Source organism: Nitrincola salilacus, from assembly GCF_046271865.1.
GTDB classification, from domain to species: Bacteria; Pseudomonadota; Gammaproteobacteria; order Pseudomonadales; family Balneatricaceae; genus Nitrincola; species Nitrincola salilacus.
This window is the reverse complement of record NZ_CP176580.1, coordinates 343,291-458,633: the sequence shown is the minus strand read 5'-3', so window position 1 is coordinate 458,633 and position 115,343 is coordinate 343,291. Positions and strand designations below refer to the sequence as shown.

Here is a 115,343-nt window from a genome sequence, read left to right as displayed (position 1 = left end):
ATCACTCAGACCGGTTGAGGCCTTGATGATGATTGACTGCTGCTTGCCGGTTGCCTTGTCCTTGGCGGATACGTTCAGGATACCGTTGGCATCGATATCGAAAGTTACTTCGATCTGAGGGACACCACGTGGCGCCGGTGGAATATCTGCCAGATCAAAACGACCCAGTGATTTGTTCTGTGAAGCCTGCTTGCGCTCACCCTGAACGACATGGATAGTCACGGCACCCTGATTGTCGTCAGCAGTCGAGAACACCTGTGATTTCTTGGTAGGAATCGTGGTGTTCTTATCGATCACTGGTGTCGCAACGCCGCCCATGGTTTCGATACCCAGCGTCAGCGGAGTGACGTCGAGCAGTAGTACGTCTTTCACGTCACCAGACAGAACCGCTGCCTGAATACCTGCACCTATGGCAACCGCTTCATCAGGGTTAACATCCTTGCGCGGCTCTTTGCCGAAGAAATCTGTGACTTTCTTCTGCACCATTGGCATACGTGTCTGACCACCGACCAGGATAACCTCGTCAATCTGGGATGCAGACAGGCCGGCATCTTTCAATGCAATGCGGCAAGGCTCCATAGAGCGATCAACCAGATCCTCTACCAGCGACTCCAGCTTGGCACGCGTAACACGAACATTAAGATGTTTCGGGCCTGACGCATCAGCGGTGATGTAAGGCAGGTTAACATCTGTCTGCTGCGAGCTGGACAGCTCAACTTTGGCCTTCTCGGCCGCTTCTTTCAGACGCTGCAGCGCCAGAGGGTCGTTGTGAAGATCGATACCACTTTCTTTCTTGAACTGGTCTGCCAGGTAGTTGATCAGCGCCAGGTCAAAGTCTTCACCACCGAGGAAGGTATCACCGTTGGTCGCCAGTACTTCAAACTGGTGCTCGCCATCAACATCGGCGATTTCGATAATGGAGACGTCAAACGTACCACCACCCAGGTCATAAACCGCAATGGTCTTGTCGCCCTTGCTCTTGTCCAGACCATAGGCCAGTGCTGCAGCCGTTGGCTCGTTGATGATACGTTTCACCTCAAGACCCGCAATACGACCGGCATCCTTGGTTGCCTGGCGCTGCGAATCGTTGAAGTAGGCAGGTACCGTGATAACTGCTTCGGTCACTGGCTCGCCCAGATAGTCTTCAGCCGTTTTCTTCATTTTCTTCAGAATTTCGGCAGACACCTGCTGCGGCGCCATCTTATTATCTCTCACCTGAACCCAGGCGTCGCCGTTCTCAGCTTTGATAATTTTGTAAGGCACCATCTTGATATCTTTCTGCACTACGTCGTCACCGAAACGGCGACCAATCAGACGCTTGATGGCAAAAATCGTATTATCTGGATTGGTCACCGCCTGACGCTTGGCTGACTGACCGACCAGGATCTCACCATCATTGGTATAGGCAATGATGGAAGGGGTTGTACGATCACCCTCTGAGTTCTCGATAACTCTGGTTTTATCTCCATCAAGGATCGACACACAAGAGTTGGTGGTTCCAAGATCGATACCAATAATTCTACCCATTTTCTACTCCAGTATTTTGCGTCCACGAGCGGGACATGAATTCTGTAAAAATCGTTAACAGTTATATGGGGCCGCCTGAATCAATTTCAAGCGCTGACAATCACCCTTTCGCGACCATAACCATGGCCGGGCGTACCAATCGGCCATGCAGCGTGAAACCTTTCTGCATGACGGCTACAACACTTTTCGGCTCAGCATCAGGGGCATCAACCAACGACATGGCCTGATGCAGCTCAGGGTCAAACGGCTGCCCCTGAGGATCAACCATCTCGACGTTGAACTTGGTCAGAGCAGCGGTGAAGATACTCAGCGTCAGCTCATTACCTTCACGAATGGCCTGAATGCTTGGATCATCACCCTTGCAGGCATCAACCGCCCGCTCAAGGCTGTCAATCACCGGCAACAACTCAGCCACAAATTTATCCAGAGCGTATTTATGAGCCCGCTCGACATCCTGCTCGGCTCGGCGGCGAGTGTTCTGAATCTCAGCCTGTGCGCGCAGTTGCAAATCAGCCAACTGCCCTTTCAGGACTTTAATCTCTTCCATCGCCTGTAACTGATCCAGCCCCTTATCGGAGACCTGATCGGTAGACCCCGTATCTATCACATCATCAGCTGAAGCCATATCGTCGGCATTTGCCTGTGCAGAACCCTGATCACCAGCCTGAGGTGCCTGCTGCTTATCTGCATGCTCCTGAACATCAGCCTGATGTTGGTCTTGCTGCTCATTTGCCATCAGCTCTTCTCCCATTGTTCAATTCTTGTTACACAACTCGTTGCCACCGTATATGGGGATACACTCAGACTATTCAAGGTTAAATAGCGTTTTTTTGCGCTACATTTAACAACAGGGCTTGCAGGCAAAATCAAAATGCCTTATACATTAAACACTGTATAAATAACCATGTAGTGATGCCATGCTGACGCACCTGATCATCCGCAACTTTGCCATCGTAGACGAACTGGATATCGACCTTTCATCCGGCATGACCGTTATCAGCGGCGAGACCGGAGCCGGGAAGTCGATCATGCTGGATGCACTTGCCCTGACACTGGGGGATCGTGCCGACAGCGACACCGTCCGAAGCGGCGCAGAGCGCGCTGAAATCACTGCCATTTTCGATCTGCAACAGATCCCCGAGGCTCGCGAGTGGCTCCAGGCACAGGACCTCGATCAGGATGAGGAGGAGTGCCAGTTGCGCCGCATCGTTACCCGCGAGGGACGCAGCCGCAGCTATATCAACGGCCAACCAGTGCCTTTGGCCCATTTGCGTGAACTGGGTCAGTTTCTGGTCGACATTCATGGCCAGCATGAGCACCAGCGCCTGCTGAAAAAAGAGCATCATCGAACACTGCTCGATCAGTATGCACGCCAGACCGAATTGTCAGATCAGGTACGCAAGGCCTATCATGCCTGGCAGCGCCAGCAGAATGAACTGATCTCAAAGCGCGAACAGAATGCCGAGCAAGACGCTCGACTGCAGTTGCTGAACTATCAGATTGAAGAGCTGGACCAACTGGCCATTCAAGACAATGAACTACAGCAATTGGAGGAGGAGCAGCGCATGCTGGACAATGCCGGCACTCTGCTCAGCACTGGCCACCAACTGCTTGAAATCGCCAGTGAAGGTGAAAATGAAAATTGCATCAGCCTGCTCAGCCACTGCCAACAACTGCTGGCAAGCCTGAACAGCCAGGCACCAGCACTACTGCAAGCTGGCGATATGCTCAACAACGCCCAGATCCAACTGGAAGAGGCAAGCCGAGAAATTCGACACTACCTCGACCTGGTCGAGATCAACCCACAGCGTCAGTTGGAAGTGGAAGAGCGCCTGACACTGATTTACGATGTTGCCCGCAAGCATCGCGTACAGCCTGAACAGCTACTTGAACTGCATCGCTCACTGCAGGGAGAGTTGGATGAGATCCAACGCTCCGATGAAATACTGGAAGAGATGGAGTTGGCCGTAACCGCCGCGCACGAGGATTATCTCACCAAGGCAACAGCCCTCAGCTTGCAGCGCAACAAGGCGGCAGTGACGCTCAACAAAGCAGTGGACCAGCAGTTACACAGTCTGGGCATGATGGCTGCCAGCTTTACGGTTTCCCTTCAGCCACTGGATGCCAGCAAAGGCAGCGCCAACGGCATGGAGGAAGTTGAGTTCCTGATCAGCACCAACAAAGGGCTGCAAGCCCGCCCTCTGGCCAAAGTCGCCTCAGGGGGTGAGCTGTCACGTATCAGCTTGGCGATTCAGGTGATCACTGCCCAGACCAGCGCCACACCGACCCTGATCTTTGATGAGGTGGATGTCGGCATCGGTGGCGCCATTGCCGAAGTAGTCGGAAAAATGCTCAAGGAGTTGGGACAACGCACCCAGGTACTCTGCGTGACTCACCAACCTCAGGTGGCAGCGCAGGGGGATCAGCACCTGTTTGTCAGCAAGCAAGCCAAGGGACAGCTGACACAGACTCGCATCAATCTTCTGGATGAAAACAAGCGCATTCAGGAAGTGGCCCGTATGCTCGGTGGAATAGAACTCACCGAAGCCACCATCCTGCATGCCCAGGAGATGCTGAGCCCAAGCTGATTATTCAGCAGAGGCTCTCGCCTTATTTTTTATCGAAATGGCCGTACAGATAGAGGGTTCTGTCTGTAACCGTGAAGCCATGCTCTACAGCAATAGACTCCAGAAGAGCATTCAGCTCAGGGTTGTTGAACTCAACAACCTTACCCGTTTTCACACAGACCATATGGTCGTGGTCATCTTCGCGCGCAAGCTCGAATACCGAGTGGCCACCTTCAAAGTGGTGCCGACAGACCAGGCCTGCCGCCTCAAACTGAGTCAGGACGCGGTAAACAGTTGCCAAGCCAACATCTTCACCTGTTTCCATCAGGAGCTTGTAAATATCTTCAGCGCTGAAATGCTCGCCCTCTCCTGCCCGCTCCAGCAGCTGGTAGATTTTTACTCTGGGCAAGGTGACTTTCAGCCCTGCTTTACGAAGTTCTTGATTTTCAAGTGTCATAATCTGTCTCTATTCACTATGCGCTAAGGGATATGCAGTGGTAGACTTTATTATCATTATTTATACGGCAAAGTGGAAGTTATTTACCGATGCGAAAGATTTTGATTGCCATCACAGTGAGCTTTCTTGTTTCAGCATGCTCTTTTCCCGGTGTATACAAGATCGACATTCCACAGGGAAACATTGTTACGCAGGAGATGGTGGATCAACTCCGCCCCGGCATGACTCAAAGCCAGGTGCGCTATGTACTGGGCACCCCGCTGGTCACAGACACCTTCAACGATGATCGATGGGACTACATCTACAGCATGAAGCCCGGCGGCGGTACTGTGACTCGCGAGCGTGTCACTATCTATTTCACCGATGGCGAGCTATCCCGCATCAGCGGCGACTACAAACCATCATCTGCCAACAATCAGTAAATGACTGATTAACCTGATGCGCGCCATTCAACGCGCGCGTCAGCTCTGAGCCTTTTCCGCTTTTGCTTTTTCGGCCGCCTTGCGTGCCCTGATCTCTTTAGGGTCAGCCAACAGCGGACGATAAATTTCCACTCGATCACCTGGGTGCAACTGCACCGACTTCGGATCTTTCACTGATTTGCCGAACACCCCCATGGGATTACTGTCCGGATCAATGTCAGGAAAATGCTCTACAATCCGCGACTGAATCACCGCTTCATAAACCGTACAGACCTCATCGACCTGCAAGGATACTATTTTCTGCTCATCTGGCAGCGCGTAAGCCACCTCAACTGTCATCATCTTATTCAAGCCTTTCAGCCATACACCTTATCGGCGCGTTCAACAAATACTTCCACCATACTGGTCGCAACCGAATTGAACAGCTTGTTCATTGCCATACTCGTCAAGCTGCCTTTGAACTCAAATTTGAGTGTAAACTCAACCTTGCAGGCCTCCTCACTCAGCGGCGTCAGCACCCAGGTACCACTGAAGGAGGAAAATGGCCCCTCCACCAGTGCTATCTCCATCCGCTTCGGCCTTTGTAACTGGTTGCGGGTCGTAAAACTGTATTTCAGACCCGCTTTCGCCAGATACAACGTCGCTTCAATCTCGGAATCCGTTTCCCGAATCACTTCGGTACGTACACATCCGGGCAAAAATTCCGGGTAATGTCTGACATCATTGATCAGATCAAACATCTGCTCTGCAGTATGCAACACCAGGGCACTGCGATTTACTTCAGTCATGTAATCATCAACCAGACTATTTACGAATAGAGCGCATTATACAGATTCATGACAAAAATGAGGCCTACTGCGGCCGGTGCGATAAATCTCAGCAACCACAACCAAAGCGCTGCCAGCGTGGCACTGGACAACGCAAGCTCCGACAGCAGCATCTCCTTATCCAGCACCCACCCGGCCAACAGAGCCACAGCAATCCCCCCCATAGGCAGGAAGAGAATAGTGGTGGTATCTATCAAATCAAAAATACTGACACCCAGAAGCCTCAGATCGGACAATTGCCCCAGCGAAAAGAGTGCAGCCACACCCAGCCCCCAGGCAAGCACCCCCAACAACAACACCGCTCTGGCGCGTGACCACTTGAAACGCTCCGTCACCCATGCCGTCGCTGGCTCCAGCAATGAGATCGCAGAGGTCAGTGCAGCCACAGCTGCCAACAGGAAGAACAGAAAACCGAACACCTGCCCTCCAGGTAACTGTACAAAGGCAACGGGCAAAGTGACAAACAGCAATCCGGGACCCGCTCGCAGCTCCATTTGTGCAGCCATCACCACCGTCACAACCACCAGCCCTATCAGCAAGGCAACCAGCGTGTCGAATACCCCGACGGCTATCACAGTGGGAGTAATAGCATCACTTTTACCCATGTAAGCCGAATAAGCCATGATTACGCCCACACCCAGCGCAAGCGTGAAGAATGAGTGGCCCAGAGCAATCAAAACAGAATCCCAGCTGATATCCTGAGGATGAACGTTGAACAGGTATTCGGTAGCAGATACAAACTCACCCGTCGTGAGTGCAAAACCCAGCAGCATGAACAACATCAGAAATAACACTGGCATCAGGAAGCGCATGGCCCGATCCAGCCCGCGCTCAATCCCCTGTCCCAACACCCAGATCACCAGCAGCACAAAGAGGCTGTGCCACAGAAGCAGCATGCCAGAATCAGCCAGTAACGCATTGAAAAAGCTTGAGGTCTGCTCCACACCAAGACCATTGAGCTGACCGGTGATCATCGCAACCAGATAATGTAACACCCAACCGGCCACGACCGAGTAATAAGAGAAGATCAGAAAGCCGCTGAGAATGGCCAGAATGCCAACAAAGCGCCAACGCTTGCTGGCACCGGCTGACACGGCAGCATCCTCTATGGCATTCACGGGATTCTGCCGGGCATGTCGCCCAATCACCACTTCTGCCATCATGATCGGCACTGCAACGAGCAGCATACACAGCAGGTAGATCAGGATAAATGCACCACCGCCGTGCTGCCCTGTCATAACCGGAAACATCCAGATATTGCCAAGCCCGACGGATGAGCCCATCGCAGCCAATATAAATATCCAGCGATTGGACCAGGAACCCTGAATGGAGAGCATTTGCCGCATAGTTATTCCATCTGATAGCCCGGACAATGACCTGAGGTAATATCGATCGCCTGGAACACAAGCCTGACACAAACCGTCTTTACACAAACCGCCTTTACACAAACCATAGTTAATAGCCTATTCAAGGCACTATTATCAAGCACTTTACCCCACAAATGAAATCCAGCTTTCAATGCTGTCTGCGCATGGATATAATCCGCGCCATGTCAAAGAAGAAACCCAAGTCCTCCAGCTCTACCATTTGCCAGAACAAAAAGGCATACCATGAATACAGCATCGAACAGAAGTTCGAGGCTGGTCTGGTGCTGACTGGATGGGAAGTCAAAAGTCTACGCGACGGCCGTGCTCAGCTGGTCGACTCCTATGTTGTGCTCAAGAACAATGAAGCCTGGCTGGTCGGCGCTCACTTTTCGCCACTGCTATCGGCCAGTACCCATGTTGTGGCTGATCCAAGACGTGAGCGCAAGTTGCTGCTGAACCGTCGTGAAATTGAGCGTTTGATCGGTGCCACTCAGGCCAAAGGCTATACCTGTGTAGCACTCGCGCTCTACTGGAAGCTGGGTCGAGTGAAGTGCGAAATCGCGCTGGTAAAAGGCAAGAAGCAGCATGACAAGCGTGCCGCCGAGAAAGAGCGCGACTGGGGACGTGAGAAGCAGCGGGTGCTGGCAGCACACTGATCAGGCGTCACCCTATTTCCTGTTGTCTCAGAAGGGCCAGATAAACCACTCTGGATGCGCCTGCCATAACAGGCGTATCGACATGGCCAGCGACACCACCACCAGTAATGGCCGAATAATCTTCACCCCTTTGCTGATCACCAGTTTCGATCCCAGCCTTGCCCCCAGTATCTGTCCAACAGCCATCGTCAAACCCACCACCCAGAGCACCTGCCCTCCCAGAGCGAAAAACAACAAGGAAGCCAGATTAGACGTCAGATTCAATAGCTTGGTATGTGCGGTTGCTCTCGCTATGCCATAACCGGCCAGCGCAACAAAAGCCACCGCAAAGAAAGATCCAGTGCCTGGCCCGAAAAATCCGTCATAGAAGCCGACACTGGTGCCGATCAGAAACGCAAAGGTGTTTTCCTTCATCCGGCGATGGCTGTCCTCATCGCTCACCCGCGGCGAAAACAGAAAATAACAGGCGAAAGCTGCCAGCAGAAATGGCAGGATCCGACTGAGCTGACTGGCATCGATCTGCTGCACCACCAGCGTACCGAACGCACTGCCAACAAAGGTACAGAGTATCGCCAGACGCATCTCTTTCAGGTTGATCAACCCGCGTCGATAAAAATAAAGCGTGGCTGAAAACGCCCCGAAGCTGCTCTGCAGCTTATTGGTCGCCAGCGCCATAGTTGGCGGCATACCGGTTGCCAGCAGCGCCGGAATGGATATCAAACCGCCACCACCAGCGATGGAGTCCACAAAACCGGCCACCAGACCGACCAGCGCAAGAAGTAGCAGAGTTGAGAGTTCCAGTTCCATGATCAGCCGCAGCGGCTCCATCCAGAAGAATTCGAGGGCGACAGTATAGCAGTTTCGGTGTGACCTTCTCTAAATACATACTCACACTTCCAGGCAGCTTGCTGTAACTTCCCCTTCCAGCTGCCTGACTTCTCAGCTATACTATGGACACTTCATTGGGGGTGACATGGCTTCGACGCTGGTTACAAACCCTTTGGTGCATGCCGAGAACGTGATGATTCTCGTTAATCCCTCGTCACACAGTTATAGTTGCTAACGACGATAACTACGCTCTAGCAGCCTAAGGGCCGCTAGCGCCGCACTCTAAGGTGTCTGTAACTTTGAGGTTCGCGGTGTCATTTGAGACAGAATCGCCCGGATGCTTCGCCTTAAGCTGAACGGTTAAAAATAAAAAGGCTCGCCCTAAACACCCTGACTCTCGGGTCGTGCTGGGTTAATTGAATAGAGAAGTCTAAGCATGTAGATCTAGAGGCAGAGGGCTGGCGGACGCGGGTTCGAAACCCGCCACCTCCACCAAATTGCTTTAAATGATTGATTCAAAATCATTTTCTTATCAAGAGAACATCCCCAACCCGATTGGTGACACTCACAGGTGACACTGGGGGTTCTCAATGAATTCAACCCTACCCTACACATACCGATCTTCTACCGGCAATTTCTTTGCACGCTTTGTCTTGCCTGCTGATCTGCGCAAATCATTGGATATATCCCAGCGTAAGATTCATTTTCTTTGAAGACCAAAATTAGACACACGGCAAAGAAGAACCCCTGATGCATGCTGGAGTGCTGGTATAAAGCTAGCAATCTAGCTACCCACCTTATCCTCTGCAGGCTCCTTGAGCAGGATAAAATGCTCAATTAATCGGATCATAAGCATTTTCTGATCAGGTAAGCTTTCTGCCACCAATAAGGCCAGAGCCACCAGTGTATTGTCGTTAATCAGTTGATCTACCGGCTTGGCCAACAGATGTTGATTCAGGCGCAAATACCACAAAAACAGAAATGAGCCACTGCGCTTATTACCATCGGCCAGCGGATGATTTTTTATGACGAAGTAAAGCAAATGTGCGGCACGACTGGCAATGTTAGGGTAGAACAACTCCTCCCCAAAACCTTGCTCGATGGTCGCCAAAGCTGAAGTCAATCCATCCCCGCGTAACTGGCCAAAAAGCTCGGTCGCTTCGCCCTTATTTATCAAGGTTTGCTTTAGCTCACCTATAGCCGTCAGCGCACCCTCTAATTCCAGTGCCTGCATACCCAACTGTTGCACGCCAATTTCAGCCAACTGTTGTTCATCGTAGCCTTGCAGCAAACTCCAGGAGCGGGCGTAATCGCTGATAACCCGTGCGACGGCTTCGCCTTCGTCAGAGACCAGGCCCTGGTTGGTGAGAGTACGGCTGAGCAGGTTTACCGCTTGTTCAAACTCGATGCCATGTTCGATCAGGCGGCGCTGATTCAGAGTGTAGCCTTGCACTAAATGATCTTTGAGAGTGCGGGTGGCCCATTTGCGGAACTGTACACCACGCTGAGATTTAACGCGGTAGCCAACGGAGATGATCACATCCAAGTTGTAGTAATCAACCTGGTAAGTTTTTCCATCCTCCGCAGTACGTGCAAATTTTGCACATACTGCATCACGCTCCAACTCGCCCTCATTAAAGACATTTCGGATATGCTTGGTAATGACCGAGCGCTCACGCCCGAAGAGCTCGCACATATGCGCTTGGCTTAGCCAAACGGTCTCTTCGTCTAAAACAACTTGCAACTCAGCTTGCCCGTCCGCACTGGTAAAAATCTGGACCTGTTGAATACTCATTGTTCAATTCCCTCCTTGGATATTTGGTTATGCACGATACGCCAAGTACAGGTACAATCATTTTGATCCGTCCATGACTTTTTCATATAAAAATTCTGTGTCAATGCATGGAAAGTAACTGTACCTTATCAGTGGTAGAATGCCACCAAATCCCTGAACGCCTGCAACCGTTCCAGAACACTGCAGGCACTAGGTTCAAGCCTACAATGCTTTCCCCAGACTCAGTAATCGCCAGATGACATCCGATCACACCCACAAAACATCAGCTGTTTCCCTGCCGATATTCGAGCAGTTGATTCATCCTGATCTCAACACAGATTCCAAACGTATTTTTTATCGCCATGCCGCCCGCGCAATCGTGATGCGTGGTGAACAGATCCTGATGCTGTTCACCGAGCGCTACAACGACTACAGTTTTCCTGGCGGTGGTCTGGATGATGGCGAAGACTGGTGCGAGGGACTAAAGCGCGAGCTTGAAGAGGAAACCGGTGCACACAGCATTCGCGTACTAAGTGAGTATGCCCGCGTGGACGAAACCCGCCCCCACTACAAGCCTGACTTTGATCAGATGCATATGATCTCGCACTACTTTGTCTGCGAAATAGCTGATGATCTGCGCGAAGCACGCATGGAAGATTACGAGGTCGCGAATGGGATGCGGCCGGTGTGGATCAATATTCATGATGCTCTGGCCCACAATGAAAGCGTCATGGCCCGTAATGAAAAAAAGATGGGGCTGTCTATCCAGCGCGAAACATTGATTCTCAGGCATCTGGTGAAGCAATTATTGGCTGATTGATATTGATCCTTAAACCGCAGATCCCGTTATACCTGGAACCCACGCTGCATCTGTTTCCAGACCTGAGTGTCAATCAATGTCAGACTCTGATCCTCAGGTTGGAAGATCAACACGCACGCACCCTTGGCCAGTAGCTTACGCACCTGACTGACTTTGGTGTCGGTCGGAACTTCCTGCTCACCATAATCGGTTCCATCCCGCGTGACGTATTCTGCCAGAATATTGGTCAGAGTTTCCGGTTCTATTGATTCCCAGGGGATTTCTATGACTTGATCCATTGGAGCGATCTCTGGTGAAGGTTGGCTGCATACTATAAGCTGAACTGTCATGAGTGTGAAAACTCTTACATGGTAAATCCGCCTCACTCCACTATAGTGTAAACCACAGTATTAAAGCTAAAGCCACAATCGCTCACTCAGGACAGAGGTTAACAGCATGAAAAAAAGATGGCTGACTGCAACACTGCTTGCATCGTTGACGGGATCATCGGCTTTTGCCGACAAGATCAACCATGTCGCGATGGCTCAGTTCGATTACATTCAGGCCCGCCAGGGTTCGCTTGATACGGATACCCGGCAGCTATTGCTGACAACCTACCTTGAAGAGGTGTCACACACGATACACCCACATACTCAGGCATCATTTCTGGAGCGTGCTGCCAGTATCACTCTGGCCTACATTGATCTGGACACGGAGTTGCCGTTTTTCGGTGACACCAGCGGCAGCGCCTCCGGTATTGATATCGAGTATGTCGCTTTGACGCATATGGTTTTAGGGGTTGGGTATAACCGCTCCAGACTCAAGAATCTGAGTCGACAGAATACGCATACGCTGTCTCTGGGACGCTATCTGGATGATACTTCTCGTCTGCTACTGACCTATGCAAACGCCCGCAATAAGCCTGTATGGGGCGAACGCAGCAACACCTATACCTACGGCATAGAGTACAAAAATGTCACAAAGCATCTCAATGCGCGCGCACTGACGCTGGATATGAAGGCGAATCATATTGATGCTTCAGACGGCAACAGCAACCTCCTCTCCCTTCAGGCTGAATACCACTTCAATCCTGCCACCAGCGTGACTGGCGGCTTGCAGCTGGTTACCGGACATGAACGCAGCCAGGAACTGAGCCTGAGCCTGTTGCAGTTTCTGACGCCGGGTTTTGCACTAGGTGCGGGCTTCACACATCACGACCCATCAGGGCAGCGCCACAGCAACAGCCTGGCACTGAGAGCCAGGCTGTTGTTCTGAACCTACTTGTTCTGAACCCACACGCTCTTATCCCATTCAGAGGCTCTTCAGGTACTCCAGCAGGGCCTCTTTTTCCTCGTCACTGAGATCAGCACCAAACACATGGCCCACATTCGTGTTACCGGCTATTGTGGTATCAAAGTGCATGGTCCGTGGGCCTTCCTGAGAGACAAAACCGACATTTACCGGGTCCAGCTCACGGGAGCCGACGTGGAAGCTCTCAGGGCGCTGATCAGGCGGCAGCAGCATATCCCACAGGGTCGGCACCGACCCATTGTGCAGGAAGGGACCGGTTGCCCAGACGCCGTTCAGAGGACGCGCGCGATAGACAGCATGCTCCAGCACCTCAAGGCAGCCTCGATCCGGGCCATTGCGATTCAAGCCATCATCCACCAGCAATTGAAACAGTGCCGATTTATCCTCGCTCCGATCCTCCAGCGCCTTGACGATCTCCTCCTGAGAAGCACCTTGCGCAGCCATGCGTTCAATCAGAGCCTGATCGCTCTCTTCGGTTTGATGACTGCCATGCGGTTTGAGTGAAAACGCATCCTTCATGGAGCTTAATGCGCCTTTGAAGGAGCTCAAAAGCTCTCCTCCAATAGTTTTGGCGATAGGGGCACCCGTATGGTTGAGGTCATGCATCATGGTACCGACGGTTACATGCGCCAGGATCTGATCGGCATGAGTGCGTTCACACAACGGCTGACCTTCAAGAAAGTCGGTTTTACGTCCCTGCAATGGACCCGTCGCGATCTCCCGCCCGCCAAAATCAAGTGTGGCCACCGGGTCGGTCCCGACATCACTCAAGGCAACCTTTGTCACATGTATACTGGCCAGAGCACCACGATTGACAGGGTCGATCACCTGATGACAGGTAACACAGTTGGCTGCATAGACCTCCTTCCCGAGACTGACCTTATCCTCATCCAGCGCGGGCAAAATGCCTTTTTCCGCCATTTCACGCCAACTCGGGGAGGTCAGGGTTTCCATGGTCTTTTCCAGCTCGATCAAGTGATCCATATTGACGGAGGAGGCATAACCGGGAGGAATAGTGGAAGGAATGATAGACACCTCACCGAACACCCCCAGCACCTGGCCGACATTACGCCCCATCGCCCCAGCACCGGCGTTCGGCACTACCGCATTATATTGCACATAATCCAGATAGGGAGCATCCCAGACAAACGGATAGCTTACCGGTGCATCCGATGGTCGTGCATTATCAGGACGATCCAGCATCTGTGCAGTGACCTGATTCAGTATGACATTCAGCGCATCCACCCGTCCCGGACCGGGTTCTAAATGGGTGGCATTACGGATCGCCCAGTCCTGCCGGACTTCAAGCACTCCTCGCAGCCTGGCATGCAACTCTTGTCGCCTTGAGTCAGACGCATCCGGCCCCAGCACAGCTGAGACAAAACGCGCAAATTTTTCTTCGTCATCAAAGGTTTGCTGTAATGCTTTCTCCAGTTCCGTCATGAAAGCCCAGAAATTGAAGTGTGATGCCCCTCCATCAATCAGAACCATACGCCCCTGATGACTGACTTCCGAGACATGACAAGCACCACAGTTCATCCCCAGCTTCGGCTCAATACCATGAATACCGAAATCCCGAGTCAGACCTATCGGCAAGGCATCAGGGTTGCGATCCGTCTTTTTGCCAGACGTGATCATACCAAAGTGACGCAGGTACAAATCATCTCTGAAAAGGTCAGTTGAATCGGGCTGTTCAAGTACCATGAACCAGCTATAGGGCATGATCGGTGAGCCTTGAGGTGCATGGTAAAATCTGTCGCGGGAGGCCTCATCCCAACCCTGATCGAGCATGATCAGACCATCACCATAGTGACTCTCACTATGTTGACTGGCCATTCCGGCTGAAGCAAACAACATTGTGCCCAGGCACAGAGAGGTCCATTGAAAACTGTTTCTGCGTATCATGACTGCAACTCCTTTCTGCCGATCAAATGATCGCTACAGTGTTTTGAGATATTCAATGATTGCCAGCGCACCCGACGGGTCATCTGACCAATCCAACTTATAGGTTGTGCCATCAAGTATTACGTCGGCATCATGTCCCTTATTACTGAGGGCATGAAACTGGCGGATATCGAAAAGATAGCCCTCTCCATCTACATCTACATCGCCATCCCAGACAAACCCAAGATGCTGCTGATCGTAGTCCAACCGGCTTTTAACAAACTGGTCGGGCCGGGTTTGCGGCATCAGCAGGTGATATACAGTCGGTACTGAACCATTATGCAGATAAGGCGCCAATGCCCAGACACCTCGCAGTGAAGTAGCATTGTAGCCACGCTGGTCATCAAGTGGCCGCATGATCACATGGTCCATATCCTTCAGCGACACCCCTTTGAACTCTGCACAGGGCTTGACCTCCTGACCGTACATCACAATGCTGGTATCAGGTGAACAGATGCCTTTGTACTCTTCTCTGGCACCCTCCATCAGCCAGGTGTTGATCACTTCACTGCGGGCAGGGCTTGTGCCTAATTCGTTGTAAACTCTGCCATTATTGGGTTGATGACACTCGGCGCAATGCCGTGCGAACAGTGTTTGGCCCTGGCCTGCCAAGGTTTCATCCACATCAAAGGGATAGGGTGTGGCCGGTAGCTGATCCAGCAGATCAGCACTGAATGCCGCCACTCTGAGATCAGTGTTCTGCAAACCCATGGTCATGGACGCTGCCAGATTACGAAAGATTGGAATCGGAATGTTTCCGTTATACTGACCACCACCGTTGATCAGTTGCTGCTGTGTGGAATCCCACTCCGCCGTGCGCGTACTCTGCTCCCAGACGGCCATGAAGTCCGTCAGCCCCGGTGAGTCGGGAAGGAATTTGTGCGACACGAGCCGACCCGTAGCAGTTGCCTCCAGTAATTCATAACCATGTGATGAGCTCACCCCAGTCGCATCGGCCATGCCTGGGAAGCCACCCAGCATCTGCGCCTGAAAGCCATCATAGGTTTTATCCAGATAGTCACTGAATGCCGCAACAAAGCCTTCAGTGTAGTTAACGAAGTCCGCCACATATTGATCCGCATTCTGACGGAACAGCGCTATCTGTGCGGCTTCATACTCCGCATCAAAATGGCGCTCATAGTCGTTGCCGTTATAGCTGGGGTTGTACCTATAGTCACGATAGAAGAAGGTTTCAGATTCAGATTCTGCCCTGTCCAGCGCACTGAGAAAAGCCTCGGTGACCCGCTGCTGCCGTGCACTCGGGTCCGTTTCATCACCATAGATCGCAGCCAGGGTCTGATGCAGCAGGACAAAGTAGTGGTTGATGTTGAACTCGGCATTGATGCCGCCATCAATGTATTGAAGGGAGTTGTCTGCCACTCTCACACGCCCGATATGACACGCCGCACAGGTAAAGGAGGTGTAGTCGATAGAACCTTTCGGGTCCTGGCGACTCAGGCCACTGAAACCAACACCACTGGGCAGAAAGCGCTGTTCGGCACGAGTATCATGGAACAGCCCGACTACCGAGAGAAACTCATCCCCCTCACCCCAGAGTTCAGGCGCAATCACAGGTAACAGGCGAAGCATGATCAGAGGGGTACCGTCACTTTCGCTGAAGGGAAAACGTGTAAACCAGTCGAAAGCTTCCTGTTTCTGAGCTATGTATGTCTGTTTGGCCTCATGCCGTCGGGTTCGCTCGACAGCCCAGTCATCAGGCACCGGTTGAACCTGAGCACTCCCTGCGGGTGCGTCCAGCGGCACACCGGTAGTATCACGCCCAGCGATTGAAAACTCGTAAACGTTGTAAGCAACAACCACTGCGACCAATGCCACCAGCGTCGCTATAATCTTAAATCCTTTTTTCATGGGCACTCTCCGGGTAGTACGTGACTACTGAATCAGTTGATACCATTCATATCGTGTCGCAAGTCACTGATCGCTTCGTACACGACTTTGCGCATGCGACTGATGGTACCCAACGGTTTGTGCTCGGGCAGCGCGTGCCAGGGATTATAGGTTTCATTTTCACAGGCCAGATTTTTTTCGGCGGTATCGAACTCCTGCTGGTGCAGGGTTATGCGTGCTACAGGATAAAAAGGGGCTTCTGACTCTGACCACTCGGTAATGACATCTTCAACTGCCAACTCAGAACCCGTTCTGGGCTGAATCATGAAATCCATACAGACAGGGCCGGCTGACAAGGTGTTAACCATCGCTTCACGAAGATAATTCTTACCCGGATTGTCGGGAATGACTGTACTGCCAGGCTGGCAGGGCCGAGCCGAGTATTTCACTGCCTGACGCCCGTCACCAAGCCCCAACTGATAGGGCACCACAGACCAGTAACGCGTTTCAACCGGGTTGGCTATTTTCTGCGACAGCATGCGATAAGCGTTATAGGAGCCCTTGAAACCAAGGATAAACGGGATACGCGTCATCTTCAGCAGACTGCCTTCATCCACAATTTCGAAGAATTGGGTATAACCCGAAGCTGAATTGATGAAGAAAAACGGGCTGCTGATCATGATGAAGTCCTGAACATCCTCATGACCGGGCCTGGAGAAAAGCTTCTCACCTGGCACTCCAAACAACTTGACCGCCATCCCTCGCGTATCACCGGTGCTATCATCGCCTGTTGCGTTGGGTGAGCCATTGGAGAAGCGAATCAAGGCGTCATACTGGGCACCAAGCTGGAAAACCCCATGTGCCAGATTGGCGGGGATTGACTGGTTGACCTCAAAGCTGGCAGCAACACAACCATGCGCCTTGGGATGAGCATCCCGCCGGGCTCCGCCACGCACATATTGGCTGCGTATCTGATCCTCTAATGTTTTGATCAGACCTTTTGCAGACGCTATCTCATCCGGCTGTATCATCTCCCCCAGAAAGGGATCTGCTACAGGGTAATTGGCAGCAAAATCATCGGTCGATTGACCTGCCGCTTGATGACTGATCATCAGTACTGATGACACCAGCACGCTCAGGCAAGCCTGCATTTTACGCTTCCGTGTTAGCATATGAGTTCCCTGGCAGCGCCCGACTGGAACGCGTGCCTTATCAGATTATTGATTCTTATTATTAAACACCTGATTTCCACTATCCCTGAATCAAGCTAAGTCCATAGCTCTGGATAATGCAAACACCGATACCACTTTCTGCGGTGCTTTTCATCACTACATGACGCCTCCGCGCTTACTGTCAAAACGCTGCACACCATCCCAGTCAACACCAGGAGACTGTGACAAAAACTGCTGGCAGCGTTGCTGATACAACGTATAGACTTTACCGGGCCAGCGTTCAGACAGGCGAAGAAAAAGCGCTTCCGCCTCGGTAAACGATTGCCGACGATAGAGCTCCAGTGCCTGCCGGTGCATGACCAGCAGCTCCTCATCATGGGTCCCAGAGAGCGGTTCATAAAGCGTTACAGGCTGTTGTCGTCCCTTGACCTGCACCCGGTCTATCTCGCGGCAGATGACATCCGGTGCTGACTCACGCGTGGAATCGCTGATCAGTATTGGAACGCCATAGTAGCGAGTCAGTGATTCGAGACGCGATGCAAGATTGACGTTATCACCAATCACGCTGTAATTCAGTCGGCTGCTGGAGCCCATATTGCCTGCCACTACCAGGCCACTGTTGATCCCGATACCGACCTGTAACATCTCTTCATCACTTTGCATCGTCTGTACCATGGCAAGTGCTGCCCTGACAGCTCGACTGGCGGCATCCGGCTGTTCAATCGGTGCACCGAAAAGTGCCATGATCGCATCACCTATGTACTTATCCACAACTCCTGATTCAGCCTCTATGATATCTGTCAGGCGTGTCAGGGTCAGATTCAATTGCTCCAGTACTTCACGAGGTGCTCGCCCTTCAGAAAAGCTGGTGAAGCCATGACAATCCACAAACAGTACAGAAACCTCACGATCCTCACCTCCGAGCGTGACATCACGACTCAGCAGCTCTTCAGCAATTTCGGGGGATACCACCTTACCCAGCAGATCCCGCACTTTATCGCGCTCTGCCAGTCCCTTTGCCATCTGGTTGAATGCAGAAGTCAGTTGCCCAAGCTCATCCACACGGTCCGGTTCAATATGCTGCTGATAGTCGCCAGCTGCAATCCGTTCGGTACTGAGCGCCAGTTTTCTCAGGGGGCCAGCCACGCCTTGCGCCAGCATGGCTGTACCAACCGCCGTCGCCAACACGCCAGCGACGAACAGCAATCCCAGCAGATTCTGCAAATGCCGATAGGGGGCCAGCATCTCATCCATATCACGCTGCATCAGGGCAAAGAGAGGAATTTCATTCTCAGCATTCAGCATCAGGGCAAGGCTGAGGTACTGATACTCTCGTAATGGAATCCGCTGCGGTTCTGTTGTGGATAGCGCTTGTCGTTCCAGACTTTCCTGCAGGGCCAGTTGCTTATCCTGTGTCAGGGTGCTGGCATGGATCGTTGGTGGTTGCTGGTCCATACGCACCAGAGAGATATCAGCCCGAACGAAGGACTGGAGCTGTGCAACGAAATGATCATCCAGTTCAAACCCGATCAGAATCCAGGCCTCATGCAAGGGAGACAGCAAAGGCAGGATAATCACCTGCAATACCCGCCCCTCAACAAACAGAATACCCGACGCCTCCCCCTCATCACTGTCATAGGCGTTGTCTATCAGCTCAGGATGGTCAAAGCGTTCACCACTGCTGGCGGTCAACAAAGTGTCCGCCACAACAAGATCGTCCAGATCCACCAATGCCATCCAGTCAGCGCCGATTCTATTACGATGGTTATCAAGCATAGAGAGAATGGTCGGAGCATCACGCGTTGACCAGGCACTCTTGAATGCAAAATCGCCCGCCAGCAGACGCCCTGATTGCAGCAATCGCGCATCCCGGTCGATCAGTTGCTGCGCCAGGGCGCCACCGGCTATCGCCAGAGATTCGGCAACACGGGCATAGGCATCCCGCTCATTGAGCTCTCGCGTCACCACAAAACCAATCAGCTGTATGACCGTGAAGAGCCCCAGAAAAAACAGCAGCAGTTGGCTCTGAAATCGCCGAAAGCGAAGTCTGATCATGTGTTAATCATCAAGGGTAGCGTGTACTGCGCCTGAGCTGACGGCGACCACCACTGGTCGATTGATCAGCCAGTGACAGGGTGATGTTGTTGAGCTGATCGGCACTGACCTGTTCTTCAATACCGGCATTATCCGCCCCCAGGCTTGGGTGCCACACTCGTACAAGATAGTGCGATGCTTCAGGCACTGTAAGAGTCGCGACTCCAGTCTGATCCGTCAGAGCATGCCAGGGACTGTCAGTGACATAAAGATACCCCAGCATCCAGTCATGGATATTACACGCGAGGATCACGATGCCGGGCTGTTCAAAAAGCACCGGATCTGATGGCGTCCCTTTGTATAATGGCAACTCAAAACGTTTGGCATCAGAAAACGAGTAGACGTGATGACGAATGTCATCGAAGTTCGGGAAACTCACCTCGGTTCCGGCCTGAACCAACTGCACGTGAGGGACAAACTGCCGGTCGACCTGATCAACCTGTGCGGTCATTCCTGTAGAGGCTGCGGCCAGGGCGTGTCCTTCAGGCTCAATGATCACCACGACGTTATCCATTGCTTCCTGCTGATCATTGACGATCTGAACACGGGCTTCGGCAGCCAGAGCGCCTTCGGTCAACATCAATGCAGCAACAAGAAACAGACTGCTCAATTTGTAAGGTTTAAAACGCTCTGATTTAGAACACATAATGAAACCCCAGATGCAGATTGCTACTTCGATAGGTACGATATGGATAGGAATCAGGCAGATCCGTGCGCGCATTAAGGTGTTGATAGCCCACACTCAGCATCGTCTGCTCAGACACACTGTACATCAGCCCCAACTGGGAATCATAGACTTTTGCACCGGCACGGTAGGTTCCCATACCGAACACCGGGTCCATCAGCCACGCATAACCCATCGGCTGACTCTGGGTTGAGCTGGATACGATATCGCCATCCCTATAGCTCAGGCTGACCAGGCCACTGAGCTGATCAGTAAACCAGTAAGTCAGCTCACCACCGAACTGCCAGCCGGACAGGTCGTAAACCTTGCGCCCCTGCAACGCCTCGCTCATGGCCGAGTGCCGATCACCCTTGCCTTTCTGCCCATCGGCGGCCAACCAGACTCGCCCATCCAGATTAGCGGTCAGTGCTTTGCCCAGCGTCAGACCCAGCCACCAGCCATGACTGTCGCGCTGGCTGTCGTTGACATCGCGGAAGTTATACAAGGCAGTCACTTGCCACCAGGGAACATCAGGGCCGAGCCCCATGCGCTGGTTGTAATGCGCGCCCAAGACCAACTCTCGTTGATTGAGCCCAGTATAGTGATCATATGCACGCGCACTGAGATCACCAGTGAAATAAAGCAGGCCCGGTGTCTGAATGGCGGGCTGCCAGGTAACTCCGGCATCCAGTTGGACACTGGTGTCATTACGACGATCCTCTGTGTAACCGGCCTTGTTGAGGTTCTGGTGTCGGGTAAGTGTCGTATCAGCTGAGAAGTCGAGCGCACTGACCGGGCTGACCAGAGAGACTGACAGAGTCAGAGCGGAAAGAAGACAGCGGGTGGAAGCATCCGAATAGGACATGCGATGACCCCTTGTATTCGTTAAATGTAATACTGAGTGTGGGCTTAAGTTTGGTTCAGGATATCGTGACAGGCAAGCCCTGAAACTCTAAAACCCTACTATAATTACGCAAATAGAACATAACGGAATTTAATTTATAACTAAACAGAATAAATATTCAGTATATATTTGCTGTTTTAACTTGACCTATACGAGAATTCAAACAGAATGAGGTGTATGTAGCTCAGGATAATCATATGAAGAATAGTCCCCTGTTGCGCCGATTGACCACCCTTACCGCGATATTACTGGCGTCGTGTATTCAGCCCGTACTGGCTCAAAGTGACGATCCTCTATTCACCATCACCGGCTATCAGATCACAGGATCCACGCTGATCGATCCACAAATACTGGAGTCTCTGGCAAACAGTCATACTGGTCATGATCGCAGCTTCACCGATATAGAGAACGCGCGCGCAGCTGTTCAGGCAGCTTTTGCGGAGAGAGGATATGGCGCAGTACAGGTGGTCATTCCCGAACAAGAGATCACCGGTGCCGATGTCGCGCTGAGAGTCGTTGAGGCCCGACTCGCCAGCGTGGATATCCGTGGCCCGGTGTTTCATGATGAAGCCAATATCCGTAACAGCCTGCCACAACTGATCGAGGGCGCAAGTCCCAATACAGTTGCTCTTTCACGCAGCCTGGCACTCGCGAATGAAAACCCCAGCAAGCGCACAGCAGTCTCGCTGGCAACCGGCGATCGAACCGGCGAGATCATTGCACGTGTTGCCGTTGAAGATCAGAAAACCAGTCGCTTCACGCTCGGCGTAGATAATACCGGTGGCTCAGCCCATGACAGCACGCGCATATCCGCGACCTATCGGAATAACAATCTGCTCAACCGCGATCATCAACTGGCCGCGCAATATATCACGTCACCCGAAAACCCGTCCGATGTCAGAGTGCTGGGGCTGGCCTACAGAATCCCTCTGTACGCGCTTGGCGATAGTATTCAGTTCACAGCGATTCACTCCACCGCCAACTCAGGCACAGTCTCCGGCATAGACCTGACCGGGCGAGGATCAATACTGAGTGGCCGCTATATCCATAATCTGAGACCGCAGGGTGCTTATAACCATCATCTGGGTTTCGGCTTGGATATGCGCCGCTACAACAGCGGTCTGACATTGCAAAACAGTGGCGCCAGCTTGAATACCCGCCTTAATGTCCATCCCATTTCTCTGGCATATAGCGGTGCCTGGCGTACCCAAGCCCATCAGGCAGGTGGGCATATGACACTTGTGCATAATATCGCAGGTGGTTCGCATGGCAGGTCTGCCGATTTCAATGCCAACCGTGCCGGTGCAGAACCCGATTACACCTTGATACGCTATGGGGCTTGGTATAACCGTGTATTCTCCAATAACTGGTCTGCCAGTGTGACATTCAATGGACAGTATACTGATGACCTGTTGGTGCCTGTCGAATATTTTGGCATCGGTGGCCTCGACTCCGTACGTGGTTTCCATGAGCGTGAAAGCGCTGGTGATATAGGCAACCGCATCAGTTTCGAGATCAAAACACCAGATCTGGCACCCCGCCTTGGCTTGGAGCAGTCCAGCATGCGCCTTGCCTGGTTTGTGGATACTGCCCATATGGAGCGCAAGCAGGTTTTTTCCGGTGAGCAGAAACATGTGTCGCTTGCCAGCACCGGGCTGGGACTCCACTACTCATTTGCCTCCAGTGGCCACATGCGACTGGATCTGGCGAATGTGCTCAAGGGAGACGGCATCCGCAGTGATAACAGCCAACGACTTCACTTCAGTCTTAACTGGAGCTTCTGATGAAGACCTCAGCCCAGTCTTTCGCCATCACCCCACTTTGGGCAATCCTGCTTATGTTCGGGCTGCTCATCGTAATGACCAGCCCTACTGTTGCAGCTGAACCAGTCGCTCAGATAACTAACGCCACCGGAACGGTCCACATTCGTCACCCGAATGGAAATCTGCGCCTTGCGTCTGTCGGTAGTGAGCTTGAACAGGGTGAAATACTCAGCGCCGAAAAAGATAGCTCAGTGCGCATACGCTTTACCGATGGCACAGAGCTGGTCCTGAAACCAGGTTCGCGTATCCGTATTGATGAGTACCACTTCCAGGCCGAGGCTCCCGAGAACGACAATCTGGCCTTCAGCCTGGTGCGCGGTGGTTTACGCGCAGTTACTGGCAGCATAGGCTCCAGGGGGAATCAGGATGCATTTCGCGCCCGCAGTGCAGTTGGCAGTATCGGTATCCGAGGCACTCAGTTCGGTATGGTGTTCTGTGAACCGGAAGAGTGTGACGACATGCTATCGAACCTTCCTCCGGTGCTCAGCGAACAAATGATCAAAGGAGGGCTATTCTTTGAGGTCACGCTGGGCAGCATCGCTTTCATCAACGATGCGGGTGAGTTCATCCTGATTGCGCCTGAATGGGGTTATGCCGAGAGTATGGATAAGCCGCCCATCATTGTTCGTGACGACGATGATGATGAGGGCTTCCCGCTGAGGTTGTTCTTGCCACTGATAGCCAGTGATGAATCGGTCGGCGGCTTTTCTGCAGGTCTGGGGGTCGATATGTTTGCCCAATGTCTGGTCCAGTAACACAAAATCGGAATATTAAAATGAACCGACACTATTTCCGCCTCATTTTCAGCCGCTGCCTGAACATGCTTGTGCCGGTCGCTGAACTTCTGACCAGCCGGGCACATAGGCAGACATCAGCCAAGCCCGTCAGCCAGGCCCAGACCTCAGACGAAATTTCACAAGGCTCTACTCTTTTGACACACAGCGCCCCGCTCTGCCTGCTTGCACTTGGCATACTGATCAGCGCCAGCGCCAGCGCCAACCCACTAAATCCCAATGTGGTTCACGGAAACGCCAGCTTTCAGCAGCAGGGCGACCTGCTCAACATCACCAACACAGCTGGAGCCATCATCGAGTGGCAGCAGTTCTCCATTGCCCCACATGAAACCACCCGCTTTATCCAGCCTGATGCCGACAGCAACGTGCTCAATCGCATCACCGGTCAGTCACCCTCTGAGATCCTTGGCCAACTGCAATCCAATGGGCACGTCTGGCTGATCAACCCTAACGGGGTACTGTTCGGGGCCGATTCGCAGGTGGATGTCGCGGGACTGCTCGCTTCCACTCTGGATATCAGCAACCATGATTTTATCAATGGAATCGGCCATTTCGAGGGAGCAGAAGGGGTTGGCAATATCCGGCATGATGGGCTGATTCAGACCCCAACCGGCGGACAGGTGATCCTGATCGCGCCCAAAGTCGAGAATCATGGTGTGATCATCAGCCCTGAAGGACAAATCCTGCTCGCCGCCGGACATAAAGTGGAGCTGGCGGATCTAAGTAATCCTGCTCTGCGGGTGGAGATCACGGCAGAGGGTGAAGCCCTTAATATCGGCCAGTTAATCGCCGAAAGTGGTCAGATCGGCATCCATGCCGGACTCGTGCGCCAGTCTGGTGAAGTGAATGCCAGCAGTGCCGTGATGGAGGGTGGGCGGATCTTTCTCCGAGGTCAGCAGGAAACCCATGTCAGTGGCGATGCCATCATAACGGCTACCGGCACACAAGGTGGACAGGTCGATATTCTAGGCAACCATGTTGCCGTCTATGATCAGGCGACGGTGAATGTTTCCGGTACGACTGATGCCGGTCAGATACGTGTGGGTGGCGATTATCTTGGTAAGAATCCCGAAGTGATGAATGCCGAGGTCACGTTTATCGGTGAACAGGCACAACTGCTCGCCAATGCTGGCGAAACGGGTGATGGCGGCCGGATCATTGTCTGGTCGGATGATACCACGCGTGTACACGGAACTATCCAGGCACGTGGTGGTGAACTCGGTGGTGACGGTGGTTTTATAGAAACCTCCGGCAAGGAGCACCTGAGTGTTACCCGCCCTGCCGATGCCAGCGCAGCAGCGGGCAAGGCCGGTCTCTGGTTGCTCGACCCCAACAATCTTGAGATCAGCAATACCACAGGCACCAATGTCACAGCCGGACCGGACTTCACGACGACTGATGATTTTGCCTCACTCTCAACCTTTGACATCGAGGCAGCACTCAATAACGGTACTAATGTCACCATAACCACCGGTACCGGCGGCAGCAATACGCAGGCTGGCAATATCTCAATTAGTGACAGTATTACCAAAACTGCTGGTGGCGATGCTTCCCTGACACTGACCGCGCATAACAATATCGATGCCTTCGCAGACATCACCTCCACTGCGGGGGCCCTGGATATCAATCTGATCGCAGGTGGCATGATTGACTTTGATGATGCCATATTCACGTCCAATGGTGGCAACATCAGCCTGACTGCGCAAGGCACTGATATTTTACTGCAGGGAACCTCTGAGATGGTTTCTGCTGGCGGTGCCATTGAACTGACAGCCAACCGAGATATCCTGGCAAACCTTCTGTCATCCGCAGGCGGTAATATTGATCTTAATGCCAAGCGAAATATTACTCTGGAAGATACTGTATCGGCCGGTACCGGTAATCTGATTATCCACACTGAAGGTGAAAATAACCTCGGCGATATCAATATCACGGGGGATATTTCCGGCGCCACCATCCTTGTCCACAACGAGTCCAATAATGACAATGATTTCGGCGAAGTCAATATAAACGGCAGCCTCACGGCCAGTACTGCTGTCGCACTTATATCCGAACATACAATTATTGCGACTGATGTCAGCAGCCCCCTGCTGGCTGCCAAGGCCGCCGGGCGTATTGAGATCACACGTGTTGCCGGCGATATGACAGTCGGTGTTGTTGACCTGCCTGGCGGAGGTTCGCTAGCGGGCATCGAAGCAGGGGGCACTGCTCTGCTTCGAGCCAATACCGGCGATATCATCCTGACTGGCGTCATACCCCTGTCAGCCACAGGCAGCTTCACCCTGATGCCGTCTGCTACCGGCAGGGTATTAATACAAGATGGTGCCGTGGTGACGGTAACCATCATAGACGATGCTGGTGCTGATGCACTTACAATCGGTGACCCCACTTCGCAACAGCAGCTACAGGTGGACGGGTCGCTGATCATGGCCGATGGTGTTCTGCGCACAGAGGGACTGGTACTGGTCAACGGTGCGATTACGATAGAGCAGAATGGCTATTTTGAGCCACAAAGAGGTATTGAGTTACGAGATGGCAGCGTACTGACCCTTCGGAATACGCTGCCAGCGGGCAGTTTTGAACTCGATATGAATTCACCTCAAACACTGACTCTGCTGACCGGTAGCCGTCTGGTTCTGGAGGCAGATGCCGCCATGCGATATGACGGTATCAACTGGCAAGGTGGCAATATTGAGGGGGCCGGCACTGCAACACTGCGGACAGCAGGTGCTGGTTTTGACTTTACCGGCACAGGTGACCGTGTACTGGATGCGCCGAACATCGTTTTCAATACAGGCCCGGTTTCCCTTCAGGGTACTCTGACGCTGCGCGATGGTGAACTGAATACCGGCAGCGCGACCGACTCTCTGACCATTGAAAATGGTGCCACATTAACACTTGATGGCGGCACTTTTGATTTCGGTCCACTGACCATTGACCAAGGTGGCACAGTCACTCTGCTCTCAGGCCGCTTCTTTCAGATCGCCCCGGCGCCAACCGGCCCGACCATCAATGGCATATTCAACATGACCCCTGATGGCAACCTGGTTCTCAGTTTTTTCCAGACAGCCACCATCGGTGCCACCGGTGAATTTAATATTGACGGTAGTGATGCTGTTGCCAACCTAGATACAGGTAACCACGTTGATATTGATGCTGGTGGCATCATGACTATCAGCAACACTGTCCTGGATCTGGGTGGCGCGGATCTGGATATTTCGGGCACTGTCCGGCTACTGCAAGGTGTTGAACTGATCGATACCGAAGGGGGCTCCAATATTTCCATTAACGCAGTCGGGGTGTTCGAAACCAGCGCAGGTGGATCCGGCAATACCGTCAGAGTGATCTCAGCGGATATCCCCGTTAACAATATTGATGGCACCGTCCGCGCCGGAGATGGCACGCTTCAGATCAATAATGGCAGTGGTTCTGGCAGCTTTTCGGCAGAGAATGGGAGCACCTTGCAATTTGCAACACCCTACACACTCACAAATGATTCCGCCTTCCTGGCCACCACTGGCAGTACGATTCTCGTGGATGGCCAGCTGAACCTGGATACAGTGTTATTGACAATGGATGGTGACGGCAATCTGGTGCTGAATGCCAATATCAACAGTACAGATCTGATCAACCCCGCCACGCTCAGGCTCCAGGGTAACGGTACACTTCTGGGTAGCAACACGATCATCGCCGATGTTGAACACAACAGTGGCAAGATTAATCCGGGAGCATCGCCCGGTACATTGACCATCAATGGCAACTACACCATGGGTACTGGCGGAATTCTGGAAATAGAGGTATATGGAATCAACCCCGGGCAATATGATGAGTTGGTCGTCAATGGCACGGCTGATGTCACACAAGGAACGCTGCTGATCACCAACGATACCAGCTTTACACCCTCCGGCACCTTTACACTGACACCCGTGACGGCCACAACACTGGTTGGTCCCTTCAGCAATGCACCCGCCAACAATACTCTGGCGGGATATCAGGTCACTTACCCCGGTAACAGTATGCTACTCAGTTTTACGACACCACCTGTTACCCCACCGACAGCCCCACCCGTCACACCCACTGAGCCTCCGGTAACGCCACCACAGCCGATTCCGGAAGAGCCTGTACCTACACCCGAAGAGCCTGCAGCACCTCAGGAGCCGATCGTGACGCCTGAGCAGCAGGCCAGATTGATTGAAGTGATTCTGAATACACTGGTTCGCAACAACATCCCTCTGCAGCAAATATCGGGGATAGAAATAGAGGTTCGCCTTCCACAGACTCCAGAAGGGCTGGAGCCATGGAACAGCCAGTTTGAAGAGACAGACCGCCCGAATGTTTGCCGTCTGATGTGTTATTGAGGACGATCATGACCTTCTGAGCTATTTGTTTTGAACTACTTGTTCTGAACTATTTGTTTTGAATTACTTGGTTTTGAAGCCGAAGGAACCATCCCAGCCAGATTCAGGAGGGTAGCTCTGATAGTAAGAGATCCGTTCACGATAGAGCAGTATCAGCGCCGGGTACTCTCCATCGGTTTCCAGTGCATCAAGAAGTGCCAGTGCATCCTGCCAGCGCTGCTCAAGATAGTTTTTCAGAAAGGCATCCAGCTTTGGTTGGCGTGCCTGAAGCGCTACATCAACCGCCAGTGCTGCCAGGTCAGGTGATCTCGGCAGCACTGCGTCTGGCCGAACACCTATCGGCTCATAAATCCGTACCGCCTCCTGCTTGCCTTTTACCTTAACCTTATCCAGCTCCCGGTAAAGTATCAGATCAGCGGTCTGCTGCACCGTCATCTCACTGACCAGAATACCGGTTCCATACTGTTTGGTCAGCGACTCCAGCCTTGCACCCAGATTGACCGCATCACCCAGCACTGTATAGGCACGGCGGAACTCTGACCCCATATTACCCACCGTCATCACGCCCGTGTTCAGACCGATACCGATATGCAGGGGCGGCCAACCTCTGGCTTCAAACTCGGGACGCAGTGCTGCAGCCTTGTGCTGCATCAATAATGCCGCCAACACTGCATCGCGAGCATGCATTTGCGTTTCCAATGGCGCTCCCCAGAAAGCCATCAGGGCATCGCCGATATATTTGTCGATCGTGCCATCAAGATCGTGAACGATCTCGGTCATCAGCGACAGATAGGTATTCATCAGACGAGCCAATTCGGGAGCCGGCATATTTTCGGAGATGGTAGTGAAGCTGCGCACATCAGAGAAAAGCACTGTCAGCTCGCGGTTCTCGCCCTCCATCGAAGCCACCTGAGGGTTATCAGCCAGCGCTTCCACCACTTTGGGCGGCACATACTGACCGAACAGACCGGATATCTGCCTGCGCGTGCGTGATTCGACAAAAAGCCCATAGAGGATATGCAACGAAAAAACGCCGATCACACCCACCATCAGAACGGCGTCAGGAACCACCAGATAAAGCGATTGCCAGGCCCAGAGGCTAAGACCTGCCAGCGTTCCCAGAACAATCAGCGTCAGCAACACAGACAAAGCCGGCCCTAATAAGGGCAACAGCAGCGCCAGCACTCCTGCAAACAACAGCAAGCCGACGACCTCAAGCCCCTGCACAAAAGCCGGTTGCTGCTTGATATCATCGCGCAGTATCCCCTCGATCAGGCTGGCATGGATCTCCACCCCCGGAAAGGCATTACCCATGGGCGTTGATCGAAGATCCATCAGGCCCGGCGCGGTGGTGCCAACCAGTACGATTCGGTCCCGCAGAGAGCCCTCTGGCAGCTTCTGTTGCACGATATCGGTGGCAGAGATATAAGGGAAGCTGCCCTGAGGACCCCGGTATGGGATCAGAGCGCTGACCGTCGCATCCACCGGGATATAGCGATCGGCCACGCGCAACCACTCAATAGCATGATATTGCTCCGTACTGTCCTCCCCCAGAATTACCTGTGGCAGATGCCCACCCAGATAATGACGCGCAGCCACCAGCGACAGGCTCTCATATAGATCACCTTCAAACTGAATCAGCATCGGTACCCGGCGCGACAGCCCATCGACATCAAACAGAGGAGTAAAATGCCCTGCACCCATGGCATTACGTTGTAGTTCTGGGATATTGGCACCGAAGCCATCGGCCTGCACAAAGGGGATATTCAGCCCCTCCAGCTCCTCGCTCAAAAAGGTGGGGCCAGGCAGTTGCCCACTGCGGATTGCACCCTGTTCAGTATTGAAATAATAGCCCAGCAGAACCGGTCGCCCCTGCATCGCCTCTGCAAACAGGGCATCACGATCCAACTCCGGCCTGAGCATCTCCAGTGCTGAGATAAACTCTGGCTGCTGACTCAACTCACGCTCTGCCAGCGCCTCTAACACTGGCAGGCCACTGCTTTCATCTTTTTCGGCAAAGACCACGTCGAACACCACCAACGCAGCCTGCTGCCGTTCAAACAGCTCATCCAACATCTGCGCGAGAATATGTCGTGGCCAAGGCCAGCGCGCCACCTGTTGCAGACTGCTTTCATCGATATCGACAATCGCTACAACTGGTTCCAGATCCGGTGTAGCGGTCAGTTTCAGGCGCTGATCATAGCTCCAGGTTTCGAGCCGGGTCAGGGCTTCGATATGATAAAAAGCCAGCACATGTCCCAGCAACAGCGCTATCCAGAGCAAGCCCAGACTGCTGCGCCGAAGGTATCGCCCCAGTATTCTGCGCTTCATCCGCATCAGCCTTTTGCTTTGGCAAGAATGGCTTCGATATCCACTTCATCTATCTGTTCCGGGCTGAGAAACTCCTGCCCGTACTTCAACCACACCTGCTTGCGCACAAAGACCTCGAATATCTCAGGGTCAATATGGCCATTGGCCGAAAAGTTGGCCAAGATATTCAGTGACAGATTCAGTCCCATCGGTTTTTTGTAGGGACGATCGCTGGCAGTCAATGCCTCGAAAATATCGGCAATCCCCATCACACGCGCCTGCACACTCATCTGATCACGGGTCAGCCCCCGCGGATAACCCTTGCCATCCATGCGTTCATGGTGCCCCCCGGCATACTCGGGCACACTCAGCAGGTGGTTGGGCCAGGGCAGCGCTTCGAGCATCTTGATGGTCGCCACGATATGATTATTGATTATCTCGCGCTCTGCTCCGGTCAGCGTACCAGCACGGATCGACAGATTCTCCACTTCGTTTTCCGACAGGAAGGGTTGGCTCTCGCCATCCAGCACCCAGGGATAGCGGCTGGCAATCTCCAGAATCAGTGCCTGATCCTCATCGCCCATCTTTTCTGATCCGATATTGGCCCGGCGCAGAAACGCCTGATCCTCATCCAACTGTTGCAACCTCTGACTCATCTGAGCCTGCGCCTCTGCTTCCGATACTCCAGCCGCAATCGCTTCCAGGCAAGCAATCTTCAGATCACGCCTGATCACCTCGAAACGGGTATCGATCAGATGAATGCGATCAAAAATAGTCTCAAGCTTGGTCGCTTTATCGACCACATGCACCGGAGTCGTGATCTTGCCGCAGTCATGCAACAAACCAGCGATCCTCAGTTCATAGCGGTCCTTATCCGTCATTTCGAACCCGGCCAACGGGCCCTCGCTGGTTTCGTGAATCGCTTCGGCGATCAACATGGTCAGGGCTGGCACACGTTGACAATGGCCACCGGTATAGGGTGATTTCTCGTCGATCGCGATGTTGATCATGTTGATAAAGGCTTCGAACAGCTCGGCAAGCTGCTGTATCAACTGACGATTACGTAAAGCGATGGCAGCCTGCGATGCCAGTGAATTGGCCAGCATCTCGGCCGAAGTGCTGAAGGCACAGACCTCACCGGTGTGAGGATCGATGGAGTTGAGCAGTTGCAGGACACCGATGATCTCATCTTCATGATTCTTCATGGGCACCGTGAGAAACGACTTCGATCGATAACCGGTACGCTGATCAAAGGCACGAGTCCCGGAGAAGTCAAAACCCTCTACATCATAAGCATCAACAATATTAATACTTTCGCCGGTCAATGCAGCATGCGCCACCACCATGGAGTGATTCGGGCTGCCATCTTCGTGATAAAGCGGCAGCTCGGGAAAGGTGATCGGATTGCCACTGGTGCCACCAAATGCCAGGCCGATGGAGTCTGTACGGACAATCGCAAAACGTACTGAACGGTGGTCATCCGAGATCAGATACAGGCTGCCGCCATCAGCATGCGTGATGGTCTTGGCAGCCAGAAGAATGCGTTCAAGTAGCTTGTCGATATCCTGCTCGGATGAGAGCGCAATGCCGATCTGGTTCAGGTACTCCAGCTGTTCCGAAAGCTCCATCGTACGTGTCATACCCACCTCATCACCTTAAGTCATGCCGCCCGTCGACGTGATATGAGTATAGAAAAGATGCGCTGTCGACGCCATGCATCTCTTATTTTAACGAATTGACTATTCAAACATCTGCTGATGAGGCTCACCAATGCGTCTGGCACGCGTAGCCATGGACGTATGAGTGATAACTCGCTTGATATTGGGCCAGCGATCAAACGCCTGTCGCAATTCGCCGATACGGTCCATTGACTCAACCTCAACATACAGCATCAGGTCCACATCACCGCTGATCGAATGGGCCAGACGGACTTCTGGAATCGCCTCAATCAACGACTGTATCTCGTCACAGCACAAGGGGCTGAAAGTGAGCTCGAAATAGGCACTGATGCGATTGCCTGCCACTGCCGGTTTCAATACCGCCTGATAGCCGGCAATGGTGCCATTTTCCTCCAGTCGGCGGATGCGCTCCTTCACGGCACTGCGCGACAGAAACACCTGACGACTGATATCACTGACCGACACCCGCGCATTTTTCTGCAGCAGGTTCAGAATCAGACGATCGTAACGATCCAGCATGATGACTCTTTTCTCATTTTGGCTGTGAAACCACCAGAATGGCGGCCAATCCCCTCATTTTGCAGGCGCTTTTCCTGCTGCAGGGACCTAAGATTGGCAAAAATTCTAGCGGATTTACAGCCATGAGTAACCTGAAAAAAAACCTGGGCATCCCTGCCGGTATTGCCATGACCGTCACGACCTTTATCGGCCCCGGTATTCTGATGCTGCCAGCCATGTCGGTAGATCGTGCCGGTGACCTGGCACTCACCACCTGGTGGCTGACGCTGCTGTTAGTACTACCGATCGCGCTGGTATTCGCCATGCTCGGCGCCAGATACCCTTCAGCCGGTGGCGCTGCACACTACGTCAAGGCAGCACTGAATGCACCACTGGGTAAAGCGGTTGGCTGGCTGTTTCTGTCGGTGCTGCTGGTCGGGCCCACTGTGGCTTTGAAAGTGGGCGCCAGCTATCTGGCACTGGCACTGGGCCTGCCACCCGAGTCTATTCTATGGCTGACATTACTGACCCTGGTGGCTGTACTGATGCTTGGCAATGCCGGTATCGAAGCGTCGGCCGGTATTCAGATCGCCATCGTACTGGCACTGATCATCGCCGTATCCTGGCTCAGCCTGCGTGGCGCACCTTCTTCCGAAGGGTTTCGTATCCCCGCTACCCAACAGGACTGGCTGCTGAGCCTGAGCACCGTCGGAATCGTGTTCTGGTGTTTCATGGGGATTGAAGTCATGGCGCACATGGGGGCTGAATTCCGGCGGCCTCAACGTGATTTTCCGATAGCCCTGTTGATTGGTCTGGCCATTGTCGTCGCCTGTTATCTCGCCACTGTGATGCTGATCAGACAGTATCAGGTCTATGGTGATGAACTGACCAACAGTCAGTCATTCGGTCTGCTGGTTGTGGAAATTCTCGGTTCTGGTTGGAGTCGTGCCTTTGCCATCGGCGCTTTCGCCATCGTTTTTGCCAATGCGCTGATCTATCTGCTTGGCTTTGCACGCATGATACTGTCACTGTCTCAATCAGGTGCACTGCCTGTCTGGTGTGGCCACACGAACCTTAAAGGCGCACCGGCCAACGCCTTGTGGATATGCATTGTGATCTGTTGCACCTCCATCGCGCTGATGGAGGTGCTGGCACTGCCGGTTGATCATATGATCGAGATGACCAATGGCGTCTTTATCACGGTTTATGGTCTGGCTTGTTTCGCAGCCTGGCGACTGACACGCGGAATAGGGCGCTGGCTGTCTGCCATCGCTTGCGCCAGTTGCCTCCTTATCATGCTGAAGATAGGAGTCGCCATGCTCTATCCGGCATTGATGCTGGCAGCAGCCTGCCTGATCGAAACCCTGCGCTATCGCCGCTCTCTTTCGATGCCAGTCTGATTATATTCGGTGTTTTCTGCGTATGCCTCTCTGATCGCCATGATTTGCGGGAGGCTTTTCAGAAACAAGGGGATCAGGTCTGGGTCAAAATGTTTCCCAGCGTTATCTTCCAGATACGCAATGGCACGCTCAACTGACCAGGGCTCCTTGTAAGGACGTCGCGTTGTCAGGGCATCAAACACGTCCGCAATAGCGACAATTCGCGCAGCCAGGGGGATCGAGGTGCTTTTTAATCGCTGTGGATAACCGCTGCCATCCCATTTTTCATGATGATGCAGGGCGACAGTTCGGGCCAGTGTCAAAAGCTCTGAATCCGGATTCTCACCGATAATTCCGGCTCCTATCTCAGCATGTCCCATCATGATGTCCCACTCATCAGGCGACAGTTTACCCGGCTTCTGCAGGACAGCATCCGGGATACCTATCTTTCCGATATCATGCATCGGCGCCGCATGCATCAATAGCTCTGCTTCAGCCTCGCTCATGCCTGCGGCCAATGCCAGAACACGGGTATAGAGGCTCATGCGAATGACATGTAATCCAGTTTCGTTATCCTTGAACTCAGCCGCTCTGCCCAGGCGCTGAATAATCAACAGCTGCGTTGCATACAACTGCTCAGTGCGCTGTCGAACCTTGGCCTCCAGTTCACGGTTACGGTCATACAGCGCCAGATGAGTCTGCACTCTTGCCAGCACGATCGGTGGGCTGATCGGCTTGGTGATATAATCCGCCGCCCCCAGTTCAAAGCCTTTTATTTCGTCGGAGATCTGTATCTTGGCGGTAACGAAAATCACCGGGATATGGCGAGTAAGGGGGTCAGCCTTGAGCCGTCTGCACACCTCATACCCATCCATGTCCGGCATCATGATATCCAGCAGTATCAGATCGGGTAGTGAACCGGATTGAACAATTTGCAGCGCTTTCTCACCTCTTGTTGCTGCCTTGACCTGATACTCCGCCTTGAGGATGCCAACCAGCACATCAATGTTTTCCGGAGTATCATCCACAACCAGAATAGTCTGACGCTTCAGGCTTTCCATAAATCGCTGTCCTCGCTCCATCACTGATTTCTCCAGCTACTTCATTCGCTCCTATCGTCCCCCACACCGGGAGATCGCTCCAGCAGCCTGCCCATAAGTTTAGTCAAAGCTTGCAAAGCTGCCTCAAAATCATACTGAGAAACCGACTTTTCTATCTGATCCAGATGCTTGTCGGTGCCATAAACTTGCCGGATCTGCAGGAGTGTCGCCTGCGCTTGGGTATCATCGTCATGCAACTGCTGATCAAGTGTCTGCAACAGCTGTTTAACTGCCTCCTGATCCTGAGTTCCTGTTTCAAAAAGGCCGTTGTTTGCATCATCAGAATCTGTCACGAGAGCAGGTGGGCTCAACTTCAAGGGACCGAGCACAGTGATCAGTGCAGCCAGATTGCTCTCGAGTTCTGGCAGAATCAGATCGCAACGCTCATGATCACTCTGTGCAATAGCCTGCTCCAGCTCACCTGCCAACCGTTGCAATTCCACAGCTCCAATATTTCCGGCCAAGCCCTTGAATGTATGTGCCAACCGCTCCGCAAGCGCTTTATCCCCGACGGCCAACGCACAAGTAATTTTATCCACGATATCAAACTGTTTGTCACGAAACTGCAGCAGCATTTTTAACAAAAGCTGCGCATTGCCGCCCATGCGCTCCAATGCATCCAGAAGATCGAGTCCCTCCAGTCCTTCAAGCCCCTCGAAGCCTGCCAAACCATCATCAGTACCCGGTGTCTCTTGTGAAATATCAATCTGTAACCAATTTCTTATTACGGCAAACAGCTGATTCAGATCAATCGGCTTGGCAATATGGTCATTCATACCTGCAGCCAGGCAGCGCTCGCGATCACCAGCCATGGCATTCGCGGTCATGGCTATGATCGGAAGGGTGTCATAGCGCGGATCAGCTCTCAGTCGCCTCGTGGCTTCAAAACCATCCATCACCGGCATCTGCAGATCCATCAACACCAGTGCAAACGATTGCTGCTCAATCAATTCCAGGGCCCGGGCGCCATCTCCCGCTATCACCACCTGAAATCCAGCCGTTTCCAGCAGCTCTCGCGCCAGTTGCTGATTCATCTCATTATCTTCCACCACCAGCAGTGGCAAGCCGCGATGCCTGATACCCTCTGACATTACCTTGATACTACCGCTTTGTTCCTGCCCCCCCTTCACGACATCAAGACTGAAGGAACTGATGATCGCATCAAATAGAGTCGAGGGATTGACCGGTTTAGTCAGATAGCCATCAAGCTCCAGATTCTGAGCTTCGGTCATCAACTCCTCTCGACCATAGCCTGTCACCATGACGAATCTAGGCGCATTTTCATGCAGTTGATCCCGTATCTGGAGCACGGCTTCAACACCGTCAAGACCCGGCATTTTCCAATCCATCAACACCAGATCAAAAGGAGAACCTGCCAGAAATGCAGCCGTGACAATCGTGATAGCCTGCTCGCCAGACACACAGCCCTGTGCAAGAAAACCAAATTGTTCAAGATAGCGCAGCAGAATTTCGCGACAATGCACGTTGTCATCCACGACCAGCACATTAATACGCTGCAATGATCGCGGCACTGTCATTTCCGGCTCCTGATGGATTTTCGCCAGCTCAAACTGGGCCGTAAATGTGAAACAGCTGCCCCGACCCGGTTCGCTGTCAACCCGTATCTCTCCTCCCATCAGGTTGACCAGACTCGACACAATACTCAGCCCCAGTCCAGTACCACCAAAGCGACGAGTCGTCGAACTGTCTGCCTGAGAAAATGCCTGAAACAGTTTTTTCTGCTCATCCTGCGAGATACCGATACCGGTATCTTCCACCTCAAACTCCAGCAATACATTTGATTGAGTGACTCGGACAGGCTTTATGCGCAATATCACCTCGCCCTTTTCGGTGAACTTGATCGCATTATTAACCAGATTGATCAGAATTTGTGACAGACGCAGCGGATCACCGCGCAAACCTGTGGGCAGATCGGGCGCCATATCGATCAGCAGCTCCAGGCCCTTTTCATTCGCTTTGAAAGCGACAATCGAGGCGAGTCTATCCATCACCTCATGCAGATCAAGATGAGTCGATTCCAGTGAGAGTTTGCCCGCTTCAATCTTGGAGAAATCGAGAATGTCGTTGATGATACCGAGCAGCGACTGAGATGATGTATTGATTTTATTGATATAATCCTGCTGTTGTGGATCAAGATCGGTCTGCAACGCAAGATGCCCATAACCAATAATAGCGTTCATCGGCGTACGTATTTCATGACTCATATTGGCCAGAAAACTGGACTTGGCTGCTGTCGCCTCCTCCGCGACCTGGCGTGCCTGATTCAGCTCGCTGGTGCGCGCGGCAACCAGTTGTTCCAGCTCGTGGGTGGATGTATAAAGCATCCGTCGCATCCGCTCTTGCGCATCCACCAACTGCCTGAACTCTTTGATCTGCGTCGAAATTTCAACGCTTTCTGTCAGCTCCAAAGCACCGATACGATCACTGGCCAGCGCTAGTTGCTGCAGTGGCGCAGCAAACCGCGCAGCCATGTGCCGAATCACAAATAGTGTGACCAACAGAACGAATGCCAGTATCACCAACAGCACCTGACGATGGTACTGGGCACCCGGAATAAAAGCGGATTCAGGCGCAAAAACACCGACCCAGAGTCGCTGATCGCCCGTATCAAAGGCACTGAAATGCCTGAACCAGAACTCTCCTTCGCTGCGATAACGATGAGTCAGACCTGACGTTTTGCCCTCAGCCTTCCAACCGCTTACACCATCCTTCAAAGGTCCGCTCAATATCTCTTCAGCAGGCTGCAAAACTGCATCTCGAATACCATTACCACTCAGAATTTTTTCCTCGGCCGGAACACCCAACAGTAGCCCGTCGTCGGTCAGCACCAGAGTCTTGCCCTGAGTAGCGAAATTGATCCCTGAAGTGAATCGAGACAGGTCCGCCAGCATCACATCAAACGCCAGAACCAACGTTTTACCTTGCTGATTTTGCCAGCGCATTGAAGCACTGATTCCCGGATCACCTGTGGTCAAAAATCGATACGGGGCTGTCCAATGCACCTGCCCCTCAGGAGTAGACATGGCACCGGTAAACCAGGGTCTCTGCAGAGGAGAGTAATCGCGGGTTTCCATACGGGTAAAGGGAGTTTGATGCAGTGTCTGCCAGTCCTGCCAGCGCACCTGAGCAGGCCACTCCTCGGGGTCGGTAAGACGATTGGTCCAACTGCCATCCGGTCGTTTCAACAGCAGCCACTCGGTTCCCTCCTCGGTGGCAAACAGCACAGAAGTCACTTCCTCAGAGTGCGACAGAACCGGCATTAACAGTGTATTCAATGTCGGCCAGTCTGCCGGCTCCAGGTATTCGTTATCTATCCATTCCCGACCAGAGTGAACAAGCCGTTCGACTGTCCCGAACACCTGCTCCAGTTCCAGTTCAACACGGTCTGCCACCTGCTCGACCTGCGCCTGAGAGATATCCTTCGTTGCAGGGTCTATAACAAGAAAGTAGATGCCAGCATACAGGCTGCCGATCGCCAGGAGTAAAAGCGATAGCACGTGACTGACCAGTTTATGGCGTATCGAGACTCTGCGCGATTGGCGCTTGTCTGACTGCTCGACTGACATCCCTGCATCCCTGTTTCAAGCACACAATAAAATTCTCGGTTGAAGCACCGACTCCATCTCTATCTGTTATAACTCAACAATGAAAGCTTTACAGCTATTGCTAATATAAATTATCGAAATATCACCAACAGCACTTAATAGTATCTGGCAAAAATGAAAAAAAAAGCCAACTTGCTCTTTTGGTTTAGAGTAAATCGGCTTTTATTTCAAGCTGCACCCTCTGGAAAAAGACGCATTGGCAGAACAGAAAGACCTTGTAATCAGCTACTTATATGATCAATTCAGACCGCCCATCTCTTCGATCAGTTTTTTGTAACTCTCGATCTGGCCAGCCAACTGCTCTTTGACTGCCTCGCCTTCAATATAGACAACGGGCATCAGAATCCGCTCTTCAGTGATTTGCAGAAAGCGTGGATCCCTGGTTGCAGCTTCCAGCGCTTCAGCCAGACGAGTGATGTGACTCGAAGGCGTATTATTCGGCACCATCACCACGCGGATTTCGCCTGGATCTATCTCATAGCCCAATTCACGCAAAGTTGGCGCATCCGGGAAGGCGACCAGACGCTCATCCGCCAGACTGACCAGCACAGGCATCTCGCCTGTTTCAGCATAACCGGAGTGAGTACCGCCACTGTAGCCGAAATCAACGTCCCCAGACAAAATCAGCGGCGCCATTCCGGCACCTCCTGCTGTTGGTACGATACGGAAGCTGACACCTTCCTGCTTGGCAATGTAATCAATCAACAGACGATCAAGCGTGGTCTGAGTGGCATAACTCAGGCCGGGATTGGCCTTGGCATACTCAATCAGTTCAGCCCAGCTCGAAAAAGGACGTCCTTCACCCGTGACGATGGCAGATTGCCCCAGGGTTATCCCGGCGACATAGTTGAAGCTGTCCAGTTCATAAGAAGTTGGCGCAGCAAGTGGGCCGAAAGTGATGGTGGAAGAAGTGCCGAAAACAAAGGTATAGCCTTCATCACGGCTGTTGGCCAGCTGTGCCAGAGCGACACCGCCACCGGCGCCCGGACGGTTGATGACATTGACCTGCTGTCCAAGGTGCTCACCCAGAACATTAGCCAACACACGGCCCTGAATATCCGTACTGCCACCCGGATTGAAACCGATCACCATATTCAGTGGTTTAGTTGGAAAGTCAGCCGCCTGGACAGCAACGCTACCCAAAGCAATAGCACCTGATAATAATGCCGTTTTGAAGATATTTTTAATTTTCATTCTGTTTCCCCAGTAGGTTTTTTATAGATCTGCCCTGTTTGCCAGGCAGTCAGTTTTCGCGGACCACGTTTTTGCGAACCAAGTCTTCGCGAACCAAGTGTTCGCGAGTCAGGCCCGCTTTTTACGCTGCCTCATCGCACTCCAGACAAAATGGAGCAACAACAACACAGTAGCTACGATAAATACGACCGCAATCGGCCGCTCCAGCAATATGGCAGCATCGCCACCCGACAGGATAATCGACTGGCGCATATTCAGCTCCAGCATGGGTGTTACGATGAAAGCCACCAGAAAGGTCACGAAAGAGTAGTCAAACTTCTTCAGAAAATAGCCCAGAATGGCAAAACCAAACACCACCAGCAGTCCGAAAGTGCCATAGCCCTGAACCTGAATCCCGGCCAGACAGAGAAAGATCACGATCGGTATGACCAGATGCTGTGGAATGTTCGTGATCTGGGCAAAAACGCGCAGACCATACCAGCCGATCGCCAGCATCAGCACACTCGCCACCAGCATGCCTGAGAAGATGGAGAAGAGCATCTCGGGCTGCTCGCGCAGCATCAGAGGGCCAACGGTAATGCCATGAATCATGAAGGCACCCACCAGCAGCGCCGCAGAGACACTGCCTGGAATCCCCAGACCGAACAGTGGAATATAGCTTGCTGGAATCACCGCATTATCTGCCGATTCGGCCGCAGCGATACCACGAGGATCGCCCTTGCCATAAGTGCTCGGGTCCTTCGCCGCTCGTTTGGCTGCCCCATATGACATAAAGGAGCCGACCGACGGACCAAGCCCGGGCAAAGCACCGACAAAAGCACCAATCGCCGTGCCACGCAGAATCGTAGGCACAGTCGTTTTGAACTCTTTCCAGCTCAGGTCATCCTTCTCAGAATCACCCAGATTGATGGCGGTCTGGTTACGGTTACGACGATACTCATCCAATTGCACAAACATCTCGGACAGCGCCAGCGTACCGATCACCAGAGGAAGAATCGGCACCCCTTCCATCAGCTCATAAAAGCCAAATGTCAGGCGCATCGCCCCGGTTTCAGGATCGAGCCCAACGGTACCCAGCACAATTCCCAGACCACCGGCTGCCATTCCCTTGAGAAAAGATCCTCCCGCCATACCGGCAATGAAGATCAGTGCAAACACCAGAATCGCAGCCAACTCATAAGGCCCGAACTTCAGTGCCACCGCAGCAAACGGTATTGCCACACCAATCAGCAACAATGTTGCAAGCAGATCCCCGATAACGGATGCCAACAAGCCGATTTTCAAAGCCGTACGTGGTCGGCCATCACGAGCCATGGGGTAGCCATCAAGGCAAGTGGCCGCTGAAGACGCCTCACCCGGTGTATTGAGCAATATGGCTGACACGGCACTGCCAGCAGCCGTTCCCTTGGACAAGCCGATCAGAAAAGAGATTGCCGCATAGGGTGACATATAAAAGGTCAGTGGAATCGCAATCGCGATGGCAACGGATCGATTCAATCCGGGAATAACCCCGACAATATAACCCATCAGGACACCGCCAAAGATGACGAAGATGGATTCCCAACTCAGTGCGATCGCAAAAGCGTCGCTGATAGCAGTAAAATCAGGCACTTAGACGACTCCAATTCTCATCAGATAAACGGTCAGGATGTACAGTCCCAATGTGGGCAGACCCGTACAGATCAGATAGATGGTCCAGCGTCTTTCACCAAGAATAAACAGCAGGAACCCGATCAGAAAAGGCGCAATCCAGGTCAATGGAAAGAAGATCGCCAGACAGATGAAGATCAGAACATAGAGAAACGGCCAGACATGATGCCAAAGCTCAGCAAGGCTGACGCCCACAATAACAGGCTCTTTCGCCTTTTTCATATGGATAAGAGAGGTGACAACAAGTAGACCCGCGAACAGCAGGATAACCCAGGCGCCGATTGAGGCGACCAGCTGGGGTGGCAAACCAAAAGAGAAACCGCCCCCACCATATTGCGGTATCACCCAGGTCAGCAACAACACTGAGAATACGGTGGCTGCCAGACCAGACCAGAAATTAATTCTCATCATAACTAATACAATCCATTGATTATTATTATAAAATTCCAGTTTTTTTATTCTGAAAAAAAGCTACTCCTTATAACCAGTTATAGAATAATCACACACTCATCCAGGACAACCGATACTATCGATCAGGATAGATTGTTCATCATCCATTGTTCCAGATCTCTCGCGGCCAGCGGCCGACTGAAGTAATACCCCTGACAGATATCGCAACCCAGCTCACGCAACAGCCCCAGCTGTTCAGCCGTTTCAACACCTTCGGCAACGACATCCAACCCAAGATTATCAGCCATGTTTATGATTGTATAGACAATGGCATGATCCTTGGTCTTTTTTGTCAGGCTGCTGACAAAGCTCTGATCGATCTTAAGACGATCGATCGGAAAGTTTTTCAGATGTGCCAGAGAGGAGTAACCGGTACCAAAATCATCAATCGACAGATGAATACCTGATGATTTGAGTGCATTCATGCTTTCCAGCGAATGATCAGCATAATCCATGATAATGCTCTCGGTCAGCTCCAGTTCCAGATACTTGCCATCCAGGGCTGCATTGGCAAGTGCCTGTTGTACTTCAGCATCCAGACCTCCCCGCTGGAACTGCTTACCAGACAGATTGACCGACATGAACTGAAGCGGATATCCGGCATTGATCCAGACACTCATCTGCAGGCAAGCGGCCTGAATCACCCAGCGCCCGAGTGGCAGAATCAGACCGGTTTCCTCGGCAACTGGAATGAACTGACTTGGTGGCAGCATTTCACCACTCTCAAGCTCCCAGCGCAGCAAGGCTTCAACACCCACCACCTGGCCGGTTTCTGTCGACACCATCGGTTGGTAATGCAGTACAAACTCTTCATTGTCCAGCGCCCTGCGCAGAGCGTTTTCCAGCTCCAGGCGTTGGCGAGCCCGTTGAGTCAGCTCCTCAGTGAAAAAGCAGTGCAGATCTCGTCCACGGCTTTTCGCCACATTCATCGCCGTATCGGCAAACTGCACCAGCTCAAGCGCATTACTGGCATCTTCGGGATACAGACTGATACCGATACTCGCCCCCACCACAACCTCATGTCCGGTGGATAAGCTCACTGGCTGTTTCAGAAGATCCAGTATCGACTGAGCCACTGTTGCAGCCTGGTCAGGATGGTTAATACCCTCCATGACCAGCATGAACTCATCGCCACCCAGACGTGCCAATGTGTCTTCTTTACGCAGTTGATATTTGATACGCATCGCTATCGCTTTGAGAAACTCATCGCCGGCGGGATGTCCGAAACTGTCATTGATCGTTTTGAATCGATCCAGATCCATGTAAAGTGCGGCGACATGATGACCGCTGCGTCGTGCCTGTTCCACCGCGTGATCCAACCGTGACAAGAGCAATAACCGGTTAGGCAACTGCGTCAGGGGATCATAGTGTGTCAGATGCTCCAGTTGGGCTTCCGAGCGTTTCTGATGGCTGAGATCGCTGAATACGCCGATGTAGTTAGTTGCCCTCCCTTGCTCCCCATAAACGGTGTTAAGACGCAAATACTGTGGATAAAGCTCGCCGTTTTTACGCCGATTCCAGATCTCCCCCTGCCAGGCTCCGCTTTCCAGCAGTGAAGCCCACATCGACTGATAAAAATCGCAGGTATGACGCCCGGATTTAAGCAGGACAGGCGTTGAACCCACCACCTCCTCTTCGCTGTAGCCGGTGATCTCAGTGAAGGCCGCATTAACAGCCTGAATCTGTGACTGCAGATCGGTGATCAATACACCGTCACTGGTGTTCTCAAACACCGCGGCGGCCTCTCTGAGTCGAGCTTCGGTACGTTTTTGCTGTGTCACATCATTCAGTGTGCCGACAATATCGCACAGCTCACCCTGATCATCCTGCAGTAACCGCATCTCATGACGCAGCCACATTGAGGTGCCATCAGCATGGGGTAACCGATGTTCAATGGTACAACTCCCCTGCCTGAGCAAAGTGCTGAACGCTTGGTTGTGCTCTACTCCCTGAGGAAAAAAGGTCTGTTGCCACCACTCAGGTTGCAGTGCGTGACTGACACTATACCCAGTGATTTCAGTCAGATTCTCACTGATCCATACCGCCCTGATACAGCCATCCTGAATGCGCAGGTTATAGAGTACCGTCGGACTGGCGGAAAGCAGGTGCGAGAATCGCTGATTCACCTCAAGCAGTCGCTTTCGCTCGCGCAGCAGCTCAGCGCTGCGGAACACCTTCTGCATCAGCGCCGCCAGCTCATACAGATAGCCGTCATGTTTTGCCAGATAGTCATCGACACCGAGCTTGATCGCCTGCGAGGCGATCTCCTCAGTACCCTGACCGGTTATCAGCACGATCGGAAGCTCCAGTTTTCGTTCATCGCGGATGATCCGTGCCAGCTCAAGGCCATCCATGCCGGGCAGCCGGAAATCCAGTAGCAGAAGGTCAAAGCTATTCGGCTCATCCGCCGATACGGGCAGCAGCGACAGTACTGAGGTCGCATCTCTGACGGCTGTCAATCTGATCTGGGGAGCATGCTGCTTAAGATGGCGTCGGGCAAGGTCAATATCAAAGGCGTTATGTTCGGCATAGAGTACACGCAACAGAGTATGCGAGCGCAGCGCATTGGTGCGATAGCGAATCGAGGCCTGTAGCATGATCTGCGCCAGTCTCTTCAGATAGCTGTCACGTTTGACGATATAATCATCGGCACCGGCCTTGAGCGCACCGATGGTGGCGTTATGATCGCCCTGACCTGTCAGGATTACAACTGCCATCGGCAGACGATTTTCTCTGACGTAAGTGAGCGCTTCGATACCTGAACCATCAGGCAGGGATAGATCGGTGAGCAGCAGGTCAAACACAACTGAGCTATTCACCGAGCAACTCAATAGCTCCAGGCCTTCGGCAAGAGAGGCAGCCAGAGTCAGACTGATCTCCGGATGGGAGGTCGCCAACATCCGTCTGGCAAGATCTGCATCCGCGGCATTGTCCTCTATGTACAGTACACGCATCCGAGGCTTCCTTTATGACACTCTTTTATGGCGCTCTTTTTATGGCCTTATCCTTATGACGCTATCCATACAACACTACCTTTGCGGCTGGTTGAGCACACACCAGTAGAGCTCGATCTGTTCAGCCACCTCGATGAATTTGGCAAAATCGACCGGCTTGGTGATATAGGAGTTGGCGCCCAGTTTATAGGCTGTCTGAATATCCCGATCCTCTCCCGAGGAGGTCAGTACCACGACGGGCACTCCGCACAGCTTCGGATGTGATTTGATCTCACGCAACACATCCAGACCATCCACTTTCGGCAGTTTCAGATCCAGCAGAATCACCACTGGCAGAGGTTCACCCGCCTCCCAGCGTTTGATGAAGGCCAAGGCCTCCTCTCCGTCCCGTGCCACTTCTATTGGGTTGGCAAAACGCTTGCGTTTGAAGGCCCTCAGAGTCAGGTCCAGATCGACCGGATTATCTTCGACCAGCAATATCGGTTGTGTTGTGACATCCAGACTCATGTTCTGAACTCCAGATAAAAAATAGCACCCTTGCCGACAGCGCCCTCTGCCCAGACCCTGCCGCCCATGCGCTGCATCGCTTTACTGACCAGCGCCAATCCTACACCGGTGCCAGCATAATCTTCAGGTCGATGCAGCCTCTGAAAAATCTGAAAGATACGATCATGATACTTCATATCAAAACCAACACCATTATCTTTAACCGATATCAGAGTACGCTCCTTTTCCTGATGAGCTGCCACCACTATTTCGGGCTGCTCACGTCCAGCGGTGAATTTCAGAGCGTTACTCAACAGATTTCGCAGCACCAGCCCCAATCCATCCTTATCGACCAACAGTTGAATCGGTGGCACATCGACATCCACAATGACTTCAGGATAGTTTTCAGCTACCAGTTGGAGATCCACTACTTCAGAAACCAGTTCATTCAGATTGACCAGTCGCTCTTCCAATGAGCGCCGCTCCATTCTCGAATAGGCGAGAAGATCCTCTATCAGTTGATGCATCTGTTTCACACCGCCGCGGATGTTCTCGATAAAATACTTACCCTCTTCATCCAGCAGTTCGGCGTAAGACTCCTGCAGCAACTGACTGTAGCCATCGATCCCCCTCAGAGGCGCTTTCAGGTCATGTGAAACACTGTAGGAGAAAGCCTCAAGCTCCTTATTCGCCATTGCCAGCTTTTCAGTTCTCTCTTCGACCCTCTGTTCCAGATCAGACACCAGCAGCGCCACCTGATTTTCGGCTTCTTTGAGCTCGGTAAAATCGTGCAACACACCATGAATACGTGTCACCTCCCCCAGCTCATTACGAGTCAGCCAGGTACGATCATCCACCCAGATCCACTCACCATCCTGACGAGCAATACGGTACTCCTGTCGGTAGTCATCAGGCCCTGAGTTCAGGTGCCCCTCCGCCTCCTGCTTGATACGATCAAGATCATCCGGATGAATGATATCGATAAAGTTGATCTTCCCGTTCAAAAAATCCTGGGTCGAATAACCCCATACAACCACGCTGTCACTGACAAAGCTCACCGGCCAGTCTGGCAGGTTTTTCCACTCAAACGCCACCACTGGCGATCGCCCTATCAGCTCTGCCAGCAGCTCAATCTGGTCACGTCTGGAACCCATCTCTACCGCCATCTGATCGACTGCACGACCAATCGCGGCAAGTTCGTCATATCCATAAAGGCCAGTTCTGACATCCAGATTACCTGACCCGATCGCCTTGAGTGCGTTGATCAATCTCCTGCTGCGCCTGAACCATACCAGATACAACACCACTGCCAGCAGCATGGCGAACAGCAGAGAGAATAGCGCAACCTGCAGTGAACCCTGACGCGCCAGAGCCGCTCTTTCTGCAAGGGGCTGTGACAGATCACTACTCAGAATCAGATGGTAGCCGGGATGGATCGGTGTGTAAGACAGCAGTAAGCGCTGATCTTCCACAGCGGTTATGGTCACACTGAGTGGTCGTTGCCGGATAAAGTGTTCCACCTGCTCAGCCACCCCGGCAGGCGCTCTTTCCAGCACCTCAGCCAGCGGCTGCTCGAGCTGAGTTCTGATCAACGAGCCGGCCACCAGCTCATTCTGATCGATCAGCCAGGCAGATGAGATATGTCGACGCATCCCCAGACCGGCCACCCGACGCTGAACCATCTGCCTGTCATCCAGCATGAGGTAGGTCTCCAGAGTGCTCTGTTCAATGCCCAGGCGCTCCTTCAGGCTGACCACTTCCTCCTCCATCACCGAGCGTTCCGCCGCCTTCAACGCCAGAAGATGGTGGACAGAGGCACCAGACAGAGCAATAAATGCCAACAGTAACGGAGTCAGTACACGCCCCGGCAGATACAGCAACTTAACCGGTTTCATGGCTGCCCCTCTCGTCTGAGCTGGGCCTGCCTGGCGTACTGAGCGTTAAGCAACAATGACCAATCCGGCATTTCGGCCAGCATCTGCTGCTCAATCAGGATATTGACCAGCAAGCGCGATCCCTGAGCAAGACCGGGCTCTGCACCTTGCAATAAAGACACCGAGTCTCTGATGTTATGAAAATAGATACCGTTAAAGGCGGTCAGATACTCCTGCTGTGTCAGCTCAGAGCCCCTGACGAGCAGTTCAACCGCTTCATCTGTATGTTTGTTCAGATACTCAAGGCCGCGCTCCCACCCTACCAGCAGATCAACCAGCGACTGCCTCCTGCGAGGCGACAGGTCATTGCGTACCACAAGCACATCCACCAGCTCGCCCGGCATCCAGCCGCTACTGAACAGCTCATTGTAACCATCAGCCAGCAGTCGGCTACGCATCGGTTCATAAGTGATCACGGCATCAACCTGTCCGCTCCTGAGCACCTGTTCATGCAGGGGAGCCTCCATATACTGCAGGTGCAGATCACTCAGACTGTATCCACCAACCATCAGCATTCGCCGCATCAGGAGCATCCCCACAGCACCATCTTCCAGTGCCAACCGTTTGCCCCGAAGATCCTGCAGCGTACGAATCGAACTTCCGGCAACAATCGCATCCGCACCATCCGACAGGCTCAGAACACCGACAATCTGCAACGCCACGCCCTCCTCAACCAGACGCAACGCTTCATCAAGGGTCAGCGCGGCTGCTTCCAGCTCACCATTACGCAGATTACGTTTGGTTTCTGCGATGGAGCTGAGCTCGACAACCCTGACGGTCGGCGCTTTGAGAATATCCAGATCACGAGCAAGAATGAACGGGTCATTTCCGAGCCATGCGCTGATACCCAGCCGCAGAGGCGGTTCTGGTACCTCACTACAGCCAGGCAGCAGCAGGGTTAACAGCATGGACATCAGAATCAAACGCACTGATCACCTTCCGTCGAAAATTTACCTCATCTGATACTAGCACCAATGCCTGTTTTAAACCTACCTTCACAAATCCCGGAGAATCCGGGGAATATGACTGGTCAGACCAGATGAGGCAAATGTCATGGCATGGGGCAGGTTATCGTTATACACTTGGCCGCTAATACTGGGCTCTCAGTATCAGACTGTTACTGCAGACTGAGGCTGTGCGCTGAATTCTTATACAATAACAACGTAAAGAGGAATCCAAAGTGCGCGCATTAGCACTTCTAGTTCGTCTGATATGCGGGATCAACCAGCTACTGGGAGTGATCTTCTCCTGGTTCTCGCTCGGTATCGTCCTGGTCTGTTTTACCGTTGTGGTCCTGCGCTACTTCTTCTCCACCGGCTTTGTCTGGATGCAGGATCTCTACGTCTGGCTCAACGGCATGATGTTCATGGGGATTGCCGGTTTCACGCTGCTGAAAAACGGCCATGTCCGGGTCGATATTTTCTATCGTGAAGCCCGCCTCAAAACCAAGGCGATGGTAGACATGTTCGGCACCCTCGTGTTCATCGGCCCCTTCGTCTATGTGCTCTTTTACTACGGCTTGCCCTATGTGCAGCGCTCCTGGAGCTTCATGGAGGCCTCTGCCAACTTCGGCGGCATGCCGGGGCTGTATATCCTGAAGAGTTTCCTGCTGGTGTTCGCTGTGGTGATCGCTCTGCAGGCACTGGCCATGTTCCTGCGCGGCGTACTGGTATTGTTGGATCGCGAAGATCTGCTGCCGGAATCCCTGCGCTATCATGAAGGGAGTATCTGAATATGGACCCGGTACTGCTTGGGGAGATCCTCTCCCTATTGATGTTCTTCTCCATTATCGGTGTGCTTATGCTGGGCTTTCCGGTCGCTTTCTCGCTGGCTGGTACGTCTTTGTTTTTCGGCACTCTGGGCTACTTTCTCGGGGTGTTTGACCCCTCCAACCTGTCCAGTCTGGCCCCGCGTTACATGGGTATCATGCTCAATGAGGTGCTGGTGGCGGTGCCGCTGTTCATCTTCATGGGGATGATGCTGGAACGCTCCGGGATTGCCGAACAGCTGCTGATCACCATGGGGCGCCTGTTTGGCTCACTGCGTGGTGGTCTGGGGTTATCGGTTATCGTGGTGGGTGCACTATTGGCGGCCTCCACCGGTATTATCGGTGCCACTGTGGTAACCATGGGGCTGTTGTCGCTGCCGGCGATGATGCGCGCAGGCTACGACACCAAGCTGGCCACCGGGGTGATCTGTGCCTCGGGTACGCTGGGGCAGATCATTCCGCCCTCGACCGTATTGATCTTCATGGGCGATATGCTGTCCGGTGTGAATGCTCAGGTACAGATGGCCAAGGGTAACTTCGCGCCGACACCGGTATCGGTCGGGGATCTGTTTGCCGGGGCGTTCATTCCCGGTCTGATCCTGATCGGCGTGTACATGAGCTGGATGATCTATAAAGCGATCCGTGAACCCGAGAGCTGCCCGGCACTGATAGTGACCGCCGAGGAGAAAGCACGCCTGTTCCGCGATGTACTGGTGACACTGCTGCCGCCACTGCTGCTGATCATTGCGGTACTGGGTTCGATTCTGACCGGTATTGCAACACCGACTGAGTCCGCGTCTGTCGGGGCTGTGGGCGCGATGCTGCTGTCGGCAGTCCGACGCAAGCTGACCTATCAGAACCTGCGTCAGGTGATGACGGCAACCGCCAACACTACCACGATGATCTTCATCATCTTGCTGGGTGCATCAGTCTTCTCGCTGGTGTTCCGCATGATGGGCGGGGAGGAACTGGTCAGCGACTTCCTCAACAGTCTGCCGGGTGGCAAGCTGGGGGCGATCATCTTCGTCATGCTGCTGATGTTTGTTCTGGGCTTTATTCTGGATACCTTCGAGATCATCTTTATCGTGATCCCGATCACGGCACCGGTGCTGCTGATGATGGATGTACACCCAGTGTGGCTGGGCGTGATGGTGGCGGTGAACCTGCAGACCAGCTTCCTGACACCACCGTTTGGCTTTGCGCTCTTCTACCTGCGTGGTGTGGCACCGAACACGGTCAGAACCTCGGATATCTACCGTGGTGTGCTGCCGTTTGTGGGGCTGCAGCTGTTCGTGATTGCGCTGCTGGTGGCTTTCCCTGGGCTGGTAACCTGGTTGCCTAATCTGATTTACGGCTCTTAGCCTGAAACCAAACCCGGGCGCCCAGTGACTGGAGCAGCCCGGGGCTCTTGATCTGATTTGTGGCATGGAGCGTTGAGTGGGCTTTACGCGCTAGCGTCAAAGCTCACCAGTCTCGGCCCTTTAAAAATCAATCCCAAAATGTACTGTTCGCGAAGGACAGGGGCCTACCATACTCAAAAACAGCCAAGTGTCACAAAAAATGACTTCTGGTTGCTCAAAGTAACAGTTTTCACATCCCCAACCTCCTTGTGGACAGCGGACGGGACACCACTTACGTGGTTGTCGGTCTGTGCGGTGATGTCGAATAAGGAGAAAATTCGTGGCTGATCTTCAGATAGGAAAGGTGTACAATCTGTTTATCGAAATTGCCCCACAAGGCACGTAAATCAAGAGGATTACCTTATGAACATAGCTAAAGAAGTGGAGGGGTATATCAAGCATCTCACTTATGGCAGCGTGTTCACACACAAACAACTCGTTAATCGCTTGAACGGGCATGGAAGCCGGATATCGCAAAGCCTAGCAATTCTCAAAGAAAACAACGTGGTGATGCCTATTGATCGCGGGCTTTGGATGCGGCCGAAGAAAACTCGATTTGGCATTGTCTACGCCTCACCCGAGAAAATTGTTGCTGCTCTAGAAGCGGACCGCAATATTCTTGCTGTCCCCGCCGGCGCGGCGGCGCTGAACGAAATAGGTGCCTCGACTCAACTAGGTATGGTTTCAGCCTACGTCACGACCAAGCGCATAGAGCCGATTACTGTTGGCAAGACCGTCATTCATTTTAGGCACAGCCGAAGTTTCGAAAACGCTGCCGCAAAGCTTAAAGGGCTATCAAAACCTGAGAAGCATCAGGCGGCAAAGATATGGGTTGCTCTCGAATATGCAGGCCAGAAACTGGCAACAGAAGAGATCGCATCTTTTCGGAAGGCTTTTGAACGCCTTTCACTTAAGGCCCAAGAAAAATTGTTGGCCGCAACAGAAATCAAAATAAGCTGGGCTAAATCCCTGCTGGAGGAAGCTTATGAGTGAGCCATTCCTGTTCACCTTGTCCTCAACCGATCAGGATGACTTGTTCGAAGCGGCAGCGACTAGAACCGGATTGCCGGCCTATGTCATTGAAAAGGATTACTACGTCACCTTAGTTCTGAAGCTGTTGTTTGAGAAACTGAAACCCTTGCATACGCAGCACACGCCAACTCCCTTTATGTTCAAAGGTGGCACAACACTCAGCAAGGTTTTTGGGTGCATCAATCGCATGTCAGAAGACATAGACCTGTCGTTAGACATGAATTTTCTTGGCCATCCTGAGCCATCAGGCAAAGAGAGTAATTCGGCGATTAAGCGCAGAGTCGATGACCTCGAACAGGCAACCATTCGCACCGTGAGCACAGTCATGGTGCCCTTCCTACAATCAGAACTGCAGAAACTCAACGACGGCTTTACCATCAACACCACGGGAAATGGCATGGATATCGAGGTGTTTTATCCAAGTCGTTACCGTGGCGGTGGTTACGTTACCCAAAGGGTCTTAATTGAGTGCGGTGGAAAGGCAGGCCTTGAACCATCCGACTCCCATACGGTATGCCCTATAGCTTTAGAGGAAATTGATCCCCACTTAGATGCGTGCAGTGTCGATGTATTGGGTGCCGATCGCACATTCTTTGAAAAAATAACCGCACTGCATGAAATCAACCATCGAGGACCAACCAAGTTAGGCGATCGACAGGCGCGGCATATTTATGATGTGGTGGCCATTCATCAAAAGTTTCCCGACTTCGTCAATAAAATTGATTTGCTAAGAAAAGTCGTAGAGCACAAAGCCAAGTATTTCAGGCGTTCTGCGTCGAAATGGGAGGAAGCGCGACCAGGAAGCCTTTTCATTATGCCGTCAGCCGGTGAGAACGGGGTTAGAGAACTGCTGGCTAAGGACTGGGAGAAAATGCATGACATGTTTCCTTCAGGCTTACCTATGACGTTTGAGGCAATGTTAGCGCAACTTGCAGCGATAGACCGGATCATCAATCATGAAGCAACTGATAAAAACCAGCGGTAGGCACAGCCCTGCTTAAACCGTTGGCACAGGCTCGACCCTGTGCTCCAGACTACAACAACAGATAGAACAGATTGGCTCCATGCCTTGAAGTAAACAGGAGTTTATTTCCGAGATGCTGGAAGCTTTGACTACTAAAGAAAGCCAAGTGCCACAAAAAATGGCTTCTGGTTGCTCAGAATGACAGTTTTCAAGCAGCAGCTTGTTACCGCATCGCTCTTTACCAATGAATAATCGGTCAAACTTTAATCAAACTGATCGGTTTTCACATACCCTACCGCCTCGCGGACAGCGGACGGGACACCAATACCAGCAGACTGGTGGCTGCCACCGAGCTGGATGAGGAGGAGCGGGTGTGTTGCTCGTCGGTCATCTCACCGGACAGCAGATGGAAAATGCCACCAATAGTTTTCAGCATCACCCGCAGCTACCAAGATAGACATCCAGCCTAATGCTGTATACTTCATCTGACAGAGGACGCACGGCTGTCTGTACGCCGGATTAATCTCTTAAACGCTCAGGTGACTTAATAGCAGGCAGCAGGATAAGTTTGTGGATGTGATTTATAGGGGCAAGCATTAATATGAGACTGGATAGCTATCCGACAATTCAGCCCAAAACAGCGTTAGGGCGTGCACTTGTGGCTTTTTTCGATGTATTGGAGCCAGTATTTTCTTGCGGTGACAAGGGCGTTTTTCGAGTGATTGTCTTCGGTGGTTGTGCTGTCCATATACACACGCAAACACGAGGTAGTGCGGATATAGACGCAGAGATTGCATCTCATGGTTATGCCAAAAAATCAGAAGTTATTGCACTGCTTGATGAGGATGCGTACATTTTTGCTGACGAAGAGGGGGTGTCGCAGGTGCTGGAACTGGACTCCAGCTTCAATACAACGCTAGGCCCTTTACACGAAGATTACGAAGACCGCATCATCCGGTTGGTAACACAGAGCAGCATCCCAAACGTCGAGGTGTATATCGCGAGTGCGATTGATGTTGCCATATCGAAGCTTGGTCGTTTTGGTGATCGAGACCAGCAGGATATACAATCGTTACTTCAACTCCCGTATGTTGATATAAATGAGTTTGAACGCTTGGCCCGAGAAGCTATCAGTTATTATGTTGGAAACCAAAGGCAAGTGTCAGGGAACATTAGAGTGGTACTAAACGATTATCGCAACAGAGGGGGGCGGGCATGACACCTTCCGTCACACGAAAGCGACTATATCGCGTGGGTTCACGTCCGCTTGAAAGCAGTGTGGATGATGTAAAGCAGCTTGCCGAAGCGCTTTGGTATCACGGCTATCGCCCTTCACAAATGGAGTTAGAGTGCCTGTGTACTCTAATGCCCCGCGAACAATTCCAGCGCACGCTCTGCGTTGTTGAGTTGCTTAGCCAGTACCCCGTGTGCCCCCGTGATACAGCTCGACATCTCCAAGAACTCACTAGCCGCTTCCATCGACAACTGCTGGATAATAGCGATACGCCTATCCAAGGACGTTACTCTCCAGGTAAACGATGGGGCTTAAGTGATGCGACGGCCCCGTTGCGTAAAGCACTGCTACCTCTTCAGACCCGGACCTATGCAGATGCGACTGGGCATCGTCACGGATTGAGCATCTGAACTGCAAGCATATAGCTGAATTCGGAGAACCACCCCGGACCCGACACTGGCGCTATGTGTCACTTTGGCATGGGGCATTGCGTGGGTTTTACGCGCCGCCGACATAGCAAGCCAGTCTCTGCTCTTTAAAAAGCAGCCCACGAAATGTACTGTCCGCTAAGGATAGGGGCTTGTCGTACTCAAAAGCAGCCAAGTGCCACAAAAAGTGGCTTCTGATTGCTCAAAATCACAGTTTTCAAGCAGCACCCTGTTAACACATCGCTCTTTTCTAACGGAAAATCGGTCACTCTTTGATCAACTTGATCGTTTTTCACAAGCCCAACCGCCTTGCGGACAACGGACGGGACAACAGCGAGCGGGACAACGGGACAACGGGACAACAGCTACGACGGGTTAGCGACGTCCCACAAGATTCTCTTCGCGTATTCTCGAGCAACCTCCTCGTCATCGACGAATAAGACCTCATGCTGCGCCAGAAGATCTCTCCATGAAATGCTTTTATCAGAAAACGCTTCTTTCAGCTCTTTTCTAAACCCATCTCTGAACCCCACGTTTTCATCCAAATCTTTTTTAAGCTCACCGATAGCATCTTCCTCGTCATAGCCAACTGATGCGCTATAGATTCCAGATAAGACAGATACAATTAAAGAATAGTCGGGCATCTTACTTCACCGGGTAGATAGTTATTGTTCGCCAAACATTAGCAGTAGCGTCGTACTGGTAAACAGCAGTCACTTTTGAAAGGTCGCCGTGAAATTGGAGAGGACCCTGAACGCCTGGAACATGAGAAACACGGTCATAACCTCGGCCAATCACTGTTCCAGTGTCGACACCTTCCACCGTTACGCGTGTTGTACCCGGCTTGCTCAATGCAATCGCACGATCCAGATAATTTTGCCGAACCAACATATCAGACTGAGCAAGGAGAGCGTCGGAATTAAACGCTGTAGATGAGGGTGGCACTACGACTTGGTCGTTTCGGACTACCGACGATCCGTCAGGAGCCACACCAGTCGCTGCTCGAACCAAGAGCTGTTGATCAGTGACACCTCCGCCATGTCGAGCGAGCGCATGACCATCAGTGGCAATGCGCACAAGCTCAACTTGAACCTTGTTTGGAACAACTGCCCCACCACTCCCCCGAGAATTCAGCATCTGTCTATTCAGCCCGACGGGCAAGGCAGCCATCATCATCGCCACCTCTGGCGACATCCCCAGTGCTTCCCAGGAACGGGCGATTGTCGCTTGTGCCATCGAGCCTTCAGCGCCGATGTTTTCATCCATCAGAATCTGCAGGTAGGGGCGCGCTTCGTTCGATATATCAAACAGCTCGCCGCCTCTGTCGTCATGGAGTGCGTTCAATGCATCCCGATGCAACTGGTTATGCACCTGACAGGCATCCACTGAGGCCCCGCAGTCTGCTATCGCTGCCGCGAGGTTCTGATCACTCTGATCCTGATAGTGCGTTACCACCGCACCCATGCATTCTGCATCACCCTCACAGGCTTCCAGCTCTAGCTTGGCCGCCAGCAGCTCAGGATGACTCAGATAGTTATTCGTCACCTCGTTATACGCCGTCGCCCCTCCTTCCATGCCACCCAGCAGACCGCCTATCCCAGTGGTCAGTAGCGTGGTCAGTATCTCCGCCGTAGCGCCATCGATGCCGTTCTCTATCAGGCTGTCATGGATGATCGGCGCAGCGATGGTGCCACCAGCGGCTCCGGCTGCTCCGGCAGTGCCGCCTGTCAGCGCACCAACGATGGTATGGGCGATAATGCGCGAGGTGCCGTTGGGGCCCCACTGGGCATTGATGGCGTCCGCTTCGTCGCGCAGTTCCTGAGCCCGTTCAGGGTCCAGGCCCGAGAGTAACGAGGCTTCTACCAGTAGTTCCTGGGCTTCTTTCAGTTGCTGATCGGCATAATCACCGATCTGCTTGGTCGCGGCGGTACCAAACTCCGCCGTCACCATAATCGATGTGTCCAGCTCGTTCTGCACCTGGTTCAGATCAAAGATCTGATCGATGCCGGTTTCCTCATCACCGGTGCGTAGATCTGCATTGCCTGCCAGCCCGCTGATGCCAGACTCGGTGATACTGCCATCCGATCCGCTGGCACTGCCAATGCCGGCAGACTGGTGGCTGCCGCCGCTGCCGTGCATCACCTGTGCGCTGGACTGCTGCGGTTGGGTGGAGCCTTCTGCAGCAGAAGCGTCAGTGCCCGGCGCTTGCTCTGAGGTGGGTGCCGTTGTGGATGGCGCACTGATCCCTCCACTGATACTGAACCCACTGCCCTTGTAGTCGGCATGGTTCTGGATATCCGACATCTCCAGCCGGGCCAGCCCCTCTTCGGTGTTCTGATTGAAACGGTTGAGGTCGGCTTCCACTGCGGCATCGGTGCTGGTGATCGCACCGCCGATCAGGCGGGTGGTGCCTTCAACCTCGATATCAAAACCACCATCGCCGGCACGGATCGCGCTCTGCTCACCCACGCTGGCATAGTCGGAGTTGATCTTCTGGCTGGAGGCACTGCCCTGAGCTGAGAAGCCATAACCGATGGTGGCACTGCCGCCAGCATGTCTGTTCTGCGAGCTATAACTGCTCAGGTCCTGCAGGCTCTCGATATGCAGATCACCACCAACCCGGCCAACCACGTGTTCGCCTTCGATCACGGCGCCGCGCAATAGGGTATCGCCACCGGAGTTGAAGTGTACGTCATTGCCCGCCTGGATCTGGGTGTTGTTGTGGACCAGGTCCGAGCCATCGGCTTTACCTCGGCCCGCAGAACCTTCCACATACAGACCAATGGCCATGCCATCGGAGCCGAAGCTGATGGCCGCACCCACCGCCGCGCTGGATGAGGAGGAGCGGGTGTGTTGCTCGTCGGTCATCTCACCGGACAGCAGATGGATATCGTTGTCGGCAGTGAGGTGGACATCCTCACTCGCGGAAAGACGACTGCCGCGCACGAGGATGTTGCTCTCGTCACCACCCCCTTCGGCGGTCAGGTTAATGTTGCCACCGGCCAGCAGTTCGCTGCCGCTGCGGGTGACGCTCTCGCCCTGGGTGGTCAGACAGGCTAAGCCCGGCGACTTGACGAACCGACACAGCGGGCTAAGGTAGCCCGCCGTTTATCATGAAATTGGAATTGTTAAAGAGCTTGTGACGTTGATATCACTGAATTGGCATGATGCCGTTATCGTTATCTTTCCTACCCTGCTATGGCTGGTCATTTTTTGGTGCAAACAGCCTCTGGGGGATAACACAAAACGTCCCATCAAAGCAGCTTCTGGCCGAAAACAAAAACCCATCCGGACACGCCGAAAACCCGCCTGGGTTGCCGATGAACTGATCCGCCTGAAGGCTCATCTGCCCAAGGCCGGTTGCCGAACTCTGGCGCTGACATTCAATCGGCTCTTTGCCGACCGGGGCGAGTCTGTTGGCAAAACCTTCGTGGCGCAGACCATCCAGAAGCACCAGTATGAGATCCGCGTGTTGCAACGCAAGATCAGGAACCGCCCCGCCTATGATGTGCCGAAAGGGAAGTACTGGGGCATCGATCTGACGCAGGTGGCTGATACTCACCAACATCAACACACCATCCTCGGTATTTGCGAACATCTTTCCCGATTAGCAGTTAGCCTGAAGCGCCTGCCCGACAAGGCGTCCATCACATTGCTTCGCTGTCTGCTGGAGGCGATCGAGCAGTGTGGCAAACCGCAGATCATCCGCACCGATAATGAAGCGGTCTTCACCAGCCGCCTGTTCCGGTTCGGCCTGTGGATGCTTAGCATCCGTCACCAGACCACCGAGAAGCATTGCCCCTGGCAGAATGGTCGGATCGAACGTTTCTTTGGCACCTTCAAAACCCATATCAAGCAGATCCTGATTGAAGATGCCGTGCAACTGGATGAGCAACTGACCACCTTTTGCTGGTGGTACAACCGGGTTCGTCCGCACCAGAATCTGGAGGGACGAACCCCTGCCGAAGTCTGGTTGGGTGTTGAACCGCCCAAGACTCGACACTGGCGCTATGTGTCATTGTGGCAGGGGGCATTGCGTGGGTTTTACGCGCCCCCGTCATAGCTAACCAGTCACAGCTCTTTAATAAAGCAGCTCCCAAATGTACTGTCCGCTAAGGATAGGGGCTTGCCGTACTCAAAAGCAGCCCAGAGCCATAAAAAGTGGCTTCTGGTTGCTAAAAATGACAGTTTTTGAGCAGCAGCTTGTTACCGCATGACTCTTTGCCAATGTAAAACCGGTCAAACTTTAATCAATCTGATCGATTTTCACATACCCTACCGCCTCGCGGACAGCGGACGGGACAACGGGACAGCGCCCCATGCGCAGTCAGGGACTCTTGATCGGATGCCTAGCGGGATCACGATCAGTCATCAATATCAAATCATCAAACGACAATTTTCCGTCTCTTACCATATCAAACTCATCTTTAGTCAACTCATATCGATCCACGCCGCCGCCATGCCGGGCCGCAAGAAATTCAAAAAAATACCTGTCAGCAAGCTTCTCCGCTTTCCACCCTGCACCGCGAACCAGTGTGTCTGAAACATCTAAATGCTGTTTCTTCGGGTAATAGGTTTTGCCCATCTCAAGCTTTGATCGATTAGTCATTTACAGCAATCCTAGAATTCTATTGGCGTGAACGGAACATCGGAGAAATCCATTACTGCTTCTGGAACGCCACCAGAAGTATACCCTCCCGGCAGCCACTGCTTATTTGCTCCTCCTTCATTGCCAGAAGGCATTCTCAGATTATTCATATCTTGCGGTTTTATCTCCAGAGCGACAGTATTTCCGTTTGCTAGCGACCCGCTATCCAACCCAAGCCTTTGCTCCACAATTCCTAAGTCGCCTTTTGCATACAGGGCTAGCTTGTCAAACTCCGATTTTGATATAACAAAGCCACCGATTGGAGGTCCAGCAGTATCATATTTAATAACATCGTCTATCGAAGCAAATCTGACAGCACCATTTTCAAACGTTGATAAATGAGCCTTAACTTGAGATTCAGTCAAGTAAGCCGATGGATCTGGACGACTTCCATGAGGAATATTAATTACTTCATCATAAATCCTCTCAGGACTCCATCCATCTTTAAAACTCAAACCAATGTCAGAAATATAGTTTTCAAAGTCGGCTCTACTCGTCACTGAAGTGTTAGGAAGCAGAGGTCCAAACTCTGAGTCTACAGCTCCCGGTTGTGTTCCAGGATTTGCAGTATTGTTGCCACTTGCTGCCCCCCCATCCGGCACTCTCCCAGGACGGCTGATAATATTACCCGCTACCCGCGTTATACTAGCAGTTAATCCTATCGCACCAAAGATCAGTGACTGATTCTCCAGTCCTACGCGCATCCGGATCACATCCGCATCAACCAGACGACCCGCTTGCTCTAGGACGTCTGCCTGCGCCAACTGTTGTTGTATACCCTCACGAATGTGCTCAGGTGGGTTGGACAAAAACGACACAACCTCTTTTCCTATCTCGCTCAGGATCGCCGCAGACTCTTCATCACCTTGCAACGCCTGACCGGTCAATTTACCCAATATGATCGGTCCGCTGACTGTATCAACCACCATCTCTGTCAGCGCTTCCGCACCGATATACTCCATGCGCTGCTGTTGATTCACACCAGACAGAAAGCCCGCGTGCTGGTAGGCGGCATAAATATCGTCGACAACATCCCCTTTCAACCCACCGGCTTCACTATCTAATAAATAGCTATTGTGGGCCGCGAACAGCAGTGATTGCTCATATACACAAGCGTCACTTGACAGGCCGCCATTGCATGCCGAATCCAGTGCCAGGTCACTCTCTATATTTTTGATATTGATGGCCAGCAACTCAGCCTGCAAAGCCTGGCGTTGCGCATCAGACAAGTTCCCATCTGGATCTTCTAATGCGGCTTCAATCTGGTTTCTGCGCACCGCTTCTGCGTGCATCAAATAGTTATTCGCCGCCGCATTACTCCCCGTCATACCTGCAATCGAAACACCTTCTGCTCCCTGGCCGGTAAAGGCACCCGCTATCGAGGCCATCATATTCGAAAACTCGATGGTTCGATTGTGATTTTTGGTACCATCCGGGTTATAAAACTCGGCACTGAACTCACCGACCACACCACCCACGGCGCCGGGTGCGCAACCATCACTGCTGCCAGCGCTGGCACTGCCTGCCATGCAGCCCAGAATGGCGTGGCTGAAGGACTGCGCAAAATCATTCAGGGCAGCCGGTGTGCCATCCAGTCCCGCTGTGGACATACCACCTATTAAGTTCGCGCCCTGCCCTGCTGAGGCATTGATGATCGAGGCGATAACCGCATCTTTGATGCTGTCTTCCAGGTTCGCACCTGTCATCGCGCTGTCGATGACCGCGTTGGTGATGTGGGTGATCAGCTCACTGCCGGCATGCGCAATAAAACCATCGCTTGGCGTGATGGACGACAGTGACTTGCCATCGATGGTGATGCTTTGCCCAAGGCCCTGCAGTACACCCGCTGTGATCATGCTTTGCAGTATCTGTTGCAGGTTCTCACTGCTGCCCAGGGCATCCAGTGTTGCACCCAGATCACCACCACTGTTGATGAAGGTGACCGCTGACGTGCTGGCAATAGTGGTAGTGGCGGCTTGCAGGGCGCTGTTCACTATTGAGCTGGTTAATGTAGTGGTAGTACCAGCAGTAGTGCCAGCAGTAGCTCCAGCGGTCGTGCCCGCTGTCGTACCTGCTGTTGTCCCTCCGGCACCGGCACCCCCCGCGGCTCCTGAAAATGCGCCCGCCGTCAGGAAGGTCACCACAATCACAACAACCGCAGCCCCCAGTTCGGTCAGGCCCTGCTGTTTGTAGTCCCAGTTATCGTGGGCTTCCTGAACGGCTTTCCAGTCGATTTTACTGCTCAGTTCCGGATCATTGATCAGCGCGCCAACCCACTCCATACCCGGCTCTTGCATCAGGACTTCGGCACTGTCCTTGACCGACATCCCCACGTTGATGCGATCGCCGACATTCACCTCCAGCTCTGCGTAGTTCAGTTGGTTGTAATGGACTGTCTCGTCCTTATGGCCGCTGCCTTCCACTCGCTGCCACGCCAGATCGCTGATTTCGCTGTGCGAAGAGGCGTAGTCCGTGCTGGTCAGGGTAAGCAGGGTGAGGTCGTTGGCGGTGTCAAGTGTCAGCTTGCCGCCGTCTGTCTGAACATCCACTCCTGCCAGGGTGATATCTCCACTGGTGCTGGTGATATTGACGTTCTGGCCTTCCAGTACCGTGGCGACAGCGTCTGTCTGTTGTTCGGTTTCTTCCAGATCACTTTCATGCCCCAGGCCCTCGCCCGGCTTGAACACGCCAAACAGGTCTTTGACGTTCCAGCCGATCTTCTTGCCCTGTTCATCCAGAGTCTCGGACTCGTGGTTTAATCCCCCCGTCAGCTCAACCACGCCACCTTGCAGGTTCACCTCCCCGGTGTTGCCGGCACTGAGGGTCGATGCCTGGATCGACACCAGGCCCGGCGCCGTGACATCAACGCCCTTGGCGCCTTCGATAACACTGGATTGCAAGGTGTACTGTTCGGAGACCGCCAGGCGCTCATGCTCGCCACCACCGATGCCAAAACCGAAGGTCAGGGAGTCACTGCTACCACTGATTTCAGTCACATCTGTATCGGTCGCTGCCTGGATAAGCACATGCTTGCCATTGATAATGGCTTTGCCCTGTTCAGACTGGAGATGGATGTTGTCCGCCAACTTGACGCACAAACACAGCGGACTAAGGTAGCCCGCCGTTTATCATGATATTGTTAAAGAGCTTGTGACGTTGACATCACTGAATTGGGGTTACATCCTTATCGCCGTACTGTCCGCCCTACTAGGGCTGACCATACTATGGTGCACACAGCCTGCAAAGGCTAAAACAAAATGCCCCATCAAGGCAAACACTGGCCGGAAACAACACCCCATCCGGACACGCCGCAAACCCTCCTGGGTCACCGATGAACTGATCCGCCTGAAGGCTCATATGCCCAAGGCCGGTTGCCGGACTCTGGCTCTGACCTTCAATCGTCTCTTTGCCGACCGGGGTGAATCCGTTGGCAAAACCTTCGTGGCACAGACCATCCAGAAGCACCAGTATGAGATCCGCGTGTTGCAGCGCAAGATCAAAAACCGCCCCGCCTATGATGTGCCGAAAGGCAAATACTGGGGTATCGACCTGACTCAGGTGGCTGACACGCACCAACATCAACACACCCTCCTCGGTATTTGCGAACACCATTCCCGATTGGCAGTCACCCTGAAACGTCTACCCAACAAGGCGTCCATCACATTGCTTCGCTGTCTGCTGGAGGCGATCGAGCAGTGTGGCAAACCGCAGATCATCCGCACCGATAATGAAGCGGTCTTCACCAGCCGCCTGTTCCGGTTCGGCCTGTGGATGCTTAGCATCCGTCACCAGACCACCGAGAAGCATTGCCCCTGGCAGAATGGTCGGATCGAACGTTTCTTTGGTACCTTCAAGACTCACATCCGGCGGATCCTGATTGAAGATGCTTTGCAACTGGATGAACAACTGACCACCTTTTGCTGGTGGTACAACCGGGTTCGTCCACACCAGAATCTGGGTGGGCGAACACCTGCCGAAGTCTGGTTGGGTGTGGAACCGCCCCGAACCCAACACTGGCGCTATGTATCACTGTGGCAGGGGGCGTTGCGTGGGTTTTACGCGCCCCCGTCATAGCTCGCCAGTCTCTGCTCTTTAAAAAACAGCTCCCAAAATCTACTGTCCGCTAAGGATAGGGGCTTGCCGTACTCAAAAGCAGCCAAGTGCCACAAAAAGTGGCTTCTGGTTGCTCAACATGACAGTTTTCAAGCAGCACCCTGTTAACACATCGCTCTTTTCTAACGGAAAATCGGTCAATATTCGATCAACTTGATCGATTTTCACATGCCCAACCGCCTTGCGGACAGCGGACGGGACAAATTCGATCGGTTTTCACATGCCCAACCGCCTTGCGGACAGTGGACGGGACACCGTACTCAAAAGCAGCCAAGTGCCACAAAAAGTGGCTTCTGGTTGCTCAAAATGACAGCTTTCAAGCAATGGTTTGTTAACGCATCGCTCTTTACTAACGGAAAATCGGTCAAACTTTAATCAATCTTATCGATTTTCACATACCCTACCGCCTTGCGGACAGCGGACGGGACAACGGGACAACGGGACAACGGGACAACGGGACAAAACTAACGAGTAATCAGAATATATTCGGCTCATCATTAATCAAGAACAAGCCGTCCCTGAACAAAGATTTCAACTTGGCACGACGCTCAGAGAACGTTGGAAAGTCGTTGATCACATCGCTGATATCGTCCGTCACTTGAACCATATATCCTCCCCCGACCCTCTGAATAGGAAAGCCCGCCGCAGAGATTACAGCCTCATCAACTTCTTCGACAAAATTACCACCAAAGAAAGATGCCCAGCCTAAGTTTGTAAACCCAGAGACCAAACTATTTAAATCGCCCGCCCTAAACTCACAGTGAAAAATTCCTGTGGAAAAACGAGACCAAGCATTTCTGGTGATTTCCTCCTCAAATGAATATTTTCTGACATCGCGCTTGCGTTGAGCAGACTGATCCAAATTGATGCCGGGGTGTAGAATGGCCGCATAAGGCGACAACACTGAACACCATGTTGTGAATATTCCACTCCAATCGATCTCGTTTCTGAACTGAGATTCAAAGAATAACCCACCCGAAAGCTGGATGTTTTTCATATTTGTGCTAGGAAACGTTACCGAGCCTTGAGATTTGGCAACCACTGCACGCTTCCAATTAAAGTCTTCGAGAATGTCTCTCTGCACCCCATTCACACGCATTGCCGCTTTTTTCGCCCAATGAGCTTTACAATCACTTAGCGCTTCAACATCAAAGCCGTGCTTTTTCGTCACCTCACCAAAAGTAGCCACACGCTGTGGCTTCAACTTTTCAACCGAAAAAACAGGGCGCAAGATTTGCTCACCGACCTCCCAAGACTGGATATCGTTCAGAGTCTGAATATTTACGATCAAAGAGTTCTTCATTTAAATCACCAGGGCGTCAGGCTATTGGTGGCGGGATCGTAAATATACACGTCACCGCCAGTACTACGGACATCATTTAGCAATGGTCCAGAAACTCGCTGTGTCCGTGTGCTCACAACCAGATTCATCGGCTGCCCAGTCTCGCGGGCAATTTGCGCCTGCGCGCGCAGTTGTGGCGAAAGTGACAAATTTTGCACATTCTTAGCTTCAAGTAAACCGCCAACATTTCGTCCCCAGAGATCAGGGATGGTCGTTACCTCCGTGCCATTAGACAAAGTAACCGTTTTCGGAATGGTGTTCTTGACACCACCAACCGGAGCAAGCGTATCTATGACCTGTTGCTCAAACTCAGCCCCATTCTGCCGATTAATTGTAACCTGTGATGTCCTATTTGGAACAACTGCCCCACCACTCCCCCGATTATTCAGCACCTGCCTGTTCAGCCCGACGGGCAAGGCAGCCATCATCATCGCCACCTCTGGCGACATCCCCAGTGCTTCCCAGGTGCGGGCGATCGTCGCTTGTGCCATTGAGCCTTCAGCGCCGATGTTTTCATCCATCAGAATCTGCAGGTAGGGACGTGCTTCATCCGCTATATCAAACAGCTCGCCGCCTCTGTCGTCATGGAGTGCGTTCAATGCATCCCGATGCAACTCGTTATGCACCTGACAGGCATCCACTGAGGCCCCGCAGTCTGCTATCGCTGCCGCGAGGTTCTGATCACTCTGATCCTGATAGTGCGTTACCACCGCACCCATGCATTCTGCATCACCCTCACAGGCTTCCAGCTCTAGCTTGGCTGCCAACAGCTCAGGATGACTCAGGTAGTTATTCGTCACCTCGTTATACGCCGTCGCCCCTCCTTCCATGCCACCCAGCAGACCACCTATCCCAGTGGTCAACAGCGTGGTCAGTATCTCCGCCGTAGCGCCATCGATGCCGTTCTCTATCAGGCTGTCATGGATGATCGGCGCAGCGATGGTGCCACCAGCGGCTCCGGCTGCTCCGGCAGTGCCGCCTGTCAGCGCACCAACGATGGTATGGGCGATAATGCGCGAGGTGCCGTTGGGCCCCCACTGGGCATTGATGGCGTCCGCTTCGTCGCGCAGTTCCTGAGCCCGTTCAGGGTCCAGGCCCGAGAGTAACGAGGCCTCTACCAGTAGTTCCTGGGCTTCTTTCAGTTGCTGATCGGCATAATCACCGATCTGCTTGGTCGCGGCGGTACCAAACTCCGCCGTCACCATAATCGATGTGTCCAGCTCGTTCTGCACCTGGTTCAGATCGAAGATCTGATCAATACCGGTTTCCTCATCACCGGTGCGTAGATCGGCGTTGCCTGCCAGGCCGCTGATGCCGGACTCGGTGATACTGCCATCCGAGCCAGTCACACGGCCAATACCCGCAGACTGATTGCTGCCACCGCTGCCATGCATCACCTGTGCGCTGGACTGCTGCGGTTTGGAGCCTTCTGCAGCAGGCTCGTCAGTGCCCGGCGCTTGCTCTGAGGTGGGTGCCGTTGTGGATGGCGCACTGATCCCTCCACTGATACTGAACCCACTGCCCTTGTAGTCGGCATGGTTCTGGATATCCGACATCTCCAGCCGGGCCAGCCCCTCTTCGGTGTTCTGATTGAAACGGTTGAGGTCGGCCTCCACTGCGGCATCGGTGCTGGTGATCGCACCGCCGATCAGGCGTGTGGTGCCCTCAACCTCGATATCAAAACCACCATCGCCGGCACGGATCGCGCTCTGCTCACCCACGCTGGCATAGTCGGAGTTGATCTTCTGGCTGGAGGCACTGCCCTGAGCTGAGAAGCCATAACCGATGGTGGCACTGCCGCCAGCATGTCTGTTCTGCGAGCTATAACTGCTCAGGTCCTGCAGGCTCTCGATATGCAGATCACCACCAACCCGGCCAACCACGTGTTCGCCTTCGATCACGGCGCCGCGCAATAGGGTATCGCCACCGGAGTTGAAGTGTACGTCATTGCCCGCCTGGATCTGGGTGTTGTTGTGGACCAGGTCCGAGCCATCGGCTTTACCTCGGCCCGCAGAACCTTCCACATACAGACCAATGGCCATGCCATCGGAGCCGAAGCTGATGGCCGCACCCACCGCCGCGCTGGATGAGGAGGAGCGGGTGTGTTGCTCGTCGGTCATCTCACCGGACAGCAGATGGATATCGTTGTCGGCAGTGAGGTGGACATCCTCACTCGCGGAAAGACGACTGCCGCGCACGAGGATGTTGCTCTCGTCACCACCCCCTTCGGCGGTCAGGTTGATGTTGCCCCCGGCCAGCAGTTCACTGCCGCTACGGGTGACGCTCTCGCCCTGGGTGGTGCTGTCGGACTGCGAGCTGCCGAGTGAGATGGTGACGCTGACATTGGTGCTGGTCATATCACCACTGCCGATCGCATCGGCGAGTGCACTGGCGTCCTGTGCCAAGCTGCCATCGGCCAGGCTCTCCAGCGTACCCAGCATATCACCACCCTGCTGATACAGGTTCAGCCCTGCAGCGGCAGCAGCCAGCCCTTGTATGCGGCTGTCGTCCGAACTGCCTGCCGCTTCCACCAACTGCCCCACCTTGTTCGCAGTGCTGACCACACCCATCAACTGGCTCACAAACGGTATATTCACCGCCACCGTCACGCCACTCTGGCGGAACTTGTGCTCCAGCGTGTTCTCGTGTTCCTGCAGGCCATCTTCAATCGTGATGTCGCGGGCAGTGATGTTGATATCCCCTTCTGCGGCCACCAGTTGGCTGCCACCGGCGACCCGGGCGCTGCCACCGGCCTGGATATCAACATCCCCTTCCAGGCTGCCCACCTGACTTCCAACCACTTCGCCCTCAAGACTTCCTCCGGAGGGTAGCACCCCTTCACTGAACTGGGTCTGGGTCGTGGTCTCGCGCCTGCTCCCGATGGTGAAGCCGAAGCCACCCGAGGAAAAAATACCGGAGCGACGCTTATCGGTTTGTTGATATTGATACAGGGTGCTCTCGCCACCGGTGATCTCGACATCGCCACCGGCCCGCATCAGCACCGTATCGACACCCGCCACATGACTGCCGGTGATACCGATATCACCGCTGGTGATCAGCGTGACCTGCTCGCCCGACAGGTTGCTGCCAGCGTAGGTGTTAGCCTCCAGCACTGAGGTGTCGGTGACACGTTTACTCGAAAGCAGGTCGGAGGAGCGGTTCTCGGTCTGGCTGTACTCGTAGCCATACACCTGACGACCGCCGATCTCGATGCCATCTTCGGCATAGAGCAGCAGACGACCGGCATTCTCGGCGTCATCAGAGGTATCAGAGGTGTCAGAGGTATCGCTTTCAATTGAGGCGTCAGCCGAATCGGGCGGAGTATAACCGGCCATCAGATCAGCAGACTCGATCACCAGACGGGAATCGCCCTGTGCAGTGATATCGGTCCGTGCTACATCATCCAGTTCCAGCTCATAATCCCGACGGTAGGAGGGCCTGCGCTCAGACTCGGTCTCGAAGGTCTGATTGCTGCCGCTGAGCAGTTTTACATCACCATCGGACTGAATGGTCACATTATCTGCACTGAATATCTGTGCCGCACGCAGAGTTGCACTCTCCTGCCCTTCCAGCATCACCGGTCCACCAGCGACGATGGAGACGCCTTGGTCAGTGACTGTGCGCTTATCTTCGCTGTCGGTATAGGCAAAGCTGTCGGATGAGGATAGTTTCTGCTGCTCAACCGTCTGGGTGTCCAGATTCAAATGCCCACCGGCTCGGCCACTGACCTGACCGGTGGCATTCAACTCAATACCGCTTAGCGTCAGATCGCTGCCGGCATCCATGATCAGATGATGTCCCTGGATCTCGCCATGCAGGGTTTCAGTCACCTCACGGGAGGATTCCGAATGGCCGAGGGTACGGGTGGAGACCAGCCCCTGTGACATCTCTGGATCCACATCGACCTCATAGCGGGTCGATGTGGAGGTCTCATTGCGCGTCACGATACCGCGAATATCGATGCCAACATTAAAGACTGGAGGGGTCGTATCAACGGGAGCATGCTGGCCGGGTATGACATTCGTGGCTGTATGAACAGCCCGCCAACTTGACGCACAAACACAGCGGGCTAAGGTAGCCCGCCGTTTATCATGAAATTGTTAAAGAGCTTGTGACGTTGATATCACTGAATTGGCATTATACTGTTATCGTTATCTTTTTCACCCTGCTATGGCTGCTCATACTGTGGTGCAAACAGCCCAAAGAGGCTAAAACAAAACACCCCATCAAAGCAGCTTCGGACCGAAAGCAACACCCCATCCGGACACGCCGTAAACCCGCCTGGGTTACCGATGAACTGATCCGTTTAAAGGTTCATATGCCTAAAGCCGGTTGTCGCACCCTGGCGCTGACCTTCAATCGCCTCTTTGCCCATCGGGGCGAATCCGTTGGCAAAACCTTCGTGGCGCAGACCATTCAGCAGCACCAGTATGAGATCCGTGTGCTGCAGCGCAAGATCAAAAACCGCCCCGCCTATGAGGTACCCAAAGGCAAGTACTGGGGTATCGACCTGACTCAGGTGGCTGATACTCACCGACATCAACACACCCTCCTCGGTATTTGCGAACACCATTCCCGATTGGCAGTTACCCTGAAGCGTCTGCCCAACAAGGCATCCATCACGTTACTCCGCTGTCTGCTGGAGGTGATTGAGCAGTTTGGTAAACCGCAGATCATCCGCACCGATAATGAAGCGGTCTTCACCAGCCGCCTGTTCCGGTTCGGCCTGTGGATGCTTAGCATCCGTCACCAGACCACCGAGAAGCATTGCCCCTGGCAGAATGGTCGGATCGAACGTTTCTTTGGCACCTTCAAAACCCATATCAAGCAGATCCTGATTGAAGATGCCGTGCAACTGGATGAGCAACTGACCACCTTTTGCTGGTGGTACAACCGGGTTCGTCCGCACCAGAATCTGGAGGGACGAACCCCTGCCGAAGTCTGGTTGGGTGTTGAACCGCCCAAGACTCGACACTGGCGCTATGTGTCATTGTGGCAGGGGGCATTGCGTGGGTTTTACGCGCCCCCAACATAGCAAGCCAGTCTCTGCTCTTTAAAAAGCAGCCCACGAAATGTACTGTCCGCTAAGGATAGGGGCTTGCCGTACTCAAAAGCAGCCCAGAGCCATAAAAAGTGGCTTCTGGTTGCTAAAAATGACAGTTTTTGAGCAGCAGCTTGTTACCGCATGACTCTTTGCCAATGTAAAACCGGTCAAACTTTAATCAATCTGATCGATTTTCACATACCCTACCGCCTCGCGGACAGCGGACGGGACATTATCTATCCGATCCTGCAGGGCATTTATGCTGTTTCTCAGGCCCTCAGTATCACCTGTTTGGATCGCTTGCGCCAGTTGTGTCGAGGCGGCTAATGCATCACCAATCTCCATACCCGTCAGCGGCAACCTGGACAGAAACAGGTCTTCCTGCTCTGGATCGGCTAACAAACCAGCCAACTGCTCCGGTGCAAATCCGCTGCCGCCTGCCTGAATAACTGCCCATGCGGCCCATTCACGCGCCGAATCACTGACGCCGTCTGAGAATATCAGCAGATTCAACAAATCCGCTTCACCCAGATAGCGCATATTGGTATGGAAGCTGTCGTAATAACCATCCTGCGCGAACATCAACTGATCAGTGCCATCAATCTGAGAGCCAGCCCCCAGACTATCCAGAAACTCCCCGGCCGCTTCATTCTCAGTGATGCTACCGGAAAAACGACTATCCACCCGGCGCAGGTTTTCCAGTTTCAGCTCATCAACCGTCTGTGCAATCTCTGCGTTGGTGCAGCTACCCTGCTCACAATAGCCTTGTTGCTGCGCATAGACTGCGGCGTTTTCTCTCATCCGCTGCATTTCCAATGTATGCAACATCCGGTTATTCGCCGCCGCATTACCACCCGTCATACCCGCAATCGAAACACCTTCTGTTCCCTGGCCGGTAAAGGCACCGGCTATCGAGGCCATCATCCTCGAGAACTCGATGGTTCGGTTGGTGTTCTTCGTACCATCCGGGTTATAAAACGCGGCGCTTAACTCACCGACCACGCCACCCACAGCGCCGGGTGCGCAACCATCACTGCTGCCCGCGCTGGCACTGCCTGCCATGCAGCCCAGAATGGCGTGGCTGAAGGACTGCGCAAAATCATTCAGTGCAGCCGGTGTACCATCCAGCCCCGCTGTGGACATATCACCTATCCAGTCCGCGCCCTGCCCTGCTGATGCATTGATGATCGAGGCGATAACCGCATCTTTGATGCTGTCTTCCAGGCTCGCACCTGTCATTGCGCTGTCGATGACAGCGCTGGTGATGTTGGTGATCAGTTCATTGCCGACATGCGCAATAAAACCATCGCTTGGCTTGATGGAGCCCAGTGGTTTGCCATCAATGGTGATGCTTTGCCCAAGGCCCTGCATAACCCCCGCTGTGATCATGCTTTGCAGGATCTGTTGCAGGTTCTCGCTGCTGCCCAGGGCATCCAGTGTTTCCCCCAGATCGCCGCCACTGTTGATGAAGGTGACCGCTGACGTGCTGGCAATACTGGTGATGCCTGCCTCTATAGCGCTGCTCATCACTGTACTGGTGAATGTCGCTGTAGAACCACCTGCGCCAGTCAGAGAGCTGGCTGCGCTGCTGGCGGCTCCCGCTGTCAGAAACGCCACTACAATCACAACAACAGCAGCCCCCACTTCGGTCAGGCCCTGCTGTTTGTAGTCCCAGCTATCATGGGCTTCCTGAACGGTTTTCCAGTCGATTTTACCGCTCAGTTCCGGATCATTGATCAGCGCGCCAACCCACTCCATCCCCGGCTCTTGCATCAGGACTTCGGCACTGTCCTTGACCGACATCCCCACGTTGATGCGATCGCCGACACTCACTTCCAGCTCTGCGTAGTTCAGTCGGTTGTAATGTACCGCCTCGTCCTTGTGGCCACTGCCTTCCACTCGCTGCCACGCCAGATCGCTGACTTCGCTGTGCGAAGAGGCGTAGTCCGTAGTGGTCAGGGTGTGCAGGTTGAGGTCGTTGGCTGTTTTGAGGGTCAGTTTGCCGCCTTCTGTCTGAACATCCACACCCGCCAGGGTGATATCTCCACTGGTGCTGGTGATATTGACGTTCTTGCCTTCCAGTACCGTCGCGACAGCGTCTGTCTGCTGCTCGACCTCCTCCAGCTCACTCTCGTGCCCCAATCCGTGGCCCGGCTTGAACACGCCAAACAGGTCCTGAATGTTCCAGCCAAGCTTCTTACCATGCTCTTCCAGGGTGTCGGACTCATGGTTTAACCCACCCCTCAGATCAACCTTCGCGCCTTTTAGGTTCACGTCTCCGGTATTGCCTGCACTGACTGTCGATGCATAAATCGACACAATGCCCGGTGTGGTGATATCGACGCCCTTGGCACCTTCAATCTGACTGGATTGCAAGGTGTACCGTTCAGAGACCGCCACGCTCTCATGCTCACCACCACCGATGCCAAAACCGAAGGTCAGGGAGTCGCTGCTACCGCTGATGTCAGTCACATCCGTATCGGTCGCTGCCTGGATAAGCACATGCTTGCCATTGATAATGGCTTTGCCCTGTTCAGACTGGATCTGGCTGCCGGTGATGCTGACAATCCCCTGTTCGGGATCTTCGTCACCATTCACATTGGCTTGCAGAGTGATGTTGCCCAGCAACTTGACGCACAAACACAGCGGGCTAAGGTAACCCGCCGTCTATCATGAAATTGAAATTGTTAAAGAGCCTGTGACATTGATATCACTGAATTGGAATTACTTATTTGTCGCCGTACTGTCCGTCCTGCTATGGCTCAGCATGCGGTGGTGCAAACAGCCTGCAAAGGCTAAAACAAAATGCCCCATCAAAGCAAACACTGGCCGGAAGCAACACCCCATCCGGACACACCGCAAACCCTCCTGGGTCACCGATGAACTGATCAGCCTGAAAGCTCATATGCCCAAGGCCGGTTGCCGGACTCTGGCGCTGACCTTCAATCGTCTCTTTGCCGACCGGGGTGAATCCGTTGGCAAAACCTTCGTGGCACAGACCATCCAGAAGCACCAGTATGAGATCCGCGTGTTGCAGCGCAAGATCAAAAACCGCCCCGCCTATGACGTGCCCAAAGGCAAATACTGGGGTATCGACCTGACGCAGGTGGCTGATACTCACCAACATCAACACACTATCCTCGGTATTTGCGAACATCATTCCCGATTAGCGGTTAGCCTGAAGCGCCTGCCCGACAAGGCGTCCATCACATTGCTTCGCTGTCTGCTGGAGGCGATCGAGCAGTGTGGCAAACCGCAGATCATCCGCACCGATAATGAAGCGGTCTTCACCAGCCGCCTGTTCCGGTTCGGCCTGTGGATGCTTAGCATCCGTCACCAGACCACCGAGAAGCATTGCCCCTGGCAGAATGGACGGATCGAACGCTTTTTTGGCACCTTCAAGACCCATATCAGGCAGATTCTGATTGACGATGCCGTGCAATTGGATGAGCAACTGGTCACCTTTTGCTGGTGGTACAACCGGGTACGTCCACACCAGAATCTGGGTGGACGAACACCTGCCGAAGTCTGGTTTGGTGTGGAACCACCCAAGACCAGAAACTGGCGCTATGTGTCACTGTGGCAGGGGGCGTTGCGTGGGTTTTACGCGCCTCCGTCATAGCTCGCCAGTCTCGGCTCTTTAAAAAACAGCCTCCAAAATCTACTGTCCGCTAAGGATAGGGGCTTGCCGTACTCAAAAGCAGCCAAGTGCCACAAAAAATGGCTTCTGGTTGCTCAAAATAACAGTTTTTGAGCAGCAGCTTGTTACCGCATGACTCTTTACCAATGGAAAACCGATCAAACTTTAATCAATCTGATCGATTTTCACATACCCTACCGCCTTGCGGACAGCAGACGGGACAAGCAGTTTGTTAACGCATCGCTCTTTACTAACAGAAAATCGGTCACTCTTTGATCAACTTGATCGTTTTTCACAAGCCCAACCGCCTCGCGGACAGCGGACGGGACAACACCGTCAGAGTTATGGAGGGGTGTTTGGTGTTGACAACTGACGGCTAAAAAATAAAGTGCGTAACCTTTAAAGAATTACGCGCCTTAATTATGTTTTGACCCCATTAATTCATGCCCCTACTGTGCTCTAACAATGATCGTTTGCCAATTCCAAGGCAACAGCTAACTGAATCATAGACTGTTTGCTCAATCCTTTTTTATATTCGACAACGCTCATGCATTCAAAAATAGGTTCGATGCTTTCATCCAACCTATCTAATTCAATCAAATTGACTGAAGCTCCATTTACAAGAACTCTAAAAATGTCTTCTGATTGGTCAGGAGTATGGCGAATAATATACGCTGTTTTAATATCAGAGTTATTAGCTTTTAATACCTCTAAAAGCCTACGAAAATTAGCATCTTTGAATAACTTATTTTGAGAAGAAATTAAACGTTCTCTATATTCTATTTCTGTTTTAGTACCAGTCAGTTTCATTTAATCACCCCTGGCGTAGCGCTCACCAAATTACCGAAGCTATCTGTGAGAATCGTAAACGTTGATGTAGGCTGGAAATTATTAAACTTATCCGTTCCGATTGGTTTATCTAACGTAACCTCACGAACAAAACGAGGACCATCTGCGCTATCGAGAACTCTAACTACTGGAGAATTTACAACTGTAGGGCTTTGTAAAATAGTACGTAATTCATTTTGAGAAACTGTAAATTGAGAGGCATTTTTTGAAGGATTAAAATGTCTATCTACAACATGCTCAAAGCCAATTCCTTCTTTAGTGCTTCCATTTTGTAAATTAATTCGAGTCTCAACTCGCCCAGGCACACCTGTTGGTATATCTAGATTACCCTCTGGGCCATTTACACCCCCATCCGGCACCACCCTCCCCGGTCGGCTTATGATACTACCCGCTATCCGGGGTATGCTAGCAGTTAATCCTATCGCACCAAAGATCAGCGACTGATTATCCAGTGCAACACGGATACGGATCACATCCGCTTCATCCGGGTTGCCTGCTTGCTCCAGCGCATCCGCCCGAGCCAGCTCCTCACGATTACTCTCGCTGACGTGTACAACAGGATTGGACACAAACGACTGTATCTCTTTCCCTATTTTTCTCAGGATTTCCTTAGACTCTTCATCCCCCTGGAACGCCTGACCAGCCACCGTACCCAATATAGCCGGTCCGTTGATCGCATCGACCAGCATCTCACTCAGCGCTTCTGCACCGATATGCTCCATGCGCTGTCGCTGCTCATCACCTAGCAGCACCGTAGCATGCAGATAATGCCTCACATTATCTCGACCAATACCTTCTTTCAGCCGTCCGGTTGTCTGATCGATATAGCTGTTGAATGCGGCTTCCAGCATCGCGCGCTCATAGCTGCAGCTTGCTGGGCTACCCCCTTGACCACATGCTGTCTCCAGCGCCAGATCACGCTCACGATCCTTAAGATTGATCGTCAGCAACTCCGCCTCCAAAGCCTGGCGCTCTGCATCAGACAAGTTCCGATCTGGATCTTCTAATGCCTCGTTAATCTGACTCCAGCGCACCGCTTCTGAGTGCATCAGATAGTTATTCGCCGCCGCATTACCACCCGTCATACCCGCAATCGAAACACCTTCTGTTCCCTGGCCGGTAAAGGCACCGGCTATCGAGGCCATCATCCTCGAGAACTCGATGGTTCGATTGTGATTTTTGGTACCATCCGGGTTATAAAACTCGGCACTGAACTCACCGACCACACCACCCACGGCGCCGGGTGCGCAGCCATCACCACTGCCTGCGCTGGCACTGCCCGCCATGCAGCCCAGAATGGCGTGGCTGAAGGCCTGCGCAAAATCATTCAGGGCAACTGTGCCATTTTCGTCGGGGATGGACATATCACCGATCCAGTTCGCGCCCTGGCTGGCTGATGCATTGATGATCGAGGCGATAACCGCATCTTTGATGCTGTCTTCCAGGCTGCTACCTGTCAGCGCACTGTCGATCATGGCGCTGGTGATGTTGGTGATCAGTTCACTGCCGGCATGCGCAATAAAACCATCTGCAGGCGTGATGGATGCCAGGGGTTTGCCGTCGATGGTGATGGTCTGGCCCAGACCCTGTAATGCGCCCGCCGTGATCATGCTTTGCAGGATCTGTTGCAGGTTGTCACTGCTGCCCAGGGCATCCAGTGTTTCCCCCAGATCGCCGCCACTGTTGATGAAGGTGACCGCTGACGTGCTGGCAATACTGGTGATGCCTGCCTCTATAGCGCTGCTCATCACTGTACTGGTGAATGTCGCTGTAGAACCACCTGCGCCAGTCAGAGAGCTGGCTGCGCTGCTGGCGGCTCCCGCTGTCAGAAACGCCACTACAATCACAACAACAGCAGCCCCCACTTCGGTCAGGCCCTGCTGTTTGTAGTCCCAGCTATCATGGGCTTCCTGAACGGTTTTCCAGTCGATTTTACCGCTCAGTTCCGGATCATTGATCAGCGCGCCAACCCACTCCATCCCCGGCTCTTGCATCAGGACTTCGGCACTGTCCTTGACCGACATCCCCACGTTGATGCGATCGCCGACATTCACCTCCAGCTCTGCGTAGTTCAGTTGGTTGTAATGTACCGCCTCGTCCTTATGGCCGCTGCCTTCCACTCGCTGCCACGCCAGATCGCTGACTTCGCTGTGCGAAGAGGCGTAGTCCGTAGTGGTCAGGGTGTGCAGGTTGAGGTCGTTGGCTGTTTTGAGGGTCAGTTTGCCGCCTTCTGTCTGAACATCCACACCCGCCAGGGTGATATCTCCACTGGTGCTGGTGATATTGACGTTCTTGCCTTCCAGTACCGTGGCGACCGTGTCTGTCTGCTGTTCGGTTTCTTCCAGATCACTCTCATGCCCCAGGCCCTCGCCCGGCTTGAACACGCCAAACAGGTCTTTGACGTTCCAGCCGATCTTCTTACCCTGTTCATCCAGGGTGTCTGATGCGTGGTTTAATCCGCCCGTCAGCTCAACCACGCTACCTTGCAGGTTCACTTCCCCGGTATTGCTCGCACTGAGGGTCGATGCCTGGATCGACACCAGGCCCGGCGCCGTCACATCAACGCCCTGTGCCCCTTCGATCACACTGGATTGCAGGGTGTGGCTTTCTGACACTGCCAGACTGTCATGCTTGCCGCCGCCGATACCAAAACCGAAGGTCAGGGAGTCGCTGCTACCGCTGATTTCAGTCACATCCGTATCGGTTGCTGCCTGGATAAGCACATGCTTGCCATTGATAATGGCTTTGCCCTGTTCAGACTGGATCTGGCTGCCGGTGATGCTGACAATCCCCTGTTCGGGATCTTCGTTACCCGCCACATTGGCCTGCAGATGGATGTTGCCTGAGCCAGAGGTGATAGAGCTGCCAACATTTGTGGTCTGGGTACGGGCGATGGATTGCTCAGAGCCGCTGCGGCTGTATCCGCCCCAGGTCAGGCCGGATTGCTTCTGATCAATGCTGTAGGTTTTGTTATGCGTGTTTTCACCCGTATCGATGATGATATCGCGACCCGCCTGCAGCAGGACACTCTCCTGAGCATTGATACTGCTGCCGGTGAGGCTGACATCTTCACCGGAGATGATATTGACCTTGTTGCCAGACAGTTCGCTGCCGACAAAGGTATGGCTTTCTTCACTGTGGGTTTCCAGCGTGCTGCGTTTGGAGAAAAAGCCCGATGAGCGGCTGGCCGTTTCGGTCATCTCATAGCTGGATGACTGGCGACCGCCAACCTCAACGCCCGCTTCGCCATAAAGAAGTACGGTGCCTTTGGGCTCCTCTTCGGTACCCTTATTGACGCTGCCATCCGGCATAACGCCCGCCTGCACAATCGCAGACTCCAGCACCAGTTTAGCCCCACCTGCGGCACGCTCGCTTTCGTTCTCAAACGCCTGTGTCGCCGACGTCATACCGGCAATGAGGCTGACATTTCCGGCCGCCGATATGCGGGTCTGTACCAGATCAACATCCCGTTCCTGATGAATCCGCGAAGCTGTGCGCGAGTGTTCAGTGTCGGACAGTTGGCTTTCCTGGGTGCCGCTGAGTAGCTGAACATCACCATCGGACTGTATGCTGACATGCCCAAGGCTGGAAACCTGAGTGCCACGCAGTTCGACGCTTTCATCACCCTGCAGCAGAACATTATCCCCCGCATTGATCACAACACCGGTGTCCACAGAGGTCTGTTCCTGACGCGTCCGGGTTTGAGCGAAGCGTTCAGATGAGCTGTTTGAGCGACTGTTCGTGGTTTGTGTATCCAGCTTCAGATGCCCATCGGCCACCAGCTCCACATTATCCTGAGCGTTAATTGCTGTCCCGCTCAGGGTCATGTCAGAGCCCGCTTTCATCAATACCTTCTTCCCCGTTATTTCACTGGTGTATAAGGTTTCAGAGGTACTGCTGCTCTGTTCTGTGTAGTCGGACAAACGCCCCTGAATCTGATGTGGCTCCATGGAGACGTCATAGCTGGCAGACTGGCTCTCGCTATTTTGTGTAACGATGCCTCGAATATTGATCTGTTTACTGGCAGTGAGCTCAACATCCGCGGGCTTGGCTTCACTACCCGCTGTGATTTTTACACCGTCCAGATTAAGGTTGCCATCTCCAGTCAGGCCTGCCGCCATCACGATCTTGCCGCCCTGAACCACCCCACCAGTCACACTTTCAGAGTATGTACTCTGACTACTGGTAGTCGTTGTCGGCGCATCCACACAAAGCCCGGATTTGTCATTGCAGACTCTTGTTGAGCTCAGCGTTTCCACTTCACTTTGAGTGCTTTGCGTATTGACCACAGCACCCAGCGTGATGTCGTTAGCCGCTTTCAGCGTGATGCTTTTGTCATCTGCAGTGCGTATCTCTGCACCTGTCAGATCGATGCTGCCACTGCCGCCACTGCCGGCCTCCATCAGAACATCACCACCAGCCAGGAAACGAGCACCGGTATAGGTGCGGTTTTCGCTGCTTGATGAGTTGCTCTGGCTCTCCGTGCTGGTCTCATCCCAGGCTGATTCACCATGTCCAACCCGGGTGACTTCGGTCGTGTGTGTCTGATCGTTCTGTTCAGTCCGCTCGGTGTTCAGTGATGCATCAGCAATAATGCTGCCACCGGCCAACAGCGTCATATCAGTTTTTGACTGGAAAAGTGCACCCTGTGCCAGGAGATCGCCTTCAACACTGATCCATATCTCTTTATCTGAAGAAATCAACTCTCCAAAACGAGTATCCAGACTCCCGCCGCTGAGCTTGAGAATACCAGCCGATATCGTGTTACCAATATTCTCGATCCCTTCCTGGGCGTGAATGACCAGTTGATCAAACCCTGTCAGATCTGCCAGGTTGGTGAAGGTCCCGCTCAGGTTGAGCTGCAGGTTGTCTGCATTCAATGCACCGGGCGTAGCCCCTGCGGTAATTTTATCCCAGTCTGGCAGTTCCAGCCCCCAGGTTGAGCCACCGGGCGCGGGGTTGAGCTGATTGCTGGCAATAGATGGGCCGCTGATCACAAGAGGATCATCGGACACACTACCTGGCGCGGCTGGTTGCCCGTTAAAGGCTGGAAAGCTCGTACCGATGGGAGCATGCTGGCCAGGTACAACACCTGTGGCTGTATGCGCACCACCGGCGACAGGCTGACCATCTGGCCCCACGGTCTGATTCTGAACAAGCGTTAACACTCCCCGCATCGGGCTGGTATCGATCGGGTTCGTCGAGGCACCTGTTTGACCGCCATGCTGGTCTGGTGTGACGCTTCCTCCGCCATGCTCCGCTCCCGAAACGGGTTCGCCATCAGGCACCAGATTCTGTGACTGAGCCGACGTCAAAGCCGCTTGAACGGCACTGAAATCGGGTTCATCCCCAGACACCATACTCTGGCCGCTGATAATCAGGCTCGGCGCAATGATAGTGCCTGTTTCGGGAGATAACAGCTCTATATTGATCGTGCCGGCACTGCCAACAAGGCTAAGACTTTGGGCACTGATCTCTTCGGTATTTCCCTCTGCATCGCTCAGGGTCACGGTCTGAGCAACATTCTCCAGATTCGCTCCTCCTATCAGACCCATCGCGGCATACATATTCGACGCTCTGTTGGTCAGGCTGCCGCTGTATCTTCCGCCGATGATAAAGGATGCACGTGTGGCAACGTCTGTATAGCTGGAAACGGCGGCATCAACGATTGAGGGTGCCTGTAGCAGTTGGTAAAAATGGAGGCTTGGTAGTGATCCCGTTTTTGTCACGGACTCGCCTGCCAGGTTCCTCAACGTACCTGTGGCATGACCGGCCATCTGGACAGTGCCGTAGTTTGTCAGCGTACCCGTCCAGCTTGTGGATCCCGCGGGGTTATACCAACTCTGACCGGCCTGAACATTAACACCGGCCACATTCAGTTGCAGAGTACCCAAGGCTGACAGAGGGTTAAGCGCTGGATTATAGTGCTGGCTAAAGGCGTTCAGTGTTGCACTGCCCGCTGAGAACACCTGAGTATTATTCCCGGTATTGAGATACTGGCCCGTCGTGATGGTCAGATCGTTACCGGAGTTGATCTGGCCATCCAGGTTGCTCAGGCTGCCGGATTGAATCGACAGCGTCCCTGCAGCGTTGATACGACCGGTATTGATAGTGGTGCCAGCATGACCGGCATTGTTATATGCCAGATGGTCATTGGGGCTGCGCTGATTGGTAAACGCATGCTGCCCCATGACGATATTCATATTGCCGCTGCTTTGAATCACCCCTTGATTGAGAACAGGGCCGGAGGAGATATTCAGGTCGCCGCCGGATGAGATCATGCCGATGGTCTGTAGATAGCGGTAATCCTCATCAGGATTGATCGCGACATTCGGATCATTGCAACTGAGCGGATTGATACAGTGCTGCACTTCGTTCACGGTATTATTGATGCCCCCGCCAGAAGCGATGACCATCGACTGAGTACCATGGATAGTGCCGGAGTTGGTAAGCGCACCAGTGCTCCAGAGATTCAGTTCATTGGCGTTGATCCTGCCCTGATTCCAGAGAAATGATGTGTTGAATGACATCTGATCAGCAGCCATCAGGCCAGAAGGCGTGTTGTAAAGACTACCGCCACTTTGAGTCAGCGTTGTCGCCCGCATCTGACCGGCGTTACTCAGCACACCCGTCACTGTTACATCATTGCCTGACAGTTGCCCGGTATTATTCAGTCCTGCCAGAAACGTCACACTATTGCCGGTCAGGTTGCCGCTGTTCTGAGCAAAATCCGTGCGGATGTCGATCTGATCCGCAAACAGACTCCCCTGATTATTGAGTGGGCCTGTGATATCTATCGCTGTTGCCGCTGCATTGCCTGTGTTGGTAAAGCCGCCCTGACTGACAGTCAGCGTCTCTCCAGCCAGTAACTGACCACTGTTGCTGGTACCACTGGTGCTGCTCAGCGTGATGGTATCACTGGTAATGACCTGGCTGTTCTCGCCCAGTGAGATCGACTGGGTTGCATCCAATACAATCGCTTCGTTCGCCAGCAAGCCACCGGCAGTCGCGGAGTTGGAGCTGATCTCTTTGGCCTGTATCGAGATTTCACCGCCACTGACTACCAGACCCTCATTACGAAAATCGCCTGATGTGTTCAACCGCAATGACTGTTCGAGCTGCATCTCTCCTTGATTGAGTATTTCGCCCTGCTCTACCGCCAGAGACAGCTCACCCAACAGGGTGCTGTCACCGGCCAGGACGATATCCTGCATCGCTGTCAGGTTGGTATGTTCATTGACGCGCAGATCACCATCCAGATGCAGGCTGCCCGCATGGCTGACAAGCTGGGCTGATTCGATCACCTGAACATCGCCCTGCACATCGATATCCTGTGCGGCATTCAGTGTCAGCGTCCCGTCTGTCAGCAGTGCACCGCCTTGCATGATCGCGCCATCACTATCCGCGCTGTAATCACCCAGCACCAAAGTATCGCCAGCAATCGTCATATCGGCGCCAGACTGCAGATTGGCGTCGCCATTCACCGTCAGAGAGTCGAGTTGCAGGGCACCTGCTGCACTCAGCGATACATCACCGCCATGTGCCAAGCCGGCCATCAGATGACCCGCTGTCAGTTGATCACCTGCGCTCAAGGCCACGGCACGATTACTTTGCAGATCACCTGTGCTTATCTGCCCCTGCAGGGCAGCCAGACTCACGGCGCCATCGGCCTGCAGTGTGCCGGTATGAATCGAACCAGTGGCACTGTCCAGCTGCAACTGTCCCCAGCTTGAAAGATCGTTTGTCTGGATATCCTGAGCCGCCGATAGCGTCAGTTCGCCATCGATCTGAGCCGCCTCTGTCAGGCTGATGCCGCCCTGCTCAGACAGCAGGTTCAGATCGCCACCGGCACCTGTCTGATTCAGGGCGATACTCTGGGCCGCCTGAATGCGCAGATCGTCATTCGCCACCAGCACGCCGCTGCTGTCCACACCACCGTCAGCTACATTGATCTGAATGCTGCCACCGGATACGATCTCACCAGCATTGGTGAGAGAGCCTGCACTCAGAACAGTCAGTTGCTGAGCACTGAGCGCTCCGTCATTCCAGATTGATGACGAGTCAAGTGTCATCTGATCAGCAGCAATCACCCCTGTCGTGTTGTTAACGAGTTCGCCACCGCTGTGATGCAGTGCATCGCCTCCCAACTCGCCCTGATTATCCAGTGCGCCTGAAACCGTGATCTGTTCGCCTGAGACCTGGCCGCTATTGATCAATCCTGACAGGAAGTTCAATAGCCCGCCCGTCAGCGTGCCACTGTTTTGAGTATGTCCCTCAATACTGATCTGATCCGCATGCAGACTCCCCTGATTGCCCAGCGCATCAGCCATCGCTATCTCGGCCGCCACCACTGTGCCACTATTACGGAGCTCGCCCTGACTGACGTTCAGCGCTTCACCTGCCACCACCTGCCCCAGGTTGTCCACACCACCTGCATTGCTCAATGTGATGGCGTCACTGGTACTCAACAGGCTGTTCTCACCCAGGAGCAAACCATCGGTTGCACTCAGGGTGATCGCTTCGTTCGCCAGCAAGCCACCGGCAGTCGCGGAGTTGGAGCTGATCTCTTTGGCCTGTATCGAGATTTCACCGCCACTGACTACCAGACCCTCATTACGAAAATCGCCTGGTGTGTTCAACCGCAATGACTGTTCGAGCTGCATCTCTCCTTGATTGAGTATTTCGCCCTGCTCTACCGCCAGAGACAGCTCACCCAACAGGGTGCTGTCACCGGCCAGGACGATATCCTGCATCGCTGTCAGGTTGGTATGTTCATTGACGCGCAGATCACCATCCAGATGCAGGCTGCCCGCATGGCTGACAAGCTGGGCTGATTCGATCACCTGAACATCGCCCTGCACATCAATATCCTGTACGGCATTCAGTGTCAGCGTCCCGTCTGTCAGCAGTGCACCGCCTTGCATGATCGCGCCATCACTATCCGCGCTGTAATCACCGAGAACCTGCGTGTCACCGGCAATCGTCATATCGGCGCCAGACTGCAGATTGGCGTCGCCATTCACCGTCAGAGAGTCGAGTTGCAGGGCACCTGCCGCACTCAGCGATACATCACCGCCATGTGCCAAGCCGGCCATCAGATGGCCCGCTGTCATCTGATCACCTGAGGTCAAGGTAACGGAGCGGTTACTCTGCAGATCACCCGTGCTTATCTGTCCCTGCAGCGCAGCCAGGCTCACTGCGCCATCTGCCTGCAGCGTGCCGGTATGAATCGAACCAGTGGCACTGTCCAGCTGCAACTGTCCCCAGCTTGACAGATCGTTTGTCTGGATATCCTGAGCCGCCGATAGCGTCAGTTCGCCATCGATCTGAGCCGCCTCTGTCAGGCTGATGCCGCCCTGCTCAGACAGCAGGTTCAGATCGCCACCGGCACCTGTCTGATTCAGGGCGATACTCTGGGCCGCCTGAATGCGCAGATCGTCATTTGCCACCAGCACGCCGCTGCTGTTCACGCCACCGTCAGCTACATTGATCTGAATGCTGCCACCCGCTACGACACTTTCCGGCAGGGTCAGGTGATCGGTAACAACATCAACATCGCCACCGATCTCGACATTGTCATTCAGGGTCAGCTCTGCGCTCTGCGTTGTGAGCGCCCCACCTGTGATGGTGCCGTCGGCCGTGATGCCATTTCCAGCTTCCAGCTGAATCTGCCCGCCGGCTACAATGTCTTTGTCCAACTGGATGTTGTCGCCTGCCTTCAGGTCCAGATGTTGTCCCGTGACGACTTCACCCGCCAGATGAAGGTCAGTGCCGGCATACAGGCGCGTATTACCAGAGACATTCAGATCCCCTTCGGCCAGCAGTGGGCCGCTCACATCCAGCGACAGGTCACCGCTGATATTGAGTGTTTCGCCAGCGTTACCCAGGCTGAGTTTATCGGCGTTCACCTCTGTCTGTTGTGCATTGAACGAGGCCAGCAGCGTCACCTCACCAGCATCAATCTGCGCCTGCTGGCCGACTTCGGTTGTTCCGCTGATAATCAACTGGTTGTTGGTTTGAATCTCCAACCCCTGGCCAATAGAAGTATGCCCCGCCAGAGTAACCTCACCACCCTTGATCCTGGTATCTCCGACAATATTCAGCGATGCTTCGGGGGTCATATGAACAGCACCCTGGCTGCTCAGGGTTGCAGACCCGCCACTATGAGTGTTGGCAGACAGGGTCAGCCCGGTGTTGCCGGACAGGTTCATGTTACCGCCCGATGTCAGCTCACCTCGCAGCACCAAATTGCCGTCAGAGGAGGTAGCATTGAGTTTTCCACCTGCGCTGGCACTCTGGCTGACCACCAGATTGCCTTCGGCATCCAGAACCATATCCCCGGCTGAAGCCAGCTGAGTGAAGCTGGCGTTTCCGGCTGAGCTGACTGTCAGATTGGCCTGATCGGCCACAATGGGCGCCCCCATATTGACGCCCATGCCCCGATCGGTCGACAGGATCTGGATCTGCCCACTGGTCATGGCACCGAACTCGCTGGCATCGATCGCCAGCCCACTACTACTACTGGGCGCCGGTAGTGAAAAGTCGGGCGACATACTCACACTACCCTGACTGACAGTTGCTGTACCCGTACCGGCCACCAGGCTGATGGTCGAAATCTGGGGGTTCAGGTAGTGGGCGCGAATAGGCGCATTCACAACCAACCGTTGCCCTATCAGTTGTATCTGGCCAACAGTCCCCTCAATACCATTGCCTTCAATACGAATATCGCTGCCACTGACTGCGAAAGCAAAGCCGGTGTCGGTCTCAGTCGGTTTACCAGTGCTCAGCGTGAAGCCGGTCGCGTTGGACACGCCACACCCATGACAGGTGATCCCGTTGGGGTTGGCAATAATCACCGCCGCTGGCGCACCAAAGACCTCTATGGTCCCATCCAGTTGACTTCGGCTGGCCGCACCACTGCCACGCACTTCGTTAAGGATGGTGATGGCTGTGCGACCATCATTCAGATTGGGGTTGGCATCCACCTGCCCACCCAGCAGGGTGCCGCCAGAAAAGGTGCTGTTGTTGAGCACAACGCCATTGGGACCGACATTGAACTGCTGATATTGATTGAGTGAAGTACCCGCCGCATTCGGCGAGGTGATATTGACCACCGGTACACCGGTGCTGGTGGCACTGATAGAGGGCTGAAAAGAGAGTGGTGCAGTGGGGTCGACTATCGGAGCCGCAGCAGCATAACCCGGCATCACAACCTGAGTCAGACTGAAGGTGAGCAAAACCAGCCAACTGGTCGAGCGAATCCATAAAGGTTGACGAAGAGGCTCTGACTGTTGCTTTCCGTTCAAAACGAGGTTTCTATCCATGACTCACTTCCTCAATCAATCTTAAAACATCAAGACCAGGCTGGCATTCAAACGGTAGCTGTCCGCATCCAGATGTGAAGGTTTGTGCAGTGGTGCCCCTGCAACCAATTCAAGATAACCGCCACTCCAACTGCTGCGCAGGCCAATTCCCGCTCCGGCAATCCGCTGATGCTGGCGATCGGCAAGTGTGTAAACCTGCCCCATATCTACAAAGCCGAAGGGTTCCAGCCAGACCCGCCCATTCAACAGAGTCGGTGCCTGGGTCCAGGCCAGTTCGTTGCGTAATACCAGTCCCCGATCACCGCCAATAGCGGAGTCAGCAAAACCTCTGACACTATGCACACCACCGGCAAAGATCTGTTCCGATGAGAACAGCGGATCAGGGCTCCATTGTGCCGACAGGTTATGCCGTGACTGCCAGGTATCCAGCAGAGGCAAACGTAGTGTGGCCGCCAGATCCAACTTGTTGAACTGTGCTCTGGCTGCATCACGCGGCAGATCAGACTCATCCCGATCAGCGCCCAGCCAATCCAGCCCACGGCTGTAGCCCAGATCAACGCTCCACTGTGCCGGTTTGCCGTTGAACTCAAAGCGGGTCAATCGATTGACACCGCCTCGCACCACCGTGAAGGTTTGTGGGGTCAGGCGAACATTGTTGATTTCACGCTGTGACTGACGGCTTGTCAGCGACAGGTCGAAGGCGGCTTTGGTATTGCGATCACGATAGAACAGCCGGTTCCAGGCGAGAGCATTGCTGCGCGAGGTCCCGTAGACCAGCGCAACGTCACCAATCAGGCTCTGATATTCAGACCAGCTGGACACCAGACTGAAGGTGTTATAGCCGTAGGGCACTGAGAAGGAACCGATCAGTGCATTGGTTTCGGTGCTGCCGGTAAAGCCCAGTGACAGGTTATCCATCAGCCCCAGCAGATTGGCGGTATTGACCGTGCCACGCAGACGGCCAGTGCCGGTGCTGGGACTGCCCTGATTGTCGATTGATAGCTGATAGAAGGCGACACGCTCAGCCGGCGGGTTGGTGATCAGGACGATGGAGCCGCCCGGTTGTTCACCCGGCTGAATCTGTATGCTGGCCTGATGCGTGGCCACGCGATTGATCTGGTCCACTCCCTGCTCGATATCGCGCAGTTGCAGAATGTCGCCTGGGCGCAGTGGCAGGGCCATACGAACGCCGATGGGAGCATCGGCCAGCGCCTGTCCATTGTAGATCACCCCCTCAACACGCCCTGCCACCATCACGATTGTCAGAACGCCCGAAGCCAGACTCTGATTACTGACATAGGCGCGCGAAGTGATGTATCCAGCCTCGGCCATAGAGAGGTTAAGATGATTCAGCAGCACTCCGATCCGCTGCTGCCCCAACTGGCGGTTTTCGAACGGCGCGACCAGGCGCCTGAACACTGACTCTGACAGTGGGGAATCTCCCTCCTGCAGGATCTTCTGGATCAGAAAGGTATGCCCCGGTTCATCAATGGTATCTGGATCGACATCACGTGCCTGCTCAGGTACTGCGATATCCAGTTCGGGCGTCTGCCGCTCCAGTAACCGCTCACGCTCACGCTCCATCTGCTCGCGCATCAGTGTATCTGAAGGATCCTGAGGTGGCTGTTCCTGAGCAACTGCAGGCACAACAATTGTCATCAATAACGCGCAGGACAATAAGCGCAGGCTATTCAATATGCGATTTACCATCTCAGCAGCCCCAGATGGTTTTCGATACGGACAGGGTCTCGCTCAGGCAATTGCAGAACGGTGATTTCACCCTCGATACCCTCAGGCGCTATAAACTGCCCGCGATCCAACTCGGCAGCACCAAGCAATATCCACTTACCCTGCTGTGCGGTGAAACTGCCGCCCTGATCCACCGAATACAGCTTCGCCCAGGTATCCCCAAACAGGGCTTTAAGCCCACTGGCTCGTGTCAGGCCAAAGTGAACCGGCTGGCCGACAGCGCGAATGACCGGCGCATCCAGTGTGCCGCCTTTCATGCCCAGTACGGTGCCACCATGGTTTTCTATCAGCTCACCACCCTTGAGAATGACCTGTTCACTGGCACTGATACTGCCACCTTGCAACTGCTCGCTGGAAAAAACCTTGCGCTTACAGATGAAGAGCACACAGGAGCGGGTATATTGCAGCTCACCGGTCAACCATGCGCGATTAACCACCTTGCCAGTGGCAAGCAGATCGACATCTCCATCATTAGCAAAGATGAAGCCACCCTCATTAAGCACATCACCGGCATTGACCTTCACATCGCCCTGAGCGACCCAGTAAGCCATATGATCTGGATCAGCCAATTCACCTCGTGCAATGGAATAGCCGTTTTCACGCGTTAACCCACCCCAGCTCTCGCTGGAATAGCTGACCTCTTCAAGATTGTCTGCGGGTAGAAATACCGATTCGTTGATCGCTGCCCCATCTGTGTTCATGATCAGCTCGCCATTGGCGATGAACCTGCTATTACGATTGAGAATCCCTTCAGTGGCATTCAGCACGATATCACCATCCTGGCTGAACAGGATGGCACCGTGCTCGGCCCCAACTGTGGTGATATTGTCAATTTTGCCTTTTGTCGTGATGGACAGTGCCGCAGTTTCATCTGGATCCACCGGTTGCGCGCCACCGATATAGCTGTCCTGATTGATCACGCCTTCATCGGCTTTGATATCAACAAAGCTCGCGGTTGATTCAATACGGCTCTGCTGACCATCGCCGGCATACTGCTCGAGGGAAGCACTCTCCAGCAATACTGTGCCCTGCCCTTTGATCGTGCCGCCTTGCTGCTCCAGCAATCCACTGCTGTTGAGCGTAAAGCCACCCATGGTGGCCAGTAACTCACCGGCGTTCCTGACCCCGGCACCTTTGTCCGTCACCAGCACATTGACTGTTCCCGATGTGATCCCCCCGGCCGCATTGACGCTGAACAACACATCAGTAGTGGCGGACTCTCCCTTCTCAGGATGTGCCCAAGGGGTCAGGTTATCGGTGGGTGATGCAACAGTATCGAAGAAGGTGGTCGATTCACCGGCCACAATACGTGTGCGGGCGGTGGAAGAGGTAAAGCGATTGGTCACCGGACCATTGATATTCACTTCACGAGCGATCAGCTCCAGATTGATCAGCTCAGCAGCCAGACCCTTAGCACCTATATCGATCCCACCCTGAGCCGTATCCACCCAAACATAGCGCTGTGGCGTATCACCACCGATCATCCGGTCTTCAAATCTGACCGCCCCGGTTGTCAGCGCTACACTGCCGAAGTTGATGAACTCACCACCGTTGATCAACAGACCATTCTGATTGGCCATGATCAGGTTGGCACGCGGCCCCTCCAGCGTCAGCGTGCCCTCAAAGCGGGACGGCGCGGCCGAAAACACCTCATTGACGATTGTGCGCGCCCCGGAATCCGTATTGTTCAGAGTCACGCCTGCGGAACCAACATCAAAGCGCGAGAAGCTATTGTAGGACACACCGGACTGGGAGTTCGCAAGATCAACCTGCAAATGCCCATCTGCGCCAGAAGTGACCTGAGTGGCAGTGCTCCCTGTCGGTATCACATCAGATGCATTAGCGGCGAAGGGCAGCAAGCTGAATAGAGGGGTCGCGACGCAGAACGTCAATCGCTTGAAACGCAATATATTGCAAAGGATCACAGGATCTCCCTATCCGGCGCTAAGAGGGTAAATGGATGAAAATTAATCAGCGGCGCGAATCTACAACAGGAGCTTCCTTAGATCAATAGGAAATAATCTGATATTTTTTTAATCAAAAAATGCTAATAAAACAGGATCATGGATATAAGAAAGTTAGATCAGCAAGTTATGCGATAATTTAAACACATGTATGATAATGGTTTTTTTGAATATATCTGATCCGATCCCTCCTTTCTCTTCGCATCAGCCGAATCGCTCAGGCAGTGAAACAAAAAACCCGCCAGCAACCGGCGGGTTTTTTGTAGTCGGGCAGTGGCTGTAAAAGCCACCCGAGCTGGATCAGGTCATATGGAAGAACTTCTGACGCGCTGCCAGGAACGCCTGATCAACCGTTTCTGTACGGGTACGCAGGACATTCAGTGATTGCAGGTAATGCTCTGTGGTCTTCTTGGTCAGGGCATCACCACCTTCACGCAGTTCGGTGAAGATCTCTTTTGCTGCTACGGCACCGGCTTCCAGGATCTCGTCCGGGAACTGATGTACACGCACACCATGCTGTTCAACCAGTGTTTTCAGTGCAATCGGGTCGTTGGCATAGAAGTCGGACGCTACCTGATCGTACTCTGCCTGGCAGGCAAACTCGACGATCTGCTGCAGATCATTTGGCAGCTCGGCAAACTTGGACTTGTTCACTACCAGCTCAGTCGCCAGGCCTGGCTCGATAAAGCTCGGGAAGTAGTAGTCCTTGCAGATCTGATGGAAGCCCAGCGCCAGGTCGTTATACGGGCCCACGAACTCAGCCGCATCCAGAGCACCGGACTGCAGTGCCTGATAGATCTCGCCACCGGCCATGTTGACCACGGTTGCACCCAGTTTCTGCCACACCTGACCACCCAGGCCCGGTGTACGGAAGTTCAAACCACGGACATCAGCCAGGCCAGTCAGCTCCTTACGGAACCAGCCACCGGCCTGTGTACCGGTATCACCGGACAGGAAGCCCTTCACGCCGAACTGATCGTAGACTTCGTCCCAGATCTCCTGGCCACCCATGTAGCGAATCCAGGCTGCCAGCTCACGTGAGGTCATGCCGTAAGGTACACCCGTGAAGAAGGAGGTGGCGCGGCTTTTGTTCTGCCAGTAGTAGGCAGCACCGTGACTCATCTCGGCAGAACCTTCGATAACGGCATCAAACACACCCAGTGCCGGTACCAGCTCACCTGCAGAGTAAACCTGTACGGTCAAACGGCCATCTGACATGGCGGTGATACGATCCGCCAGACGCTGTGCACCGACACCCAAGCCCGGGAAGTTACGTGGCCAGGTGGTGGCCATACGCCAGGTGATGCGGCGCTGAGCAATGGCAGGGGCTGCCAGAGTGGTTGCGGCAACACCGGCACCTGCCAGAGCTGCATTTTTCAGAAACTTACGACGCTGCATGGATTATCTCCCTTTGCGTTTATTGTTATAGGCACCCTCTTACCCGCAGGCAGACGGTTACGCCCTGAAGTTATGGCCTGAAATCCTGTAAATATCAAGACTTACATCACTATTCTTTAATATGAAAACGGTCGTTTAGTACAGTCTTGAGCCGTTTTGATATTTGACCAAAGCACACCCGAGGTTCACTTATTGGTAGAAAACTGTATAATACCGCGCTCGTTGTAACCCGATGGTTAATTTCTGCGCAGGCGCAACCTTTCATGCGAATCACTCCACCCTAGCATTCCCCTCTTCTGCCTGCACAGGCCAGATCGACGTGTCAGATGATAAGAACAAAGACTGATACCCGTGAGTACTGAACCAGTCTATCGGCAATTCACGACCCTGTATCGCTGAACGCGACCGAAGCCGAACATAAGACTGTCATTTTTCCGAACTACCCTCATGCCGTGCATCGACAATGACGTCGAGCCCGGCCCGACACACTGATAAATTGTGGGACTGACTATGCTTTTTTCATCAACACGACAAGACTGGTTTGGCAATATACGCGGCGATCTGCTGGCGGGTATTGTTGTAGCGCTGGCTCTCATACCTGAGGCGATCGCCTTCTCGATCATCGCAGGTGTCGACCCGAAAGTAGGGTTGTACGCCTCATTCTGCATGGCTGTGGTCATTGCATTTGTCGGCGGCCGTCCCGGCATGATCTCTGCCGCGACCGGCGCGATGGCGCTACTGATGGTGACCCTGGTCAGAGACCATGGCCTGGAGTATCTGCTGGCTGCCACTTTGCTGACGGGTGTTCTGCAAATTCTTGCTGGCTACCTCAAGCTCGGCAGCCTGATGCGCTTTGTCTCGCGCTCAGTAGTCACCGGCTTTGTCAATGCGCTGGCCATACTGATCTTCATGGCGCAGTTGCCTGAGCTCACCAATGTAACCTGGCATGTCTATGCGATGACCGCAGGTGGGCTGGCCATTATCTATCTATTCCCCTACATCACCAAGGCTATTCCGTCACCACTGGTCTGCATACTGGTTTTAACCGGACTCGCTTTATGGCTGGACCTGGATATCCGTACTGTCAGCGATATGGGCGACATGCCGGACACACTGCCGATCTTCTTATGGCCTGATGTACCCCTGAACTTTGAAACCCTGTGGATCATTCTTCCCTACTCAGTAGCCTTGACTATTGTAGGCCTGCTGGAGTCATTGATGACTGCCACCATTGTCGATGATCTGACCGATACCAAAAGTGACAAAAACCGTGAGTGTAAAGGCCAGGGCGTAGCCAACATCAGTGTTGGCCTGCTGGGAGGCATGGCAAGCTGCGCGATGATCGGCCAGTCAATCATCAATATCAAATCCGGTGGTCGCGGGCGTCTGTCTAGCCTGGCAGCGGGTGTCTTTCTGCTGCTGATGGTGGTCTTCCTGAGTGACTGGCTGGGCCTGATCCCGATGGCCGCACTGGTTGCCGTGATGATCATGGTATCGATCGGAACCTTTAGTTGGGATTCGGTTCATAACCTGAAGAAACACCCGCTGTCGACCAATATCGTCATGCTGGCTACCGTTGTGGTTGTTGTGGCCACTCACAATCTGGCATACGGTGTATTTGTCGGCGTACTTCTGGCATCACTCTTCTTCGCCAACAAGGTGGGCAAGTTCCTGCATATCACTTCTGAACTGGATCAGCCCAGCAAGACACGAACCTATAATGTAATCGGCCAGGTATTTTTCAGCTCCTCTGACCAGTTCACTGCTTCATTTGATTTCAAGGAGGATATCGATCGTATCGTCATTGATCTGAACCGCGCTCACTTCTGGGATATCACTGCGGTGGGAGCACTCGACAAAGCCGTGATCAAGTTCCGCCGCGAAGGGATCGAGGTAGATATCATCGGGCTGAATGAGGCCAGCGCAACAATTGTTGACCGCTTCGGTGTACATGATAAACCGGAAGAGATCGGCAAGATTATGGGAGGCCACTGAGGCCTGATCCGGATCAACCTCTTCGATCTTTATTAGCCCGCTGGTTTGACTGGACCGAATGGGCTGTTAAGATCGAAGGGTGGATTATGGATAGCTAATAGGACTCTGAAGCGTGAAACCTGACACACTTGGTGGCTATCGGCAACGCCTGCTGAATAAACAGACGGAGCTGCTGGAAAGTGAACAGCAAACCCAGGATGATACCCGTCCGGTGGAGCTTGATCAGAGCAGTGTCGGGCGTTTGTCACGCATGGATGCGATGCAGCGCCAGGAGATGGCTCAGGAATCCGCAAGACGTCGCAAGAAACGATTGATCGATATAGAGCGTGCCCTGCTGCGATTGGAGCAGGGGGAGTATGGTTACTGCAATGCGTGTGATGAATTGATCAATCCACGCCGACTGGAAACCGACCTGACCATTACACTCTGTATCGATTGCGCTGAAACAGCAGGTCGCACGCCATGACGCGCCCCGTGATCCGGGCCTGATTGCCCGAAGGCGTGCCGACAACAAGGAGAAGACTGTTCATGAAACAAGTTATTGCATCAATCGACAGCTACAACCATATGGCTGAGACCGTCGTGGACTATGCCGCCTGGGCCAGTCAACAACTGGATGCACCACTGGTGCTGCTGCATGTACTGGAAAAAGGCGACCTGCCCGTGAACAGCAACCTGACCGGTAATATTGGTCTGGGTAGCCGCGAAGCGCTGCTTGAAGAGCTGACGGAGCTGGATGAAAAACGTGCCAAGTTGATGCGAGAGCAGGGGCGTATGGCTCTGGAAGATGCGCTGAAGCGTGCGACCGATCGGGGCATTACAGACGCCGCTACTCTACAGCGCCATGATGATCTGGTGGAAACACTGCATGAGCTGGAATCTGACCTGCGCCTGCTGGTGATGGGACGCGAAGGCAGTAAAGAGAGCAGTGCACCGAATCATATCGGCACTCATCTGGAAAGCGTGATCCGTACCCTGCACCGCCCCATTCTGATCGCCAGTGGTGATTTCAAGAAGCCGGAACGCTTCATGATCGCCTATGATGCCAGCCCAACTGCGAAAAAACTGATCGACATGTTGGCTGGCAGCCCACTGCTGAAAGATATTCCCTGCCACCTGTTGATGATCGATGCGGATACCGACACTTCCCGCGAACAGCTTAAGGAAGCTCGCATCAAACTGGAAGCGAAGGGTTTCACTGTCACGGAAGAGGTCGCAGCTGGTGAGGTGGAGCCGGTGATCAACGAGCGCGTGACAAGCCTTGGTATCGATCTGCTGGTGATGGGAGCCTATGGCCACTCACGTATTCGACAGTTCCTGGTCGGCAGTACCACTACCAAGCTGTTGAAAAGCGCACAGGTACCGCTTCTGTTGCTGCGCTGAAAAGAGCCTGTTGAAATACTGAACAGGCAGCGCGATTGCGCTGCCTGAATCATGACATACATACCAGGCCTTCAGCCAGGCGTCATATGCGCCTCAAGCGCTGCCCTCAATTCAGGTGAGAGCACTACGGTCTTTGCCGTGGAAAAGTCATAATGAACCATGGTTGCTGAGCCTTTCGCACCCATGACACCCTTCTGCCACGCCTCCTGATACACCGTAAACGAGCTGTTACCGATACGGCTTATGGATGTCCGGATCTCCACATCCTCACCAAAAAACAGCTCACCGTTATAATCCACCTCGATTCGGGCCAGAATCAGCTGCCATTTTTTCGGATCAAGATCCGGGGTGAAAATTCTGAAAACGTCATTGCGCGCCAGCTCAAACCAGACAGGCAAACGGGTATTGTTGATATGGCCAAGCGCATCCGTATCCAGAAAGGCTGGCGTCAGAATCATGCTAAACATGGGTTATGTCCTGAAAGTAAGTTCGACCACAGTTTAACAGCCGAATTCCATAAGGGTAATTACTTATTCAGGATTTTTACGGCATTTTACAGTCTGGCAGATGTACCTGCCCGATTCCCATCAACTGCTCAAGCGCAGGACGCTGATACAGATACCCCTGCATCAGATAGACACCATGATCAACCAGAAAGCAGTGCTCCTCCTCGCGTTCAATCCCTTCTGCGATCACGCCGATATCCAGCTCATAAGCAACAGAGATAATCCCCTTGACGATCACCTGACGTGCGCGGTTCTGATCGATGAAACTGATCAACTGCCGATCCAGTTTAATGTAGTCAGGCTGAAAATCAGCCAGCAGATTGAGGCCCGCATAGCCCTGACCAAAATCATCGATAGCCGTCAGAAAACCTTCCGCCTTGTAGCACTCGAACACTTCCAGCAGCAAATCATGGCTGGTGATACGCTCATGCTCTGCCACTTCAAACATGATGCGATCACTGGGTACAGAAAACTTACGGGCTGCATCCAACGTACGCGCAATGCAGGTTTCTGGCTTATAGATAGCATTAGGCAAAAAGTTGATACTGACCCGCGTATCCAGCCCTAACCGGGCTGCTGTAGTGATTGCCGTGACACGACACAACTGATCAAAGCTGTGAACATTATTCTCTGATATTCTACCTAACACCTCACCGGCAGACTCACCGTGTTCACCGCGTACCAGGGCTTCCTGCGCAAAAATCGACTGATTCCGGACATCAATAATCGGCTGGTAAGCCATTCTGATTTTAAAACCCAGCGCTTTACTGCAAGAGCACTGTTCAATCTCATTCATAGCGTCCCTCCTGTCTCTCTTTATGAGATCTGCACTTAAAGATATACGCAAACTGCCAACAAGTGTACTTGAATCAGAGATTCCGAATATAGAAGGGGGCTTGATACGGACACAGTCGCTCGCGCATCTGTTCAGGGATCGACCATGGAATACGGTTAAGGCAGTGTTAACCTGCCGAAGCTCATGCTAGTATCAGATGCGAAATATCACGCGTGATATTTAAGGTATTGCACTGTTTCAACGCAGTGATAAAGAAACAACCTGTCCATGTATGACCGAGGCATAATAACGATGAAAAAACTGTTAATGATTGCTGCAACTGCCCTGATACTGCCAATGACTGCATCCGCTGAACGTAGTGGTGAAGAAGTCTACAATGCTCACTGTACCGTCTGCCATGCTGCCGGTGTTGCCGGCGCCCCCAAGCTGGGTGACAAGGACGCCTGGGCTCCACGTATAGAGAAAGGACTTGACGCATTGTTGGCTACATCAATCAGCGGTGTTGGCGCCATGCCACCAAAAGGCACCTGCATGAACTGTTCAGATGCTGAGTTGAAAGCCACTGTTGAGTACATGGTGGAAGCGGCCAAGTAATAAATACTTCGCGCTGAGCCCGACCATGCCATGGCCGGGCTTGTCCGCCTTTTTCACCCATGGTTCAACCCACACAGTTTGCAACTGAAGAGATCGAAGAGATTTTTACAGTAGTTAACCTACCCGTAGGATCAGAATATTTCGTCTGGTGTCAGTAACAAACCTTCCAGATCGCCAGAGGGTTGTGTCTGTATACGCTCGAGCTGCTCTTCATCATCCCCCTTCTGAATCACAATTTCGACACGTCTGTTCATTGCACGGTTGGCCGCTGTGTTATTTGGCACCAGAGCTCGTGTATCAGCATAACCAGTCACCAGAAAGCGGCTTTGATCCATACGCGGATCCGCAAACAACTCATGCGCCACCGACAAAGCGCGTGCCGATGACAGATCCCAGTTGGATTGAAAGCGGGTACCGGTATAAGGGATGTCATCCGAATGTCCTTCCACAGCAACACTGCCACCGACAAACAGCAATACGTCACGTATCTTGGCAATCACCGGAATATAGTCTGAGCGTAGATCTGCCGAACCGGATTCGAAAGAACCCTGCTCCTTCACGCGAATAATGATCTTGGTACCTTCCACCTCGACCTCAACTGCACCATCGCCTATTTCGGTTGCCAATGCCTGAGCGAACTGTACCGCCTGCTGTTGCGCTTCCTGCTCCAACTGGCGCATCGCTTCTGCGGTCATGCCCTCCAGTTGATCACGCACTTCGGCTTCACCCACACGTGAGCGTACATCCAGCGTATGCAGATCTGCCTGAGTGGTCATCTGGCGAACAATATTGAGAGGTGTCGGCTCCGGCCGACCGGGACTGAACTCCTGCGCGATGATTGACGTCCCCTTGGGGATATCTTCGACCTTGATATCCGCCTGCACGCCAAACGCCTCACGCATCGAGCCCGCCAACTGTTTGAAGCGCAACACATCCATTTCAGAAAACGCCAGCAACAGTACGAAGAAGCACATCAGCAGCGCCATCAGATCCGCAAAAGTCGCCAGCCATGCCGGCGACTTCTTACAGGGTGGACATTCGCAATCTTCTTCAGCAGCACTCATAAGCGCTACACCTCACCCGCAGTGGCAAAACGTTTTTTCTCTGGCAGATAGTTGCGCAGCATCTGATCGATCACTCTCGGATTCTGGCCTGCCTGTATTGCCAACAGACCATCAATGACCAGAGAGTTATTCAGCGCCTCTTCGTCACGGCGCACATTAAGCTTGTCGGCAATCGGCAGCGCAATACAGTTAGCAACCATGGCACCATAAAGTGTTGTCAGCAGCGCAACGGCCATCGCCGGGCCGATCGCTTTGGGGTCGTTCATGTTTGCCAGCATCTGTACCAGACCAACCAGCGTACCGATCATCCCCATCGCCGGGGCAACATCGCCAATCTGAGCAAAAACCTTGGCACCAAAGTCGTGCCGCTGAAAGGTCAGCTTCGCTTCTTTATTGAGTAGTTGACGCACCACGTCCGGATCGTGCCCATCCACCAGCAACTGGATACCGCGCTGCATGAAGGCACTGGATACCTCTTTATCTTCCAGAGACAACAACCCGCCCTTGCGCGCGGCATCCGCCATCTCGACAGTTTCGGCAATGATGATCTCGGGGCTGACTGATTTATACATAAAGGCTTTGGCTGCCACCTTACCCGAGGCCAGAAATTGCCCCATCGTAAACTTGGCCATGACAGCCAACACTGCACCACCCACCACGATCAAAAAGGATGGCGGATTGACGAAGATCCCCAGATCACCACCCAGCACCATCGCCATGATGATAATGCCCAATGAACCCACAATGCCGACCAGCGTTGCTATATCCACATCTGTCCCCTCAACACCAATCCAAGCTCATAAACACTCGTTTGGGTAGGATCATACCAGATTTATGCACATCTTCATCCGTTGAATCCACCTTCAGGACTAAACTTTGGATTGACCCTGCTACAGCAGTTGGGTACCGTTTCATCCCTTACTTGAGAAGGTCTTATATCATGGTGCGCAAACAGAAAACTGCCGATTTTGAACAATCCCTGGCACAGCTTGAAGCGCTGGTCGAAAAAATGGAGCAGGGAGATCTGCCACTGGATGCAGCACTGCAAGCATTTGAAGAGGGCGTGAAGCTGACCCGAGAATGCCAAGGCATACTGGATCAAGCTGAACAGAAGGTGCAGATGCTGGTCGAAAGCCAGGGTGAACTGAAAACGGTCCCCTTTTCCACCGCTGATTCAGAAGGTGAATAAGTCGTGCTGATCGCTGATCGTCTGAAACAGATTCGACTGCGCACAGAGCAGCAACTGGATAGCCTGATACCAGAAGCGGACAGCATAGAGCCGTCACTTCAACAAGCGATGCGCTATGGGCTATTCAACGGCGGCAAGCGTATTCGTCCGGCACTGGTGTATCTCGCCTGTGAGCTCAGCGGAGGTACACCCGAGCAGGCAGATAAAGCTGCTGCAGCAATCGAGTGCATCCATAGCTATTCGCTGATTCACGATGATCTGCCGGCAATGGATAATGATGATCTGCGCCGTGGCAAGCCAACCTGCCATATCGCCTTTGATGAAGCCACCGCTATTCTCGCAGGCGATGCTCTGCTGACCTTCGCTTTTGAGCTGCTGAGCCAGGCCGATCCGCACATTCAGCCGACACAACAGCTGCAGATGATACGCTGCCTGAGCAAAGCCAGTGGTGAGCGTGGCATGGTACTCGGGCAGGCATTTGATCTGGCGCATGTCGGCCAGGCGCTTACCCTGGAGCAGTTGCAGGCGATGCACAGCCATAAAACCGGTGCATTGATTGTCGCTGCGCTTGAGTTGGGAGCCCTGGCTGCAGGCAGCACAGATCCGCACAAACTGGAGCATCTGCGTCAGTTCGGCCAGAAGATGGGCCTGGCGTTCCAGATCAAGGATGATCTTCTGGATATCGAAGGTGATACCGAGACTCTGGGCAAACCCCAGGGCTCAGATCAGTTGCAGAACAAACCGACCTACCCGGCACTACTGGGGCTGGAGGGTGCCCGTGAGCGCCTTAAGCAACTGCACCACGAATCCATCGCACTGCTTGAGCCCTATGGCGAACCAGCTCAGGCGCTGATCGACCTTGCTGACTATATCGTCAACCGGAATCACTGATGCTGCATACACTGCCCACCGAGCGCCCGATAACCCCTTTGCTGGACACGATCGGCGCGCCACAAGAACTGCGTCGCCTGAACCGCGAGCAACTGCCACTTCTGGCTGAAGAGCTACGCGCCTGGCTACTGTACAGCGTAGGACAGACCGGCGGGCACTTCGGCGCGGGGCTTGGCGTAGTCGAGCTGACGCTGGCGCTGCACTTTCTACTCAACACCCCGGACGATCATCTGATCTGGGATGTGGGCCATCAGTGTTATCCACACAAAATTCTGACCGGTCGACGAGAAGCGCTGCTGACCATGCGCCAACAGCACGGACTGGCTCCTTTCCCGAAACGCGACGAAAGTCCGTTCGACAATTTTGGTACTGGCCACTCCAGTACGTCGATCAGTGCGGCTCTGGGCATGGCTCTGGCTGACCGCCTGCAACAACTGCCACATCGCAGTGTTGCCGTCATAGGCGATGGCGCGATGACGGCAGGCATGGCGTTTGAAGCCCTCAACCATGCCGCCCATACCGGTGCCAATCTGTTGGTGATCCTGAATGACAACGATATGTCGATCTCGCGCAATGAGGGAGGCCTTGCTACCTATCTGGCCAACAACCTGAAGAATAAGCTGGATGGCGAAACCACCGCCGCACTCTTTGAGGCACTGGCCTTTGAGTACAGCGGTCCGGTCGATGGCCATGATTTTGATCAGTTACTGCCGGTGCTCAGTGACCTGCTGAGCCGCTCCGGTCCGCAATTTCTGCATGTGATCACCTGCAAGGGCAAAGGCTATGCGCCAGCTGAAGCCGACCCGGTCGGTTTTCATGCCATTACCAAAATTGAACCACTTGCTGAACCGCCATCTCATCCGCCACCTGCCAAACGCAGTAAATTCTGCAATATTTTCGGACGTTGGCTATGTGATACCGCCTCGCAAGATGAGCAACTTGTGGGCATCACACCCGCCATGTGTGAAGGCTCGGATATGATCGCCTTTTCCAGCCAGTTCCCCGAGCGCTACTTTGATGTTGCGATTGCCGAGCAGCATGCTGCCACTCTGGCCGCGGGCTTTGCCTGTGCCGGTATGAAGCCGGTACTGGCGATCTATTCCACCTTTCTGCAGCGCGCGTATGATCAGTTAATTCATGATATCGCGATTCAGAAGCTTGACCTCCTGCTGGCCATTGATCGTGCCGGGCTGGTCGGCGAAGATGGTGCCACCCATGCTGGCTGCTATGATATTGCCTTCATGCGCTGCCTGCCGGAGATGGTGATCATGACCCCTTCGGATGAAGATGAGCTGTATCGGATGCTCAACACCGGCTATCACTACCAGGGACCGGCAGCAGTTCGCTACCCTCGCGGCGCCGGCAAGCCCGGTAAAGGGCTCGTGATCCCCGTGACTGAAACCTGTGAGATAGGTAAGGCACGACTCCTGCGCCAGGGTGCAAAGGTCGCACTGCTCAACTTTGGCCCACTGCTACCAGCCGCAGAAACAGTCGCAGAGCAGTTCAATCTGACACTGGTGGATATGCGCTTCGTGAAACCTCTGGATGGGGCCCTGATTGATGAACTGGCCCGCACCCACTCAACACTGATCAGCATTGAAGATCATGCCATCATAGGTGGCGCAGGCTCTGCAGTTGGCGAGTACTTACACCAGAAGCGTTTGGCTGTGGAACTGATCTGCCTCGGCATTCCGGATCAGTGGATAGAGCATGCCAGCCGCGAACAGCAACTGGAGCAGTGCGGACTGGATGCCGAGGGGATTTCCGAGTGTGTCAGTGAGGTGCTGAGCAGATAGCACCTCACTACTATTCTCACTACTATTACAGCCCGTCACTCGTCGCGAAAGTGCTCTTCGGTCATCATGTGGCCGAGCTTGCCCATCTTGGTCTGCAGATAGCCTTCATTATGACGGTTCTTGCCAACCTGCAGAGGAACACGTTCCGCAACACTGACTCCAGCGCTCTCCAGCGCCACCACCTTGCGCGGGTTGTTGGTCATCAGTTTTACCGATGTTACCCCCAGATGCTGCATCATCGGCAGGCAGATACTGTAATCACGCATATCGGCAGCAAATCCCAACTGCTCATTCGCTTCAACCGTATCAGCGCCATGATCCTGCAGATCATAAGCCCTGATCTTGTTCAGCAGACCAATGCCTCGCCCCTCCTGACGCAGATAGAACAGCACGCCCCGCCCCTCCTCCGAGATACGGCGCAGCGCTTCCTGTAACTGAAAACCACAATCACAGCGCAGGCTGAACAGCGCATCACCGGTCAGACACTCCGAGTGCATACGCGCCAGCACAGGTTCGGGGGTGGTGATATCGCCACACACCAATGCCACATGCTCTTTTCCGGTTGCCGTATCCTCAAACCCGACCATGGTAAAAACCCCCCAGGGGGTCGGCAGTTTAGAGTCGGCAACAAACTTGACGGTCACCTTAAGCTTTCCTCAACAATAGACAAACAGCTACCTTGCAAGGCTCTGCTTAACTTCAGGCAAAGAGAAACAGACCAATCTGAATCAGGATTGCGGCGAATATACCCGCAATCACATCATCCAGCATGATCCCCATACCACCCGAGACGCGTTTATCCACCCAACCGATCGGCCAGGGCTTCCAGATATCAAACAGGCGGAACAATGCAAAACCGATCAGTATCCACAGCCAGTGGGCCGGAACTGCGATCATCGTGATCCAGAAACCGACAAACTCATCCCAGACGATACCGCCATGATCATGCACGCCGATATCATCCGATGTCCGCTGACAAAGCCAGACACCGACAGCAAAAGCCGCCAGCAGGATCAGCAGGTAGGTCACCAGAGGCAACTGAGCCAGCAACAACCAGAGCGGTATTGCTGCCAGAGTACCCACCGTACCCGGAGCCTTGGGGGACGCGCCAGAACCAAAGCCGAACGCAATGAAATGAATCGGGTTACGCCAGACCGACGCGGGTGTCTTGCTCATCAGATTTCCTTAAAGTGGTCATAACCTGCCAGCGAGTGCTCAACAATCTGCCCCCGGTTCAGCAGACGCAACGAAAGGCTGTCGGTAATTTCACCGATACAGGTGATCTGCACACCCACCTCAGCCGCCAGCTCAACACAATGATCCCAACGACTTGGCGGAAGGGTGAAACAGAGCTCGTAGTCATCCCCACCCGCCAGCGCCGAATCGATACGCTGTTCGGCATCAGTACACCAGTGACACAGCGCCTCAGACAGAGGCAGACGCTCCAGATGGATATCAGCCCCCACCTGACTGGAGTTCAGAATATGCTGCAGATCGGCACAGAGCCCATCCGAGATATCGATCGCTGCATGCAGATGCGGCGCCAGAGCAAGAGCCAGCTCCACACGCGGTTCCGGGCGATAAAAACGCTGCTGCAACCAACTGACAGCCAGATCCACTTTGGCCTTGGTCTGCAATGACTGCAATCCGGCATGGCTATCGCCCAGCGTACCCGATACAGCGATCAGATCCCCTTCACGTGCTGCACTGCGATAAAGTGCCTTGTCAGGTTCAACAAAACCATGCACCTGCACACTCAATACCAGTGGTCCACGCGTGGTATCACCCCCTACCAGCACGATATCCAGCTCAAGCGCATGCTGCGCCAGTGCACAGGCAAAAGCTTCCAGCCACTGCGGGTCTGCTTGAGGCAGCGTCAGCGCCAGCGTGAACCAGGCGGGCCTGGCCCCCATTGCAGCCAGATCACTGACGGCAGAACCCAGCAGGCGGGTTGCAATATGCTCAGCTGCCATACCGACAGGAAAATGGATACCCTCAACCAGAGTGTCGATCGAGACAGCCAGTTGCTGACCTTCAGGCGGCATGAGCAGCGCACAGTCATCACCGATACCCAACACGACGTTGTCCTGTCGCGAGGCAGTGGTGGCAAAGTAGTGTCGAATCAGCTCAAACTCGCCCATGAATCACCTCAGCGTCTGGCCATTACTTCAGCAGCCCTGACCTTCTGTGCCAGTTTATCCAGCACACCATTGATGTAACGGTGGCTTTCAGTGGCACCGAAGATCTTCGCCAGCTCAACGCTTTCGTTGATGGCGACTCGATATGGCACATCAATACGATGCATCAACTCATAGGTGCCGATACGCAACACAGCCAGCTCCACCGGATCGAGATCATCCAGCGCCCGGTCGATATAAAGCGAAAACGCAGAATCCAGCTCATTCCTGTTCGCGCTTATGCCACGCAGCAGCTCACTGAACAGCGCGATATCGGTGTCTGCCATATCATTATTGACACGGAACTGCGCCTCGATCTCATTAACCGGGGAGCCCTCAACCTGCCACTGATACAGCGCCTGCAGCGTGAAGCTTCTGGCATTTCTGCGACGTTCGGTACGCGAGGTCTTCACTTTTTTCTGTGGTGCGTCGGATTCACTCATCATCAAACCTCAAGCTGACGCAGCAGACTGACCATCTCAAGCGCAGACATGGCGGCTTCGGCCCCCTTGTTACCGGCCTTGGTGCCGGAACGCTCAATCGCCTGCTCGATATTATTCACAGTCAGAATACCATTGGCGACCGGCACATCAAACGCCATCATCACCTGAAAAATACCGCTGGAACTTTCACCGGATACATATTCAAAATGCGGTGTGCCACCTCGAATCACTGCACCAAGGGCAATGATCGCATCTTCCTGCTTCTGTTGCGCAACACGCTGTACGGCCAGAGGGATTTCAAAGGCACCCGGCACACGCACGACACGGATATTCTCTTCACTGACACCATGACGACGCAGCGTGTCCACCGCACCCTGCAGCAGGCTCTCCACCACGAACTCATTGAAGCGTCCGACCACTATCGCGTATTTTCCGTTGGCGCTGATAAAGTCGCCTGCAATCTCTTTTACTGACATCATCGATTTCCGTCTTAATCCTGATAAGGAATGTATTCGTCTATCTCCAGATCAAACCCGGAGATGGCATTGAATTTCATCGGTGAACTGAGCAGACGCATCTTACCGACACCCAGATCACGCAGTATCTGCGAGCCGGTCCCGACGGTCAGGTAAGCACCGGATGCACTGACATTGACCTTTGATGGCGTCTTGCGACCATCCATTATCTGATCAATCGCATCACCCAGATCGATACGGCGCCCGCTGTCGAGCAGTACCACGACCCCTTTGCCCTCTTCCGCGACACGTCTCAGTGCACGGCGCATGGTCCATTTGATCTCGTCATCGGCGCTGGGGCTCGCACCCACTACATCGCGCAGCACTTCTGAACGGATATGAACACGCACCATGGTCGGCTCTTCAGCCTTGATATCGCCCTGATACAGCGCCAGATGGGTACAGTTCTGAATCCGATCAGCATAGGTGACAAAGTGGAACTGACCAAACTCGGTCGACATCTCGCCTTCGCGCACCCGCTCAATGGTATGCTCGTTGGTTGTCCGATAGTGAATAAGATCCGCAATCGTACCGATCTTGAGCCCATGCTTTGCTGCGAACTTTTCCAGATCCGGACGTCTGGCCATGCTGCCGTCATCGTTCATCACCTCGACGATCGCTGCCGCAGGCGTCAGACCGGCCAGATGCGCCAGATCACAACCTGCTTCGGTATGCCCGGCACGACTCAGCACGCCACCAGGCTGCGCCATCAACGGGAAGATATGCCCGGGCTGCACGATATCTTCAGGTTTGGCATCCGCTTTCACCGCCACCTGAACAGTATGCGCGCGATCTGCCGCAGAGATACCGGTCGTGACACCACTGGCCGCTTCAATCGACAGCGTGAAGTTGGTGGAAAACTGAGCGCCGTTGCTCTGAACCATCAGCGGCAGCTTGAGCTGCTCGCAGCGTTCACGCGTCAGCGTCAGGCAGATCAGACCGCGAGCATGAGTCGCCATGAAGTTGATATCTTCAGGGCGCACCTTCTCAGCGGCGATGACCAGATCGCCTTCATTTTCACGATCCTCGTCATCCATCAGGATGACCATCTTCCCCTGGCGTATATCTTCAATCAGCTCTTCGGGGCTATTCAGCTCCATTGTTTCTCTCCAGCCGCCAGACAGCGGTGTAAACTTGAATTTTTCAGCCAGCCCGAGAGGGCAACATCACCTCTGGCTGACATCATTGGATATATTTTAGCAGGATACGCTGCATTCAGCCCTTATCAGCCAAGCGATAAGTCAAACGCAGATCCTGCTCAAGCACCTTCATATCAATCAGTTCCAGACGCAGCTGTTGCGACATCCGGGACAAGGGCATCATCAGCAGTGGGCGCGCATCGCTTCCGAGCAATGTCGGTGCCATATAGACCACCAGCTCATCCACCAGACCTGCCTCGACAAAAGCACCGGCCAGCGTTGCCCCGCACTCGACGAGTATTTCATTACAGTTGCGCTCGGCCACCAGTCTGCGAAGCAGTGCCGGAAGATCGATTCCGCCATTGTCAGCCGCTGGCAACTGCCAGATATCAGCGCCCGATTCCTCAAGCGCCTTTCGCAAAGCGTCATCTTCACTCAGAGTTGCGAGCAGCACCGGGCCCGGCTCAGACAAAATGCGAGCCTGAGATGGCAGACGCAACCGGGAATCCAGCACCACCCGCAGGGGCTGGCGTATATTGCCATCAGCAAACAGCTCAGCGCGCCGCACCGTCATGGCCGGATCATCCAGCAGCACCGAATCGATGCCGGTCAGAATGGCCGAACTACGCGCGCGCAGTGCCTGCACATCATTGCGTGCCGCCGGCCCCGTAATCCATTGCGACTCCCCGCTTTGCATCGCAGTTCGCCCATCCAGACTCATTGCCAGCTTGACTCTTACAAAAGGCAAGCCCGTTTCCATCCGCTTGATAAATCCCGGATTCAGCTCACGCGCCTGGGCCTCCAGCAGCCCGCAAGCAACTTCAATACCGGCTGCCTGCAATCGAGCCAAGCCGTTTCCTGCAACATCCGGATTAGGGTCGACCATCGCTGCCACAACACGCTTTACACCCGCCTTGATCAACGCATCCGCACAGGGCGGAGTTCTGCCGAAATGGCTGCAGGGCTCCAGAGTGACGTAGGCCGTGGCATCTGACGCCTGATCAGCAGCATCGCGCAGCGCCAGCACTTCAGCATGCGGTTCACCGGCTCGCTGATGATAACCTTCGCCGACAATCTGACCATCGCGCACCAGTACACAACCGACACGCGGGTTGGGATCTGTGCTGTACAATCCTTGCCAGGCCAGTGCTATAGCGCGCGCCATAAAGCTCTGATCCTGTTCGGAATAGTCAGTAGAGAGGTCGATAGGTTGGCCAATAGAGAGGCCAGCAGCATCATCTGGATCAGGTGGGGTACTCATCAGTCACCCGCCGGGTCTTTGATGTCGGTATCACCGTTTCCCTCTTTAAGAGAGAGGCGGTCGATCTCCTTGCGGAACTCATTGATATCCTGAAAGCTGCGATAGACAGACGCAAAGCGGACATAGGCGACCTGGTCGAGCTTGCGCAGCTCCTGCATCACCGCTTCACCCACCTCGCGAGAGGGCAATTCACGCTCACCGGAGGCACGCAGGCGGTGCTTGATACGCGTCAGACAGGCTTCAAACTCTTCTACGCTGACCGGACGTTTTTCCAGCGCTCGCTGGATACCGGCACGCAGTTTATCCTCATCAAAAGGCTGGCGTGTACCATCGGTCTTGACCACCTTGGGCATCAGCAGTTCGGCTGCTTCAAAGGTAGTGAAGCGTTCGTGGCAACTGATGCACTCACGACGACGCCGGATCTGCTGCCCCTCGGCAACCAGCCTGGAGTCAACGACCTTGGTTTCATGAGCGCCACAGAAAGGACAGTGCATGCCATTGCCTCAACATAAAGAGCGAAAATCTTTCCGGGCGACTGGAGGAACTCCAGCCGCCACGGATACTGGGACTACTTATAAACAGGAAAACGTGCACAGATCTCCAGCACCTGACCCTTGACGCGCTCGATGGTCTGTTCGTTCTCGATATCATCCAGTACATCACAGATCCACTCGGTCAGGCTGGCCACTTCCGCTTCTTTAAAGCCGCGACGGGTGACTGCTGGGGTACCGATACGCAAACCGGATGTCACAAAGGGTGAGCGCGGATCGTTTGGTACCGCGTTCTTGTTCACGGTGATGTTGGCGCGACCCAGAGCCGCATCCGCATCTTTACCGGTTACATTTTTGTCGATCAGATCCAGCAGGAACAGGTGATCTTTTGTGCCTCCGGAAACGATCTTGTAACCACGTGACAGGAACACTTCGACCATCGCCTGAGCATTCTTCACCACCTGCGCCTGATACGCTTTCCACTCTGGCTCCATCGCTTCCTTGAAGCAAACCGCCTTGGCCGCGATGATATGCATCAGTGGGCCACCCTGAGATTCAGGGAATACCGCAAAGTTGAGCTTTTTCTGCAGCTCTTCGTCGGCACGGGCAGACAGAATCAAGCCGCCACGCGGGCCGCCCAGAGTCTTGTGCGTGGTGGTGGTAACAACATCTGCAACAGCCATCGGTGACGGATAAACACCTGCCGCGACCAGACCCGCCACATGCGCCATATCAACAAACAGGTAAGCACCGACTTTATCAGCAATCTCACGGAAGCGTGCCCAGTCAACGATCTGAGAGTAGGCAGAGAAGCCAGCGATGATCATGCGCGGTTTGTGCTCCAGCGCCAGACGTTCCACTTCGGCGTAATCGATTTCGCCGGTTTCTGGATTCAGGCCATACTGTACTGCATTGTAGATACGACCGGAAAAGGAGACAGAAGCACCATGCGTCAGGTGGCCGCCATGGGCCAGACTCATACCCAGAATGGTGTCGCCTGGCTTGCACAAGGCCATGAACACGGCCGCGTTGGCCTGTGATCCGGAGTGTGGCTGCACGTTGGCATAGGTGGCACCGAACAGCTCCTTGGCGCGTTCAATTGCCAGATCTTCCACTACATCGACATATTCGCAGCCACCATAGTAACGCTTGCCGGGATAACCTTCTGCATACTTGTTGGTCAGTGCTGAACCCTGAGCTTCCATGACTCGGGGGCTGGTGTAGTTTTCGGATGCGATCAGTTCGATATGCTCTTCCTGACGCGCCGTTTCCGATTGCATCGCAGCCCACAGCTCCTGATCGAAGCCCGCAATTGTCATCTCTTTGTTAAACATGGCTGTCCTCTACATTGGTCGATGTGGCACAGATACTCTGTCAGTCGCCTGCAGCTGTCCCTTAAAAAGGGCGCTATTATAAACCGAAATTGCACACGAAAGCACTTGAATAGGACTCAGCACAAGCTGTTTACAGTTCATGCAGCTTCTCCGGAATACACTGCCAAAATGGCAATCATCAATCCAGACAGGTAAAATTGCGCCAACGTTTTTCGATTAACTTTTTCTGCAAATCTATTTCTGCAATTTTTCTGCAAACCAACAAGCAGGCAGTATCCATGGCTCAATATGTTTACAGTATGAACCGCGTCGGCAAGATCGTGCCGCCGAAGCGTGAAATTCTCAAGGATATCTCTCTATCCTTCTTCCCCGGCGCCAAGATAGGCGTACTGGGCCTTAACGGCTCCGGTAAGTCATCCCTGCTGCGCATCATGGCAGGTGTGGATAAAGACTACATCGGCGAAGCCCGCCCGATGCCAAACATCAAGGTCGGCTACCTGCCGCAGGAGCCGGAGCTGGATGACAGCAAGACCGTGCGCGAAGTGGTCGAAGAGTCCGTGGCCGATGTCAAGGGCGCACTGGAAGAGCTGGACGCCGTCTATGCCGCCTATGCCGACCCGGATGCCGACTTTGATGCGCTGGCCAAACGTCAGGGCGAACTGGAAAACCTGCTGCAGGCCAAAGGGGGTCATAACCTGGATAACGCGCTGGAGCGTGCCGCCGATGCGCTGCGCCTGCCGCCATGGGATGCACCAGTGAAAAACCTGTCCGGTGGTGAACGCCGCCGTGTCGCCCTGTGCCGACTGCTGTTGGATAACCCCGACATGCTGCTGCTGGATGAGCCCACCAACCATCTGGACGCCGAATCGATCGCCTGGATCGAGCGCTTCCTGCAGGAGTACCCAGGTACTGTCGTGGCGATCACCCATGACCGTTACTTCCTCGACAATGCCGCCGGCTGGATTCTGGAGCTGGATCGCGGACGCGGCATCCCCTACGAAGGCAACTACTCCTCCTGGCTGGAACAGAAGGATGCCCGCCTGGAGCAGGAAGCCAAACAGGAGGCGTCTCATCGCAAGGCCGTACAGGCCGAGCTGGAGTGGGTGCGCCAGGGTGCCAAGGGACGTCAGGCGAAATCCAAGTCACGCATCAAGCAATTTGAAGAGATGAACTCACGCGAGTTCCAGCAGCGCAACGAAACTCAGGAGATCTACATTCCACCTGGACCACGTCTGGGTGACAAAGTAATCGAACTGCACAATGTCACCAAGTCTTATGGCGACAAGCTGCTGTTTGAAGACCTCAGCCTGACCATCCCACCAGGCGCCATCGTCGGCATCATAGGTCCTAACGGCGCGGGTAAATCGACCCTGTTCCGTATGATCACCGGTGAAGAGCAGCCAGATAGCGGCGAGATCGTGATCGGCAGCACCGTCAAGCTTGCGTATGTCAATCAGAGCCGCGAGCTGGATGGCAGCAAAACCGTATTCGAGGAGATCTCGGACGGTCAGGATATGATTACAGTCGGCAGCTACACCTCGCCATCACGCGCGTATTGTGGCCGCTTCAACTTCAAGGGATCGGACCAGCAGAAGTTCGTCAAGGATCTGTCGGGTGGTGAGCGCAACCGTCTGCATATGGCCAAGCTGCTGAAAGAGGGCGGCAACGTGCTGCTGCTCGATGAGCCGACAAACGACCTGGATATCGAAACCCTGCGTGCGTTGGAGGAAGCGATCCTTGCCTTCCCGGGCTCAGCCGTGGTGATCTCGCATGACCGCTGGTTCCTTGACCGTGTCTGTACGCATATGATCGCCTACGAAGGTGACTCGAAAGTCGCCTATTTCGAAGGCAATTACACCGAGTATGCCGAAGACTATCGCAAGCGTTATGGCAAGGATCACCAGCCCGAGCGGATCAAGTATCGCCGCATGAGCTAACCCGCCACCACAAATCGATCGCGGCCGCTGTCCTTGGCTTCATACAGAGCTGCGTCAGCGCGCCCGATCAGATTTGAGTGATCTTCACCTGCCTGCCACTGCGCAACGCCAATACTGGTGGTAAACCCGACCTTATCACCACTGGGAATTCTTACCTGAGTGGCATGGCAGGCGGCAATGATCTGCTCCGCCACACTGGCAGCCTCTTCACGATCCATACCCGGTAACAGCATCAGAAACTCCTCACCGCCAAAACGGGCAGGCAGATCAACCTTGCGCCGCGCCACTTTGATCAGTATCCGCGCAAACTCCTTGAGCACGATATCTCCGGCAGCATGTCCATAGTTGTCGTTGAAGCCCTTGAACTTATCCAGATCGAACAGCAGCACCGAAAGCTTGCCACTGTTTTCCGGCAGCCGCCCTATCTCCGTATCCAATTGTTCCAGAACCAAACGCCGGTTGGCCAGACTGGTCAGCGCATCACGCGTTGCCTGACGATAAAGCCCCAACAGCATGTTGAGCTGATTCACCGCGGCCCAGCCCGCCACGACTGCCAGCACCAGCAGCAGCCACAGACTATCCACTGCCTGCACCTGACCAAACTGCCCGCGCAGCAACTGAGTGATTATTTCAACTGCTGCCACCAGCAACGTGAAGCTCAGCACATTAAGCAGCGTCAGCGGAAATACCGCCAGCATGGTGACGATCATATAGGGGAAGAACTGATACCCGGCCACGGTATACTCATGTCCATGCAGGATCAGGATCGCCGCACTCACCGAGTGAAACAACAGCAACAACAGAATGATCATGGTGATCCGCAACAGCGCCAGATGTTCGCTATAGGGGCGTTGAGTCCAGCACACCAGCGCAACAAATGCGACACTGCTGAGCAGCCGCGCAACGGCTACCTGCGACTGCACATCAACCGGCAGCAGCATATGATCAACCAGGATCCATACGCTCTGAAGCAGGGCCAGGATAAGCGCAATCACACGCGTGCGGCGATAGATATAGTGACCGCGGGTTTCCCTGAAATAGCGCGTATGCTGACGCGCGGTCAGCAACTCCATATAGGACAGCATCGTTGAATACCCTCAGTAAAGTCTTCGATCAGAGATCATGGCTCTGACTGGTTTTATCATCAGACTATTTATCATCAGACTAATAGACTAGCTGAGTATTCACCATGATCAGGCTCAATGTTCTCCACAATAGCGCCAAGCTGTACTAATATGTGATGGATAAACAGTCATTTTCAGGCCATGGCTTCTTTGATATAAGCACCTTTGACAAGAAAAGGAACAATCCGTGATCAGAGACCCTTCAGACCGTCGGCGCTTTACTCGCATTCACTTTGATGCCGAGTGTGAAGTGCATTTCAAAGGCGGAGCGCTGGTGATGCAGCTGGTGGATATCTCTCTGCGCGGCGTGCTGATGAAATCGGACAAGGTTCTGGACATTCAACTCGACGACCCGGCAGTGCTGAGCATCTATCTTGCCAATGATGTTTTGATCCGTATGCCATCACGCCTGTGCCATCTGCAACCCCCCTATTATGGATTCGACGCAGAGGAGATGGATCTGGAGAGCATCTCGCATCTGCGCCGTCTGGTGGAACTGAATCTGGGAGATGAAATGCTGCTGGAGCGAGAGCTCGAACAGATGTTCCCGCAGGAAGATGAACCTCACGAAGACCAGCCCTAGAGCTGATCCAGCGCCTCTGACAAGGTTTGCACCCCGATAATCTGGATATCACCGAGCCGTTCCTTGGGTACATTGGCTTTCGGTACAATCGCGCGCTTGAAGCCATGTTTGGCCGCCTCACGAATTCTCTCCTGCCCATTCTGCACCGGCCTGATCTCGCCCGATAGCCCCACTTCACCGAATACGATCAGATCATGCGGCAGCACCTGGTCACGAAAGCTTGACACCACCGCCAGCAGCAGCGCCAGATCGGCACTGGTTTCCAGCACCTTGACACCCCCGACAACATTGACGAACACATCCTGATCACCCGTCATCAACCCACCATGACGATGCAGCACAGCCAACAGCATCGCCAGACGGTTATGATCCAGACCTACCGCCACACGGCGTGGATTGGCCAGGTGTGACTGATCCACCAATGCCTGCAGTTCCACCAGCAACGGACGAGTCCCCTCCCAGAGTACCATCACGACACTGCCCGAGCTGGCTTCCGAGCCACGATTGAGAAATATGGAGCTGGGATTACGCACCTCTTTAAGCCCGGTTTCGAGCATCGCAAACACGCCCAGCTCGTTCACTGCACCAAAACGATTCTTATGGCTGCGCAGTGTGCGATAGCGGCTGTCGGATGATCCCTCAAGCTGCAACGAGCAGTCGATCATATGTTCCAATACTTTCGGGCCAGCCAGCGATCCATCTTTGGTCACATGCCCGACCAGAAACAGAACGGTACCTGTCTGCTTGGCAAAGCGGGTCAGAAAAGCAGCACCTTCACGCACCTGAGCCACCGAACCGGGTGCCGACTGTACATCTGCCACATGCATCACCTGGATGGAGTCGATCACCAGTACCTTCGGTTTCAAATGCTGCGCCACATCACAGATAGTCTCGACTGATGTTTCCGACAACATCTTCATATTGTCCGCTTTCAGACCCAGACGCGCAGCGCGCATGGCAACCTGCTGCAGGGACTCCTCACCCGTGACGTAGAGCACCGGCAGTGACTCCGCCAGATGACACAGCGTCTGCAGCAGCAGTGTGCTCTTGCCGGCACCGGGATGACCACCGATCAGTACAGCCGATCCGGGCACCAATCCACCACCCAGCACACGATCCAGCTCACCGGTGCCGGTAGGAATCCGGGCCGTATCCTGCAGATCCACCTCACTCAGGCTGATCACACGCTTGTGCGCTGGACCTGCATTACCGGCATAACCTTCATAACGAGCCCCCCGCGAACCAGACGCCGCCGGGAGACTCGCGAGACGCACTTCACTCAGCGTGTTCCAGGCACCACAGGCCGTACATTGCCCCTGCCACTTGCCGTATTCGGCTCCGCAATCATTACAGACATAGGCAGATTTGGCCTTGGCCATACAGAACTCCTTAAAAAATCTGTGTGATCTTCATTTACGGACTAACGGGCCAGTATATCAGCCCTTTGCCAGCATAACAGGAGCAAGAGTGAGTCGATCCTGATACACGGGATTGTGTCACAGAGGGCGGATGTGGTATCAGTTGCCATGTGTCAGACATTGCTAATAAATACAAGGAACGATCATGAAACTGGAAACCCTCGCCGTACATGCTGGCTACGCGCCTGATCCCACGACCAAGGCGGTCGCCGTACCTGTCTATCAGACGACGTCCTATGCGTTTGATAATGCCCAGCATGGCGCAGATCTGTTCGATCTCAAGGTCGCAGGTAATATCTATACCCGCATCATGAACCCGACCTCAGACGTGCTGGAACAGCGCGTCGCCGCCCTTGAAGGCGGGGTTGCCGCACTGGCGGTTGCCTCCGGCATGGCGGCAATCACTTATACCATTCAGACACTGGCAGAAGTCGGCGACAATATTATATCTGTCAGCGAGCTGTATGGCGGCACCTACAACCTGTTTGCTCATACTCTGCCACGCCAGGGAATTGAGGTACGCTTCGTCAACAAAGACGACTTTGCAGATATTGAAAGCAAGATCGACAGCCGCACCAAAGGCCTGTACTGCGAGTCGATCGGCAACCCATCCGGTGGTATCGCCGATATAGAAAAGCTGGCTGAGATTGCACACCGTCATGGTGTGCCGCTGATTGTGGATAACACCGTCCCAAGCCCCGCGTTGTGGCGTCCTATCGAACAGGGTGCCGATATCATCGTCACAGCCGCTACCAAGTATATCGGTGGACACGGTAACTCAATCGGCGGTGTGATCGTCGATGCCGGCAAGTTCCCCTGGGCCAATCACAAGGATCGCTTCCCGTTGCTGAATGAACCGGACCCCTCCTATCATGGCGTTGTTTATACTGATGCCTTCGGGCCAGCCGCCTTCATTGGGCGTGCCCGTGTTGTCCCATTGCGCAATATGGGTGCGGCGCTTTCACCGATGAATGCCTTTCTGTTGATTCAGGGCCTGGAAACCCTGCCCCTGCGTATGGAGCGTATCTGCAGCAACACACAGAAGATCGCCGAATACCTTGAACAGCATGATGCAGTAGCCTGGATCAACTATGCTGGCCTTCCTTCACACAAAGATCATGCCCTGGCTCAGAAGTATATGCAGGGACAGGCGTCAGGCATTCTCAGCTTTGGCCTAAAGGCTGGCCGCGAGGGCACACGACGCTTCTATGATTCGCTGAATATTTTCCTGCGACTGGTGAATATCGGTGACTGCAAATCCCTGGCCTCAATTCCAGCCGAAACCACGCACCGCCAGCTCAATGATGCAGAGCTGAAATCCGCCGGTGTGGCACCGGAGATGGTCAGGCTGTCAATCGGTATCGAGCATATTGATGATCTGCTGGCAGATCTCGAACAGGCGCTGAGCAAGGCCTGATATCGCAATATCAAGAACATCAGCAAGGACACAGCGGGTGCCAGTAGTAACAGGCACCCGCTCTCAATGAGGGTATTTCGAAAGACTATACGCTGCTGCGCACCTTATCCACAGCCTGCTGGTACTCTTCTTCAACTTCATCCAGCCCACTCGCACAGAAGCGCAGATCGGTCAGTAGCCCGTCTTTTAATCCGTAAATCCAACCATGCACAGTCACCTCCTGGCCCCTTGCCCAGGCTTCTCGCAACACCGTGGTGTTACAGACATTCTCTGCCTGTTCGATAACGTTCAGCTCACACATCAGATCGAACTGCTTTGATGAGTCCTGCCATTCACCAATGATGTCACGATGTTTGGCGTAGACATCCCGGATATGGCCCAGCCAGTTATCAATCAATCCATGCGGTCTGTCTTCAAGCGCTGCCCGCACGCCGCCACAGCCATAATGCCCCACTACCATGATATGTTTCACCTTCAGCACCTGTACCGCATATTGCAGGACAGACAGGCAGTTCATATCGGTATGGATCACCAGGTTGGACACGTTACGATGCACAAACAGTTCACCCGGCATCAGGTCAACTATCTCATTGGCCGGCACACGACTGTCTGAACAGCCGATCCAGAGATATTCAGGCGCCTGCTGCGACGCCAGTGTCGGGAAGAAATCAGGGTCCTGCTGAGAAATGCGGTCGGACCACTCACGGTTACTGTCAAACAGGCATTTAAGCTTTTTCATCGTGATACTTTGCGCTTAGTTCATGAACGGCATCGATAAATACACCGGCATGTTCAGGATCAACAAACTGGTGAATACCATGCCCGAGATTGAATATATGACCGTTACCCGAACCGTAGCGCGCCAGCAGGTCTGCCACTTCGGCGCGAATACGCTCAGGCGGTGCATACAGCACGCTCGGATCCATATTGCCCTGCAGAGCCACCTGGCCGCCCACCCGTCGGCGGGCATCACCGAGGTCGGTTGTCCAATCGAGAC

The 115,343-nt window shown here is 53.6% G+C and carries 86 protein-coding genes and 1 other RNA gene (2 of these 87 only partly in view); 29 read left to right on the top strand and 58 right to left on the bottom strand.

Translation table 11 applies throughout. The features are described 5' to 3' along the window. Both dnaK and grpE read right to left on the bottom strand, forming a co-directional pair. Positions 1-1,527 carry the 5' portion of a molecular chaperone DnaK gene (gene dnaK, locus ACK3CJ_RS02110; RefSeq protein ID WP_409524749.1) on the bottom strand. The gene continues 390 nt to the left of window position 1, outside the view, so the window shows 1,527 of its 1,917 coding nt (coding positions 1-1,527); its start codon is at positions 1,525-1,527; the stop codon falls past the left edge of the window. Between the two features lie 100 nt (positions 1,528-1,627). Beyond that, positions 1,628-2,278: a nucleotide exchange factor GrpE gene (gene grpE, locus ACK3CJ_RS02105; RefSeq protein WP_409524748.1), complete on the bottom strand. Its 651-nt coding sequence runs from the start codon at positions 2,276-2,278 to the stop codon at positions 1,628-1,630. A gap of 166 nt (positions 2,279-2,444) precedes the next feature. Here grpE and recN point away from each other — a divergent pair, with 166 nt between their 5' ends. Further along, positions 2,445-4,115 (top strand): DNA repair protein RecN, encoded by a 1,671-nt coding sequence (gene recN / locus ACK3CJ_RS02100; RefSeq protein WP_409524747.1) that lies wholly within the window; start codon positions 2,445-2,447, stop codon positions 4,113-4,115. A gap of 22 nt (positions 4,116-4,137) precedes the next feature. On the opposite strand, the gene fur is transcribed toward recN, so the two are convergent. Beyond that, entirely contained in the window at positions 4,138-4,551 is a 414-nt protein-coding gene (fur, locus tag ACK3CJ_RS02095) for a ferric iron uptake transcriptional regulator (RefSeq protein ID WP_409524746.1), read from the bottom strand. 89 nt (positions 4,552-4,640) lie between these two features. Between fur and ACK3CJ_RS02090 the strand changes: the two genes are divergently transcribed. Next, complete coding sequence (locus ACK3CJ_RS02090; RefSeq protein WP_409524745.1) at positions 4,641-4,973, top strand: outer membrane protein assembly factor BamE; 333 nt, start codon at positions 4,641-4,643, stop codon at positions 4,971-4,973. A gap of 39 nt (positions 4,974-5,012) precedes the next feature. Here the strand turns inward: ACK3CJ_RS02090 and ACK3CJ_RS02085 are convergent, their stop codons facing one another. From ACK3CJ_RS02085 to ACK3CJ_RS02075, 3 genes are read right to left on the bottom strand one after another with little or no spacing between them, the layout of a single operon-like run. Next, entirely contained in the window at positions 5,013-5,315 is a 303-nt protein-coding gene (locus ACK3CJ_RS02085) for an RnfH family protein (protein WP_409524744.1), read from the bottom strand. Positions 5,316-5,329: 14 nt separating this feature from the next. Next, positions 5,330-5,761: a type II toxin-antitoxin system RatA family toxin gene (locus tag ACK3CJ_RS02080; RefSeq protein ID WP_409524743.1), complete on the bottom strand. Its 432-nt coding sequence runs from the start codon at positions 5,759-5,761 to the stop codon at positions 5,330-5,332. A gap of 20 nt (positions 5,762-5,781) precedes the next feature. After that, positions 5,782-7,146, bottom strand: coding sequence for a sodium-dependent transporter (locus ACK3CJ_RS02075; RefSeq protein WP_409524742.1), 1,365 nt, complete (start codon positions 7,144-7,146; stop codon positions 5,782-5,784). A 203-nt stretch (positions 7,147-7,349) separates the two neighbouring features. Between ACK3CJ_RS02075 and smpB the strand changes: the two genes are divergently transcribed. Beyond that, a complete protein-coding gene (smpB, locus tag ACK3CJ_RS02070) occupies positions 7,350-7,823 on the top strand; it encodes an SsrA-binding protein SmpB (RefSeq protein WP_409524741.1) in 474 nt (157 codons plus the stop codon). Between the two features lie 27 nt (positions 7,824-7,850). Here smpB and ACK3CJ_RS02065 read toward each other — a convergent pair whose 3' ends face one another. Continuing rightward, positions 7,851-8,630 carry a TSUP family transporter gene (locus tag ACK3CJ_RS02065; RefSeq protein WP_409524740.1) on the bottom strand — a complete coding sequence of 260 codons (780 nt, stop codon included), beginning with the start codon at positions 8,628-8,630 and terminating at the stop codon, positions 7,851-7,853. A gap of 157 nt (positions 8,631-8,787) precedes the next feature. Here ACK3CJ_RS02065 and ssrA point away from each other — a divergent pair. Continuing rightward, positions 8,788-9,146, top strand: a transfer-messenger RNA (tmRNA) gene (gene ssrA, locus ACK3CJ_RS02060). A gap of 289 nt (positions 9,147-9,435) precedes the next feature. On the opposite strand, the gene rhuM is transcribed toward ssrA, so the two are convergent. Further along, complete coding sequence (gene rhuM / locus ACK3CJ_RS02055) at positions 9,436-10,446, bottom strand: RhuM family protein (protein ID WP_409524739.1); 1,011 nt, start codon at positions 10,444-10,446, stop codon at positions 9,436-9,438. A 235-nt stretch (positions 10,447-10,681) separates the two neighbouring features. Here rhuM and ACK3CJ_RS02050 point away from each other — a divergent pair, with 235 nt between their 5' ends. After that, entirely contained in the window at positions 10,682-11,245 is a 564-nt protein-coding gene (locus ACK3CJ_RS02050) for an NUDIX domain-containing protein (RefSeq protein WP_409524737.1), read from the top strand. A gap of 26 nt (positions 11,246-11,271) precedes the next feature. Here ACK3CJ_RS02050 and ACK3CJ_RS02045 read toward each other — a convergent pair whose 3' ends face one another. After that, positions 11,272-11,523 carry a YheU family protein gene (locus ACK3CJ_RS02045; RefSeq protein WP_409524736.1) on the bottom strand — a complete coding sequence of 84 codons (252 nt, stop codon included), beginning with the start codon at positions 11,521-11,523 and terminating at the stop codon, positions 11,272-11,274. A 157-nt stretch (positions 11,524-11,680) separates the two neighbouring features. On the opposite strand from ACK3CJ_RS02045, the gene ACK3CJ_RS02040 reads away from it, so the two are divergent. Further along, positions 11,681-12,499: a hypothetical protein gene (locus ACK3CJ_RS02040; protein WP_409524735.1), complete on the top strand. Its 819-nt coding sequence runs from the start codon at positions 11,681-11,683 to the stop codon at positions 12,497-12,499. Positions 12,500-12,535: 36 nt separating this feature from the next. Here the strand turns inward: ACK3CJ_RS02040 and ACK3CJ_RS02035 are convergent, their stop codons facing one another. The 6 genes from ACK3CJ_RS02035 to ACK3CJ_RS02010 all read right to left on the bottom strand — a co-directional run bounded on the left by ACK3CJ_RS02035 (position 12,536) and on the right by ACK3CJ_RS02010 (position 21,122). Further along, positions 12,536-14,440, bottom strand: coding sequence for a di-heme-cytochrome C peroxidase (locus tag ACK3CJ_RS02035; protein ID WP_409524734.1), 1,905 nt, complete (start codon positions 14,438-14,440; stop codon positions 12,536-12,538). Positions 14,441-14,473: 33 nt separating this feature from the next. Beyond that, entirely contained in the window at positions 14,474-16,348 is a 1,875-nt protein-coding gene (locus ACK3CJ_RS02030) for a hypothetical protein (RefSeq protein WP_409524733.1), read from the bottom strand. Between the two features lie 32 nt (positions 16,349-16,380). Next, positions 16,381-17,499 carry a catalase family protein gene (locus tag ACK3CJ_RS02025; RefSeq protein WP_409524732.1) on the bottom strand — a complete coding sequence of 373 codons (1,119 nt, stop codon included), beginning with the start codon at positions 17,497-17,499 and terminating at the stop codon, positions 16,381-16,383. Between the two features lie 156 nt (positions 17,500-17,655). After that, positions 17,656-19,554: an adenylate/guanylate cyclase domain-containing protein gene (locus ACK3CJ_RS02020; RefSeq protein WP_409524731.1), complete on the bottom strand. Its 1,899-nt coding sequence runs from the start codon at positions 19,552-19,554 to the stop codon at positions 17,656-17,658. Positions 19,555-19,564: 10 nt separating this feature from the next. Further along, on the bottom strand, positions 19,565-20,239 hold the full coding sequence (locus tag ACK3CJ_RS02015) for a methylamine utilization protein (RefSeq protein ID WP_409524730.1): 675 nt from the start codon (positions 20,237-20,239) through the stop codon (positions 19,565-19,567). Beyond that, positions 20,229-21,122, bottom strand: coding sequence for a hypothetical protein (locus tag ACK3CJ_RS02010; RefSeq protein ID WP_409524729.1), 894 nt, complete (start codon positions 21,120-21,122; stop codon positions 20,229-20,231). The genes ACK3CJ_RS02015 and ACK3CJ_RS02010 overlap by 11 nt, the downstream gene beginning before the upstream one ends. A gap of 236 nt (positions 21,123-21,358) precedes the next feature. Here ACK3CJ_RS02010 and ACK3CJ_RS02005 point away from each other — a divergent pair, with 236 nt between their 5' ends. Genes ACK3CJ_RS02005 through ACK3CJ_RS01995 form a run of 3 tightly spaced genes read left to right on the top strand, consistent with a single transcriptional unit; the run spans position 21,359 to position 28,136 of the window. Further along, on the top strand, positions 21,359-22,945 hold the full coding sequence (locus ACK3CJ_RS02005; protein WP_409524728.1) for a ShlB/FhaC/HecB family hemolysin secretion/activation protein: 1,587 nt from the start codon (positions 21,359-21,361) through the stop codon (positions 22,943-22,945). Next, entirely contained in the window at positions 22,945-23,739 is a 795-nt protein-coding gene (locus ACK3CJ_RS02000) for a FecR family protein (RefSeq protein ID WP_409524727.1), read from the top strand. Before ACK3CJ_RS02005 ends, ACK3CJ_RS02000 begins: the two co-directional genes overlap by 1 nt. 20 nt (positions 23,740-23,759) lie before the next feature. Beyond that, positions 23,760-28,136, top strand: a complete 4,377-nt coding sequence (locus ACK3CJ_RS01995) for a filamentous hemagglutinin N-terminal domain-containing protein (protein WP_409524726.1) — start codon at positions 23,760-23,762, stop codon at positions 28,134-28,136. 63 nt (positions 28,137-28,199) lie between these two features. Here ACK3CJ_RS01995 and ACK3CJ_RS01990 read toward each other — a convergent pair whose 3' ends face one another. The 3 genes from ACK3CJ_RS01990 to ACK3CJ_RS01980 form a co-directional block, all read right to left on the bottom strand. Beyond that, positions 28,200-30,467, bottom strand: coding sequence for a CHASE2 domain-containing protein (locus ACK3CJ_RS01990; protein WP_409524725.1), 2,268 nt, complete (start codon positions 30,465-30,467; stop codon positions 28,200-28,202). A gap of 5 nt (positions 30,468-30,472) precedes the next feature. Further along, a complete protein-coding gene (locus ACK3CJ_RS01985) occupies positions 30,473-32,086 on the bottom strand; it encodes an HD domain-containing phosphohydrolase (protein ID WP_409524724.1) in 1,614 nt (537 codons plus the stop codon). A 99-nt stretch (positions 32,087-32,185) separates the two neighbouring features. Further along, positions 32,186-32,644, bottom strand: coding sequence for an Lrp/AsnC family transcriptional regulator (locus ACK3CJ_RS01980; protein WP_409524723.1), 459 nt, complete (start codon positions 32,642-32,644; stop codon positions 32,186-32,188). Between the two features lie 122 nt (positions 32,645-32,766). On the opposite strand from ACK3CJ_RS01980, the gene yjeH reads away from it, so the two are divergent. Continuing rightward, complete coding sequence (gene yjeH, locus ACK3CJ_RS01975; protein WP_409524722.1) at positions 32,767-34,023, top strand: L-methionine/branched-chain amino acid transporter; 1,257 nt, start codon at positions 32,767-32,769, stop codon at positions 34,021-34,023. On the opposite strand, the gene ACK3CJ_RS01970 is transcribed toward yjeH, so the two are convergent. From ACK3CJ_RS01970 to ACK3CJ_RS01930, 9 genes are all read right to left on the bottom strand, one after another. After that, a complete protein-coding gene (locus tag ACK3CJ_RS01970) occupies positions 33,993-35,084 on the bottom strand; it encodes a response regulator (protein WP_409524721.1) in 1,092 nt (363 codons plus the stop codon). The two genes, yjeH and ACK3CJ_RS01970, sit on opposite strands and share 31 nt — an antisense overlap. A gap of 20 nt (positions 35,085-35,104) precedes the next feature. Further along, positions 35,105-38,689 carry a hybrid sensor histidine kinase/response regulator gene (locus ACK3CJ_RS01965; protein WP_409524720.1) on the bottom strand — a complete coding sequence of 1,195 codons (3,585 nt, stop codon included), beginning with the start codon at positions 38,687-38,689 and terminating at the stop codon, positions 35,105-35,107. Between the two features lie 276 nt (positions 38,690-38,965). After that, positions 38,966-39,922, bottom strand: coding sequence for a Bug family tripartite tricarboxylate transporter substrate binding protein (locus ACK3CJ_RS01960; RefSeq protein WP_409524719.1), 957 nt, complete (start codon positions 39,920-39,922; stop codon positions 38,966-38,968). Between the two features lie 108 nt (positions 39,923-40,030). Next, positions 40,031-41,533 carry a tripartite tricarboxylate transporter permease gene (locus tag ACK3CJ_RS01955; RefSeq protein ID WP_409524718.1) on the bottom strand — a complete coding sequence of 501 codons (1,503 nt, stop codon included), beginning with the start codon at positions 41,531-41,533 and terminating at the stop codon, positions 40,031-40,033. Next, entirely contained in the window at positions 41,534-41,983 is a 450-nt protein-coding gene (locus ACK3CJ_RS01950) for a hypothetical protein (RefSeq protein ID WP_409524717.1), read from the bottom strand. Positions 41,984-42,105: 122 nt separating this feature from the next. Then, positions 42,106-44,976 (bottom strand): EAL domain-containing protein, encoded by a 2,871-nt coding sequence (locus ACK3CJ_RS01945; protein WP_409524716.1) that lies wholly within the window; start codon positions 44,974-44,976, stop codon positions 42,106-42,108. Positions 44,977-45,051: 75 nt separating this feature from the next. Further along, the gene (locus tag ACK3CJ_RS01940; RefSeq protein ID WP_409524715.1) at positions 45,052-45,483 is read right to left on the bottom strand and encodes a response regulator; all 432 of its coding nucleotides are present in this window, start codon (positions 45,481-45,483) and stop codon (positions 45,052-45,054) included. Next, complete coding sequence (locus ACK3CJ_RS01935) at positions 45,480-47,357, bottom strand: ATP-binding protein (RefSeq protein ID WP_409524714.1); 1,878 nt, start codon at positions 47,355-47,357, stop codon at positions 45,480-45,482. Before ACK3CJ_RS01935 ends, ACK3CJ_RS01940 begins: the two co-directional genes overlap by 4 nt. Beyond that, positions 47,354-48,325, bottom strand: a complete 972-nt coding sequence (locus ACK3CJ_RS01930) for an ABC transporter substrate-binding protein (RefSeq protein ID WP_409524713.1) — start codon at positions 48,323-48,325, stop codon at positions 47,354-47,356. Before ACK3CJ_RS01930 ends, ACK3CJ_RS01935 begins: the two co-directional genes overlap by 4 nt. A gap of 251 nt (positions 48,326-48,576) precedes the next feature. Here ACK3CJ_RS01930 and ACK3CJ_RS01925 point away from each other — a divergent pair, with 251 nt between their 5' ends. The 4 genes from ACK3CJ_RS01925 (at position 48,577) to ACK3CJ_RS01910 (ending at position 52,581) form a co-directional block, all read left to right on the top strand. Then, positions 48,577-49,128, top strand: coding sequence for a TRAP transporter small permease subunit (locus ACK3CJ_RS01925; RefSeq protein WP_409524712.1), 552 nt, complete (start codon positions 48,577-48,579; stop codon positions 49,126-49,128). 2 nt (positions 49,129-49,130) lie between these two features. Continuing rightward, entirely contained in the window at positions 49,131-50,525 is a 1,395-nt protein-coding gene (locus ACK3CJ_RS01920; RefSeq protein ID WP_409524711.1) for a TRAP transporter large permease, read from the top strand. Between the two features lie 402 nt (positions 50,526-50,927). Further along, a complete protein-coding gene (locus ACK3CJ_RS01915) occupies positions 50,928-51,557 on the top strand; it encodes a DUF6088 family protein (protein WP_409524710.1) in 630 nt (209 codons plus the stop codon). Then, on the top strand, positions 51,550-52,581 hold the full coding sequence (locus ACK3CJ_RS01910; protein ID WP_409524709.1) for a nucleotidyl transferase AbiEii/AbiGii toxin family protein: 1,032 nt from the start codon (positions 51,550-51,552) through the stop codon (positions 52,579-52,581). The genes ACK3CJ_RS01915 and ACK3CJ_RS01910 overlap by 8 nt, the downstream gene beginning before the upstream one ends. Positions 52,582-52,852: 271 nt before the next feature. On the opposite strand, the gene ACK3CJ_RS01905 is transcribed toward ACK3CJ_RS01910, so the two are convergent. Further along, positions 52,853-52,996 (bottom strand): hypothetical protein, encoded by a 144-nt coding sequence (locus tag ACK3CJ_RS01905; RefSeq protein WP_409524708.1) that lies wholly within the window; start codon positions 52,994-52,996, stop codon positions 52,853-52,855. Positions 52,997-53,161: 165 nt separating this feature from the next. Between ACK3CJ_RS01905 and ACK3CJ_RS01900 the strand changes: the two genes are divergently transcribed. Next, on the top strand, positions 53,162-53,779 hold the full coding sequence (locus tag ACK3CJ_RS01900; RefSeq protein ID WP_409524707.1) for a DUF6036 family nucleotidyltransferase: 618 nt from the start codon (positions 53,162-53,164) through the stop codon (positions 53,777-53,779). A gap of 143 nt (positions 53,780-53,922) precedes the next feature. Here ACK3CJ_RS01900 and ACK3CJ_RS01895 read toward each other — a convergent pair whose 3' ends face one another. The 3 genes from ACK3CJ_RS01895 to ACK3CJ_RS01885 form a co-directional block, all read right to left on the bottom strand. After that, positions 53,923-54,075, bottom strand: a complete 153-nt coding sequence (locus ACK3CJ_RS01895) for a hypothetical protein (RefSeq protein WP_409524706.1) — start codon at positions 54,073-54,075, stop codon at positions 53,923-53,925. A gap of 512 nt (positions 54,076-54,587) precedes the next feature. Beyond that, positions 54,588-54,866 (bottom strand): hypothetical protein, encoded by a 279-nt coding sequence (locus tag ACK3CJ_RS01890; RefSeq protein WP_409524705.1) that lies wholly within the window; start codon positions 54,864-54,866, stop codon positions 54,588-54,590. Position 54,867: 1 nt separating this feature from the next. Continuing rightward, positions 54,868-57,207 carry a hemagglutinin repeat-containing protein gene (locus tag ACK3CJ_RS01885; protein ID WP_409526532.1) on the bottom strand — a complete coding sequence of 780 codons (2,340 nt, stop codon included), beginning with the start codon at positions 57,205-57,207 and terminating at the stop codon, positions 54,868-54,870. 160 nt (positions 57,208-57,367) lie between these two features. Between ACK3CJ_RS01885 and ACK3CJ_RS01880 the strand changes: the two genes are divergently transcribed. Continuing rightward, positions 57,368-58,285, top strand: coding sequence for an integrase core domain-containing protein (locus ACK3CJ_RS01880; protein ID WP_409524704.1), 918 nt, complete (start codon positions 57,368-57,370; stop codon positions 58,283-58,285). A gap of 264 nt (positions 58,286-58,549) precedes the next feature. On the opposite strand, the gene ACK3CJ_RS01875 is transcribed toward ACK3CJ_RS01880, so the two are convergent. Together ACK3CJ_RS01875 and ACK3CJ_RS01870 are read right to left on the bottom strand one after the other, a co-directional pair. Beyond that, a complete protein-coding gene (locus ACK3CJ_RS01875) occupies positions 58,550-58,831 on the bottom strand; it encodes a hypothetical protein (RefSeq protein WP_409524703.1) in 282 nt (93 codons plus the stop codon). Between the two features lie 11 nt (positions 58,832-58,842). Continuing rightward, on the bottom strand, positions 58,843-61,956 hold the full coding sequence (locus ACK3CJ_RS01870; protein WP_409524702.1) for a DUF637 domain-containing protein: 3,114 nt from the start codon (positions 61,954-61,956) through the stop codon (positions 58,843-58,845). Positions 61,957-62,026: 70 nt separating this feature from the next. Here ACK3CJ_RS01870 and ACK3CJ_RS01865 point away from each other — a divergent pair, with 70 nt between their 5' ends. Next, positions 62,027-62,944, top strand: coding sequence for an integrase core domain-containing protein (locus ACK3CJ_RS01865; RefSeq protein ID WP_409524700.1), 918 nt, complete (start codon positions 62,027-62,029; stop codon positions 62,942-62,944). Between the two features lie 514 nt (positions 62,945-63,458). Here the strand turns inward: ACK3CJ_RS01865 and ACK3CJ_RS01860 are convergent. Continuing rightward, positions 63,459-64,286 carry a hypothetical protein gene (locus tag ACK3CJ_RS01860; protein ID WP_409524699.1) on the bottom strand — a complete coding sequence of 276 codons (828 nt, stop codon included), beginning with the start codon at positions 64,284-64,286 and terminating at the stop codon, positions 63,459-63,461. A gap of 5 nt (positions 64,287-64,291) precedes the next feature. Beyond that, entirely contained in the window at positions 64,292-68,269 is a 3,978-nt protein-coding gene (locus ACK3CJ_RS01855; RefSeq protein ID WP_409524698.1) for a hemagglutinin repeat-containing protein, read from the bottom strand. A gap of 173 nt (positions 68,270-68,442) precedes the next feature. Between ACK3CJ_RS01855 and ACK3CJ_RS01850 the strand changes: the two genes are divergently transcribed. Then, positions 68,443-69,360, top strand: a complete 918-nt coding sequence (locus ACK3CJ_RS01850) for an integrase core domain-containing protein (protein ID WP_409524697.1) — start codon at positions 68,443-68,445, stop codon at positions 69,358-69,360. 183 nt (positions 69,361-69,543) lie between these two features. Here ACK3CJ_RS01850 and ACK3CJ_RS01845 read toward each other — a convergent pair whose 3' ends face one another. Continuing rightward, a complete protein-coding gene (locus tag ACK3CJ_RS01845; protein ID WP_409524696.1) occupies positions 69,544-71,997 on the bottom strand; it encodes a DUF637 domain-containing protein in 2,454 nt (817 codons plus the stop codon). Between the two features lie 277 nt (positions 71,998-72,274). Here ACK3CJ_RS01845 and ACK3CJ_RS01840 point away from each other — a divergent pair, with 277 nt between their 5' ends. Next, on the top strand, positions 72,275-72,991 hold the full coding sequence (locus tag ACK3CJ_RS01840) for an integrase core domain-containing protein (RefSeq protein ID WP_409524695.1): 717 nt from the start codon (positions 72,275-72,277) through the stop codon (positions 72,989-72,991). Between the two features lie 477 nt (positions 72,992-73,468). Here the strand turns inward: ACK3CJ_RS01840 and ACK3CJ_RS01835 are convergent, their stop codons facing one another. The 5 genes from ACK3CJ_RS01835 to ACK3CJ_RS01815 all read right to left on the bottom strand — a co-directional run bounded on the left by ACK3CJ_RS01835 (position 73,469) and on the right by ACK3CJ_RS01815 (position 90,293). After that, positions 73,469-73,819 carry a hypothetical protein gene (locus ACK3CJ_RS01835; protein ID WP_409524694.1) on the bottom strand — a complete coding sequence of 117 codons (351 nt, stop codon included), beginning with the start codon at positions 73,817-73,819 and terminating at the stop codon, positions 73,469-73,471. Then, positions 73,816-85,182, bottom strand: coding sequence for a hemagglutinin repeat-containing protein (locus tag ACK3CJ_RS01830; protein ID WP_409524693.1), 11,367 nt, complete (start codon positions 85,180-85,182; stop codon positions 73,816-73,818). The genes ACK3CJ_RS01835 and ACK3CJ_RS01830 overlap by 4 nt, the downstream gene beginning before the upstream one ends. A 21-nt stretch (positions 85,183-85,203) precedes the next feature. Beyond that, positions 85,204-86,892 carry a ShlB/FhaC/HecB family hemolysin secretion/activation protein gene (locus tag ACK3CJ_RS01825; RefSeq protein ID WP_409524692.1) on the bottom strand — a complete coding sequence of 563 codons (1,689 nt, stop codon included), beginning with the start codon at positions 86,890-86,892 and terminating at the stop codon, positions 85,204-85,206. Next, positions 86,886-88,856, bottom strand: a complete 1,971-nt coding sequence (locus tag ACK3CJ_RS01820; protein ID WP_409524691.1) for a filamentous hemagglutinin N-terminal domain-containing protein — start codon at positions 88,854-88,856, stop codon at positions 86,886-86,888. The genes ACK3CJ_RS01825 and ACK3CJ_RS01820 overlap by 7 nt, the downstream gene beginning before the upstream one ends. Before the next feature lie 339 nt (positions 88,857-89,195). Next, entirely contained in the window at positions 89,196-90,293 is a 1,098-nt protein-coding gene (locus ACK3CJ_RS01815) for a TRAP transporter substrate-binding protein (protein WP_409524690.1), read from the bottom strand. A 510-nt stretch (positions 90,294-90,803) separates the two neighbouring features. On the opposite strand from ACK3CJ_RS01815, the gene ACK3CJ_RS01810 reads away from it, so the two are divergent. The 3 genes from ACK3CJ_RS01810 (at position 90,804) to ACK3CJ_RS01800 (ending at position 93,671) form a co-directional block, all read left to right on the top strand. After that, positions 90,804-92,288, top strand: coding sequence for a SulP family inorganic anion transporter (locus tag ACK3CJ_RS01810; RefSeq protein ID WP_409524689.1), 1,485 nt, complete (start codon positions 90,804-90,806; stop codon positions 92,286-92,288). A 112-nt stretch (positions 92,289-92,400) separates the two neighbouring features. Further along, positions 92,401-92,754 (top strand): TraR/DksA family transcriptional regulator, encoded by a 354-nt coding sequence (locus ACK3CJ_RS01805; RefSeq protein WP_409524688.1) that lies wholly within the window; start codon positions 92,401-92,403, stop codon positions 92,752-92,754. Positions 92,755-92,816: 62 nt separating this feature from the next. After that, positions 92,817-93,671: a universal stress protein gene (locus tag ACK3CJ_RS01800; RefSeq protein ID WP_409524687.1), complete on the top strand. Its 855-nt coding sequence runs from the start codon at positions 92,817-92,819 to the stop codon at positions 93,669-93,671. 71 nt (positions 93,672-93,742) lie between these two features. Here ACK3CJ_RS01800 and ACK3CJ_RS01795 read toward each other — a convergent pair whose 3' ends face one another. Both ACK3CJ_RS01795 and ACK3CJ_RS01790 read right to left on the bottom strand, forming a co-directional pair. Beyond that, complete coding sequence (locus ACK3CJ_RS01795) at positions 93,743-94,138, bottom strand: acyl-CoA thioesterase (protein ID WP_409524686.1); 396 nt, start codon at positions 94,136-94,138, stop codon at positions 93,743-93,745. A gap of 76 nt (positions 94,139-94,214) precedes the next feature. Beyond that, positions 94,215-94,973, bottom strand: a complete 759-nt coding sequence (locus ACK3CJ_RS01790; protein WP_409524685.1) for an EAL domain-containing protein — start codon at positions 94,971-94,973, stop codon at positions 94,215-94,217. 291 nt (positions 94,974-95,264) lie between these two features. On the opposite strand from ACK3CJ_RS01790, the gene ACK3CJ_RS01785 reads away from it, so the two are divergent. Further along, positions 95,265-95,567, top strand: a complete 303-nt coding sequence (locus ACK3CJ_RS01785; RefSeq protein WP_409524684.1) for a c-type cytochrome — start codon at positions 95,265-95,267, stop codon at positions 95,565-95,567. Between the two features lie 131 nt (positions 95,568-95,698). Here the strand turns inward: ACK3CJ_RS01785 and ACK3CJ_RS01780 are convergent, their stop codons facing one another. Together ACK3CJ_RS01780 and pomA are read right to left on the bottom strand one after the other, a co-directional pair. After that, positions 95,699-96,631, bottom strand: a complete 933-nt coding sequence (locus ACK3CJ_RS01780) for a flagellar motor protein MotB (protein ID WP_409524682.1) — start codon at positions 96,629-96,631, stop codon at positions 95,699-95,701. A gap of 5 nt (positions 96,632-96,636) precedes the next feature. Beyond that, entirely contained in the window at positions 96,637-97,401 is a 765-nt protein-coding gene (gene pomA, locus ACK3CJ_RS01775) for a flagellar motor protein PomA (protein WP_409524681.1), read from the bottom strand. 170 nt (positions 97,402-97,571) lie between these two features. Here pomA and ACK3CJ_RS01770 point away from each other — a divergent pair, with 170 nt between their 5' ends. Genes ACK3CJ_RS01770 through dxs form a run of 3 tightly spaced genes read left to right on the top strand, consistent with a single transcriptional unit; the run spans position 97,572 to position 100,507 of the window. Beyond that, on the top strand, positions 97,572-97,820 hold the full coding sequence (locus ACK3CJ_RS01770) for an exodeoxyribonuclease VII small subunit (protein WP_409524680.1): 249 nt from the start codon (positions 97,572-97,574) through the stop codon (positions 97,818-97,820). A gap of 3 nt (positions 97,821-97,823) precedes the next feature. Beyond that, positions 97,824-98,711, top strand: a complete 888-nt coding sequence (locus ACK3CJ_RS01765) for a polyprenyl synthetase family protein (RefSeq protein WP_409524679.1) — start codon at positions 97,824-97,826, stop codon at positions 98,709-98,711. Next, complete coding sequence (gene dxs / locus ACK3CJ_RS01760) at positions 98,711-100,507, top strand: 1-deoxy-D-xylulose-5-phosphate synthase (protein WP_409524678.1); 1,797 nt, start codon at positions 98,711-98,713, stop codon at positions 100,505-100,507. The genes ACK3CJ_RS01765 and dxs overlap by 1 nt, the downstream gene beginning before the upstream one ends. A gap of 35 nt (positions 100,508-100,542) precedes the next feature. On the opposite strand, the gene ribA is transcribed toward dxs, so the two are convergent. The 9 genes from ribA to glyA form a co-directional block, all read right to left on the bottom strand. Continuing rightward, positions 100,543-101,151, bottom strand: a complete 609-nt coding sequence (ribA, locus tag ACK3CJ_RS01755) for a GTP cyclohydrolase II (RefSeq protein ID WP_409524677.1) — start codon at positions 101,149-101,151, stop codon at positions 100,543-100,545. Between the two features lie 55 nt (positions 101,152-101,206). After that, positions 101,207-101,683, bottom strand: coding sequence for a phosphatidylglycerophosphatase A family protein (locus ACK3CJ_RS01750; protein ID WP_409524676.1), 477 nt, complete (start codon positions 101,681-101,683; stop codon positions 101,207-101,209). Further along, positions 101,683-102,648 carry a thiamine-phosphate kinase gene (gene thiL / locus ACK3CJ_RS01745; protein WP_409524675.1) on the bottom strand — a complete coding sequence of 322 codons (966 nt, stop codon included), beginning with the start codon at positions 102,646-102,648 and terminating at the stop codon, positions 101,683-101,685. The genes ACK3CJ_RS01750 and thiL overlap by 1 nt, the downstream gene beginning before the upstream one ends. A gap of 8 nt (positions 102,649-102,656) precedes the next feature. After that, the gene (nusB, locus tag ACK3CJ_RS01740) at positions 102,657-103,127 is read right to left on the bottom strand and encodes a transcription antitermination factor NusB (protein ID WP_409524674.1); all 471 of its coding nucleotides are present in this window, start codon (positions 103,125-103,127) and stop codon (positions 102,657-102,659) included. A 2-nt stretch (positions 103,128-103,129) separates the two neighbouring features. Beyond that, on the bottom strand, positions 103,130-103,603 hold the full coding sequence (gene ribE, locus ACK3CJ_RS01735) for a 6,7-dimethyl-8-ribityllumazine synthase (RefSeq protein ID WP_151705102.1): 474 nt from the start codon (positions 103,601-103,603) through the stop codon (positions 103,130-103,132). Between the two features lie 14 nt (positions 103,604-103,617). After that, a complete protein-coding gene (ribBA, locus tag ACK3CJ_RS01730; RefSeq protein WP_409524673.1) occupies positions 103,618-104,742 on the bottom strand; it encodes a bifunctional 3,4-dihydroxy-2-butanone-4-phosphate synthase/GTP cyclohydrolase II in 1,125 nt (374 codons plus the stop codon). Between the two features lie 115 nt (positions 104,743-104,857). Beyond that, a complete protein-coding gene (ribD, locus tag ACK3CJ_RS01725; protein WP_409526531.1) occupies positions 104,858-105,946 on the bottom strand; it encodes a bifunctional diaminohydroxyphosphoribosylaminopyrimidine deaminase/5-amino-6-(5-phosphoribosylamino)uracil reductase RibD in 1,089 nt (362 codons plus the stop codon). A gap of 95 nt (positions 105,947-106,041) precedes the next feature. Next, a complete protein-coding gene (gene nrdR / locus ACK3CJ_RS01720) occupies positions 106,042-106,536 on the bottom strand; it encodes a transcriptional regulator NrdR (RefSeq protein WP_409524671.1) in 495 nt (164 codons plus the stop codon). A 74-nt stretch (positions 106,537-106,610) separates the two neighbouring features. Beyond that, the gene (gene glyA / locus ACK3CJ_RS01715; protein WP_409524670.1) at positions 106,611-107,867 is read right to left on the bottom strand and encodes a serine hydroxymethyltransferase; all 1,257 of its coding nucleotides are present in this window, start codon (positions 107,865-107,867) and stop codon (positions 106,611-106,613) included. A gap of 278 nt (positions 107,868-108,145) precedes the next feature. Here glyA and ettA point away from each other — a divergent pair, with 278 nt between their 5' ends. Beyond that, positions 108,146-109,804, top strand: coding sequence for an energy-dependent translational throttle protein EttA (gene ettA, locus ACK3CJ_RS01710; RefSeq protein WP_409524669.1), 1,659 nt, complete (start codon positions 108,146-108,148; stop codon positions 109,802-109,804). On the opposite strand, the gene ACK3CJ_RS01705 is transcribed toward ettA, so the two are convergent. Further along, positions 109,801-110,889 carry a GGDEF domain-containing protein gene (locus ACK3CJ_RS01705; protein ID WP_409524668.1) on the bottom strand — a complete coding sequence of 363 codons (1,089 nt, stop codon included), beginning with the start codon at positions 110,887-110,889 and terminating at the stop codon, positions 109,801-109,803. The two genes, ettA and ACK3CJ_RS01705, sit on opposite strands and share 4 nt — an antisense overlap. Before the next feature lie 226 nt (positions 110,890-111,115). On the opposite strand from ACK3CJ_RS01705, the gene ACK3CJ_RS01700 reads away from it, so the two are divergent. After that, positions 111,116-111,511 (top strand): PilZ domain-containing protein, encoded by a 396-nt coding sequence (locus ACK3CJ_RS01700; protein ID WP_409524667.1) that lies wholly within the window; start codon positions 111,116-111,118, stop codon positions 111,509-111,511. Here the strand turns inward: ACK3CJ_RS01700 and radA are convergent. After that, positions 111,508-112,890, bottom strand: coding sequence for a DNA repair protein RadA (radA, locus tag ACK3CJ_RS01695; RefSeq protein WP_409524666.1), 1,383 nt, complete (start codon positions 112,888-112,890; stop codon positions 111,508-111,510). The genes ACK3CJ_RS01700 and radA overlap by 4 nt on opposite strands. A 184-nt stretch (positions 112,891-113,074) precedes the next feature. Between radA and ACK3CJ_RS01690 the strand changes: the two genes are divergently transcribed. Continuing rightward, positions 113,075-114,346 (top strand): O-acetylhomoserine aminocarboxypropyltransferase/cysteine synthase family protein, encoded by a 1,272-nt coding sequence (locus ACK3CJ_RS01690; protein ID WP_409524665.1) that lies wholly within the window; start codon positions 113,075-113,077, stop codon positions 114,344-114,346. Positions 114,347-114,431: 85 nt separating this feature from the next. On the opposite strand, the gene can is transcribed toward ACK3CJ_RS01690, so the two are convergent. Both can and hemE read right to left on the bottom strand, forming a co-directional pair. Further along, positions 114,432-115,085, bottom strand: coding sequence for a carbonate dehydratase (gene can / locus ACK3CJ_RS01685; protein WP_409524664.1), 654 nt, complete (start codon positions 115,083-115,085; stop codon positions 114,432-114,434). Next, positions 115,072-115,343, bottom strand: the 3' end of a protein-coding gene (gene hemE / locus ACK3CJ_RS01680; protein WP_409524663.1) for a uroporphyrinogen decarboxylase. It continues 802 nt past the right edge of the window; 272 of the gene's 1,074 nt are visible here — the last part of the coding sequence; the start codon falls outside the window, past its right edge; it ends in the stop codon at positions 115,072-115,074. The genes can and hemE overlap by 14 nt, the downstream gene beginning before the upstream one ends.

Coding starts and splice junctions, on each gene's coding strand:
- fur (WP_409524746.1), bottom strand. CDS start 4,551: ATGACACTTGAAAATCAAGAACTTCGTAAAGCAGGGCTGAAAGTCACC.
- ACK3CJ_RS02015 (WP_409524730.1), bottom strand. CDS start 20,239: ATGTGTTCTAAATCAGAGCGTTTTAAACCTTACAAATTGAGCAGTCTG.
- ACK3CJ_RS01905 (WP_409524708.1), bottom strand. CDS start 52,996: ATGCTGAAAACTATTGGTGGCATTTTCCATCTGCTGTCCGGTGAGATG.
- ACK3CJ_RS01790 (WP_409524685.1), bottom strand. CDS start 94,973: ATGAATGAGATTGAACAGTGCTCTTGCAGTAAAGCGCTGGGTTTTAAA.
- ACK3CJ_RS01800 (WP_409524687.1), top strand. CDS start 92,817: ATGAAACAAGTTATTGCATCAATCGACAGCTACAACCATATGGCTGAG.
- ACK3CJ_RS01770 (WP_409524680.1), top strand. CDS start 97,572: ATGGTGCGCAAACAGAAAACTGCCGATTTTGAACAATCCCTGGCACAG.
- ACK3CJ_RS01995 (WP_409524726.1), top strand. CDS start 23,760: ATGAACCGACACTATTTCCGCCTCATTTTCAGCCGCTGCCTGAACATG.
- ACK3CJ_RS02020 (WP_409524731.1), bottom strand. CDS start 19,554: ATGATCAGACTTCGCTTTCGGCGATTTCAGAGCCAACTGCTGCTGTTT.
- radA (WP_409524666.1), bottom strand. CDS start 112,890: ATGGCCAAGGCCAAATCTGCCTATGTCTGTAATGATTGCGGAGCCGAA.
- ACK3CJ_RS02045 (WP_409524736.1), bottom strand. CDS start 11,523: ATGGATCAAGTCATAGAAATCCCCTGGGAATCAATAGAACCGGAAACT.
- ACK3CJ_RS01750 (WP_409524676.1), bottom strand. CDS start 101,683: ATGAGCAAGACACCCGCGTCGGTCTGGCGTAACCCGATTCATTTCATT.
- ACK3CJ_RS01795 (WP_409524686.1), bottom strand. CDS start 94,138: ATGTTTAGCATGATTCTGACGCCAGCCTTTCTGGATACGGATGCGCTT.
- ACK3CJ_RS02035 (WP_409524734.1), bottom strand. CDS start 14,440: ATGATACGCAGAAACAGTTTTCAATGGACCTCTCTGTGCCTGGGCACA.
- ACK3CJ_RS01990 (WP_409524725.1), bottom strand. CDS start 30,467: ATGAAGCGCAGAATACTGGGGCGATACCTTCGGCGCAGCAGTCTGGGC.
- ACK3CJ_RS01835 (WP_409524694.1), bottom strand. CDS start 73,819: ATGAAACTGACTGGTACTAAAACAGAAATAGAATATAGAGAACGTTTA.
- ACK3CJ_RS02090 (WP_409524745.1), top strand. CDS start 4,641: ATGCGAAAGATTTTGATTGCCATCACAGTGAGCTTTCTTGTTTCAGCA.
- ribBA (WP_409524673.1), bottom strand. CDS start 104,742: ATGGAGCTGAATAGCCCCGAAGAGCTGATTGAAGATATACGCCAGGGG.
- ACK3CJ_RS01690 (WP_409524665.1), top strand. CDS start 113,075: ATGAAACTGGAAACCCTCGCCGTACATGCTGGCTACGCGCCTGATCCC.
- ACK3CJ_RS01840 (WP_409524695.1), top strand. CDS start 72,275: ATGCCCAAGGCCGGTTGCCGGACTCTGGCGCTGACCTTCAATCGTCTC.
- ACK3CJ_RS01950 (WP_409524717.1), bottom strand. CDS start 41,983: ATGATGAGAATTAATTTCTGGTCTGGTCTGGCAGCCACCGTATTCTCA.
- ACK3CJ_RS02085 (WP_409524744.1), bottom strand. CDS start 5,315: ATGATGACAGTTGAGGTGGCTTACGCGCTGCCAGATGAGCAGAAAATA.
- ACK3CJ_RS01875 (WP_409524703.1), bottom strand. CDS start 58,831: ATGACTAATCGATCAAAGCTTGAGATGGGCAAAACCTATTACCCGAAG.
- grpE (WP_409524748.1), bottom strand. CDS start 2,278: ATGGGAGAAGAGCTGATGGCAAATGAGCAGCAAGACCAACATCAGGCT.
- ACK3CJ_RS01965 (WP_409524720.1), bottom strand. CDS start 38,689: ATGTCAGTCGAGCAGTCAGACAAGCGCCAATCGCGCAGAGTCTCGATA.
- ACK3CJ_RS02010 (WP_409524729.1), bottom strand. CDS start 21,122: ATGTCCTATTCGGATGCTTCCACCCGCTGTCTTCTTTCCGCTCTGACT.
- ACK3CJ_RS01825 (WP_409524692.1), bottom strand. CDS start 86,892: ATGGTAAATCGCATATTGAATAGCCTGCGCTTATTGTCCTGCGCGTTA.
- ACK3CJ_RS01970 (WP_409524721.1), bottom strand. CDS start 35,084: ATGGAGCGAGGACAGCGATTTATGGAAAGCCTGAAGCGTCAGACTATT.
- ACK3CJ_RS01860 (WP_409524699.1), bottom strand. CDS start 64,286: ATGAAGAACTCTTTGATCGTAAATATTCAGACTCTGAACGATATCCAG.
- ACK3CJ_RS01940 (WP_409524715.1), bottom strand. CDS start 45,483: ATGAGTCTGGATGTCACAACACAACCGATATTGCTGGTCGAAGATAAT.
- ACK3CJ_RS02075 (WP_409524742.1), bottom strand. CDS start 7,146: ATGCGGCAAATGCTCTCCATTCAGGGTTCCTGGTCCAATCGCTGGATA.
- ACK3CJ_RS01780 (WP_409524682.1), bottom strand. CDS start 96,631: ATGAGTGCTGCTGAAGAAGATTGCGAATGTCCACCCTGTAAGAAGTCG.
- ACK3CJ_RS02030 (WP_409524733.1), bottom strand. CDS start 16,348: ATGAAAAAAGGATTTAAGATTATAGCGACGCTGGTGGCATTGGTCGCA.
- ACK3CJ_RS01935 (WP_409524714.1), bottom strand. CDS start 47,357: ATGAAACCGGTTAAGTTGCTGTATCTGCCGGGGCGTGTACTGACTCCG.
- yjeH (WP_409524722.1), top strand. CDS start 32,767: ATGAGTAACCTGAAAAAAAACCTGGGCATCCCTGCCGGTATTGCCATG.
- ACK3CJ_RS01785 (WP_409524684.1), top strand. CDS start 95,265: ATGAAAAAACTGTTAATGATTGCTGCAACTGCCCTGATACTGCCAATG.
- ribD (WP_409526531.1), bottom strand. CDS start 105,946: ATGGCGCGCGCTATAGCACTGGCCTGGCAAGGATTGTACAGCACAGAT.
- ACK3CJ_RS01985 (WP_409524724.1), bottom strand. CDS start 32,086: ATGACACGTACGATGGAGCTTTCGGAACAGCTGGAGTACCTGAACCAG.
- ACK3CJ_RS01915 (WP_409524710.1), top strand. CDS start 50,928: ATGAACATAGCTAAAGAAGTGGAGGGGTATATCAAGCATCTCACTTAT.
- nusB (WP_409524674.1), bottom strand. CDS start 103,127: ATGAGTGAATCCGACGCACCACAGAAAAAAGTGAAGACCTCGCGTACC.
- ACK3CJ_RS01900 (WP_409524707.1), top strand. CDS start 53,162: ATGAGACTGGATAGCTATCCGACAATTCAGCCCAAAACAGCGTTAGGG.
- ACK3CJ_RS01980 (WP_409524723.1), bottom strand. CDS start 32,644: ATGCTGGATCGTTACGATCGTCTGATTCTGAACCTGCTGCAGAAAAAT.
- ACK3CJ_RS02025 (WP_409524732.1), bottom strand. CDS start 17,499: ATGCTAACACGGAAGCGTAAAATGCAGGCTTGCCTGAGCGTGCTGGTG.
- ACK3CJ_RS02065 (WP_409524740.1), bottom strand. CDS start 8,630: ATGGAACTGGAACTCTCAACTCTGCTACTTCTTGCGCTGGTCGGTCTG.
- ACK3CJ_RS01890 (WP_409524705.1), bottom strand. CDS start 54,866: ATGCCCGACTATTCTTTAATTGTATCTGTCTTATCTGGAATCTATAGC.
- ACK3CJ_RS02005 (WP_409524728.1), top strand. CDS start 21,359: ATGAAGAATAGTCCCCTGTTGCGCCGATTGACCACCCTTACCGCGATA.
- ACK3CJ_RS01910 (WP_409524709.1), top strand. CDS start 51,550: ATGAGTGAGCCATTCCTGTTCACCTTGTCCTCAACCGATCAGGATGAC.
- nrdR (WP_409524671.1), bottom strand. CDS start 106,536: ATGCACTGTCCTTTCTGTGGCGCTCATGAAACCAAGGTCGTTGACTCC.
- ACK3CJ_RS01960 (WP_409524719.1), bottom strand. CDS start 39,922: ATGAAAATTAAAAATATCTTCAAAACGGCATTATTATCAGGTGCTATT.
- ACK3CJ_RS01815 (WP_409524690.1), bottom strand. CDS start 90,293: ATGCAGCGTCGTAAGTTTCTGAAAAATGCAGCTCTGGCAGGTGCCGGT.
- can (WP_409524664.1), bottom strand. CDS start 115,085: ATGAAAAAGCTTAAATGCCTGTTTGACAGTAACCGTGAGTGGTCCGAC.
- dxs (WP_409524678.1), top strand. CDS start 98,711: ATGCTGCATACACTGCCCACCGAGCGCCCGATAACCCCTTTGCTGGAC.
- ACK3CJ_RS01830 (WP_409524693.1), bottom strand. CDS start 85,182: ATGGATAGAAACCTCGTTTTGAACGGAAAGCAACAGTCAGAGCCTCTT.
- thiL (WP_409524675.1), bottom strand. CDS start 102,648: ATGGGCGAGTTTGAGCTGATTCGACACTACTTTGCCACCACTGCCTCG.
- glyA (WP_409524670.1), bottom strand. CDS start 107,867: ATGTTTAACAAAGAGATGACAATTGCGGGCTTCGATCAGGAGCTGTGG.
- smpB (WP_409524741.1), top strand. CDS start 7,350: ATGTCAAAGAAGAAACCCAAGTCCTCCAGCTCTACCATTTGCCAGAAC.
- ACK3CJ_RS02050 (WP_409524737.1), top strand. CDS start 10,682: ATGACATCCGATCACACCCACAAAACATCAGCTGTTTCCCTGCCGATA.
- ettA (WP_409524669.1), top strand. CDS start 108,146: ATGGCTCAATATGTTTACAGTATGAACCGCGTCGGCAAGATCGTGCCG.
- ACK3CJ_RS01920 (WP_409524711.1), top strand. CDS start 49,131: ATGGACCCGGTACTGCTTGGGGAGATCCTCTCCCTATTGATGTTCTTC.
- rhuM (WP_409524739.1), bottom strand. CDS start 10,446: ATGAGTATTCAACAGGTCCAGATTTTTACCAGTGCGGACGGGCAAGCT.
- ACK3CJ_RS01810 (WP_409524689.1), top strand. CDS start 90,804: ATGCTTTTTTCATCAACACGACAAGACTGGTTTGGCAATATACGCGGC.
- recN (WP_409524747.1), top strand. CDS start 2,445: ATGCTGACGCACCTGATCATCCGCAACTTTGCCATCGTAGACGAACTG.
- ACK3CJ_RS02000 (WP_409524727.1), top strand. CDS start 22,945: ATGAAGACCTCAGCCCAGTCTTTCGCCATCACCCCACTTTGGGCAATC.
- ACK3CJ_RS02040 (WP_409524735.1), top strand. CDS start 11,681: ATGAAAAAAAGATGGCTGACTGCAACACTGCTTGCATCGTTGACGGGA.
- ACK3CJ_RS01705 (WP_409524668.1), bottom strand. CDS start 110,889: ATGCTGTCCTATATGGAGTTGCTGACCGCGCGTCAGCATACGCGCTAT.
- ACK3CJ_RS02080 (WP_409524743.1), bottom strand. CDS start 5,761: ATGACTGAAGTAAATCGCAGTGCCCTGGTGTTGCATACTGCAGAGCAG.
- ACK3CJ_RS01945 (WP_409524716.1), bottom strand. CDS start 44,976: ATGCGTGTACTGTACATAGAGGACAATGCCGCGGATGCAGATCTTGCC.
- ribE (WP_151705102.1), bottom strand. CDS start 103,603: ATGTCAGTAAAAGAGATTGCAGGCGACTTTATCAGCGCCAACGGAAAA.